At 74.3% G+C, this 115343-nt stretch carries 94 protein-coding genes, 1 tRNA gene and 2 pseudogenes (1 of these 97 running past the window's edge); 59 read left to right on the top strand and 38 right to left on the bottom strand.

Going from position 1 to position 115343, the window contains the following annotated elements; genetic code table 11:
• On the bottom strand, positions 1-1203 hold the 5' portion of the coding sequence (locus tag H9657_RS12640) for a glycosyltransferase family 39 protein (protein WP_191783768.1). It extends 36 nt beyond the left edge of the window; the window shows 1203 of its 1239 coding nt (coding positions 1-1203); its start codon is at positions 1201-1203; its stop codon lies beyond the left edge, outside the window.
• Positions 1204-1349: 146 nt separating this feature from the next.
• Between H9657_RS12640 and H9657_RS12635 the strand changes: the two genes are divergently transcribed.
• Positions 1350-2207: a hypothetical protein gene (locus H9657_RS12635; RefSeq protein WP_191783767.1), complete on the top strand. Its 858-nt coding sequence runs from the start codon at positions 1350-1352 to the stop codon at positions 2205-2207.
• On the opposite strand, the gene galE is transcribed toward H9657_RS12635, so the two are convergent.
• From galE to H9657_RS19420, 4 genes are all read right to left on the bottom strand, one after another.
• A complete protein-coding gene (galE, locus tag H9657_RS12630) occupies positions 2191-3174 on the bottom strand; it encodes a UDP-glucose 4-epimerase GalE (protein ID WP_191783766.1) in 984 nt (327 codons plus the stop codon). The two genes, H9657_RS12635 and galE, sit on opposite strands and share 17 nt — an antisense overlap.
• Before the next feature lie 77 nt (positions 3175-3251).
• On the bottom strand, positions 3252-4025 hold the full coding sequence (locus tag H9657_RS12625) for a uracil-DNA glycosylase (protein WP_191783765.1): 774 nt from the start codon (positions 4023-4025) through the stop codon (positions 3252-3254).
• A gap of 13 nt (positions 4026-4038) precedes the next feature.
• On the bottom strand, positions 4039-4656 hold the full coding sequence (locus H9657_RS12620) for an L-threonylcarbamoyladenylate synthase (RefSeq protein WP_191783764.1): 618 nt from the start codon (positions 4654-4656) through the stop codon (positions 4039-4041).
• Between the two features lie 52 nt (positions 4657-4708).
• Positions 4709-4837: a hypothetical protein gene (locus H9657_RS19420; protein ID WP_255540142.1), complete on the bottom strand. Its 129-nt coding sequence runs from the start codon at positions 4835-4837 to the stop codon at positions 4709-4711.
• Between the two features lie 274 nt (positions 4838-5111).
• On the opposite strand from H9657_RS19420, the gene H9657_RS12615 reads away from it, so the two are divergent.
• Both H9657_RS12615 and H9657_RS12610 read left to right on the top strand, forming a co-directional pair.
• The gene (locus tag H9657_RS12615; RefSeq protein ID WP_191783763.1) at positions 5112-5912 is read left to right on the top strand and encodes an ABC transporter ATP-binding protein; all 801 of its coding nucleotides are present in this window, start codon (positions 5112-5114) and stop codon (positions 5910-5912) included.
• Positions 5912-8491 (top strand): ABC transporter permease, encoded by a 2580-nt coding sequence (locus H9657_RS12610; protein ID WP_191783762.1) that lies wholly within the window; start codon positions 5912-5914, stop codon positions 8489-8491. Before H9657_RS12615 ends, H9657_RS12610 begins: the two co-directional genes overlap by 1 nt.
• Positions 8492-8661: 170 nt before the next feature.
• On the opposite strand, the gene H9657_RS12605 is transcribed toward H9657_RS12610, so the two are convergent.
• The 3 genes from H9657_RS12605 to H9657_RS12595 all read right to left on the bottom strand — a co-directional run bounded on the left by H9657_RS12605 (position 8662) and on the right by H9657_RS12595 (position 12390).
• The gene (locus H9657_RS12605; RefSeq protein ID WP_191783761.1) at positions 8662-9009 is read right to left on the bottom strand and encodes a nucleotide pyrophosphohydrolase; all 348 of its coding nucleotides are present in this window, start codon (positions 9007-9009) and stop codon (positions 8662-8664) included.
• 175 nt (positions 9010-9184) lie between these two features.
• Positions 9185-11242 carry an elongation factor G gene (locus H9657_RS12600; RefSeq protein ID WP_191783760.1) on the bottom strand — a complete coding sequence of 686 codons (2058 nt, stop codon included), beginning with the start codon at positions 11240-11242 and terminating at the stop codon, positions 9185-9187.
• Between the two features lie 179 nt (positions 11243-11421).
• Entirely contained in the window at positions 11422-12390 is a 969-nt protein-coding gene (locus tag H9657_RS12595) for an FKBP-type peptidyl-prolyl cis-trans isomerase (protein WP_191783759.1), read from the bottom strand.
• A gap of 410 nt (positions 12391-12800) precedes the next feature.
• On the opposite strand from H9657_RS12595, the gene H9657_RS12590 reads away from it, so the two are divergent.
• Genes H9657_RS12590 through H9657_RS12580 form a run of 3 tightly spaced genes read left to right on the top strand, consistent with a single transcriptional unit; the run spans position 12801 to position 19217 of the window.
• A complete protein-coding gene (locus H9657_RS12590; protein WP_225215256.1) occupies positions 12801-14807 on the top strand; it encodes a class I SAM-dependent methyltransferase in 2007 nt (668 codons plus the stop codon).
• Positions 14804-17101 (top strand): rhamnan synthesis F family protein, encoded by a 2298-nt coding sequence (locus H9657_RS12585; RefSeq protein WP_191783757.1) that lies wholly within the window; start codon positions 14804-14806, stop codon positions 17099-17101. The genes H9657_RS12590 and H9657_RS12585 overlap by 4 nt, the downstream gene beginning before the upstream one ends.
• Positions 17091-19217: an acyltransferase family protein gene (locus H9657_RS12580; protein WP_191783756.1), complete on the top strand. Its 2127-nt coding sequence runs from the start codon at positions 17091-17093 to the stop codon at positions 19215-19217. The genes H9657_RS12585 and H9657_RS12580 overlap by 11 nt, the downstream gene beginning before the upstream one ends.
• Before the next feature lie 15 nt (positions 19218-19232).
• Here the strand turns inward: H9657_RS12580 and H9657_RS12575 are convergent, their stop codons facing one another.
• Genes H9657_RS12575 through H9657_RS12560 form a run of 4 tightly spaced genes read right to left on the bottom strand, consistent with a single transcriptional unit; the run spans position 19233 to position 23926 of the window.
• The gene (locus tag H9657_RS12575; protein WP_191783755.1) at positions 19233-20927 is read right to left on the bottom strand and encodes an alpha-amylase family protein; all 1695 of its coding nucleotides are present in this window, start codon (positions 20925-20927) and stop codon (positions 19233-19235) included.
• Entirely contained in the window at positions 20924-21955 is a 1032-nt protein-coding gene (locus H9657_RS12570) for a TIGR03885 family FMN-dependent LLM class oxidoreductase (protein WP_191783754.1), read from the bottom strand. Before H9657_RS12570 ends, H9657_RS12575 begins: the two co-directional genes overlap by 4 nt.
• Before the next feature lie 49 nt (positions 21956-22004).
• Positions 22005-22691 (bottom strand): response regulator, encoded by a 687-nt coding sequence (locus H9657_RS12565; protein ID WP_191783753.1) that lies wholly within the window; start codon positions 22689-22691, stop codon positions 22005-22007.
• The gene (locus H9657_RS12560; protein ID WP_191783752.1) at positions 22688-23926 is read right to left on the bottom strand and encodes a sensor histidine kinase; all 1239 of its coding nucleotides are present in this window, start codon (positions 23924-23926) and stop codon (positions 22688-22690) included. The genes H9657_RS12565 and H9657_RS12560 overlap by 4 nt, the downstream gene beginning before the upstream one ends.
• 117 nt (positions 23927-24043) lie before the next feature.
• Here H9657_RS12560 and H9657_RS12555 point away from each other — a divergent pair, with 117 nt between their 5' ends.
• Complete coding sequence (locus H9657_RS12555; RefSeq protein ID WP_225215235.1) at positions 24044-24670, top strand: hypothetical protein; 627 nt, start codon at positions 24044-24046, stop codon at positions 24668-24670.
• Positions 24671-24752: 82 nt separating this feature from the next.
• Entirely contained in the window at positions 24753-25613 is an 861-nt protein-coding gene (locus H9657_RS12550; protein WP_191783751.1) for an SDR family oxidoreductase, read from the top strand.
• A 152-nt stretch (positions 25614-25765) separates the two neighbouring features.
• On the opposite strand, the gene H9657_RS12545 is transcribed toward H9657_RS12550, so the two are convergent.
• Positions 25766-26887, bottom strand: coding sequence for a Gfo/Idh/MocA family protein (locus tag H9657_RS12545; protein WP_191783750.1), 1122 nt, complete (start codon positions 26885-26887; stop codon positions 25766-25768).
• Positions 26888-26941: 54 nt separating this feature from the next.
• The gene (locus H9657_RS12540) at positions 26942-29629 is read right to left on the bottom strand and encodes a LuxR C-terminal-related transcriptional regulator (protein WP_191783749.1); all 2688 of its coding nucleotides are present in this window, start codon (positions 29627-29629) and stop codon (positions 26942-26944) included.
• A gap of 178 nt (positions 29630-29807) precedes the next feature.
• Between H9657_RS12540 and H9657_RS12535 the strand changes: the two genes are divergently transcribed.
• The 5 genes from H9657_RS12535 to H9657_RS12515 all read left to right on the top strand — a co-directional run bounded on the left by H9657_RS12535 (position 29808) and on the right by H9657_RS12515 (position 34903).
• Positions 29808-31010, top strand: coding sequence for a VIT1/CCC1 transporter family protein (locus H9657_RS12535; RefSeq protein WP_191783748.1), 1203 nt, complete (start codon positions 29808-29810; stop codon positions 31008-31010).
• A 47-nt stretch (positions 31011-31057) separates the two neighbouring features.
• Entirely contained in the window at positions 31058-32059 is a 1002-nt protein-coding gene (locus H9657_RS12530) for a TIGR03557 family F420-dependent LLM class oxidoreductase (RefSeq protein WP_191783747.1), read from the top strand.
• Positions 32060-32105: 46 nt separating this feature from the next.
• Positions 32106-32471, top strand: coding sequence for a hypothetical protein (locus H9657_RS12525; protein ID WP_191783746.1), 366 nt, complete (start codon positions 32106-32108; stop codon positions 32469-32471).
• 135 nt (positions 32472-32606) lie between these two features.
• A complete protein-coding gene (locus tag H9657_RS12520) occupies positions 32607-33872 on the top strand; it encodes an LCP family protein (RefSeq protein WP_191783745.1) in 1266 nt (421 codons plus the stop codon).
• 125 nt (positions 33873-33997) lie between these two features.
• Positions 33998-34903 carry a siderophore-interacting protein gene (locus H9657_RS12515; protein ID WP_191783819.1) on the top strand — a complete coding sequence of 302 codons (906 nt, stop codon included), beginning with the start codon at positions 33998-34000 and terminating at the stop codon, positions 34901-34903.
• A gap of 119 nt (positions 34904-35022) precedes the next feature.
• On the opposite strand, the gene H9657_RS12510 is transcribed toward H9657_RS12515, so the two are convergent.
• Complete coding sequence (locus H9657_RS12510) at positions 35023-36504, bottom strand: MDR family MFS transporter (RefSeq protein ID WP_191783744.1); 1482 nt, start codon at positions 36502-36504, stop codon at positions 35023-35025.
• A gap of 119 nt (positions 36505-36623) precedes the next feature.
• Between H9657_RS12510 and H9657_RS12505 the strand changes: the two genes are divergently transcribed.
• A complete protein-coding gene (locus H9657_RS12505) occupies positions 36624-37304 on the top strand; it encodes a TetR/AcrR family transcriptional regulator (protein WP_191783743.1) in 681 nt (226 codons plus the stop codon).
• Between the two features lie 38 nt (positions 37305-37342).
• On the opposite strand, the gene H9657_RS12500 is transcribed toward H9657_RS12505, so the two are convergent.
• From H9657_RS12500 to H9657_RS12480, 5 genes are all read right to left on the bottom strand, one after another.
• Positions 37343-37783: a TA system VapC family ribonuclease toxin gene (locus H9657_RS12500; RefSeq protein WP_318241472.1), complete on the bottom strand. Its 441-nt coding sequence runs from the start codon at positions 37781-37783 to the stop codon at positions 37343-37345.
• Positions 37773-37991: a hypothetical protein gene (locus H9657_RS12495; protein ID WP_191783742.1), complete on the bottom strand. Its 219-nt coding sequence runs from the start codon at positions 37989-37991 to the stop codon at positions 37773-37775. The genes H9657_RS12500 and H9657_RS12495 overlap by 11 nt, the downstream gene beginning before the upstream one ends.
• 98 nt (positions 37992-38089) lie before the next feature.
• On the bottom strand, positions 38090-38491 hold the full coding sequence (locus H9657_RS12490) for a RidA family protein (RefSeq protein WP_191783741.1): 402 nt from the start codon (positions 38489-38491) through the stop codon (positions 38090-38092).
• A 219-nt stretch (positions 38492-38710) separates the two neighbouring features.
• On the bottom strand, positions 38711-39646 hold the full coding sequence (locus H9657_RS12485; protein WP_191783740.1) for an aldo/keto reductase: 936 nt from the start codon (positions 39644-39646) through the stop codon (positions 38711-38713).
• 75 nt (positions 39647-39721) lie between these two features.
• Entirely contained in the window at positions 39722-40762 is a 1041-nt protein-coding gene (locus H9657_RS12480) for a 5'-3' exonuclease (protein ID WP_191783739.1), read from the bottom strand.
• 350 nt (positions 40763-41112) lie between these two features.
• Between H9657_RS12480 and H9657_RS12475 the strand changes: the two genes are divergently transcribed.
• From H9657_RS12475 to H9657_RS12440, 8 genes are all read left to right on the top strand, one after another.
• Positions 41113-41934, top strand: a complete 822-nt coding sequence (locus tag H9657_RS12475) for an alpha/beta hydrolase (protein ID WP_191783738.1) — start codon at positions 41113-41115, stop codon at positions 41932-41934.
• 155 nt (positions 41935-42089) lie between these two features.
• On the top strand, positions 42090-43067 hold the full coding sequence (locus H9657_RS12470; protein ID WP_191783737.1) for a bile acid:sodium symporter family protein: 978 nt from the start codon (positions 42090-42092) through the stop codon (positions 43065-43067).
• Positions 43068-43422: 355 nt separating this feature from the next.
• A complete protein-coding gene (gene kdpF, locus H9657_RS12465) occupies positions 43423-43512 on the top strand; it encodes a K(+)-transporting ATPase subunit F (protein ID WP_191783736.1) in 90 nt (29 codons plus the stop codon).
• Entirely contained in the window at positions 43512-45185 is a 1674-nt protein-coding gene (gene kdpA / locus H9657_RS12460) for a potassium-transporting ATPase subunit KdpA (RefSeq protein WP_191783735.1), read from the top strand. The genes kdpF and kdpA overlap by 1 nt, the downstream gene beginning before the upstream one ends.
• Positions 45185-47341 carry a potassium-transporting ATPase subunit KdpB gene (kdpB, locus tag H9657_RS12455; RefSeq protein WP_191783734.1) on the top strand — a complete coding sequence of 719 codons (2157 nt, stop codon included), beginning with the start codon at positions 45185-45187 and terminating at the stop codon, positions 47339-47341. The genes kdpA and kdpB overlap by 1 nt, the downstream gene beginning before the upstream one ends.
• A gap of 16 nt (positions 47342-47357) precedes the next feature.
• Positions 47358-47969 (top strand): K(+)-transporting ATPase subunit C, encoded by a 612-nt coding sequence (gene kdpC, locus H9657_RS12450; protein WP_191783733.1) that lies wholly within the window; start codon positions 47358-47360, stop codon positions 47967-47969.
• 2 nt (positions 47970-47971) lie between these two features.
• On the top strand, positions 47972-50482 hold the full coding sequence (locus H9657_RS12445; RefSeq protein ID WP_191783732.1) for a sensor histidine kinase: 2511 nt from the start codon (positions 47972-47974) through the stop codon (positions 50480-50482).
• A complete protein-coding gene (locus H9657_RS12440; RefSeq protein ID WP_191783731.1) occupies positions 50479-51174 on the top strand; it encodes a response regulator in 696 nt (231 codons plus the stop codon). Before H9657_RS12445 ends, H9657_RS12440 begins: the two co-directional genes overlap by 4 nt.
• A 9-nt stretch (positions 51175-51183) precedes the next feature.
• On the opposite strand, the gene H9657_RS12435 is transcribed toward H9657_RS12440, so the two are convergent.
• Positions 51184-52317 (bottom strand): Nickel transporter NicT, encoded by a 1134-nt coding sequence (locus H9657_RS12435; protein ID WP_191783730.1) that lies wholly within the window; start codon positions 52315-52317, stop codon positions 51184-51186.
• A 177-nt stretch (positions 52318-52494) separates the two neighbouring features.
• Here H9657_RS12435 and H9657_RS12430 point away from each other — a divergent pair, with 177 nt between their 5' ends.
• On the top strand, positions 52495-53013 hold the full coding sequence (locus H9657_RS12430; RefSeq protein WP_191783729.1) for a Fur family transcriptional regulator: 519 nt from the start codon (positions 52495-52497) through the stop codon (positions 53011-53013).
• Between the two features lie 27 nt (positions 53014-53040).
• Here the strand turns inward: H9657_RS12430 and H9657_RS12425 are convergent, their stop codons facing one another.
• On the bottom strand, positions 53041-53463 hold the full coding sequence (locus H9657_RS12425) for an organic hydroperoxide resistance protein (protein WP_191783728.1): 423 nt from the start codon (positions 53461-53463) through the stop codon (positions 53041-53043).
• A 65-nt stretch (positions 53464-53528) separates the two neighbouring features.
• On the opposite strand from H9657_RS12425, the gene H9657_RS12420 reads away from it, so the two are divergent.
• Complete coding sequence (locus H9657_RS12420; protein ID WP_191783727.1) at positions 53529-54140, top strand: TetR/AcrR family transcriptional regulator; 612 nt, start codon at positions 53529-53531, stop codon at positions 54138-54140.
• Positions 54141-54160: 20 nt separating this feature from the next.
• Complete coding sequence (locus H9657_RS12415; protein ID WP_404813158.1) at positions 54161-54691, top strand: GNAT family N-acetyltransferase; 531 nt, start codon at positions 54161-54163, stop codon at positions 54689-54691.
• Between the two features lie 22 nt (positions 54692-54713).
• Here the strand turns inward: H9657_RS12415 and H9657_RS12410 are convergent, their stop codons facing one another.
• Together H9657_RS12410 and H9657_RS12405 are read right to left on the bottom strand one after the other, a co-directional pair.
• Positions 54714-55646: a VOC family protein gene (locus H9657_RS12410; protein ID WP_225215234.1), complete on the bottom strand. Its 933-nt coding sequence runs from the start codon at positions 55644-55646 to the stop codon at positions 54714-54716.
• Between the two features lie 61 nt (positions 55647-55707).
• Positions 55708-57840 carry a SpoIIE family protein phosphatase gene (locus H9657_RS12405; RefSeq protein WP_191783725.1) on the bottom strand — a complete coding sequence of 711 codons (2133 nt, stop codon included), beginning with the start codon at positions 57838-57840 and terminating at the stop codon, positions 55708-55710.
• Positions 57841-57977: 137 nt separating this feature from the next.
• Here H9657_RS12405 and H9657_RS12400 point away from each other — a divergent pair, with 137 nt between their 5' ends.
• Both H9657_RS12400 and H9657_RS12395 read left to right on the top strand, forming a co-directional pair.
• Positions 57978-60344 carry an ATP-binding cassette domain-containing protein gene (locus H9657_RS12400; protein WP_191783724.1) on the top strand — a complete coding sequence of 789 codons (2367 nt, stop codon included), beginning with the start codon at positions 57978-57980 and terminating at the stop codon, positions 60342-60344.
• A 91-nt stretch (positions 60345-60435) separates the two neighbouring features.
• Complete coding sequence (locus H9657_RS12395; RefSeq protein WP_191783723.1) at positions 60436-60771, top strand: hypothetical protein; 336 nt, start codon at positions 60436-60438, stop codon at positions 60769-60771.
• A 16-nt stretch (positions 60772-60787) separates the two neighbouring features.
• Here H9657_RS12395 and H9657_RS19175 read toward each other — a convergent pair whose 3' ends face one another.
• From H9657_RS19175 to H9657_RS12385, 3 genes and pseudogenes are all read right to left on the bottom strand, one after another.
• Positions 60788-61723 carry a cation:proton antiporter domain-containing protein gene (locus H9657_RS19175; protein WP_225215233.1) on the bottom strand — a complete coding sequence of 312 codons (936 nt, stop codon included), beginning with the start codon at positions 61721-61723 and terminating at the stop codon, positions 60788-60790.
• Positions 61724-61844: 121 nt separating this feature from the next.
• Positions 61845-62507 (bottom strand): annotated as a pseudogene (locus tag H9657_RS19170) (cation:proton antiporter domain-containing protein); the annotation flags it as partial.
• 39 nt (positions 62508-62546) lie between these two features.
• Positions 62547-63938 carry an APC family permease gene (locus H9657_RS12385; RefSeq protein ID WP_191783722.1) on the bottom strand — a complete coding sequence of 464 codons (1392 nt, stop codon included), beginning with the start codon at positions 63936-63938 and terminating at the stop codon, positions 62547-62549.
• A 258-nt stretch (positions 63939-64196) separates the two neighbouring features.
• Between H9657_RS12385 and H9657_RS12380 the strand changes: the two genes are divergently transcribed.
• The 3 genes from H9657_RS12380 to H9657_RS12370 all read left to right on the top strand — a co-directional run bounded on the left by H9657_RS12380 (position 64197) and on the right by H9657_RS12370 (position 66522).
• Positions 64197-64547 carry a YtxH domain-containing protein gene (locus tag H9657_RS12380; protein WP_191783721.1) on the top strand — a complete coding sequence of 117 codons (351 nt, stop codon included), beginning with the start codon at positions 64197-64199 and terminating at the stop codon, positions 64545-64547.
• A gap of 97 nt (positions 64548-64644) precedes the next feature.
• On the top strand, positions 64645-65145 hold the full coding sequence (locus tag H9657_RS12375) for a gluconokinase (RefSeq protein ID WP_318241471.1): 501 nt from the start codon (positions 64645-64647) through the stop codon (positions 65143-65145).
• Between the two features lie 93 nt (positions 65146-65238).
• Positions 65239-66522 carry an MFS transporter gene (locus tag H9657_RS12370; protein ID WP_191783720.1) on the top strand — a complete coding sequence of 428 codons (1284 nt, stop codon included), beginning with the start codon at positions 65239-65241 and terminating at the stop codon, positions 66520-66522.
• Between the two features lie 40 nt (positions 66523-66562).
• On the opposite strand, the gene H9657_RS12365 is transcribed toward H9657_RS12370, so the two are convergent.
• Positions 66563-67849: a Fic family protein gene (locus H9657_RS12365; protein WP_318241470.1), complete on the bottom strand. Its 1287-nt coding sequence runs from the start codon at positions 67847-67849 to the stop codon at positions 66563-66565.
• 235 nt (positions 67850-68084) lie between these two features.
• Complete coding sequence (locus H9657_RS12360) at positions 68085-69443, bottom strand: MFS transporter (RefSeq protein ID WP_191783718.1); 1359 nt, start codon at positions 69441-69443, stop codon at positions 68085-68087.
• A 617-nt stretch (positions 69444-70060) separates the two neighbouring features.
• Between H9657_RS12360 and H9657_RS12355 the strand changes: the two genes are divergently transcribed.
• The 3 genes and pseudogenes from H9657_RS12355 to H9657_RS12345 all read left to right on the top strand — a co-directional run bounded on the left by H9657_RS12355 (position 70061) and on the right by H9657_RS12345 (position 74609).
• The gene (locus H9657_RS12355) at positions 70061-71614 is read left to right on the top strand and encodes a glycosyltransferase family 2 protein (RefSeq protein ID WP_191783717.1); all 1554 of its coding nucleotides are present in this window, start codon (positions 70061-70063) and stop codon (positions 71612-71614) included.
• Entirely contained in the window at positions 71607-73199 is a 1593-nt protein-coding gene (locus tag H9657_RS12350) for a glycoside hydrolase family 26 protein (protein WP_191783716.1), read from the top strand. Before H9657_RS12355 ends, H9657_RS12350 begins: the two co-directional genes overlap by 8 nt.
• Before the next feature lie 145 nt (positions 73200-73344).
• Positions 73345-74609 (top strand): annotated as a pseudogene (locus H9657_RS12345) (UDP-glucose dehydrogenase family protein).
• A gap of 214 nt (positions 74610-74823) precedes the next feature.
• On the opposite strand, the gene pgm reads toward H9657_RS12345, so the two are convergent.
• On the bottom strand, positions 74824-76509 hold the full coding sequence (pgm, locus tag H9657_RS12340; RefSeq protein WP_191783715.1) for a phosphoglucomutase (alpha-D-glucose-1,6-bisphosphate-dependent): 1686 nt from the start codon (positions 76507-76509) through the stop codon (positions 74824-74826).
• Between the two features lie 116 nt (positions 76510-76625).
• Between pgm and H9657_RS12335 the strand changes: the two genes are divergently transcribed.
• Together H9657_RS12335 and H9657_RS12330 are read left to right on the top strand one after the other, a co-directional pair.
• The gene (locus H9657_RS12335; protein ID WP_191783714.1) at positions 76626-77450 is read left to right on the top strand and encodes a DUF5926 family protein; all 825 of its coding nucleotides are present in this window, start codon (positions 76626-76628) and stop codon (positions 77448-77450) included.
• A 70-nt stretch (positions 77451-77520) separates the two neighbouring features.
• Positions 77521-78393: a glycosyltransferase family 2 protein gene (locus H9657_RS12330; protein ID WP_404813156.1), complete on the top strand. Its 873-nt coding sequence runs from the start codon at positions 77521-77523 to the stop codon at positions 78391-78393.
• Here the strand turns inward: H9657_RS12330 and H9657_RS12325 are convergent.
• The gene (locus H9657_RS12325; protein ID WP_318241469.1) at positions 78350-80746 is read right to left on the bottom strand and encodes a hypothetical protein; all 2397 of its coding nucleotides are present in this window, start codon (positions 80744-80746) and stop codon (positions 78350-78352) included. The two genes, H9657_RS12330 and H9657_RS12325, sit on opposite strands and share 44 nt — an antisense overlap.
• Before the next feature lie 137 nt (positions 80747-80883).
• Here H9657_RS12325 and pheA point away from each other — a divergent pair, with 137 nt between their 5' ends.
• Positions 80884-81834, top strand: coding sequence for a prephenate dehydratase (pheA, locus tag H9657_RS12320; RefSeq protein WP_191783813.1), 951 nt, complete (start codon positions 80884-80886; stop codon positions 81832-81834).
• 36 nt (positions 81835-81870) lie between these two features.
• On the opposite strand, the gene H9657_RS12315 is transcribed toward pheA, so the two are convergent.
• Positions 81871-83010, bottom strand: coding sequence for a diacylglycerol/lipid kinase family protein (locus H9657_RS12315; RefSeq protein ID WP_191783713.1), 1140 nt, complete (start codon positions 83008-83010; stop codon positions 81871-81873).
• 120 nt (positions 83011-83130) lie between these two features.
• Between H9657_RS12315 and serS the strand changes: the two genes are divergently transcribed.
• From serS to H9657_RS12285, 6 genes are all read left to right on the top strand, one after another.
• The gene (gene serS, locus H9657_RS12310; protein ID WP_191783712.1) at positions 83131-84411 is read left to right on the top strand and encodes a serine--tRNA ligase; all 1281 of its coding nucleotides are present in this window, start codon (positions 83131-83133) and stop codon (positions 84409-84411) included.
• Positions 84408-85205, top strand: a complete 798-nt coding sequence (locus tag H9657_RS12305) for an HAD family hydrolase (protein WP_191783711.1) — start codon at positions 84408-84410, stop codon at positions 85203-85205. The genes serS and H9657_RS12305 overlap by 4 nt, the downstream gene beginning before the upstream one ends.
• Positions 85206-85363: 158 nt before the next feature.
• Positions 85364-86743 (top strand): ABC transporter substrate-binding protein, encoded by a 1380-nt coding sequence (locus H9657_RS12300; RefSeq protein ID WP_191783710.1) that lies wholly within the window; start codon positions 85364-85366, stop codon positions 86741-86743.
• 111 nt (positions 86744-86854) lie between these two features.
• Positions 86855-87853 (top strand): carbohydrate ABC transporter permease, encoded by a 999-nt coding sequence (locus H9657_RS12295; protein WP_225215232.1) that lies wholly within the window; start codon positions 86855-86857, stop codon positions 87851-87853.
• Complete coding sequence (locus H9657_RS12290) at positions 87850-88788, top strand: carbohydrate ABC transporter permease (RefSeq protein ID WP_191783709.1); 939 nt, start codon at positions 87850-87852, stop codon at positions 88786-88788. The genes H9657_RS12295 and H9657_RS12290 overlap by 4 nt, the downstream gene beginning before the upstream one ends.
• Before the next feature lie 144 nt (positions 88789-88932).
• Complete coding sequence (locus H9657_RS12285) at positions 88933-89796, top strand: EamA family transporter (protein ID WP_191783708.1); 864 nt, start codon at positions 88933-88935, stop codon at positions 89794-89796.
• Here the strand turns inward: H9657_RS12285 and H9657_RS12280 are convergent.
• Positions 89793-90347, bottom strand: a complete 555-nt coding sequence (locus H9657_RS12280; RefSeq protein ID WP_191783811.1) for a proteasome activator — start codon at positions 90345-90347, stop codon at positions 89793-89795. The genes H9657_RS12285 and H9657_RS12280 overlap by 4 nt on opposite strands.
• Before the next feature lie 129 nt (positions 90348-90476).
• Here H9657_RS12280 and H9657_RS12275 point away from each other — a divergent pair, with 129 nt between their 5' ends.
• The gene (locus tag H9657_RS12275; protein WP_191783707.1) at positions 90477-91709 is read left to right on the top strand and encodes an AGE family epimerase/isomerase; all 1233 of its coding nucleotides are present in this window, start codon (positions 90477-90479) and stop codon (positions 91707-91709) included.
• A gap of 26 nt (positions 91710-91735) precedes the next feature.
• Here H9657_RS12275 and H9657_RS12270 read toward each other — a convergent pair whose 3' ends face one another.
• Positions 91736-92740: an NAD(P)H-quinone oxidoreductase gene (locus H9657_RS12270; protein ID WP_191783706.1), complete on the bottom strand. Its 1005-nt coding sequence runs from the start codon at positions 92738-92740 to the stop codon at positions 91736-91738.
• A gap of 253 nt (positions 92741-92993) precedes the next feature.
• On the opposite strand from H9657_RS12270, the gene H9657_RS12265 reads away from it, so the two are divergent.
• From H9657_RS12265 to H9657_RS12225, 9 genes are all read left to right on the top strand, one after another.
• Positions 92994-97460, top strand: coding sequence for an ATP-binding protein (locus H9657_RS12265; RefSeq protein ID WP_191783705.1), 4467 nt, complete (start codon positions 92994-92996; stop codon positions 97458-97460).
• Positions 97461-97548: 88 nt separating this feature from the next.
• Positions 97549-97998 (top strand): roadblock/LC7 domain-containing protein, encoded by a 450-nt coding sequence (locus H9657_RS12260; protein ID WP_191783704.1) that lies wholly within the window; start codon positions 97549-97551, stop codon positions 97996-97998.
• Between the two features lie 11 nt (positions 97999-98009).
• Complete coding sequence (locus H9657_RS12255) at positions 98010-98387, top strand: DUF742 domain-containing protein (protein ID WP_191783703.1); 378 nt, start codon at positions 98010-98012, stop codon at positions 98385-98387.
• A complete protein-coding gene (locus H9657_RS12250; protein WP_013118385.1) occupies positions 98368-98979 on the top strand; it encodes a GTP-binding protein in 612 nt (203 codons plus the stop codon). The genes H9657_RS12255 and H9657_RS12250 overlap by 20 nt, the downstream gene beginning before the upstream one ends.
• Before the next feature lie 98 nt (positions 98980-99077).
• Positions 99078-99542, top strand: coding sequence for a hypothetical protein (locus tag H9657_RS12245; RefSeq protein WP_318241467.1), 465 nt, complete (start codon positions 99078-99080; stop codon positions 99540-99542).
• Between the two features lie 436 nt (positions 99543-99978).
• Entirely contained in the window at positions 99979-100677 is a 699-nt protein-coding gene (locus tag H9657_RS12240; RefSeq protein WP_191783702.1) for a hypothetical protein, read from the top strand.
• A gap of 53 nt (positions 100678-100730) precedes the next feature.
• Positions 100731-102002: a glycoside hydrolase family 32 protein gene (locus H9657_RS12235; protein WP_191783701.1), complete on the top strand. Its 1272-nt coding sequence runs from the start codon at positions 100731-100733 to the stop codon at positions 102000-102002.
• Between the two features lie 110 nt (positions 102003-102112).
• Positions 102113-102553 (top strand): hypothetical protein, encoded by a 441-nt coding sequence (locus H9657_RS12230; RefSeq protein WP_191783700.1) that lies wholly within the window; start codon positions 102113-102115, stop codon positions 102551-102553.
• Positions 102554-102650: 97 nt separating this feature from the next.
• Positions 102651-102740 (top strand) — tRNA-Ser (locus tag H9657_RS12225).
• Between the two features lie 23 nt (positions 102741-102763).
• Here H9657_RS12225 and H9657_RS12220 read toward each other — a convergent pair.
• The gene (locus tag H9657_RS12220) at positions 102764-103822 is read right to left on the bottom strand and encodes a LacI family DNA-binding transcriptional regulator (protein WP_191783699.1); all 1059 of its coding nucleotides are present in this window, start codon (positions 103820-103822) and stop codon (positions 102764-102766) included.
• Between the two features lie 129 nt (positions 103823-103951).
• Between H9657_RS12220 and H9657_RS12215 the strand changes: the two genes are divergently transcribed.
• On the top strand, positions 103952-105343 hold the full coding sequence (locus tag H9657_RS12215) for an MFS transporter (RefSeq protein ID WP_191783698.1): 1392 nt from the start codon (positions 103952-103954) through the stop codon (positions 105341-105343).
• Positions 105340-106326, top strand: a complete 987-nt coding sequence (locus tag H9657_RS12210; RefSeq protein WP_191783697.1) for an alpha/beta fold hydrolase — start codon at positions 105340-105342, stop codon at positions 106324-106326. Before H9657_RS12215 ends, H9657_RS12210 begins: the two co-directional genes overlap by 4 nt.
• 22 nt (positions 106327-106348) lie before the next feature.
• On the opposite strand, the gene H9657_RS12205 is transcribed toward H9657_RS12210, so the two are convergent.
• Entirely contained in the window at positions 106349-107224 is an 876-nt protein-coding gene (locus H9657_RS12205; RefSeq protein ID WP_318241466.1) for a tyrosine-protein phosphatase, read from the bottom strand.
• A 64-nt stretch (positions 107225-107288) separates the two neighbouring features.
• On the opposite strand from H9657_RS12205, the gene H9657_RS12200 reads away from it, so the two are divergent.
• Entirely contained in the window at positions 107289-108260 is a 972-nt protein-coding gene (locus H9657_RS12200; RefSeq protein WP_191783695.1) for an Fpg/Nei family DNA glycosylase, read from the top strand.
• A gap of 13 nt (positions 108261-108273) precedes the next feature.
• On the opposite strand, the gene H9657_RS12195 is transcribed toward H9657_RS12200, so the two are convergent.
• Positions 108274-108906: a DUF1684 domain-containing protein gene (locus tag H9657_RS12195; RefSeq protein WP_191783694.1), complete on the bottom strand. Its 633-nt coding sequence runs from the start codon at positions 108904-108906 to the stop codon at positions 108274-108276.
• Positions 108907-108966: 60 nt separating this feature from the next.
• Positions 108967-109170 (bottom strand): hypothetical protein, encoded by a 204-nt coding sequence (locus H9657_RS12190; protein ID WP_191783693.1) that lies wholly within the window; start codon positions 109168-109170, stop codon positions 108967-108969.
• Positions 109171-109250: 80 nt separating this feature from the next.
• Here H9657_RS12190 and H9657_RS12185 point away from each other — a divergent pair, with 80 nt between their 5' ends.
• From H9657_RS12185 to H9657_RS12170, 4 genes are all read left to right on the top strand, one after another.
• Positions 109251-110201, top strand: a complete 951-nt coding sequence (locus H9657_RS12185; protein WP_191783692.1) for an LLM class F420-dependent oxidoreductase — start codon at positions 109251-109253, stop codon at positions 110199-110201.
• A gap of 372 nt (positions 110202-110573) precedes the next feature.
• A complete protein-coding gene (locus H9657_RS12180; RefSeq protein ID WP_318241465.1) occupies positions 110574-112328 on the top strand; it encodes a glycosyltransferase family 2 protein in 1755 nt (584 codons plus the stop codon).
• A gap of 111 nt (positions 112329-112439) precedes the next feature.
• On the top strand, positions 112440-113171 hold the full coding sequence (locus tag H9657_RS12175; protein ID WP_191783691.1) for an HlyD family secretion protein: 732 nt from the start codon (positions 112440-112442) through the stop codon (positions 113169-113171).
• On the top strand, positions 113168-115294 hold the full coding sequence (locus H9657_RS12170; protein ID WP_191783690.1) for a glycosyl hydrolase: 2127 nt from the start codon (positions 113168-113170) through the stop codon (positions 115292-115294). Before H9657_RS12175 ends, H9657_RS12170 begins: the two co-directional genes overlap by 4 nt.
• Positions 115295-115343: the final 49 nt, after the last annotated feature.

The following is a 115343-nucleotide window of genomic DNA, read 5'->3' as shown; positions in this document are numbered from 1 at the left end:
GAGCGACGTGAGCAGGACCGCGCACACCGTGAGGACGACGGGCGCGACCCACCGCTGGTGGCGGGTCGCCAGGAACTCGCCCGCAGCGGCCATCACGGGGAACGCCACCAGCACGTAGCGCCCGGTGCCCATGAAGTCCTTGGTCCCGACGATCGGGATGAGCAGGACGACCGCCGCGAACGCGGCGTACCCCCAGCCGAACAGCCGCTGGACGCGTCGCAGCAGCAGCACGGCGCACAGGCACGCGACCGCCTGCAGCGTCAGCAGCAGCGCGATGTCGTACGGCCCCTTGAGGAGGGTTCCGAGGAAGATGACCTTGAACCACGTGCGCGGCCCGACGCCCTGGTTCCAGCCCGGTGCGGACTCGACCTCGACGAACGCGAGCGGGTGCCCGAACTCGACCCACAGCCACACGCACCACCCGGCGAGCCCGAGGCCCGACGCGAGCACGCCGAGGTGCCGCGGGCGCACGTCCCGCACGGCGGCGACCACGTCGCGCCAGCCGGGACGTGGCGCGTCGTCCGTCTCCGCGGCGTCGCGGCGGGCCCGACGGTCCTCCGCGAGCATCTCGAGCGTCCGCACGACGAGCCCCACGGCCACGGCGACCCCGACCGGCCGCCCCGCGGTCGCGACGGCACCGGCGATCCCCGCCGCGAGGTACCAGCGCCGCTCCAGCAGCACGAACGCCGCGACGGCGCTGAGCATGAACAGCGCATCGGCGTACATCGGGCCGTAGAGGAAGAACGCGTACGGGTACAGCAGCACGGCCGCGACGGCCATGAAGGCGGAGCGCCGGGGGAGCCGGCGCCGCACCCACAGGGCGAACAGGACGACGGCGGCCAGGCCGCACAGCACCGTGAGCAGCTGGCCTGCGACCTGCTCGTCGCCCAGCACCTCCGTCAGCCCGCGCACGCTCATCGGGTAGGCGGGGAAGAAGGCGACGGGCGACTGCTGGCCGGGGCTGTAGAAGTAGCCGTTGCGCGCGATCCCCAGGTACCAGGCGCTGTCGTACTGGAACCAGCCGTCGAGCCACGCCGGTCCGGCCAGCTCGGGGTCGGTGCGCCGCTGCGCGCGCGTCGCGAGCGCGACGACCATCGAGAGCGCGACCACCAGACCCGTGAAGACCCCTGCCACGGCCCACACGTAGCGTCGGTCGGACCCCCGGCCGACGCTCGCGTCGGCGGGCGTCGCGTGCTGCGTCACGACCGCCACCTGCACCCCTGCCCCTCGGTCCGGACGCGCCCGGTGGCGGACGTCGCGCACATAAGGTAAGACGCTCCGGCGCCCCGGAAGGTTGGGCCACGACCGGGTGATGTGCGCCACTCGGGTCGATCGGACGGAGGTGTCGGGTGACGGGTCTGCTCGCCGTCGCGGGTGCCGCGCTGTGCTCGGGTGCCGCGGTCGTGCTGCAGGCGGTCGCCGCGCGGCGGCTGCCGCACGACGCGGGCCTGGGCGCCACCATGGTCCGCCGCCTGCTGGCGTCGCCCGCCTACCTCGCGGCGCTCGCGCTGGTGGTCCTCGGGTTCGGCCTGTCGTTCCTGGCGCTGCGCTCGCTGCCGCTGTTCCTCGTCCAGGCGGGACGCGCCTCCGGGCTGGCGGTCGCCGCCGTGCTCGCGGTGCTCGTGCTCGGCGCGCGGTTCGGCCGTCGCGAGGCGTGGGGCCTCGTGGCGCTCGGCGTCGGCCTCGTGGGCCTGGCGCTCAGCGTCGCGCCCGCGCCCGTCGCGGCGCCCCGGGCGGGCGTGCCGCTGGGGCTGCTCGTCGCCGCCCTCGTGCTGGGCGTGGCCGGGTGGCGCGTCGCCGCGCGTCCGCCGTCGACCCGCACGGGGCTCGCGCTCGCGGTCGCCGCGGGCTGCGGCTACGCGCTGCTCGCGCTCGCCGCGCACGTCGTGGACCTGTCCCGGCCCGCACGGCTGCTGCTCGACCCCGCGCTGTGGGCCGGCGGCCTGGGCGGTGTGCTGGCGCTCGGCCTGACGGCGCTCGCGCTGCGTCGTGCGCCCGTCGTCGCCGTGACCGCCGCGACCGTCGCGACCGAGACGTGCCTGGGTGCGCTGCTCGGCCTGCTGCTCGTGGGCGACCGCGCGCTGCCCGGGCGCGGGGTGCTGGCCGCCGTGGCGTTCGGGCTGGTGCTCGCGGGGGCGCTCACGGTCGCCCGCTTCGGGGCCGCGGACGCGATCGTCGAACCCGAGGCGCTCAGCGCCCACGGGTGACCTGGGCGCCGCGCGCGGCCCCCCACGCGCTGGTGAGCACGTCGTCCAGGCCGTAGGTGGCCTGCCAGCCGAGCCGGGAGCGGGCGCGGTCGACCGCGGCGACGACGACCGCGGGGTCCCCGACGCGCCGCGGGAGCTCCTCGACCGGCAGGTCGGACCCGTCGAGCGCGCGCAGCCGCTCGACGACCTCCCGCACCGACGCGCCCGCACCCGTCCCCACGTTGAGGACCTCGGCGGTCGTCGCGGACGCGGTCTCGAGCGCCAGCAGCGCGGCGACGTGCGCGTCGGCGACGTCGCGCACGTCGACGAGGTCGCGCACGCACGTACCGTCGGGCGTCGGGTAGTCGGTGCCGTTGACCTGCGGCGCCTCGCCGCGCGCCAGACGGCCCAGCACGGTCGTGACGAGGTTCGCCTCCTCGTCGTCGCGCAGCACCCACGAGCGGGCGCCGGCGACGTTGAAGTACCGCAGCGAGAACGACCGCACACCGTGGTCGACCGCCGCGGCGACGAGCACCTCGCCCGCGAGCTTCGTCGCGCCGTACGGGCTGATCGGGTCGGTCGGCGTGCCCTCGTCGACGAGCGCGACGTCCGGGCTGCCGTACACCGCGGCCGAGGACGAGAACACGAGCCGGCGCACACCGGCCGTCGTCATGGCCGCGAGCACGTGCGCCGTGCCGCCCACGTTCTGCACGCGGTACCACTCGGGTCGCGCGACCGACTCGGCGACCTTCTTGCGGCCGGCGAGGTGCACGACGGCGGTGACGGCGTGGCGGCGCATCGCCTCGACGAGCACGTCCACCGACGCGGACGTCGCCAGGTCGACGCGCACGAGCGGCACGTCCGGGACGCGGTCGGCGCGGCCGGTCGAGAGGTCGTCGACCACCACGACCTCGCGCCCGCTGCGCAGCAGCGCGTCCACGACGTGTCCACCGATGTAGCCGGCCCCGCCCGTCACCAGCACCTTCACGGCCGCGAGCGTAGGGGCGGGACATACGGTGGCGGGTCATCCCACAGGGGGACAACCCTGGCCCTGCAGGATGAAGTTCAGCGCACGACGTCCCGGGCGCGGCGCAGGACCGCGTCGAGCATCGCGGGCGTGAGCCGTCCGGTGAAGGTGTTCTGCTGGCTCACGTGGTAGCACCCCAGCAGCGTGAGCTCGCGCGCCTGCGTGGTGTGCCGCAGCGTGACCTCGACGCCGTGGCCGAACGCGGGGCGGGGGCGGGGCACGGCCCAGCCCTGCTCGGCCAGCGTCGTCAGCAGCGCCTGCCACCCGAACCCGCCGAGCACGACGGCGACGCGCGGCGCGACCAGCTCGATCTCCCGGGCCAGCCACGGGCCGCACGTGCGGCGCTCGGCGGGCGTCGGCGCGTTGGCCGGGGGAGCGCACCGCACGGGCGCCGTGACGCGCACGTCGTGCAGCGTCAGGCCGTCGTCCGCGGACGTCGACGTGGGCTGCGACGCCATGCCGACGCGGTGCATCGCGGCGAACAGGAAGTCCCCGGACCGGTCGCCCGTGAACATCCGCCCCGTGCGGTTGGCGCCGTGCGCGGCGGGCGCCAGGCCGACGACCACGACGCGCGCGTCCGGGTCGCCGAACCCGGGGACCGGTCGGGCCCAGTACGTCTGCCCGCGGTACCGCGCGGGCGGGTCGGCCGCGCTCGCCTCGCGCCACGCGACCAGGCGCGGGCACGCGCGGCACGTCGTGCAGACGGCGGCGAGCGCGTCGAGGTCGGGCGCCGCTGCCGCCGCGCGGACGACGTCCGCGGCGGAGCCGGGCACGTCCGCGGGCGACGTGCGGCTCGCAGGGCCCGGGCTCACGGCACCGCCCCCGTTAGAACCGCGACGGGTCGCCCGCACCCTCGCGGACCACCTCGGGCGCACCGGACGTCCAGTCGACGACCGTGGTCGGCTCGTTGCCGCGGTCGCCCGCGTCCACGACCGCGTCGAGCACGTCGTCGAGCTCCTCCTTGATCTGCCAGCCCTCGGTCATGGGCCAGTCGTGCCCCGGCATGAGCAGGGACGACGACAGCAGCGGCTCGCCCAGCTCGCGCAGGATCGCCAGCGCCACCGGGTCGTCGGGGATGCGCACGCCCACCGAGCGCTTCTTGGCGTGGGCGAGCCGGCGCGGCACCTCGGGCGTCGCGGGCAGGATGAACGTGTACGGCCCGGGCGTCGCGGACTTGATGGCCCGGAACGCGCTGTTGTCGAGGTGCACGAGCTGCCCCAGCTGGGCGAAGTCGCAGCAGACCAGCGTGAAGTGGTGCCGGTCGTCCAGGTGCCGGATGCGGCGGATGCGGTCGGCGCCGTCGTGGTTGTCGATGCGCGTGCCCAGCGCGTACATCGAGTCGGTGGGGTAGGCGATCACGGCGTCGTCACGCAGCATCGCGACGACCTGGGCGATCGCCCGCGGCTGCGGGTCCGTGGGGTGGACGTCGAAGTACCGGGCCATCCGCCCAGCGTAGGAGTCCGCGCGGCGGTGCGCGCGCCCCGTCCGGCATCGGTCAGGGGGCCGCCTCGACCAGCCGTCCGGCGAGCTGCGTGAGCAGCGCCGGCTGGGCCGCGAGCGCCAGCGCGGTCCCGAGCCCGACCGCCCCGGCCACGGCACCGACGCGGCGCAGTGCTGCGAGCATGGTCCGACCTCCTGCATCCGGCGGTCCCGGTGACCGCGTCGGGTCCAGCCTGGTCGCCGCGGGCCGTCGGCACATCGGGGCCGGCCCCCCGTTCGACCCTCAGGCTGCCCCCCACCGCCGGGGTGGCCCGCCCCCGCCGCGACGGTGGGTCACCCCCCTTGACCTGCTGCTCCGCCCTCGGGGACAACCCTGAGCGACACGGGGTGGAGTTCAGGGTGGATGCCGGGCGCGTCCCGGGTGTCGGCGGCGCGGCCGGGAGGGGACCATCGACCATGTGACCCTCATCGACAGCACCCGCTCCGGCGGACCCATCGCCACCGCGCGCGGCCTCGTGCGCACCTACGGCTCCGGCCCCACGGCCGTCCACGCCCTCGCGGGCGTCGACCTCGACGTCGAGCGCGGCCGGCTCACCGCGACCATGGGACCGTCGGGCTCGGGCAAGTCGACCCTCATGCACTGCCTGGCCGGGCTCGACCGCCCGACGGCGGGCAGCGTCGTGGTCGACGGCGAGGAGGTGTCCGCGATGTCGGAGCGGCAGCTGACCCGGCTGCGCCGCGACCGCATCGGCTTCGTCTTCCAGGCGTTCAACCTGGTCCCGACGCTCACCGCGCTCGAGAACATCACCCTGCCGTTCGACATCGCACGCCGACCGGTCGACCGCTCCCACCTCGACGCCGTCGTGCAGGCCGTGGGGCTCACCGACCGCCTGCACCACAAGCCGGGCGAGCTGTCCGGCGGGCAGCAGCAGCGCGTCGCCTGCGCCCGCGCGCTCGTCACGCGCCCGGCCGTGGTCTTCGCCGACGAGCCGACCGGCAACCTCGACTCGGCGTCCGCGCACGAGGTGCTGTCGTTCCTGCGGCACAGCGTCGACGAGCTCGGGCAGTCGGTCGTCATGGTGACGCACGACCCGACGGCCGCGTCGTACGCCGACCGCGTCCTGTTCCTCGCGGACGGGCGCATCGTCGACGAGCTGCGCGACCCCACGTCCGACGCGGTGCTCGAGCGGCTCGGCGCCCTGACGCGCCGCGCGCAGGCCGCCGCCGCCGACGCCGCCGCTCCCGCCGAGGTGCGCTGATGCTGCGGGTGACGCTGCGCAGCGTGCGCGCGCACGCGGTGCGGTTCGCCCTGTCGGTGCTGGCCGTGTCGCTCGGCGTCGCGTTCGTCGCCGGCACGTTCGCGCTGCGGACCATGCTGTCCGACACGTTCCACGGCATCGTCGACGCCCAGGCACCCGCGAACGCCTACGTGCAGGGCGACGCGCCGCTGCCGGGCGGCGGCGACACCGCCGGCGGCCTGACGCTGGGCGGGCAGCGCGCACCCGTGCCGCTCGCGCTCGCGGACGAGGTCGCGGCCGTCGAGGGCGTCGACGTCGCGCTGCCGGAGCTGGCCGGCTCGATCGTCCTCGTCGGTGCCGACGGCACCGCCGTGCAGTCCACCCAGGCGCCGTCGTTCGGCGTCGCGTTCGACGAGCGCGACCCCGGGCTCGACCTGGTCGCCGGGGCCGCACCGCGGGCCGCCGACGAGGTGGCCCTGGAGTCCGCGACGCTCGAGTCGTCCGGGCTGGCCCTGGGTGACCGGACGAAGGTCGTGGTGTCCGGCGAGGTGCGCGACGTGACCGTGGTCGGCGAGGTCGACGCGGGCGGCCCGCTCGCGGGCGCGACGCTCGTCTACCTGCCCGTCGACGTGGCCACGGCCGCGTTCGCCGCCGAGGGGACCGTCCCCCGCGTCGCCGTGTACGCCGCGGACGGCGCGGACGAGCAGACGCTCGTCGACCGCGTCACGGCCGCGCTGGACGACGCGGGCACGACCGGGGCCGAGGCCGTCACGGGCCAGTCCCTGCGCGACGACCTGCGCGGCGACATCGACCAGACCCTCGGGTTCGTCACGTCCTTCCTGCTGATCTTCGCCGTGGTCTCGCTGTTCGTCGGCGGGTTCCTCATCTCCAACACGTTCGCGATGGCGGTGCGGCAGCGGGTGCGCGAGTTCGCGCTGCTGCGCGCCGTCGGGGCGTCGCCCGCGCAGGTGTTCGGCGTCGTCGTCGGGCAGGCGGCGGTCGTCGGTCTCGTCGGGTCCGCGCTGGGCGTGGTCGGCGGGCTGGGGCTCGTGAGCGTGCTGCGCGTCGTGTTCGAGGCGATGGGCATGGACCTCGTCGGTGACATCCCGCTGGAGACCACGGGCGTCGTCACGTGCCTCGCGCTGGGCACGGTCGTGTCGGCCGTCGCGGCGGCCGTCCCGGCGCGCCGCGCCGCGCTCGTCGCGCCCGTCGAGGCGATGCGCGGCGAGGTCACCGTGCCCGAGCGGTCGCTGCACCTGCGCGGGCTCGGCGGTGCGGCACTGGTCGCGCTGGGCGCCGCCGCCGTGGTGTTCGCCGCGGTGCGTCCCGACGCCCGGGGTGCCGAGCCGGCGCTCGGGGCGGGGGCCGCCGTCGTCCTCGTCGGCGTGCTCGTCGCGTCGCCGTCGCTGGCGCGTGCCGTGCTGCGCGTGCTGGCCGTGCCGTTCGTGCACGCGCTGCCGCCGCTGGGCCGCCTCGCGCAGGGCAACGTCGTGCGCAACCCCCGACGGACCGCCTCGACGGCCGGGGCCCTGATCATCGGCATGGCGCTCGTGGGTGCCGTGTCCGTCATCGCCGCGACCGGGCAGGCCTCCCTGGTGCGCGTCGTCGAGAGCGCGACCGAGGCGGACCTGGTGCTGCGCTCGGCGACGTCGGCCATCCCCGACGGCGCGGTCGCGGACGTCACCGCGCTGCCGGAGGTGGGCCGCGCCGAGTCGCTGGCCTTCACGTACGGCGGCGCGTCACCCGAGCCGGGCGTGCTGCCCGGCCCCTCCGACGGCGCGTACGTCCTGGGCCTGCAGCCCGGCGTGCTCGGCGACGCGCTCGTGGTCGAGGTGGTCGACGGCGACGTCGACGACCTCGACGACGACCACGCCGTGGTCAACCAGGCCGTGACGGGCGAGGGTTGGGCCGTCGGCGACGAGCTGACCGTCAGCACGGCCGCGGGCGAGCGCACGCTCGAGGTGGCCGCGGTCGTCGACACGCGCGTCACGACGGGGTCGGTCATCGTGACCAAGGACGTGCTCGACGAGCTCGCGCCGGGCCCCGCGCAGACCAGCGACACCGTGTTCATCGACGCGGCGCCCGGGGTGGGCGACGACGAGCTGCGCACCGCCGTGACCGCCGCGGTCGCGCCCTACGTCGTGGTGTCGGTGCAGGACCGCGACCAGTTCGTCGACCAGATGGCCGCGCAGGTCGACCAGCTCCTGGTGATCCTCTACGCGCTGCTGGGCCTGTCGCTGGTCATCGCGGTGCTGGGCATCGTCAACACGCTCGCGCTGTCGGTGATCGAGCGCACGCGCGAGATCGGGCTGCTGCGCGCCGTGGGGCTGGGGCGCCTGCAGCTCGCGGGCGTCGTCACGGTCGAGTCCGTCCTGACGGCCGTGTTCGGGACCGTCGTCGGCCTCGCGGTCGGGGTCGGGCTCGCGTCGGTCCTGCCGCGCGTGTACGCCGAGGAGGGGCTGGACCGGCTCGTCGTCCCGTGGGACGGCCTGGCGCTGATGGTCGCGCTCGCGCTCGTCGTGGGCGTGCTGGCAGCGCTCTGGCCGGGTGCGCGCGCGGCACGCCTGCGCGTCCTCGACGCCATCGCCACCCCGGACTGACCCCGCCCCGCCCCCCGCGCCCCCGCCCCGCCCCGCCCCGCCCGCCCCGCCCGCCCGCCCCCCCATCCGCCGAGCGCGGTACTCGCGCGCCGAGCGCGGTACTCCTTGGACCCGCGCTCGACGGTGGAGTACCGCGCTCGGCGGAGGGGGGGAGAGGGGGAGGGGAGGGGTCAGGGCTTGTGGGGGGCGACGCCGCGGTGGGTGGCTGCCGGGAAGCGGCGGTGGGAGTCGGCGAGCTTGGCGCGGGCCGCGGCGCCCAGGTCGACGCCCAGGACGTCGGCGAGCCGGACCAGGTAGACGAGCACGTCGGCCATCTCCTCCGCGGCGCGCGCCTGCCGGTCCGGCACCGCGAAGCGGGCCACCGCGTCGGCGGCGGGCACCCACTGGAACAGCTCGGCGAGCTCGCCGACCTCACCGACCAGCGCGAGGACCAGCGACTTCGGGTCCTGGAACTGCTCCCAGTCCCGCTCGCGCGAGAACTCCCGCACCGCCGCCGCCAGCTCCTCGATCTCCGCCACCCCCCCATCCTGCCGCCCCCACCCACCCCACCCACCCCACCCACCCCACCCCACCCCCGCCGAGCGCGGTACTCCACCGCCCAGCGCGGTACTCGTAGATGCCGCGCTCGGCGGTGGAGTACCGCGCTCGGCGAGAGGGGGGCGGGGGTGGGGGGCAGGGGTGGGGGTGGAGGGGTCAGGCGGGGGTGAGGTGGTCCGGGCAGGGGGCGTAGTGGTCGGGGAGGACCGTCAGGTCGCCGCGGCCGCCCGTCAGCGAGCGCAGGTCCAGGACGTAGCGGCGCAGCTCGGCCTCGGGGACGGTCGCCTCGACGACGACCTCGCCGCCTTCGAGCGAGACGGTGTCGGTGATGCGTCCGCGCCGTGCGGACAGGTCGCTCATGACGTCGCCCTGCGCGGCCGTGGGCACGGTGATCCGTACGCGGCACACGGGCTCGAGGACGACGGTCCCCGCGGTGGCCAGTGCCTCCTTGAGGCCCGCTGCGGCAGCCGTGCGGAAGGCCATGTCGGACGAGTCGACCGCGTGCGCCCGGCCGTCGTACACCTCGACGCGCACGTCGACGACCGGGAAGCCGTGCGGCCCGCCCGCGGCCATCGCCTCGCGCACGCCGCGCTCGACGGCCGGCAGGTACGACCGTGGGATGGCCCCGCCGACGACCGAGTCGACGAACTCGAAGCCAGCGCCGGGCGGGAGCGGGGCGACGCGCAGCTGCACGACCGCGTACTGCCCGTGCCCGCCGGACTGCTTCTTGACCTTGCCCTCCGCCGCGACGGGCCGCGCGATCGTCTCGCGGTACCCGACGGGCACGGGCGACGTGGTGACGTGGACGCCGAAGACCCGCGCGAGCCGCTCGAGCGCGACCGCCAGGTGCGTGTCGCCCAGGCCGCGCAGCACGGTCCGGTCACCCACGCGCTCGACCGTGAGCGTCGGGTCCTCCGCGACGAGCCGGCCCAGCGCGGCGGACAGCCGGTCGTCGTCGGACTGCGTGACGGGGTCCAGCGCGAGCGCGTAGACGCCGGGCCGCTCCCGCACGGGCGGCGCCGTCATCGAGACCCCCGGCGTGCCCTTGGCGGCCAGCAGCGTGCCCGCGGGCGTGCCCGCGAGCTTGGCGACCGCGGCGACCTGCCCCGCGACGACGGCGTCGACCGGCAGGTGCTCCTTGCCGCGCAGCCGGAACAGCCCGGGCAGGCGCTCCTCGGTGCGCGTCGTGGTGTTGACGAGCCGGTCACCGGCCCGCACGGTGCCGGACAGCACGCGGAACAGCGTGACCTGCCCGACGAACGGGTCGGCGGTCGTGCGGAAGGCGTGCAGCAGCGCGGGCCCGTCCGGGTCGGGGGCGACGGGCACCTCGACGTCGCCCGCGCGCACGGTCCGGGTCCGCGACTCGGGCGCGGGGCACAGCGCGCAGAGCAGCTCGACCAGGCGGTCGACGCCGACCCCCGTCGTGCCGGAGGCCACGAGCACGGGCACGGCCTCACCCGCGCACACCTCCTGCGCGAGCGTGCGGCCCAGGTCCGCGACCGACGGCACGTCGCCCGCCAGGTAGCGCTCGAGCTGCTCGTCGTCGTGCGCGACGATGTCCTCGGTGACCTCGTCGTGCAGGCGGTGCTCCTCCGCGAGGAGCCCGGGCGGCACGGGCGCGCTGTGGTGCTGCCCGTCGGCGTCGTAGCCGTGGCCCTCCTCGGACAGGACGTCGGCGACGCCCGTGAACGCCGTCTCGTCGCCGAACGGCAGCTCGAGCGGCACGAGCACGTCGCCGAACGCGTCGCGCAGCTGCGCGAGCACCCGGTGGAAGTCGGCGCGCGCGCGGTCCTCCTTGGTGACGACGACGACCCGCGGCACGCCCGCGTCGCCAGCGGCGCGCCACGCCAGGTGGGTGCCCGCCTGGACGCCGTCGACGGCGCTGACGACGACGACCGCGAGGTCGGCCGCGCTCAGGGCGGCGTCGACCGCACCGGCGAAGTCGAGGAACCCGGGGGTGTCGAGCAGCGTGACGTCGTACTTCTGCCCGTCGTCGGCCTGCCAGCGCAGGGGTGCGACGCCGAGGCCGAGGGAGATCCCGCGGGCGATCTCCTCCGGCTCGTGGTCGCTGACCGTGGTCCCGTCCTCGACGCGGCCCGCGCGCGCGATGGCCCCGGCGCGGTGCAGGAGGGCCTCGGTGAGGGTGGTCTTGCCGGCTCCCGACGCGCCCAGCAGCGCGACGGTGCGGACTGCGGACGGCGGTGCCTGGTCCATGTGGACCCTCCCACGCTGGAGGTGATCTTCGGCCCAGCGTAGGACCAGGCGCCCCCCGGCAGCAGGACGAGGGTCCCTGGTGAGGGACGACGACGACGGGCCGGGCCGACCCCTCGTGCGAGGGGCGACCCGGCCCGTGCGTCAGCCGTGGACGTCAGCCGTGGAGCAGGTGCGGGAGGTCAGCTCGCCGCGAGGATGTCCACGACGAAGACCAGGGTGGAACCCGGCGGGATCCCCTCCTTCTCCTCGTCGCCGTAGCCCTTGTCCGGCGGGACGACGAGCATGACCTGGCTGCCGACCTTCTGACCGACGAGGCCCTCGTTCCAGCCCGCGATGACCGCGGCCTGGCCGACGTTCTCGACCGGGAAGGGCGTGCTGCGCTCCCAGGAGGAGTCGAACTGCGTGCCGTCCCAGAGCCAGCCGGTGTAGTGCACGAGCACGGTCTGGCCGGCCGCGACCTCCGGGCCGGAGCCCTCGATGAGGGGCTGGACGGTGAGCGTCGTCGGAGCGTCGCCCGACGCGGCCTCGAGGGACGGCGCACCGTTCTCGGCGAGCGTCACGGTGGGCAGGCCGTCGGCGGGGGCGACGGCGGTGCCGTCGGCGCGGCCGGGGCGCTTGGCGACGACCTCGGCGACGGCGAGCGACGAGGTGTCCTCACCCGACGGCACGGCGAAGACGAAGCGCGTACCGACCTTGCCGCCGACGAGGATGTCGGTGAGCACGGCGGCGAGCGACGCCTGGCTGACGACGATCTGCTCGGGGGCGCCGGTGGCCCACGTCGAGGACAGCGTGGCGCCGTCCTTGCCGTCGACCCACACGGAGTGCAGGTCGACGAGGTCGCCGTCGGCGATGACGTCGCCCGTGCCCTCGTCGAGGACGCGCGCGACCGCTGCCGACACCGTGAACGGGGTCGAGGGGAGGGTGGCCTTGGGCTCGGAGCCCACGGCGCCCTCGACGGTCACGGCCTCCAGCGCCGCGACGTCCTCCGCGGTCGGCGTGGGTGCGCCCTCGGGGGCTGCGGACTCCTCCGCGGCGGGCGTGGTCGGGTCGTCGCTCCCGCCGTCGCCGGCGCAGGCGGCGAGCGTGAGGCTGAGCGCCAGCGCTGCGGCTGCGGCGCGCAGGGCGGTGCGGGTGGTGGGACGTCGCACGACAGAGTCCTCCGGATGGTGGGAGACCGCCCCGGATCGGTGGACGGACTCCGGCACGGTACGCGACGTTCCTGGACGTCCGCTGGGCGGACCGGGGCCGAAACGCTTCAGGGCCGGCCGCCCGGGCGTGCGGCTCGCCGCGCCGTCACGGGGGTCGTCGCCGTGTTCTCACCAGGGTTCGCCCACCTGATTAGGGCTTTTCCTGCCTCTTTGCCCGGTATGACGCCGCATTGTCCGCCAGTAGCATGTTCCCCGCAACGGGGCGCAATCGTTCTCTCCACCCGGCCTGGTCGGGTGGTGGTCCGTGGCCAAGTCGAACGACAGAAAACCCAGCACGCGGGCGGAGACTCATGCACGGACCAACCTCGCCGGTACGTCAGGTAGCGACGGCCGGAGAAGACGGCCTCGTGATGCTCCGCGACAACGGCTCGTCCTACGCCGACGGCGCCGAGGCCTGGCTCCTGGACCTCTTCGCCCGCGCGACGGACCTGAGCTCCACGTCGACCGAGCTGGTCGAGGCGGCGCAGGAGTGGGCGCACCGCTACCACACGGACCCGGCGCGCGCGAACGTCGTGCGGGCGATGAACGTGTCGAGCGACGCGGCCGTCCTCGAGATCGGCGCGGGCTGCGGGGCCGTCACGCGGTACCTGGGCGAGACCGCGCGTCTGGTCGACGCGGTCGAGCCGGCGGTCGCACGGGCGCGGGTCGCACGTGCCCGGACCCGTGACCTGGACAACGTCGAGGTGTTCGTCGGCACGGCGGACGACCTGCCGGCGGAGCGCGCCTACGACCTGGTCGTCGTCACCGGGGTGCTCGAGTACGTGGGTGGGGGCACCGACGACCGGCAGCCGTACATCGACTTCCTGGACGCCGCGGCGCGCCGGCTGAAGCCGACGGGCGCGCTCGTGCTCGCGATCGAGAACAAGCTCGGGGTCAAGTACCTCGCGGGCGCACCCGAGGACCACACGGGGCGCCACTACGACTCCGTCGAGTCCTACCCCGGCGGGACCATCGCGCGCACGTTCTCCCGGCAGGAGCTCGAGTCCCTGTTCGTGGAGGTCGGGCTGCAGCCGCGCACGCTCGTGGCGTTCCCCGACTTCAAGCTGTGCCGGACGGTCTTCGACGTCGCCCAGGTGGACGCGACGTGTCGTCGGCTGGCGGTGCAGGTGCCGCGGTTCCCGAGCTTCGACTGGTACGCCCCCCGCGCGCGGGGCGTCGACGAGGGGCTGCTGTGGGGGTCGCTCTTCTCCGCCGGGCTCGGTGCCGACACCGGCAACTCGCTCGTCGTCGTCGGGACGCCGCCCGGGGCCGAGGACCCGTGGCCGAGCGACACCGTGATGACGTACTTCTCCGTGGGACGCCGCGCGCCCTACCTCATGGCCGCCACGGTCTCGAGCGGCGACGACGGGGTCACGATCCGCCGTCGCCCTCTGCGCGAGGGTGAGGACGCCGGCACGTCTCACCGGTTCGTCGCGACGGACGAGCCGTACCACGACCTGCCGACCTTCCTCGAGGAGGTCGGCGCCGGCGACGACGACCGCCTCAGGTCCCTCGTCGCGGGCTGGGTCGCGCTGGTGGACGAGGCGCGCGACGAACCCGTGCGGCTCGACCTCGTGCCGCAGAACCTCCTCGTCGACGGCGAGAGGCTCGTCGTCGTCGACCAGGAGTGGGTGTCCGACGGCGCCACGTGGGACCAGGTCGTGCACCGGGGACTGCTGCGTCTGGCGCTCGAGCTCGCCGACACCACCCCCCCGGCGCGGTGGTCCGGTGTGGCCGACGACGTCGCGGGCCTCGTGCGGCACGTCTCCGCGGGCCTCGACCTGGACGCGGACTGGCTCGAGGACGCGATGGACGCGGAGGCTGCCGTCCTGGAGGAGATCGCGGTCGTGCCGTACGGCAACGCGACCGACGACGCGCGGGCCTGGTGGCGGGCGGCGCTGGAGCGCGAGCTGTCCACGCCGCTCCAGGACCGTCGGATGGGCGACGGCGGCGGCCGGCAGGGCGACACGCAGTGGAGGGTGGAGTCGCTGACGGCCGAGCTGGCGTGGATGACGACACAGCGCGACGCGGTCACCACGCGCATGAACGAGCTCGACGAGTGGATCGTCGGGGCGTCCGAGCGGGCCACCGAGGCCGCGAGGCGTGAGACGGAGCTCCGCTCCGCCCTGGAGGTCGCAGCAGACCGGATCGAGGGGTCCACCCGGCAGGTCGTCGCCGAGCGTGAGCACGGCGGCGCCCTGGCTGCCGAGCTGGCCGCGCGGAACGGTGAGCTGGAGCAGCTGCGAGGCGTCCTGGACGAGATCGAGGGATCGCGCGCGTGGCGCCTGGTCGCGCGCTACCGCACGGTCAAGGAGCGTGTCGCGGGCGCCGGGCGACCGCGGCGCCCTGCCGGGAACCACGACGAGGTGGTCCGATGATCCTGGCGGCGGACAACCGGGAGCGACGGCTCGTCGTCTACTTCTTCTACGACGAGCAGGGCGTGGTCGACGACTACGTGATCCACATGCTCGAGCACGTGCAGGCGTGCGCGAGCGACATCCTCGTCGTGTGCAACGGGCGCCTGACCCCCGAGGGACGGGCGCGGCTGCGCTCGGTCGACGGCGTCGAGGTGCTCGTCCGCGAGAACGTGGGCTTCGACGTCTGGGCGTACAGGACGGCGCTCGAGCACGTCGGCTGGGACGCCCTGGCCGAGTACGACGAGGTCGTGCTCATGAACTTCACGGTCATGGGTCCGGTCAACGACCTCGGCGAGATGTTCGACGAGATGGCCGGGCGTGACCTCGACTTCTGGGGCATCACGGTCCACAACGGTGCTCCGTTCGACCCGTGGGGCAACATGCCCGAGGGGGAGATCCCCCTGCACCTGCAGTCCCACTTCATCGCTGTCCGCCGGTCGATGCTGGCCGGCCCCGAGTTCCGTCGCTACTGGGACGAGATGGTGCCGATCGACACCTACATCGACGCGGTGTCGAAGCACGAGGCGTTGTTCACGCAGCGTTTCGAGCGGATGGGGTACAGCTGGGCCGCGTACGTCGACACGTCCGACATGAATGACAGGCTCTTCTACCCGTTGTTCAACGAGCCCGTCGAGCTGATCGAGAACCGCCGGTGCCCGGTCTTCAAGCGCAAGACGTTCTTCGCCGGTGCGGGGGCCTATCTCAGCGAGAACTCCGGACGCCCGCCGGCGGAGCTCTTCGAGTACCTGCGCGAGTCGAAGCGGTACCCCGAGGAGCTGCTGGTGCAGCACCTCCTGCGGTCCTCGGACCAGTTCGACCTCGACTCGTCGCTGAACCTGAACTTCGTCCTCCCCACGTCCGGTGAGACGACCACGAGCCAGGCGGCACGGCACGTGGTCGTCGTCGAGGCGCCGAGCGTGGCTCGCCTGCGCGAGGTCCTCCACGGCTACGACGGCGCGGACCTGGACCTGCTGATCGTGGCCGACCCGGCCGCCGGTGCCGACGACGCGTGCGCGTCCGTGGTCGCGGCCAGGTCCCTGCGCGCCGAGGTCGTCCCCGGCCGGACCTGGCTGGCGGCCGCGGACCGTCTCGCGGCCTGGGACGTCGTGACGGTGCTCGGGCTGCCCGGTGGTGAGTCGACCTTCCCCCACTCGAACGCGGACGCCTTCGACCGGGACCAGCGGGAGTGGACGCTCGCCGGCGCGGCGCATCGCGCCGCCGTGCTCGACCTCTTCGGTCGAGCACAGTTCCTCGGCCTGCTGGTGCCGCCGCGGCCGATGCACTCGGGGTACTACGGGGCGCTCGGCCACGAGTGGGACGACACGTTCGACCTCGTGCGCACGTGGAGCCGTGACCTCGGCCTGTCGGTGGCCGAGAAGCTCAAGGAGCAGAAGCCGCCGGTGGCGCCCGCCGGCAACGCCTTCTCGTTCCGCCGGCAAGCGCTCGACACGCTCCTCGTCGCGGTCCGCGAGGGCACCTTGACGGTGGACGACGAGCCGGACGAGCGTCGCCGCGAGGCGGCGCTGCGCATGCTGCTGCCCCTCGTCGCACAGTCCAGCGGCTTCGCCTCGGCGCGGGCGATCACCGACCGGGGGGTCGGCCGCTACCTCGGCACCGCGCTGCACTACCTCCGTGAGCTCAACGGCGTCCTCGGTCAGGGCGGCACCGAGTCCTTCTCGCAGCTCACGCACCGGCTGACGGTCACCTCGCAGGTCACGGGGGTGATGCCGGGCGTCGAGAACGCCACGTACGGCGTCTACTGGGGCCGCGGGGCCGGGTACTGGGAGCACGACGGCGACCGCCGGGCCTACCACGCCTCACCGCAGGAACGGCGTGACTTCGTCGCCACGTTCGAGGTGCCCGCCGGGGTGCAGACCATCAGGTTCGACCCCATCGAGGGTGTCAGCTGCGTGTGCCGCGACGTCCGTGTCGACGCGGACGTCCCGCTGACCATCCGGCCGGTCAACGCCGTGACGCTCGACGGATGGGACTTCTTCGCGACGACCGACCCGCAGTACGAGATCACCGGTGATCTCTCGCGGGTGACGTCGGTCCGCGTCACGCTCGGGGAGTTCCACACGCTGGCAGCCAGCTCGACGGTGCTCGGCGAGCTGCTGCGGGTGGCCCGGTCGGGCCAGCGTGGGCCCATGACCGTCCGGTCCGTGGCGCGCGGGCTACGGCGTCGTCTCGTGGCCAGGTCGCCCCTGCGCCGTCACCGCCACGACGTGGGGACAGGAGCCGGCGTTGCTGGTTGAGGTCGACCGCGCCGTCACGGCGCCGGGGCCCGAGCGGACCGCACCGCCGCTGCGCCGGGACGTCGAAGGGCTGCGCGTCGTCGCGATCCTGATGGTGGTGGTGCACCACATCTGGACGGGTCGCGTGTCCGGCGGGGTCGACGTCTTCCTCATGATCTCGGGCTTCTTCGTCGTCGGTGCGCTGCTGCGCCGCACGCGCGACGACCGGCCCCTCGTCCTGCCGCGGTACTTCCGGCGCATCGGGCTCAGCCTGCTCCCCGCCGCCCTGCTCGTACTGCTCGCGGTCGGCATCGGCACCCGGCTGCTGCTCGCCCGGACCCGGTGGGAGTCGGTCGCGGAGCAGTCGCTGGCGTCGTTGTTCTACGGCCAGAACTGGTGGCTCCGTGCCAGCGGCATGGACTACGCAGCGGCGGACGAGACCAGCAGCCCGCTGCAGCACTTCTGGTCGCTGTCCGTGCAGGGCCAGCTCTTCGTGGCCGTGCCGATCGTGCTCGCGCTGCTCGTGTGGGCCATGCGGCGGGCCACGCCTCGCGTGCGGTACCGCACGTTCGCCGGCGTCGTGGTCGCCGCGACGCTCGCGTCGTTCGTGTACGCGCAGGTGCTCGTCGTGGAGTCCCAGGAGGAGGCCTACTACGACACGTTCGCACGTGCGTGGGAGTACCTCGCAGGGGGTGTGGTCGCTCTCGCCCTGCCGTACCTGCGGATGGGCGAGCGGACCCGGACCGTCATCGGCTGGGCGGGGCTGGTGGCGATCCTCACGTGCGCCGTGTTCGTCGACGGGGGAGAGCAGTTCCCCGGCTGGCCGACGCTGTGGCCGCTGCTGGGGGCCGCGGCGCTGCTCGTGTCCGGTGCGGAGCCGACGCGGGCCGGCCCGGACCGGCTGCTCGGGTCGCGGTGGGTCAGCCCCGGGGGGCGCTACGCCTACGGGCTCTACCTCTGGCACTGGCCGATCCTGGTGTTCGCCGCCTCCGACATCCGTGATCCCTCCATGGGCGGGCTGCAGAGGTTCGGCGTGCTCGCGGCGTCGCTCGTGGTGGCGTTCGTCGCCACCCGGTACGTGGAGATGCCGCTCAAGCGCCTGCGCGACCCGCGCCCGGTCCCGGCGGACGCCGCGGACGCCACGGACGCCGCGGAGCCTGCCCCGCCGAGCCCACGCCGGCGGACGGGCCGGGTGCCGGTGCCGCAGGCGGCCGTCGTGTGCGTGGCCGCGCTGCTCGTCGTCGGGGGCAGCGTCCAGTGGCTCGTGGACTCCTCGAGGCGGGGCCCGTACGTCGCCCCGCAGGACCCCGTGACCTATCCGGGCGCCGCGGCGCTCACGGAGGCGGCGACCGTGCCCGAGGAGGTCGAGATCGTCCCCACCGTGTACGCCGCGAGCACCGACGCGTCGTCCGCGTGGTCGACGGGTTGCGTCACCGACTACGGCGACCCCTCGGTGATCCGCTGCACCTTCGGTGACGAGTCGTCGGACCGCGTCCTGGCGCTGGTCGGCGGGTCGACGAGCGACAGCTTCCTGCCGCCCCTGGAGATGGTCGCCGCAGAGCGCGGTATCCGGGTCGACACCTACCTCAAGGTGGCCTGCCCGTTCTACGTCCTGGACCCGCGCGACCAGCAGCTGAGCTCGGCGGCGGTGAGCGCCTCGTGCCAGGAGTGGAACACGGCCGTGCTCGACCGGCTGGTGCAGGACCAGCCGGACTTCGCCGTCACCTCGGGCACCCGTCGCGACAAGCTCACCGACTTCCCGGGCGACTTCATCCCGTGGGGCTACGTCGAGGCGTGGTCCCGCCTGGATGAGGGCGGTGTGCCGATGATCGGGATCCGCAACGTGCCCGCGTTCCCCTTCGACCCGCCGCAGTGCGTCGACGTGCACGGTGTCGAGGGCTGCGCCGTGGAGCGGGACCAGCTCGTCGGCTCGGACGACGTGCTGGCGGACCCGCGCCTGCCCGACTCCGTCGAGTTCATCGACCTCACGGACCACATGTGCACGGACACGACGTGCCCACCGGTGGTGGGCAACGTCCTCGTCTACCGCGACAAGGGCCACATCACCGCGACCTTCGCCCGGACCCTCGCCGACGGCCTGGACGAGCAGCTGGGAGCCGCGACCGGTTGGTGGTGAGCGCCTGCCCGCACGTCACAGCAGCCGGCGCGACCCCGGCTGCACGACGCGCAGCCACCGGTAGCCGTACCCCTCGAGCTCGATCTCGACCTTCCCGGAGCCGTTCGGCGCGTGCTCGTCGTCCTGCAGCAGGTCCACGAGCCGCCAGTCCGCGTCGGCGTCCGGCAGGTGCAGCGGCACGCGCACGGCCTCGGGGCCCAGGTTGTGCAGTGCCACCATCGACGCGTCCTGCCACGTCGAGCGGTGCGCGAGCACGCCCGCGTGCGGCTGGTCGAGGATCTCGACGCGGGTCGTCCACCCCAGCTCGGGGGACTCGCGGTAGCGCCGCGCGAGCTTCTGGACGAAGTTCAGGAGCGAGTCGGGGTCCCGCCGCTGGTCGGACACGTTGACGTGCGCGGGCGAGTAGGCGCCCTCCGGCACCGGCCCTGCCAGCCGCGAGGCCGGCGCGGCCGAGAAGCCGCCGTTCTTGCCCGACGTCCACTGCATGGGCGTGCGGACCGCGAGCCGACCCTCCGCCGCGAGGTTCTCGCCCATGCCGATCTCCTCGCCGTAGAACAGCACGGGCGTGCCCGGGAGGCTGAACAGCAGCGAGTAGACCATCCGCACGCGGCGCGGGTCGCCGTCGAGCATGGGGGGCAGGCGGCGGCGCAGCCCGCGGTCGAAGAGCTGGTGCTCCGGCTCGGGGCCGAACGCGTCGAACACCTCCTGACGCTCGCCGTCGGACAGCTTGTCGAGCGTCAGCTCGTCGTGGTTGCGCACGAACGTCGCCCACTGCGCGTCCGACGGGATCTCCGGGCGGGACTCCAGCGTGGCGGCGATCGGGCCCGCGTCCTGGCGCGCGAGGGCCAGGTACATCTGCTGCATGAGGACGAAGTCGAACTGCAGGTTCAGCTCCTTGCCCTCGTCCTCCCCGTCGCCCGAGTGGTCCCCGAAGAACTGGCGCTGCTGGTCGTACGGCAGGTTGACCTCGCCCATGAGGATCGAGTCCCCCGTGCGGCGCGACAGGAACGCGCGCAGCTGCTGCAGGAACTCGTGCGGGTGCTCGATGTCGTCGCCCGGCGTCTTGGCCGTGTCCGCGAGGAAGAACGGCACGGCGTCCACGCGGAAGCCGTCCAGCCCCATCTGCGCCCAGTAGCCCACGGTCTTGGCGATCGCGTCGCGGACCTCCGGGTTGGCGGTGTTGAGGTCCGGCTGGTGCCTGTAGAAGCGGTGCCGGTACCAGGCCTCGGCCTGCTCGTCGTACGTCCAGATGCCGTCCTCCTTGTCGGGGAAGACGACCTCCTTCGACGTGTCCGGCGGGGCGTCCTGCCGCCACACGTACCAGTCGCGGAACGGGCTGTCCTTCGACCGACGTGCGGAGCGGAACCACGGGTGCCGGTCGGACGTGTGGTTGACGACGAGGTCGGCGATGACGCGGATGCCGCGGTCGTTGGCCGTGCGGATCAGCTCGACGAGGTCGCCCGCGTCGCCGAGCCGCGGGTCGACGCCGAGGTAGTCGGTGATGTCGTAGCCGTCGTCACGGTCGGCCGTCGGGTAGAACGGCATGAGCCACAGGCACGTCACGCCGAGCTCGGCCAGGTGGTCGATGCGCTGGACGAGCCCCGGCAGGTCGCCGACGCCGTCGTCGTTCCAGTCCATGTAGGTCTCGACGTCGAGGCAGTAGATGACGGCGGACTTCCACCACAGGTCACCGGTGTCGCGGATCCTCACGCGTGGGCCTCCTTCAGGGCGGGCAGCACGTGCTCGGCCGCCATGTCGATGAACGCCTCGAGCGACGACGACGGCTGCGTGGCCGTGTCCGCGGCGTCGGGGTGCTTGTCGTCGGACGCGACGACGTCGGTCGCGATCTGGTGCAGGTAGACGGCGTCGAAGCCGATCCCCGCGAGCTCGACGAGCCGGTCGGCGAGGCGCTGCGGGTCGTGCTCGACGAGCACCGAGCCGCGCAGCAGGTCGTCGCTGACCTTGTCGGCGATCTGGTCGAACGCCTCGGGGGTGTCCAGGTCCCACGCGACGGGAGGGCCGATCGCGTTGCCGGCCCACTGCTCGCGCGCCAGGCGCAGCGCGTCGGCGTCGGTGGGGGCGAAGGACACGTGGACCTGCAGGGCGATCTCGCCGCGGCCGCCCGCGTCGCGGTACGCGTCGACGACCTGGCGCAGCTTGTCCTTCGGCTGGTTGACCGTGACGAGCCCGTCGGCCCACCGGGCGTGGTTGCGGGCCGTCGCGACGGACACCGCCGGGCCGATGAGCAGCGGCTTGACGTCGGGGAGCGTCCACAGCTTGGCGCGGTCGACCTTCACCAGGCCGTCGTGCGTGACCTCCTCGCCGTCGAGCAGGGCGCGGATGATCTCGACGCACTCGACCAGGCGCGCGTCGCGCACCGGCTTGGGCAGCCACCCGTCGCCGGTGATGTGCTCGTTCATGTTCTCGCCGGATCCCAGGGCCACCCAGAAGCGCCCCGGGTACATCGCGGCGAGCGTTGCCGCCGCCTGGGCGATGATCGCCGGGTGGTACCGCTGACCCGGCGCGTTGACGACGCCGAACGGCAGCCGGGTGGTCGCGAGGGCCGACCCCAGCCACGTCCAGGCGAAGCCGGAATGCCCCTGCGACGACTGCCACGGCGCCCAGTGGTCCGAGCACATCGCGGCGTCGAACCCGCGCTGTTCTGCCAGCTGGGTCGCCGCGAGCAACGCGGAGGGATGGACCTGCTCGTGTGAGTTGTGGAATCCGACGCGCACCATGGGGCACCTTCCTACCGGCTGGACGCTTGTCCCGCTCGGTGAGAGGTGGTCAGCCCGGGCCGCGGACGTCCCGCGCCAGCACCCCCGCCTGCAGCCGCGTGCGCACGCCCAGCTTGGCCAGCAGGTGGCTGACGTGGGACTTCACCGTCGTCTCCGACACCACGAGCCGCGCCGCGATGTCGGCGTTCGACAACCCGTCGCCGAGTGCGTCGAGGACGTCGCGCTCGCGCGCGGTGAGGCTCGCGAGCCGGTCGTCGGGCGGGACGGGTGCCGCGGCCGGGACGTGGGACGCGACCGCGTCGAGCAGGCGGCGCGTCACCTCGGGCGCCAGCACGCCCTCACCGGCGGCCACCCGGCACACCGCGTCGACCAGCTCGCCCGCGCCGACGGTCTTGAGCAGGAACCCGGCGGCGCCCGCGCGCACCATGCCGAGCACGTACTCGTCGAGGTCGAACGTCGTCAGCGCCACGACCTCGGCCAGCCGCTCGCCGACGATCGCGGCCGTCGCGGCGATGCCGTCCGTCCCCGGCATCCGCACGTCCATGAGCACGACGTCGGGGCGTAGCGCGCGCGCCTGCCGCACGGCCACGTCACCGTCGGCGGCCTCCCCGACGACCTCGACCCGGCCCGACTGCTCGAGCATGAGCCGCAGCCCGGCGCGGATCGCCGCGTGGTCGTCGGCCAGCAGCACCCGGACGCGGGCGGTGTCTGCGGTGGTCCCGTTCGGCTCCGTCAACGTGTCTCGTCTCCTGGTCGCAGGGGGAGGCGGGCGTGCACGCGCCACGTCGCCCCGGTGGGTGCCGCCGTCAGGGTCCCGCCCAGCGCGGTCGCACGCTCGCGCATGGTCTCCAGGCCCGTGGACGAGGTCAGCGCTGGGTTCACGGGCACGGCGTCCGTGCGCAGCGCGTTCTCGACGACGACCTCGAGCGCGCCCCCGTCGGCGGTGAACCGCACCGAGGCCCGCCCCGCGCCGTGCTTGTGCGCGTTGGTCGCCGCCTCCTGCAGGATGCGGAAGGCCGCGTGGTCCACCGCGGCGGCCAGCCCGTCGGGGACGTCCCCGACGACGTCCACGTCGAGGTCGGTGAGCCGCGCGAGTCCCGCCGGGGCCGTCGTCGCATCGGCGTCCGCGCCCTCGCGCAGCACCAGGATCATCGACCGCATCTCCGCCAGCGCGTCGAGCGACCCGGCGCGGGCGGCGGCCAGCGCCGCGCGGTCCCGCGACTCGTCGGGCGGTGCGGCGAGCGCGGCCTCGGCGTGGATGGCGACGGCCGACAGGTGCCCCGCGACGACGTCGTGCAGGTCGCGGGCCATGCGCGCGCGCTCGTCCTGGACCGCCCGGTCGCGGTCGAGCGCGGCGATGCGCGCGACGTCGTCGGCATGCGCGCGTGCCAGGTCGGCCCGCGCCCGCTCGGCGTCGGCGCGGCGGGACTGCTCGGCCGCCAGCACCTCCGAGCGGCGCACGTCCGAGCCCCACCACCACGGCGGCAGCAGCAGCGACCCGGCGACGAGCGTCAGCTGCACGACGTCCCGGGCGGACGCCCCGACGACGACGGTCCCGACCAGCACGGCCAGGACGAGCGCCACCAGCACGCCCAGCACGACCGCCCGCGCCCGCGGTGCCGCGGCCCGCGCGACCGTGAACAGCGCGTCGAACAGCACGAGGTACATGCCGAGGCTGCCGCCGAGCGCGACGTCGGCGGCGAGCAGCACCGCGACCACCACGAGCACGAGCACGGGCCGGCGTCGCTTGAGGAGCAGCGCCGTCGTGCCCAGCAGCAGGATGCCGACCTGCCAGGGCATCGTGCCGCCCGGCAGGTCGACGAACGGCTCGTCCGTGCCGATCATCCGCACGTCGAGCGCGAGCAGCGCGAGCCCCACGAGCAGCAGCGCCACCGCGTACGCGCGGTCCGCCGCCGGCCCCCGCGGCGGCGTGCGCACCCAGCGCACGACGGCGGCGAGGTGAGTGGTCATGGACCCATCCCAGCACGTCCGTGACCTGCGGCTCTCCTCCGGACGGAGGAGACGCGGCGCGCACGTCGGTCCGTCCGCCGGACGCGCGCGGACGCCCCGGCGCGGCACCGTCGGGGCATGGAGATCGTCGAGTGGGTCCGCGACCACCCCGTCGCCGCGCTGGTCATCGCGTGCGAGGTCGCGTTCTGGGTGTTCCTCGCCGCGGCCGTCGTCGCGCGCTACGTGTTCCGCCGCCGTCGGCTGTCCACCGTCCTGCTGCTGTGCGAGCCGCTGATCGAGGTCGTGCTGCTGGTCGCCACGGTCACCGACCTGCTGCGCGGCGCCGAGGCGACGTGGACGCACGGCCTGGCGGCCCTGTACCTGGGCTTCACCGTGGCGTTCGGCCGGTACACGGTGCACAAGGTGGACGGGTGGGTCGCCTGGCGGTTCTTCGACGGGCCGCGCCCGCCGCGTGTGCCGTCGGGCGGCCGCGCCAAGGTCGTGCACGAGTGGCGGCTGTGGCTGCGCGTGGTCCTCGCGTGGGTCGTCGCGATCGCGGTGCTCGGCGTCCTGCTGCTCATCGCCGACGACCCCGCGCAGCGCGAGGTCCTGCTCGGCTGGGCGGGCCGGGCGACGCTCGTCATGGGCATCTGGTTCGTCGCCGGGCCGGTGTGGCAGGTGTTCGCGGACGCCGCGGACGGCGACGACGGCGACGAGGAGCAGGTCCGGGCCGGCGCGGGCGAGGCCGCGGACCGGACGCCCTGACGGCGCGTGCGCGGCCCCGCGGAAGGGTTGGCGCGCCCGCGGGGTTGCGAGGACGACCGCATCCCGACCTGCAGGAGGACACATGTCCGTCGTCGTCACCGGGGCCACCGGCCACCTGGGCCGTCTGATCGTCGAGGGGCTGCTCGACGCGGGCGTCACGGACGTCGTCGCGGGCGGCCGCCGCACCGAGCGCGCCGCCGACCTGGCCGAGCGCGGCGCGCGCGTCGTCGAGCTCGACTACGACCGCCCCGAGACCCTGGCGGCCGCGCTCGCGGGCGCCGACACGCTCATGCTCGTCTCCGGGTCGGAGGTGGGCCGCCGCGTCGCGCAGCACGGCGCCGCGATCGACGCCGCCAGGGCCGCCGGCGTACGCCGCGTCGTGTACACCTCGGCGCCGCACGCCGACACGACCGACCTGGTCCTCGCGCCCGAGCACAAGGCCACCGAGGAGCTGCTCGCGGCGTCCGGCCTGGTCGCGACCGTGCTGCGCAACAACTGGTACACCGACAACTACGTGCAGACCCTGCGCCAGGCTGCGGCGACGGGGGAGATCGTCGGCTCCGTCGGCCAGGGCCGGGTGGCGTCCGCGACGCGCGCCGACTTCGCCGCAGGCGCCGTCGCGGTGCTGACGACGGACGCGCACGACGGCCGCACGTACGAGCTCACCGGTGACCACGCGTGGACGCACGACGAGCTCGCTGCCGCGGCGTCCCAGGTGCTGGGCCGCGAGGTCGTCTACCGCGACGTGACGCCCGACGAGCAGCGCGCGGGCCTGCTGGCGGCGGGGCTCGACGAGGGCACCGCCGGGTTCGTCGTCGCGCTGGACCAGAACATCGCCACGGGCGCGCTCGGTGACGCCACGGACACCCTGCGCACGCTCCTCGGCCGCCCCACGACCCCCCTGGCGACCGGCCTGACCACCGCCTGGTCCGCCACGTCCTGACCTTCGACCCCATCCCACCCGATCCACCCCGTCGAGACCGGGCTGAGTCGTCCTCAGGGCCTCGGACGACGACGCAGCCCGGTCTCGACGGGGGTGCGTCCCGACAGGTGGGACGTGGTGGGGTTCTCGGGTGTCAGAGGGTGTCAGAGGTGTCAGAGGGCGTCGGCCCAGGCCTCCGGCGTCGTCGTCACCGGGGCTCCCGTGCGGGCCGACTCCTCGATCGCCAGGCCCAGCAGGTGGTCCTGGCAGCCGTCGGCCAGCGGGTACGGCGGCGGGGCGTCACCGCGCAGCCACGCGCCGGTGTCGTCGAGCAGGTGCGCGACCGCCAGGTCGTCGTCGGCCAGCCGCGCCCCCGCGAACGGGTTGCGGTACAGCACGCGGCCGTCCATCGACAGGTGCTCGAGGTCGAAGCCGTCGAGGTTCTGCTCGATCCCGGCCTGCCGCCGCACGATCGACGACGTCAGCACCGTCCGCTCGTCGACCCAGCGCGTCACCGCGTCGTCGACGATCTCGCCGTGCGACCCGCGCACCACGATGCGGTTGGTGCGCAGCGGGTTGTACCACTGGTTGTCGGTGAAGTCGTAGAGGATCGTGCGGCCGTCACCCAGGTCGAGCGTCGCGAGGATCGACCGCACCGGCTCCGGTGACGTCGCGCCCGTCCAGCCGTCGCGCCCCACGGGCTCGAGCAGCGGTGCCGTGAACGCCTGCGCGCGCACCGTCACCGGGCCGCGTCCGGCGCCCAGCAGGTACCGGCCCAGACCGACCGCGTGGTACAGGTGCGTCGAGGAGATCTGCACGCTCGTCGGCTCGCCGATCGTCCCCGCCGCGATCACCGCCCGGCGCGCGCGGTGCGCCGGCATCGACGGCGAGTGCTCCGCGACCTGCACGAGCCCCGTCGCGCCCACGTCGGCCCACAGGGCGCGCAGCCCGTCGACGTCGGGCGCCGGCGGGGTCTCGGCGAGCACCGGGACCGCGGCGTCCACGACCTCGCGGACGACGTCCGGCGTCACGGGCCACGGCGTCGCGACCACGACGACCTCGGGCCGGTCGGGCGCCGGGCCGGCACCCGGCAGCGCGCCGGTGACCAGCTCCTCGACCGTGCGCACGGTCGGCACGCCCCAGTGCGCCTCGACCCACGCGCCGCGCTCGGCGGTGCGCGTCACGACGCCCACGCACCGGAACCGGTCGGGCATCAGGCGTGCGACCCGCACGAAGAACTCGGCACGCCACCCGGACCCCACGACCCCGAACCGGGTCGGCTGCTGCTGCGTCACACGGACCTCCTCGTCGGCGTCGACCCTAGCCGCGGCCGGCGACGCACCGGCGGATCACCGTGCCGGGTCCTCCGGGCTCACGATCCCCAGCTCGTGCGCACGCCGCAGCGCGGACTCGCGGTCGTGCACGCCGAGCTTCGCGTAGATGCTCAGCACCTGCTTGCGCACGGTGTTGACGGACACGGTCAGCGCGTTCGCGACCTCACGGGTCGTGGCGTGCTCGTCGAGGAGCGTCAGCACGGTGCGCTCGCGCGGGGTCAGCGGCACCAGACGTCCCGGCTCCGGCACGACGCGACCGGTCGCCGCCAGCCGTGCCAGCTCGTCCTCGGTGAAGCCCAGGCCGGACTGCTCCGCCAGCTCGTCGCGCAGGTCCGGCGGCAGGTGGGCGAAGCTGCGCAGCGCGCCCTGCTCACCCGCGAGGCGGCGGGCCGTGCGGAACGCGCGCGCGGCGAGGACCGGCTGCCGCACCTCGTGGGCGGCCCACGCCTCGAGCACCAGCAGGTCGGTGCGGTCGCCCAGGTTGACGCGCCGACGCCGCCCGCCGAGCACGGCCGCCCGCATCGCCGCGTGCGGGTCGCCCGTCAGCAGGTGCCAGCGTGCGCGGGGCACGTCGCTCCACGCGCCCGTCGGGTCGGGCTCCGCCAGCAGGTCCGCCACCCGGTGCATCTCCCCGAGCGCGATCAGCAGCTCCGCGCGCATCCGCAGGAAGGCCCGCTGCACCGTCACGGTCTGCTCCAGCCAGGAGTGCCGGGTGCGCTCGATCTGCTCGAGCTCGGCCAGGCCGCTCTCGGGGTCGCCGAACAGCACGGCCCGCCGCACGCGCGCCCGCAGCAGGAAGGGCCAGGTCACGTCCGGCGCCCGCACCTCCAGCTCGAGCCGTGACAGCGCCGCGTCGGTGGCCGCGCGGTCGAGCCGACCCGTGGCGAGGATCGCCTCGGCCACGTCGGCCGCCGTGTCGCGCACGACGTCCTCCCACTCGGGTTCGAGCGCCTCCACGTGCCGTACGAGCCACCGGTCGGCGTCGACGAGCATCCCGTCGAGCGCGTGCACGAGCGCGACGTGCCCGGCCGCGGCCGCGCGCACGTCCGGCGCCCGGTACGGGTCCGCGAGCTCGTAGGCGCGCATCGGCAGGTCGAGGGCCGCGCCCAGGTCGCCCTCGAGCAGCGCCGTGCGGCCCGCCTGCACGAGGAACCACCAGTACGAGCGGCCCGCGGTGCCGCCCTTGACGCCCGCGCGGGCGGCAGCGACCTCGGTGTCGCGCATGATGGTCATCGCCCGCCGCATGTCGCCGCGGGCGCGCGCCGCCACGAGCGCTGCGGCCGCACCGGTCCAGCGGCCGGCGGCCGTGCGGCTGCGCCAGGCGCCGTCGAGCGCGAGCGAGCCCAGCTCCGTCATGAGCCCGAGCACCAGCTCGCGCGCGTCCGCGCGCTCCTCGGGCGTGCGACGCGTCGTCGCACGAGCCAGGGCCAGCACGGTCGACGTGGCGGCGACGTCGTCGGGGACCGCGCTGTACACGGCGTCGACGTCGGGACCGCCCGTCGCGACCAGGTACGTGCCGAAGTCCAGCCAGCAGGTCTCCAGCAGCGTCCAGTCGTGCGCCCGGGCGGCGTGCTCGACGGCGCGCCGCGGGTCCGGGGGGTGGGCGCGGAGCGCGGCGCGGGACAGGGCCCGGTGCATCGCGACCGCGCGGTCGGGCTCCCGCCGCTCCAGCTCACGGCGCAGGACCTCCTGCAGCAGCGCCGGGACGTGCCAGCTGCTGGGGGCGGCGGCGCCGCTGCGCTCGCGGTCGCGCACGGCGATGCCGACGGCCTCGAGCCTCAGGAGGGTGTCGACGGGGTCGTCGAGACCCACCTCGAGCCCGGCCGTGCTGAGCACCAGGCGCACGGTCTCCGGCGTCGGCTCGCCCGCCGTGGCCACGAGCATCGCGATCTCGAGGAGGTCCGTGTCGCCGACCGACGGCACGACCACGTCACGGATGAAGGCGTACGCCGCGGCGGTGGCGAGGTGCTCGTCGTCGGGTCGCGTGTCGTCGAGCACGGTGCGCGCGAGCAGCGGCCAGCCGCCCACGAGCTCGACCAGGTACTCCAGGTGCGCGTCGTCGACGTCGTGACCCCACGAGGCGATCGCGGCGCGCAGCTCGTCGGCCGTGAGCTCGAGGTCGCGCGCCGTGAGCGTGAGGACCGGCAGCGGGTGGCCGACGGCCGTCAGGACGGGGTGCTGCGGACCGGTCGGCAGCATCGGGTAGCGCGGGCCCGTGACGAGCACGACCCGCAGTGCGGGCGACGTCGCGAGCAGCTCGGCCAGGGCCTTGACCGTGTCGGGGTCGTCCAGCTCGTCCGCGTCGTCCACCACGAGGACCACCGGGCCCCCGACCGCGTCGATCGCGGCCGCGAGCGCGTCGGGCCACATCGCTCCGGCGACGTCGACGCCGTGCTCGCGGAGCGCGGACGCCAGCGCGTCGCGCACGGCCGACCACGGGTCGTCGCGGTTCCACGGCCGCGCGGTCCACGCGACCGGGTGGCCCGCCGCGCGCTGGGCGTCGGCCCACTGCGAGACGAGCGTGGTGCGCCCGTAACCGGTGGCGGCGCGGACCACGGCGACCTTCTGCGTGCGGTCGAGCCGCGCGAGCAGGCGCGCGCGGACCACCGCGCTCCCGGGCATGTGCAGGGGCGGTCGCGCCGACGCCCCGGCCGCCCCCGCGTCGCGCCCGGGCTCGCCGGACGCCGACGCCTCGGCCGTCATGTTGGAAGTATCGGGGGTCCGGGGACGGTGCGCTCACGCGGTACCGGGTGAAGCGCCACTGTTCGGACGCCCGGAACGCCTCGTGACGGGTGTCGGCACTCCTGCGCCGCCCGTCCTCGCAACCCGCGGCGGCCCGCTAGCGTGCCGCTGCACCCCGTCACGTCGTCCCAGGAGCTCGATGCCTTCCCGCACCGCCCCCACCGGCCCGGACGGCCGCCCGCGTCCGTCCTCGGCGCAGCTGCGCCGGTGGCGGCGCAACCTCGCCGACGAGCGTGCCGAGGCCGCCGTGTACCGGGACCTCGCGTCACGTCGCACCGGTGAGGAGCACGAGATCCTCGTCGCGCTCGCGGAGGCGGAGCGGCGCCACGAGGTGCACTGGCTCGACCTGCTGGGCGACGACGTCGGCCGGCCCGTGCGTGGCGACTGGCGCACGCGCATGCTCGGCTGGCTCGCGCGGCGCTTCGGGTCCGTGTGGGTCTACGCGCTCGCGCAGCGGGCCGAGGCGCGGTCGGTGTACGGGCAGGACGCCGAGGCGACGCCCCGCATGGCGGCCGACGAGCAGATCCACGAGGAGGTCGTCCGCGGCCTGGCCATGCGGGGGCGCCAGCAGATCTCGGGCACGTTCCGTGCCGCGGTGTTCGGTGCCAACGACGGGCTCGTGTCGAACCTCGCGCTCGTCCTGGGCATCGGTGCCAGCGGCGTCGGGGCGTCCACCGTGCTGCTCACCGGCCTGGCGGGGCTGCTCGCGGGGGCGCTGTCCATGGCGGCCGGCGAGTACGTCTCCGTGCGTTCGCAGCGGGAGCTGCTCGAGGCGTCGCGGCCCGCCGCCGACGCCGCCACGGCGCTCGCGCACCTCGACGTCGCCGCCAACGAGCTCGCGCTGGTCTACCGCGCGCGCGGCATGAGCGCGGACGACGCCCACGCACGGGCCGACGTCGTGCTCGCGTCGCTCCAGCAGTACGAGGCCCAGCAGGCGGTCGACGCGTCGCTGCTGCGCACGACGACCACGCTGCCGACCGGCGGCGTCGGCGACGGCGCGGACGGGCCGGCCGCCTCGGCGCAGCCCGCGCCCCCGGCCCCGGCGCGCGACGAGCACGAGTCGGTCGGCACCGCGTGGGGCGCCGCGATGGCGAGCTTCTGCTTCTTCGCCTCCGGCGCGCTCATCCCCGTGCTGCCCTACCTCTTCGGTGCCACGGGGTTCACCGCCGTCGCGTGGTCGTGCGGGCTCGTCGGCGTCGCGCTGATCGGCACGGGCTCGGTGGTGGGCCTGCTGTCCGGGGCGTCGCCGGTGAAGCGCGCGCTGCGGCAGCTCGCGATCGGGTACGGCGCCGCCGCGGTCACGTACCTGCTCGGTCTGACGTTCGGGACCTCGGCGGTCTGACGTCGTCTCCGGATGCCGGATCGCGCGCGTCGGGTGAGGCTCGGAGGGTGACGCGATTCGGGTACACCCTCATGACCGAGCAGTCCGGTCCGCGCGAGCTCGTGCGGTACGCGCAGCAGGCCGACCGGCTGGGCTTCGACTTCGCCGTGTCGTCCGACCACTACTTCCCGTGGCTCGACGAGCAGGGCCACGCGCCGTACGCGTGGAGCGTGCTGGGCGCCGTCGCGCAGGCCACCGAGCGCATCGACCTCATGACGTACGTGACCTGCCCGACCGTCCGCTACCACCCGGCGGTCGTGGCGCAGAAGGCGGCGACGATGGCGCTGCTCTCGCAGGACCGCTTCACGCTGGGCCTCGGCGCCGGGGAGAACCTCAACGAGCACGTCGTCGGCGAGCGCTGGCCCGCGGTCGGCGAGCGGCACGACATGCTGGAGGAGGCGCTCGAGATCATCCACGAGCTGCTCACCGGTGACCGCGTGACGTACGAGGGCGCGCACTTCCGTGTCGACTCGGCGAAGCTCTGGGACATCCCCGAGGTGCCGGTGCCGATCGGTGTCGCGGTGTCCGGCGCGCAGTCGGTCTCGCGGTTCTCGGGGCTCGCGGACCACCTCATCGCCGTCGAGCCCGACGCCGACCTCGTGCACAGCTGGGACGAGGCCCGCGAGGGGCTCGAGGCGATCGAGGTCATCGGGCCGTCGCGCAAGATCGGCCAGATCCCGATCTCGTGGGGCCCGGACCGTGACGAGGCGGTCGCGCGGGCCCACGAGCAGTTCCGGTGGTTCGGCGGGGGCTGGAAGGTCAACGCCGACCTGCCGACCACCGAGTCGTTCGACGCCGCGAGCCAGTTCGTCCGGCCCGAGGACGTCGCGGAGTCGATCCCGTGCGGGCCGGACCTCGACGCCGTCGTCGAGGCCGTGAGCGCGTACTGGGAGGCCGGGTTCACGGACGTCGCCGTCGTCCAGGTGGGCGATGCGCTGCAGCAGCGGTTCCTCGACGAGGCCGCCGGCCCGCTGCTGGAGCGGCTGCGCGCGGCGGCGCCGAGCGAGTGACGGGCGCCCGTCGGGGGCGCGCAGGCACGCAACGAGAGGAGCGACCATGGCGGTGACCGCCTTCCAGGACCTGGACCTGGCCGACCGCGACCGCGAGTGGGACGGTGCGGCGGCCGAACGGCGCGTGCGGACGTGGGCGGACGCGCAGGACGAGCCCAACGAGCGGTACCGCGACGCGCACGTCTGGTACGACGCGGAGAAGAAGGACAACTTCACGGCGTACAAGCTGCTCGTCGCGGACGTCGTGGACGGCGACCTCGTCGCGGTGCCGCGCGGGGTGTTCGCCGCGGCGGCCGTCATGCAGGGCTCACGCGGGGGCGTCGACCTGCCCGACAAGGACCGTGACCGGGTGCGCAGCCACCTCGCCAAGTACTACGCGAAGCTCGACGAGACGCCGCCCTGGGAGGACTGACCCGGGCGTCGTCGGGCGTCGCCGGGGGATCGTCGGTCGGCGCCGGGAGGCCGTGGCGCCGCCTCCGCGACACCTTCACGCACCCGCCCCACGACGCCCCACCTCGCGGCCGGCGGGAGCCCTAGCCTCACGTGCGTGACCAGCAGCGTGCGTCCCGGCCCACGGCACGCACGCGTGCCCGCGACCACGGCGCGGGGGCCTGCGATCGTCCTGGTGGCTGTGCTCGTGACGGTCGCGTCCGGCGCGGCGGCCGTCTACCTGGACCTGCGCGGACGCCTGGACGTGAGCGCCGCCGAGGACCTCGTGCTCTCGGCGCCCTCGCCGGCGGCCACGACCGCGCCGCCCGACGACCCGTTCGCGGGCGCGGCCATGAACATCCTCGTCATGGGCACCGACGTGCGCGACGAGGAGAACGCGGCGCTCGCGGGTGCGGCCCCGGGGATGCGGTCCGACTCGACGATGCTCGTGCACGTGTCGGGGGACCGGACGTGGGCGGAGGTCGTGTCGATCCCGCGCGACTCGCTCGTCGACGTGCCCGAGTGCCTGCTGCCCGACGGCGACCGGTCGCGCGCCCGGCACACGATGTTCAACGAGGCCTTCTCGATCGGCGCCGGCCCGCAGGGGAGCAGCGACCACGCGGCCGCGTGCACGATCGGCACCGTCCAGTCGCTGACGGGCGTCACCGTGACGCACCACCTGGTGGTGCGGATGACGGGCGTGATCGACGTCGTCGACGCGCTCGGGGGCGTGCGCATGTGCCTGCCGGACCCGGTCGACGAGGACCCGCGGTACGGCGACCTGCACCTGCCTGCAGGCGACCAGCGGCTCGACGGGTGGCAGTCCATCGGGTTCCTGCGCGCGCGGCACGGCACCGGGATGGGCCTGGAGATGGGCAGCGACCTGACGCGCATCACGCGCCAGCAGGCCTTCGTGCAGGCCGCGGTGCGCGAGCTGCTGGCGAAGGACGTGCTGGGCGATGCGGGCGAGCTGTACGGGGTCGCGCGCGCGGTGCTCGGTGCGCTCACTGCCGACCCCGAGCTCGCGGACCCGGTGCGGCTCGCCGCGTTCGGCTACTCCCTGCGCGGCATCGACCGCACGCGCGTCGTCTTCACGGGTGTGCCGGTGACCGCGGCCGCGAGCGACCCGAACCGCGTCGAGTGGACGTCCGCCGCCGACGAGATCTGGCAGCGGCTCGCCGCGGACCAGCCGCCCGCGGCGCTGCAGCCGACCGCCCCGGAGGTCGACGCCGGCCAGGGTGAGGCGGCGACCCCGCCCGCGGGAGGGGCGGCCACCCCGCCTGCGGGAGGCGCGGGCGACGACGGCACGGTCGGCCCCGGCGACGGCACGGGCGGCACGGACGCGCTCGGCGCCGAGACGCTGCCCGGCGTGTGCACCGCCTGACGTGAGACGGGGGTTGCGCGATCAGGTAAGCCTCACCTTATGCTGACGGCGTGACCGAGGCCCCCGTGACCGCTGCCGCTGCGACGGCCGCCGAGACGACCGCACCTGCGGCGTCCCCGTTCCGCATGTTCCACGTGCGCGTCGCCGCGCTGCAGCGGCTGTGCCCCAGCCTGCTGCGGGTCACGTTCACGGGCGACGACCTCGACCGCTTCGCGGACAACGGGTTCGACCAGCGCATCAAGTTCTTCCTGCCCGTCACGGGCGCGCCGTACGCGGACCTCATCGACCTCGGCCGCACCGGTGACTGGTACGGCTCGTGGCGCGCGCTGCCCGACGACCGCCGCCACCCGATGCGCACCTACACGGCGCGCGGCGTGCGTCCCCACCCGCGCGAGCTCGACGTCGACATCGTGCTGCACGGCGACACCGGCCCGGCGTCGCGCTGGGCGTCGACCACGCAGGTCGGCGACGAGCTCGTCGTCATGGGCCCCAACGCCGACCACGTCGGCCCGCACGGCGGCGTCGACTTCGTGCCGCCCGCGCGCACCGACCGCCTGCTCATCGCCGGCGACGAGACGGCCCTGCCCGCCATCGCGGGCATCGTCGAGCGCCTGCCGCGCGGCGCCCGCGGCGAGGTCCTCATCGAGATGCCGTGGTCCGACGACCGCCTCGACCTGGACGCGCCCGAGGGCGTGCACGTGCACTGGCTCGGCCGCGACGGCCGCGCGCACGGCGAGCTGCTGGTCCCGGGCGTCCAGGCCGCCGCCGCGCGCCTGCTCCCCGGCCAGGCGCCCGCCCCCGACGCCGAGCTCGAGGACGTCGACATCGACGCCGGCATGCTGTGGGAGGTGCCGATCGACTACACGACCGGCGCGCCCCTGGCCGCCGAGGCGCACCTGTACGCGTGGCTCGCGGGCGAGGCCGGCGTCATCAAGACCCTGCGCCGCCACCTGGTGACCGGCTGCGGCGTCGACCGCAAGGCCGTCGCGTTCATGGGCTACTGGCGCCAGGGGAAGTGCGAGGCGAACTGACGTCTCACCGCCCGCGGTCCCCCCACCGGGGGGACCGCTCACCGTGAGACCGGCCTGAGTCGTCGCACGGCGACGCTTGCGACGTCCCAGCCCGGTCTCGACGAGGCCGCTGGGTCGACCTAGTGGCCGACGTGCTCGGGAGCCGGCCCGTCGACCTCGGCGGGCTTGCGGACGAAGAGCGTCAGCACGACGGCCACGCTGGCGATGACCGCGCCGACCACGAACGCGCGGTGCACGCCGTCGGCCATCGCCTCCGCCGGCCCCGCGCCCGTGGCCGCCGCACCGGCGGCCCCGACCGACATGAGCGTGACGAACAGGGCGGTGCCGGCGGCGCCGGCGACCTGCTGCAGGGTGCTCGTGATCGCACTGCCGTGGGAGTACAGCGAGCGCGGCAGCGACCCGAGCGCCGAGGTCAGCAGGGGCGTGAAGACGAAGCCGAGGCCCAGGTTGAGGGTCATCTGCACGGCGACGATCCACCAGATCGGCGTGTCGAGGTCGAACGTCGTCATGCCCCACAGCGCGGCTGCGGCGACGACCATGCCCGGCAGGACCAGCGGCCGCGGCCCGTAGCGGTCGAACAGGGCACCGACGACCGGGGCGATGACACCCATGAGGACGCCGCCGGGGAGCATCATCAGCCCGACGGTCAGGGTGTCGAGCGCGAGCGCCTGCTGCAGGTACAGCGGCAGCAGGATGAGCGACCCGAACAGGGCCGACATCACGACGACGACGAGCACCACGGCGAGGCTGAAGGACCGCGACGTGAACGTGCGCAGGTCGAGGAAGGCGGAGTCGGTCCGCTGCAACGACAGCTGGCGCCGCACGAACACTCCGAGCGCGACGACGCCGACCACGAACGGGACCCCGGGTGCGACAGGGGCGTGGCCCGACGCCGACTCGCCGACGAGGCTGAGGCCGTAGATCAGGCCGCCGAAGCCGAGGGCGGCGAGCACCGCCGAGGGCAGGTCGAAGGAGGCCGCCGAGGTCTCGGTGACGTTGCGCACCCACACCGCGCCGAGCGCGATCGCGAGCAGGGCGATCGGCAGCACCAGCCAGAACATCCACCGCCAGTCCAGCGCGGACAGGATCGCGCCGGCGACCGTCGGGCCGATCGCCGGGGCGACGGCGATGACGATGGAGATGACGCCCATCATGCGGCCGCGGTGGGTGGCCGGCACGACGTTGAGCACGGTGGTGAACAGCAGCGGCATCATGATCGCGGTGCCCGAGGCCTGGACCACGCGCCCGGCGAGCAGCATCTCGAAGCCCGGGGCGAGCGCCGCGACGAGGGTGCCGGCGGAGAACAGCGACATCGCCGTGAAGAACAGCCCCCGCAGCGGGAACCGGGCCAGCAGGTAGCCGGTGCACGGGATGACGATCGCCATCGTGAGCAGGAAGCCCGTGGTCAGCCACTGCGCCGTCGCGGCGGTCACGTCGAGGTCGACCATGAGCCGGGGCAGGGCGACGCCCATGATCGTCTCGTTGAGGATGACGACGAACGCGGAGGCCACGAGCAGCGCGATCACGGGGCGGGTGCGGACCGCCGGGGTCCCGTCCGGGGTGGCGGGCGGGGTGGGCCGCAGGTCGTGCTCGAGCGTCATGAGGTCTCTCTGTCAGGGGGAGGGGTCGCGGACGGCGTTCCTGGAGGAGCTGCGTGCGCCCGGCGGACGAGTATATGGCAGTGACTGCCATGAGTCGCGTGGGGTGCGAGGATGTGCGGATGCTCGACGTGGACGACCGGCAGCGCGGCCCGCACGTCGTCCCCGACGGCCCGGACGCCGACTGCGGCCTGCGCGAGCACCGCCGTCGCGAGACCCGCCGCGCTATCGCCGACGCCGCCCTCGACCTCTTCGAGCGCCAGGGCGTCCCGGCCACGAGCGTCGAGGCCATCGCCGAGGCCGCCGGCATCGCCCCGCGCACCTTCTACCGCCACGCGGGGACGAAGGAGAACGCCCTCTTCGTCGACGACGACGCGGTGGAACGGCTCGTCGCGAGCGTGCGCGCCGTCGACCAGACGCCCCCCACCGTCATCCGGGCGATCGAGCAGGCCTACCTCGCGCACATCGACGCCTTCGACGCCGAGCCGCCCGAGAGTCACGCCCGCGTCCTGCGGGTGCGTCGCCTCGTCCTCGCCGACCCGAGCCTGCTGGCCCGCGCCCTCGCCCGCGAGGACGAGCAGGTGCACGAGCTCACGACCATCGTGCTGCACGCCGGCGACCCCGCCGACGTCGACGAGCTGCAGGCCCGCATCGTGGTCACCGCGATCGGCACCGCCGTGCGCCTGGCGTACGACGAGTGGGCGCGCCGCGCCGAGCGGGGTGAGGCGGTGCCGGTCCGATCGCTCTACCTGCGGGTGCGGTCGGGGCTGACGGAGTACTTCGCCGGCGCCTGCAGCGGATAGGACGTGTCGACCCGGTGGGTCGGGGCGTCCGGTCGGTCTCAGGCCGCCGGGACGATGCTCACGAGGTGGGTGTCGGCCGGGTGGAGCGAGCGACGGAGCTTCGCGTCGAGCGTCGCGAGCGTGCTCCCGGTGCGCTTCGCGAGCTCGACGAGGTGGTAGTCGGTGACCTGGCGCGGGCCGACCATCCGTGTGAGGTCGATCGTGGCATCGACGAACGAGGCGTCGTCCGGCACGAAGCGGTGACCCGGGACCGTCCGCATCTGGCGCAGCGCCGCGACGGCCTCGACCGGGAGGATCGCCCGTCCGGCGACCGCCGGGTTGGACAGCAGGCGCACGAACGCGGACTCGGTGACCGGTGTCGTGGCCCACGACGTGACTCCGGCGAACCACCGGTGCGCGGCGCCGTGGTGGACGTGCGCATCGGCGGCGAGCGCGAGGAGGACGTTCACGTCGAGCAGGTAGCAGGTCTCAGTCGTCACGGTGCTCGGCGACCAGCTCGTCGGTGATCACGTGACCCGCGGGGCCGTGGAAGACCGGGAACCCGCGGACGGTCGACGCGGGCGCCGTGCCCTCGAGGGCACGCTGTGCGAGGTCGGAGACCGCCCGTCCGATCGACACGTTCTGCTGCTCGGCGATCGCGCGCGCGGCGGCCAGCACCCGGTCGTCGATCTCCAGCGTCGTCCTCATGTGCATCACGGTATCACCGCATCACGGACGCCTCGCGGCGCGCGCGGCTGAGCCCGACCGCCGGGCGGCAGGTCGGGCTCAGCCGAGGTCCCTCTCGCTCACGGCACCAGCGCGACGACCTTGATCTCGACGAGCTGCTTGGGGAACGTCAGCTCGGTGATGCCGATCGCGGTCCACGCCGGCGGGACGGCCGTGCGCGGGATGTAGCGGTCCTTGATCTCGAGGAACAGCGGCAGCTGCTCCTGGAGGTCGACGTGGAAGGTCGTCATCTCGACGATGTCCTCGTACGACGCGCCCGCGGCGGCGAGCACCTTGCCGACGTTCTCCCAGGCGGCGACGATGTGGTCCTCGAGGCTCGAGTCGATGACGTTCATGTCCGCGTCCCGCCCGACCTGCCCGGCGGCGAAGAGCAGGTTGCCGACCTTGACGGCGGGGGAGTAGTTGAAGCGCTCGACGAGGTGCTTCATCTCGTCGGGGGCGATCAGTTCACGCTGTGTCATCGTTCGTTCCTCACTCGTGCTCGGCGCACCGGGGATCGCTGCGCCGCGACGAACGCTAGGAACGACGGGTTTCGTGGACGGCTCCGGCGGATGACGGCGAGGTGACGCAGCGCGCCGCCACGTCACGGCCGTGTGACGCGGACGGGCATCCGGGGACGAACCGTGACGCGCGTCGGCCGCACGGGCAGGTGCCCTGTGCGGCCGACGTGCACGTACCGGTCAGGGGACGATGTGCCCTGCAGCGCGGAACAGCTCGTACCACTCGGCCCGGGTCAGCGGCAGGTCCGACCCGAGGGCCGCGCCGGCGACCCGCTCGGGGGTGGTGGTGCCGAGCACGACCTGCATCTGGGCGGGGTGCCGCGTGATCCACGCCGTGGCGATCGCGATCGGGGGCACGTCGTACCGGGCGGCGAGCCGGTCGATGACGGCGTTGAGCTCGGGGTACTCGGCCGACCCGAGGAAGGTGCCCGTGAAGAACCCGGCCTGGAACGGCGACCAGGCCTGCACGGTGATGTCGTTCAGGCGGCAGTAGTCGAGCAGGCCACCGCCGTCCCGGGTGACGGACTGGTCCTCCGCCACCATGTTCCCGGCGACGCCCTGGGCGACCAGCGCGGCGTGCGTGATCGACAGCTGCAGCTGGTTGGCCACGATCGGCTGGCGCACGGACCGCTTGAGCAGCTCGATCTGCCGCGGCGTGTGGTTGGAGACGCCGAACGCCCGCACCTTGCCCGCGGCCTCGAGCTCGTCGAACGCCCGCGCCACCTCGTCCGGCTCGACGAGAGCGTCCGGGCGGTGCAGCAGCAGGACGTCGACGTGGTCGGTCCGCAGGGCCTGCAGCGAGCCCTCGACCGACGCCACGATGTGCTCGTACGAGAAGTCGAAGTACGGCCCCTCGCGCACGATCCCGCACTTGGTCTGGATCGTCAGCTCGTCCCGCTGCGACGGCGTGAGCTGCATCGCGTCGGCGAACCGGCGCTCGCACTCGTGCATCTCGCGGCCGTAGACGTCGGCGTGGTCGACGAAGTCGATGCCCGCGTCCCGGGCGGTGCGCACGAGCTCACGGATCTCGTCGTCCGACTTCTCGGCGATCCGCATGAGCCCGAGCACGACGTTGGGAGCGACGACGTCGGTCCCCGGCAGGGTGAAGGTCCTCATGCTGCATCCTGCACCGGGACCGCCTCCGTCACGACACGAGGAAGCGCGGCGTTGCGGGTGGCACGGGGTCCTCGCTCAGAACAGCGTCAGGTCGTCCTCGTCCTCGGTGTCCACGACGGCCGCCGTGACGGTCACGGGTTCGCGGACGGGGGCCGGGGCCCGTGTCACGGCCTCGCGGGGCGCGTCCGCGGCGGCTCCGGCCAGCACACGCGCCGCCAGCCACTGCAGCGAGTGGAACTCGACCCGGGCCAACGCATCGTGCAGCGCCTGCGGGTCCAGCGGCAGCACCCCCGGGCCTGTGCCCGCGGCCAGGTCCGTCTCGAGGTCCAGGTCCGTGCGCATCGTCATGAGCTCGACGTTCTGCCAGAACGCCGCGCGCCCGTCGGGGTCCGCGAGCTTCTTGACGCACGCCTTGCCGAGCACCTCGGCGACGCGGGCGCCGTCGTTGGTGTCGATGTCGGCGAAGGCGGCCTCGACGGACCCGAAGGCGTTGAGCAGCGCGACGCCCGTCTTCTCGCCGATGCCGCGGATGCCCGTGAGGTTGTCCGACGCGTCCCCGCGCATCGCCGCGTACTGGCGGTACTGCCAGGGGTCGATGCCGAGCAGGATGCGCAGCCGCTCCGGGTTGAGCACGGGGGAGGCCTCGACGCCGCCGTTGATGATCCGCAGCACCGACGTCGTCTCCGTGACCAGCGCGAACGCGTCGCGGTCGGACGTGCACACGACGGTGTGCCAGCCCTCGGCCGTCGCCGTGGAGGCGGCCGAGGCCAGGACGTCGTCGGCCTCGAGGCCGTCGGGGATCACGACGTGCAGGCCCGCGGACCAGAAGACGTCGACCGCGAGCGAGAGCTGCGTGACCAGGTCGGCGTGCTTCTCGGTGCGGTGCGCCTTGTAGTGGGGGTGCGCGACCTTGCGCTCGTTGCCGGCCGCGTCGTCGAACCCGATGACGACGGCGTCGGCGGCCACCCGGTCGACCGCCCCGAGGATCTGCGACAGCGCGCCCTTGACGGCCCACGTGGGCTGCCCGTCACGGGTGCGCAGCTGCGAGCCCGCCAGTGCGTGGAACGAGCGGTGGAGCAGGGAGTTGCCGTCGACGGCCAGGAGGGTCTTCGTCATGGGGGTCGGGCGGCGCGTGCCGCCCGGGTCCTTTCTCGGGTGCGCCCCCAGGTTAGGCGACGGCGGTCCATGACGGGGGAGCCGGCCTCGCCGAGACCGGCCTCGGTCGTCCCGTGAGACCGGTACGACGAGCGGGCCCGGTCTCGACGACGCCGCGTCGCGTCATGCGGGAGGAGGTGGGCGGCCTGAGGGGCGCGGCGTCGGGTCTGGACACCCCGGCGGCACCCCTGGATAGTCGTCCCACGGCCCGTCGTACCGGGCATACCCGGCGGCGCACGCCTGCGGCCCTCGCACCCCGGCCGCGCACCTCGCACCTGCTCGTGACCATCGACGCCGGAGAGGACTGCGCCATGACGAACCAAGCCCCCGACACGGTCGTGCTCGTGCACGGACTGTGGATGACCCCCCGCAGCTGGGAGCAGTGGGTCCCGTACTACGAGAGCAAGGGCCTGCGGGTCCTGACCCCGTCCTACCCGGGGTTCGAGATCGAGGTGGAGGCGCTGCGGGAGAACCCCGAGGTCATCGCCGGGCTGACCGTCCCCGACACGGTCGACCACCTGGCGGGTGTCATCGAGTCCCTCGACGCGCCGCCGATCATCATGGGCCACTCGTTCGGCGGGACCCTCACGCAGCTGCTGCTCGCCCGGGGCCTCGGTGCCGCCGGGGTGGTCATCGACTCCGCACCGCCCGAGGGGGTGCACGTCACGCCGCTGTCGCAGGCCCGCTCGCTGTTCCCGGCCCTGCGCAACCCCGCGTCGCGGCATCGCGCGGTCGGCTTCACGCCCGAGGAGTTCCACTACGCGTTCGCCAACACGCTGAGCGCGGAGGACTCGCGCGCGGCATGGGAGCGGTACGCGATCCCCGCTCCCGGCGCGTGGATCTGGGCGTACGGGCTGCTGGCCAACTTCACGCCCGGACGTCAGGAGACGTGGGTCGACTACGCGGGCGACCGCGCGCCGCTGCTCTTCCTGGCGGGGGAGGAGGACCACATCATGCCCGCGAGCGTGAACAGGTCGAACGCCCGGCACTGGGGCGCCTCGCCGGCGCTCACGGACTTCCACGCCTTCCCCGGGCGTGACCACTGGACGTGCGCGGCCCCCGGTTGGGAGGCGGTCGCCGACCACGCGCTGACGTGGGCGCTGGAGCACGCCGGCGGGGGACGCCCGGCCTGATCCTCCGACGACGTCCGTCCCGCGAGCCCACCGCGGCGCAGGCGGAGACGACGAGCGCGGTGACACCCGAGCGGCCGGACGTCGCACCGGACGGGTGCGCGCGTGAGCGAAGATGTGCCCGTGAAGCCGCTCCGCCGCGCCCGCCGTCGTCCGGCATGAGGACACCGACCTGGCTGCGGTGGCTCGACCCGCTCACCGCGATGATCCTGGGCGTCCTCGTCCTGGCGCTGCTCGTGCCCGTCCCCGACGGGGTCGCGGCAGGCCTGGACGCCGTGCGCACGGGCGCGATCGTCCTGCTGTTCTTCCTCTACGGCGCCCGCATGCCCACCCGCGAGGTCGTCGACGGGCTGCGGCGGTTCCGGCTGCAGGGGTCGATGCTCGCCGCCACCTACCTGGTGTTCCCGCTGCTGGGCCTCGCCGTCCAGCTGCTGCCCGACGCGGTGCTCGACCCCGACCTGCGTCGTGGTCTGCTCTACCTGTCGGTGCTGCCGTCGACCGTGCAGTCGTCGGTCGTCATGACGTCGATCGCGCGCGGCAACGTCGCGGGGGCGATCACGGGCGCGACGATCTCCAACGTGCTGGGCGTGCTGCTGACGCCGCTGCTGGTCGCGGTGCTGCTGGGTGCGACCGGTGCGGGGCTCGACGGCAGCGCGGTGACGGGGATCCTCGTGCAGCTCCTGCTGCCGTTCGTCGTCGGCCAGTGCGTGCAGCCGTGGATCGGCGGGTGGCTGCGGCGGCACGGCAGGCTCACCAAGGTCACGGACCGCGCGACGATCCTGCTGGTCGTGTTCACGGCCGTCAGCGAGGCGCAGTCCGAGGGTGCCTGGAGCGACCTCACGGTCGGGACGTTCGTGGCGCTGCTGGTCGTGTGCGGCGTCGTGCTCGCCGCGATGCTCGCGCTGACGTGGTGGGGCGGCGGGCGCCTCGGCCTCGATCGCGGCGACCGCGTCGCGCTGCTGATGTGCGGGTCGAAGAAGTCGGCGGCGACGGGGCTGCCGATGGCGGCGGTGCTGTTCGCGCCCGCGGTCGCGGCGAGCGTCGCGCTGCCGGTCATCGCCTTCCACCAGCTGCAGATCGTCGTCTGCGCGGTCCTGGCCCGCCGTCTGGCGCGCGCGGCCACCGACCCCGCCTGACCGCGCGCGGGCTGGGCGCGCCGCGCGTCCGCGAGGTCGTCGCCGCGCCCGACCGGTGCCCGCGGAGCGTCGCCCTGCGGCTCACGGTGCGGACCCTCGGCAGCGCCTGACGCGACGCGGCGTCAGGGAGGCGTCAGGGGTCGGGCCCTCGGCGTATGGGTTCCGTGAGGACCGGCTCCCCGCGGTCCGCAGCGGTGTTGCATCGCTGCGGGCACCCGAGCGGGTGCCCCGGCACCCGCTGCGGCGGGGGCCGAGCCTGCGAAGTGGAGATCGGCGTGCTCGACATCGTCTACCTGCTCGGCACGGTCACCGTGTTCGCGCTGACCGCCTGGATCGGCAAGGCGGTGGAGAAGCTGTGATCGTCGTGGAGCTCACCGCAGCCGTCCTCGCCGTCGCCGGGATCGTCTACCTCGTCGTCGCGCTCGTGAAGCCGGAGCGGTTCTGATGACGGCGCTGACGACGCTCCTGAGCCTCGGAGCGGTCCTGCTCGTCCTGGCCGCGCTGTACCGCCCGTTCGGCGACCACATGGCGCACGTCTACAGCACCGACCGCGACGGGAAGGTCGAGCGCGGCCTGTACCGCGTGCTCGGCGTGGCCCCGCGCACCGAGCAGACGTGGCCCACCTACCTGCGCAGCGTGCTGGCCTTCTCGTTCGTCGGGATGGTCGTCGTCTACGCGCTGCAGCGCACGCAGCAGTGGCTGCCGTGGTCGCTCGGGCTGCCCGCGCCGTCGGAGCACCTGTCGTTCAACACCGCGGCGTCGTTCGTCGGCAACACCAACTGGCAGTCGTACTCGCCGGAGGTCACGCTCGGCTACACCGTGCAGACCGCCGGCCTGGCCGTGCAGAACTTCGTCTCGGCCGCCGTCGGCATGGCCGTCGCCGTCGCGCTCGTCCGGGGGTTCGCGTACCGGCGCTCCGGGACGATCGGCAACTTCTGGGTCGACCTGGTGCGCGGCTTCCTGCGCATCCTGCTGCCCGTCGCGGCCGTGGCGGCGCTCGCGCTCGTCGTGGGCGGCGTGGTGCAGAACGTCGCGGGCTTCACCGACGTCACGACGCTCGCGGGCGGCACCCAGAGCATCCCCGGCGGGCCCGTGGCCTCGCAGGAGGCGATCAAGCTGCTCGGCACCAACGGCGGCGGGTTCTACAACGCGAACTCCGCGCACCCGTTCGAGAACCCGACGCAGTGGACCAACCTGCTGCAGATCCTGCTCATGCTCGTGATCCCGTTCTGCCTGCCGCGCACGTTCGGCCGCATGGTCGGCGACCACCGCCAGGGCTACGCGATCGCCGGCACGATGGCGGCGCTGTTCACGGTCTCGTTCGTGGCGCTGGTCGCGCTCGAGTCCGCCGCCATGGGCACCGCCCCGCAGCTCGCGGGCGCCGCGACCGAGGGCAAGGAGACGCGCTTCGGGATCGTGTGGACCGCGCTGTTCGCGACGACGGGCACCGGCACGTCGACGGGTGCGGTCAACTCGATGCACGACTCGTACACCGCGCTGGGCGGCATGCTGCCGATGCTCAACATGATGCTCGGCGAGGTCGCGCCCGGCGGCGTCGGGTCCGGCCTGTACGGGATGCTCGTCCTCGCGGTCGTCGCGGTGTTCGTCGCCGGCCTGCTCGTGGGCCGCACGCCGGAGTACCTGGGCAAGAAGATCGGCCCGCGCGAGATCAAGCTGGCCAGCCTCTACATCCTGGTGACGCCCACGCTCGTGCTCGCGGGCACCGCGCTGAGCTTCGCCGTCCCGGCGCTGCGCGACAGCGTCGAGGGCACGTCCATCTGGAACCCCGGCGTGCACGGCATGTCCGAGGTGCTCTACGCCTTCACGTCCGCGGCCAACAACAACGGCTCCGCCTTCGCCGGCATCACCGCCAACACGCCCTGGCTGAACACCGCGCTCGGCGTCGCGATCCTGCTGGGCCGTTTCGTGCCCGTCGTGCTCGTCCTGGCGCTCGCCGGGTCGCTCGCGCAGCAGGACAAGGTGCCGACGAGCGCCGGGACGCTGCCCACGCACCGCCCGCAGTTCGTCGGGCTGCTCGCGGGCGTCGTCGTGATCCTCACGGCACTGACCTACTTCCCCGTTCTCGCGCTGGGTCCCCTGGCGGAAGGGCTGATCTGATGTCCACCACCCTCGTCCGACCGACCGCGCCGGCCGCATCGGCACCGGCACCCACCCCGCAGGGCGCGTTCACCTGGGGGCAGGTCCGCGCGGCCCTGCCCGGTGCGTTCCGCAAGCTCGACCCGCGCGGCATGTGGCGCAACCCGGTGATGTTCATCGTGTGGGTCGGGGCCGCCCTGACCTCCGTGCTCGCCGTCGTGGAGCCGTTCGTCGGCGGGCCGGCGCAGTCCGGCGGCACCGACGTGCCGGGCTCGTTCACGGCCGTCATCGCGGTCGTCCTGTGGCTCACCGTGGTGTTCGCCAACCTCGCCGAGTCCGTCGCCGAGGGGCGCGGCAAGGCGCAGGCCGACTCCCTGCGCCGCACCCGCACGGCCACCGCCGCGCACCAGGTCGCGACGTACGACGAGGTCGGCGACCCCGACGCGACGCGGGCGCGGCTCGTCGAGGTGTCGTCGGCGGACCTGCGGCTCGGCGACGTCGTCGTGGTCACCGCGGGCGAGCTGGTGCCGGGGGACGGTGAGATCGTCCACGGCATCGCGTCGGTCGACGAGTCCGCGATCACGGGGGAGTCCGCCCCCGTGATCCGGGAGTCCGGCGGCGACCGCTCCGCGGTGACGGGCGGGACGCGCGTGCTGTCCGACCGGATCGTCGTGCGCATCACCTCCCAGCCCGGTGAGACGTTCGTCGACCGGATGATCGCGCTGGTCGAGGGCGCGAGCCGGCAGAAGACCCCCAACGAGATCGCCCTGTCGATCCTGCTGGCGTCGCTGTCGATCGTGTTCGTCGTCGTGGCGCTCACGCTCAACCCGATCGCGTCGTACGCGGCGGCGCCGGTGAGCGTGGCGGTGCTCGTCGCGCTGCTCGTGTGCCTGATCCCGACGACGATCGGCGCGCTGCTCTCCGCCATCGGCATCGCAGGCATGGACCGGCTCGTGCAGCACAACGTGCTCGCGATGTCCGGGCGCGCCGTCGAGGCCGCCGGTGACGTGACGACGCTGCTGCTCGACAAGACCGGCACGATCACCTACGGCAACCGGCAGGCAGCGGAGTTCCTCGCGCTGGGCGGCACGCCGCAGGCCGAGCTCGTGCGGGCCGCCGCGGTGTCGTCGCTGGCCGACCCCACCCCCGAGGGCACGTCGATCGTGGACCTCGCGCGCCGCGACGGCGTCGACGTGGGGCAGGGCGTGCCCGGCGAGGTCGTGCCGTTCACCGCCCAGACCCGGATGTCGGGCCTGGACGAGCCGGACGGCACGCAGATCCGCAAGGGCGCCGGCTCGGCCGTCACCGCGTGGCTCGAGGAGGGTGGCACGCCCCTGGCCGACGACCTGCGCGCCGAGATGACGGCCGCCGTCGAGCACGTCGCGCAGTCCGGCGGCACGCCGCTGGTCGTCGCGGTCAGGGCGCCGGGGCAGCCCGGCCGCGTGCTCGGCGTCGTGCACCTCAAGGACGTCGTCAAGGAGGGGCTCGCCCAGCGGTTCGCCGAGCTGCGGGCCATGGGGATCCGCACCGTGATGGTCACGGGCGACAACCCCCTGACCGCGCGCGCCATCGCGGCCGAGGCCGGCGTCGACGACTTCCTCGCCGAGGCCACGCCCGAGGACAAGCTCGCGCTGATCCGCAAGGAGCAGGACGGCGGTCACCTGGTCGCGATGACGGGCGACGGCACCAACGACGCCCCGGCCCTCGCGCAGGCGGACGTGGGCATGGCCATGAACTCGGGCACGTCGGCCGCGAAGGAGGCCGGCAACATGGTCGACCTCGACTCGGACCCGACCAAGCTCATCGACGTCGTGCGCATCGGCAAGCAGCTGCTCATCACGCGCGGTGCCCTGACGACGTTCTCGATCGCCAACGACGTCGCCAAGTACTTCGCGATCATCCCCGCGATGTTCATGGGCGTGTTCCCGGGCCTGCAGGCCCTCAACGTCATGGGTCTGAGCTCGCCGTCGTCGGCCGTGCTGTCCGCGATCGTCTTCAACGCGCTGGTCATCGTGGCGCTCATCCCGCTCGCCCTGCGCGGTGTGCGGTACCGGCCCCTCGACGCCTCGGCGATCCTCGGGCGCAACCTGCTGGTCTACGGGGTCGGCGGTGTCGTCGCGCCGTTCGTGGGCATCTGGCTCATCGACCTGGTCGTCCGCCTCATCCCCGGCTACTGAGATGGAGTCACCGCACATGTCCACCACGACCCGCGGCGTCGGCCGCACCCTGGCGGTCGCGACCCGCGCGACGCTCGTCCTCACGCTCGCCGTCGTCGGCTACACGGCCGTCGTCACGGGCGCGGCCCGGCTCGTCGCGCCGGCCCAGGCCGACGGTTCCCTCGTCACGGGGGCCGACGGCACCGTCGTGGGCTCCGCGCTGATCGGCCAGGGCTTCACGGACGCCGACGGCGCCGCGCTGCCGCAGTACTTCCAGTCCCGGCCGTCGGCCGCGGGCGACGGGTGGGACGCGGGCGCGTCGTCGGGGTCCAACCTCGGCCCGGAGAACCCCGACCTGGTCGCCGCGATCGAGGAGCGCCGCGCGCAGGTGGCCGTGCTCGAGGGCGTCGACCCCACCGACGTGCCGGCCGACGCGGTGACCGCGTCGTCGTCGGGCCTGGACCCGCACATCAGCCCGGCGTACGCCGCGCTGCAGGTCGCACGGGTGGCCGACGCGCGCGGTCTGGGCGAGGCGTCCGTCGCGGACCTCGTCGAGCGGCACACTGGGGCACGCGGCCTGGGCTTCGTGGGCGAACCGACCGTCAACGTGCTGCGGCTCAACCTCGCCCTCGACGACCTGGAGGGCTGAGCATGACGCGCGGGCGGCTACGCGTCCTCCTCGGTGCGGCACCGGGCGTCGGTAAGACGTACGCGATGCTCGAGGAGGGCCGCCGCCTGCGCGACGAGGGGCGCGACGTCGTGGTCGCGGTCGTGGAGACCCACGGCCGCGCCGCGACGGCCGCCCTGGTCGAGGGGCTCGAGGTGCTGCCGCGGCGCACCGTGCAGCACCGGGGCGTCGAGCTGACCGACCTGGACCTGGCGGCGGTGCTCGGGCGCCACCCCGACGTCGCTCTCGTCGACGAGCTGGCGCACACCAACGCCCCGGGCCTGACCCACACCAAGCGGTGGCAGGACGTCGACGCGCTGCTCGACGCCGGGATCGACGTGGTCTCGACCGTGAACATCCAGCACATCGAGTCCCTCAACGACGTGGTGGAGAAGATCACCGGCGTCGTCCAGCGCGAGACCATCCCGGACGCCGTGCTGCGCGCGGCCGACCAGGTCGAGGTCGTCGACCTCGCACCCCAGGCGCTGCGCGACCGGCTCGCGGGCGGGTACGTGTACCCGGCCGAGCGCGTCGACGCGGCGCTGTCGAACTACTTCCGGCTCGGCAACCTCACGGCGCTGCGCGAGCTCGCGCTGCTGTGGCTGGCCGACGAGGTCGACGCCGCGCTGCGGCACTACCGCACCGAGCACGGCATCGACAGCCCGTGGGAGGCGCGCGAGCGCGTCGTCGTCACGCTCACCGGGGGGCCGGAGGGGGAGACCCTCGTCCGGCGCGGCGCGCGCATCGCCGCGCGCTCGGCCGGCGGGCAGCTGCTCGCCGTGCACGTCACGCGGCAGGACGGGCTGCGCGGTGCGGCGCCCGGCGCGCTGGCGCACCAGCGGGCGCTCGTCGAGCAGCTCGGCGGCACGTACCACCAGGTCGTCGGCGACGACGTGCCGCGCGCGCTCGTCGAGTTCGCCACCGCGGTCGACGCGACGCAGCTCGTCATCGGCGTGTCCCGCCGCGGCTGGCTCGCCACCGCGCTCAGCGGCCCGGGCATCGGTGCGACCGTGACGCGCGAGGCGGGCAAGATCGACGTGCACGTCGTCAACCACGCCGCCGCCGGCGCGCGGCCGACGCTGCCGCGCATCGGCGGTGCGCTGACGCTGCGGCGGCGCGTGGCCGGGTTCGCGCTCGCGGTCCTCGGCGGGCCGCTGCTGACGTGGCTGCTCGTCGCGACGCGCGACGAGGGCACCGCGAGCACCGACGTGCTGGCCTACCAGCTGCTCGTCGTGCTGGTCGCGCTGGTCGGCGGGGCGTGGCCCGCGGTGTACGCCGCGGTGCTGTCCGGGCTGACGATCGACTACTTCTTCGTCGAGCCGTACCGGACCGTCACCGTGGCCGACCCCGTGCAGCTGCTCACGCTGCTGCTCTACGTCGTCATCGCGGTGCTGGTCAGCGTCGTGGTGGACCGCGCCGCGCGCACCACGCGGGCCGCGCACCGCGCCGCGGCGGAGTCCGAGCTGCTGGCCACGGTCGCCGGCAGCGTGCTGCGCGGGCAGGACGCGGTCGCGGCGCTCGTCGGCCGTGCACGCGAGGCGTTCGGCATGACGGCCGCGCGTCTCGTCGTCGGTGGCAGCCCGGGCGGCACGGTGCTCGCGTCGGACGGCGACGTCCCGCCGGGCGACCCGTCCGCGACCGTGACCGTCGACGAGCGCGCCGCGCTCGAGCTGTACGGCCCCGCGCTGGCGGCCTCCGAGCGGCGGCTGCTCAACGTCATCGCGGTGCAGCTGCGCGCGGCGCTCGAGCACAGCGACCTCGCGTCGGCCGCCAGCGAGGTCGACCACCTCACCGAGTCCGACCGCGTGCGCAGCGCGCTGCTCTCGGCCCTCAGCCACGACCTGCGTCGCCCGCTGAGCGCCGCGACGGCGGCCGTCGGCGGGCTGCGCACGGGCGGTGCGCGGCTCAGCGCCGCCGACCACGCCGAGCTGCTCGACACCGCCGACGAGAGCCTGCGCGCCCTGGCGACCTTGATGACCGACCTCCTCGACGTCAGCCGCCTCGACGCGGGCGTGCTGGCGTTCGCGCGGGCGCACGTCGACACCGCCGACGTCGTCCTGGTGGCGCTCGACGAGCTGGGCCTGGGCCCGGACGAGGTCGGGCTGGACCTGGACCTCGACGTGCCGCCCGTGGTCGGTGACCCCGTGCTGCTGCAGCGCGTCGTGGTGAACCTGCTGGCCAACGCGACGCGCCACGCACCGCCCGGCACTCGCGTGCGGGTCGCGACCAGCGCGTTCGCGGGTACCGTCCAGATCCGCGTCGTCGACCACGGTCCCGGCATCCCGCGCGAGCGTCGCGACGACGTGTTCGTGCCGTTCCAGCGGCTGGGGGACACCGACAACTCGACCGGCCTGGGGCTCGGGCTCGCGCTGTCCAAGGGGTTCGTCACCGGCATGGGCGGCACGCTGACCCCCGAGGACACGCCGGGCGGCGGCCTGACGATGGTGGTGGCGCTGCCCGAGGTCGCGCCGGACGGCACGGAGGGGGCGGCATGAGGATCCTCGTCGCGGACGACGACCCGCAGATCCTGCGGGCGCTGCGGATCACGCTCGCGGTGCAGGGGTACGACGTCGTGACCGCCACGTCGGGCCCGCAGGCCATCACGGCCGCGATCGACCACCGGCCCGACGTCCTCATGCTCGACCTCGGCATGCCCGGCCTCGACGGCGTCGACGTCATCCACGCCGTGCGGGGCTGGTCCGAGGCGCCGATCCTCGTCGTCTCGGGGCGCACGGGCGCGGCGGACAAGGTCGAGGCGCTCGACGCGGGCGCCGACGACTACGTCACCAAGCCGTTCTCGATCGAGGAGGTGCTCGCGCGCATCCGCGCGCTCACCCGGCGGGCGGCGCACGAGGACGCCGCGCCCGTCGTGCGGTTCGGTGACGTGACCGTCGACCTGTCGGCCCGCACCGTGCTGCGCGACGGTGCGCACGTGCGCCTGACGCCCACCGAGTGGCAGGTGCTCGAGCGGCTGGTGCGCCACCCCGGCCGCCTCGTGACGCGCCAGACCCTGCTGACCGAGATCTGGGGGTCGCAGCACGTCACGGACACCGGCTACCTGCGGCTGTACGTCGCGCAGCTGCGCAAGAAGCTCGAGCCCGTGCCGGCGCACCCGCGCCACCTGCTGACGGAGGCGGGGATGGGCTACCGCTTCGAGCCCGACGGCGCGGCCGGCACGGCGGTCTGACCCGGCGCCTCACTCGCGCTCGGTGACCGCCGGTGCGGGTCGCAGGTGCGCGGTCCAGCGCTCCTCGACGCGTCCGAAGCGCCACACCGCGAGCGAGACGGCCCAGGTCGCGACGAACAGCCCGACCACGAGGAAGCCCACGTAGCCGAGGTCGAGACCGCCGACCCACGCCACGGGGCCGGACTCCAGGCCGAGCTTCTCGGTGACGACGGACAGCACCTCGATGCCCCCGATGAGCAGCGCCACCGCGACCGACAGCCCCGTCACCGTGAGGTTGTAGTAGACCTTGCGCACGGGCTGCGAGAACGCCCACCCGTAGGCGAAGTTCATGAAGCAGCCGTCGATCGAGTCGAGCAGCGTCATGCCCGCCGCGAACAGCACGGGCAGCGTGAGGATCGCGTACCAGGGCAGCTCGAACGCCGCGGCGCCGCCCGCGAGCACGAGCAGCGAGACCTCGGTGGCGGTGTCGAAGCCCAGGCCGAACAGCAGGCCCACGGGGTACATGTGCCACGGCTTGCGGACGGCCTTGGTCGCGCCCGACAGGATGCGGTTCATCAGCCCGCGGTTGGCCAGGTGCTGCTCGAGCGTCGCCTCGTCGTACGCGCCGCCGCGCATGTCCCGGAACACCTGGAGGATCTGGCGCAGCACGACGAGGTTGACGACGCCGATGACGAGCAGGAACACCGCGGACACCGAGATGCCGATCATGCCGGTGGTCTGCTGCAGCGTCGACGACTCGTCCTCGACCTGCCCCGCCAGCGCGCGCACGCCGAGCGCGAGCAGCACGCACAGCAGGAACACGATGCTCGAGTGCCCGAGCGAGAACCAGAAGCCGACGGACACGGGCCGCTGCCCGTCGGTCATGAGCTTGCGCGTGGTGTTGTCGATCGCGGCGATGTGGTCGGCGTCGAACGCGTGCCGCATGCCCAGGGTGTACGCGGTCAGCCCCAGCCCGACGCCGAACACCGTGGTCGAGTCGACCTGGTACTGCGCGGGCGCGACGACCAGGACGAGCACGCCCCAGCCGACGACCGTGAGCGCGAGCACGACCGCCGCCATGACGGAGATCGACACCCACTCGCCGCGGGTCAGGCGGCCCCGGCCGCGGATCGTCCCTGTGCGCGTGCTCGACGTCGCTGTCATGGCGCTCCCCCGGATGCGTCGCACCCGAGGGCATCGGGTGCGTGCGCCGCTTGCCACGCTACTGCGACACGGTCGTGACTGCACCAGAACGGGCGACATCGGGCAGACCGCCCGTCCTAGAGTGGGACCACCGTGAACCGGACGGTCGGACGGCCGTCGTCGTGAGGGGCGGGATCGATGACGAGCGAGGTGGTCCGCCGGCCGGCGGCGACCGTGGCCGAGGGAGCGGTGGCCGCGGACCCGGCGACGACCATCGAGCGCGTCGGCGTGCTGCTGCGGGCACGCGGTGAGCGCATGACCCGCGCGCGTCGCGCGGTCCTGACGGTCCTGGCGTGCGACGGGGGGCACCTCGGCGCGGAGGAGGTCGTCGGCCGGGTGGCGGCCCTGGACGCGGGGGTCCACCGCGCCACGGTCTACCGGACGCTCGACGCGCTCGCGGACCTCGGGGTCGTCCAGCACGTCCACGTGCGGCGCACCGGCACGGCCTACCACCTGGCGCACGGCGGCCGGGAGCACCTGCACGCCGAGTGCCGCCGGTGCGGTGCGGTCCAGGACCTGCCGGCCGACCTGCTCGACGACGTGGCCCGCGCCGTGCTGGACCGCGACGGGTTCACCGTCGAGCCGACGCACGTCGCGCTGTCGGGGCTGTGCGCGGCGTGCGTGACGGGTGACCCGCCGGGCGGGCACGCGCGCTGAGCGCCCGCCCGGCGGTCGTCGTGTGCGTCAGGCGGTCACGGTCTCGAGCGTGACCGGGACGTTGCCGCGCGTCGCGTTCGAGTAGGGGCACACCTGGTGCGCGGCCTCGACGAGGCGCTCGGCCGTCGCCTGGTCGACGCCCCCGAGCTCGACGCGCAGCGCGATCTCGAGCCCGAACCCGCCGCCGTCGGTGGGGCCGATGCCGACCTCGGCGGTGACCGCGGAGTCCGTGAACGTCACCTGGTCGCGCCGCGCCACGGTCTTCAGCGCGCTGTGGAAGCAGGCGGCGTACCCGGCGGCGAACAGCTGCTCGGGGTTCGTGGCGCCGCCCGGGCCGCCCATCTCGCGCGGGATGGCGAGGTCGACGTCGACGAGGCCGTCGGAGCTGCGCGTATGGCCCTCGCGGCCCTCGCCGGTGGCGGTGGCGACCGCGGTGTACAGAGCGGGCATGGGATAGCCTCCTAGACAGAACGTTCGTTCTCTTTACTGCTCCACCTCACCTCCGGGAGGCCGGGATGTCAACCGCTGACGCGCAGGCCGCCGGTGCGACGCCGGAGCCCGTCGGGGCGCGCGGCCCGTCCGCCGCCCGGGCGCGGCTGCTGCGCACCGCGTCCGAGCTGTTCTACGCGGACGGCGTGCGGGCCGTGGGCGTCGACCGCGTCATCGCCGAGGCGGGCGTCACGCGCGCGACCTTCTACCGGCACTTCCCGGGCAAGGAGGCGCTGGTGGTCGCGTACCTCGACGCGACCGACCGCGCCGTGCGCGCGGCCGTCGGGGACGTGCCCCAGGACGCGGCCGCGGCGGGGGAGTGGCTCACGGGCATGACGCTGCGCGTCGCCGACGAGCTGTGCCGGCCCGGCTTCCGCGGCTGCCCGTTCATCAACGCCGCGGCCGAGTTCCCGGACCCCGGCAGCCCCGTGCGGCGCGTCGTGCGCGCGCACCGGGACTGGCTGCAGGACGCGGCCACGCGGGCCCTGCGCGCCGGCGGCCACCCCGACCCGCACGAGGGCGGGCGCCGCTGGACGGCGCTGCGGGACGGGGCCATGGTCGCGGGCTACCTCGACGACGCCGACGCGGCCCGGGCGACGCTGCGCGACGCGGTCGAGGACCTGGTCCGCGCGCGCTGACGGGCGCGCATCATGGGTCCATGCCACCCGACCCGCTCCCGGTGACGTCGACGGGCGGGGCGCTGCGCGTCGCCCCGATGCTCCCCGTGCACGCGCCCGCGGTCCTGGACGTCCACGCCGCCGGCATCGCCACGGGCCTGGCGACGTTCGAGCCGCGGCCGCCGACCTGGGACGAGTTCGACGCCGGGCACCTGCCCGGGCACCGCTTCGTCGCGCTGGACGGCGGCGACGTCGTCGGGTGGGTCGCCGTCTCGCCGGTGTCGCGCCGCCGGGTCTACGCGGGGGTCGTGGAGCACTCCGTCTACGTCGCGCCCGCCGCCCGCGGCCGGGGCGTCGGCCGCCTCCTGCTCGAGCGGCTGCTCGCGTCGGCGCGCGACGGCGGCCTGTGGACCGTGCAGGGCGGCGTCTTCCCGCAGAACGCCGCGAGCCTCGCGCTGCACGCCGCCGCCGGGTTCCGGGTCGTCGGGACGCGCGAGCGGCTGGGGCTCATGACGCACGGGCCGCTCGCCGGCGCCTGGCTCGACGTCGTCCTCCTGGAGAAGCGGCTCTGACGACGCGGGCGCGGCGCGGACGTCAGCGTGCGAGCAGGTCCGCCGTCGTGGTGCCGGGCACCGACACCGTGACCTGGGTGTCCCACGGGTCGCGCAGCGTGATCGCGCGGCCGTCGTCGGCGAAGGCGAGGCCGCGGGCACGCAGGCGGGCCGCGAGCGCGTCGAGGTCCTCGCGTCCGGGCACCGTCACCGCGACGTCCCCGAGCCCGAGCGTCGAGGCGCGCGGGCCCGCGCCCTTGCTGTTCCACGTGTTCATCGCGACGTGGTGGTGGTAGCCGCCCGCCGACGCGAACAGCGCGCCGGGGTAGCCGCGCACGGTGGCCTCGAAGCCCAGGGCGTCGAGGTAGAACGACTCCGCCGCCGCGATGTCGCCGACCTGCAGGTGCACGTGGCCGACCCGCCCGGCGAGCGCGGGCCCGGCGTCGACGGCCTCCTGCGACAGGTGCGTGCGCAGGTACGCGTTGGGGTCGAGGTACTCGGTGCCCATGACGAGGTTGCCGTCGCGGTGCAGCCACAGGTCCCGGTCCCGGTCGGTGTACAGCTCGATGCCGTTGCCCTCGGGGTCGGTGAAGTAGAAGGCCTCGGAGACGAGGTGGTCGCTCGACCCGACGAACCGGCTGCGCGGGTCCTGCGCGGCACGGTAGACGGTGGCGGACAGGCTCGTCGCGTCGTCGAAGAGGAACGCGGTGTGGAAGAGGCCGGCCTGGCGCGGGTCGACCGTCGGGAGGTCGGGGGTGTGGACGAGCCGCAGCATGGGTGTGGTGCCGCGGCCGAGCACGCGGTGCACCTGACGGCCGCGGCTGCGCTCCTCCAGCGGCTCCATCGCGATGGCGTTCGCGTAGTACGCCGACATGCCCTCGAGGTCGCCGACGTGCAGCGTGACGGCGTCCATCGCCGTGGTGGGCGCGAGGACGGCCTCCTCGACGGGGGCGGCGGGCGTGGTCGGCGTGGTCATCGTCATCTCCGGGCCTGTGGTTGTCGAAACAACCGAAGGCTACGGGAGATTACTTCAACCGTCAATCAAACGCACCGTGGACCGGTGCCTCGTCGTCGTCGGCGGGGACGTGCCGCGGTCCCGCCTCCGGCGGTCGCGGCTCGTCCTGCGGGAACGCCCGCACCGCCAGGAGGGCCACGTCGTCGTCGTTCGAGGGCGCGAGCTCGGCGACGACCGCGTCGCAGAACTCGTCCAGCGGAAGGTCCGCGTACCGCTCGGCGCACGCGCGCAGGCGCTCCAGGCTGACCTGGAGGCGCTCGCCGCGGTTCTCGACCAGTCCGTCGGTGTACAGCAGCAGCGTGGCCCCGGGCAGCAGGACCTCCGTGTGGTCCTGGCGCACCGTGTGCGCGCGCATGCCCAGCAGCAGGTCGCTCGGCCGCCACAGCAGCTCCGCGCGACCGTCGGGCTGCACGAGCAGGGGCGGCAGGTGGCCGGCGTTGGACCAGCGCAGCAGCCGCGCGCCCTGCTCGACGAGGTCGTCCGGCTGCTCGATCCGCGCGAGGATCGCGGTGCTGAACGCGCCGATGGCGAGGTCGCGCGCGGCCCAGTCGTACGCCGACAGGATCGCGGCGGGCGGCTGCACCACGGCGTGCGCACCACCGCGCAGGACGTTGCGGATCTGCGCCATCTTGACGGCCGCCTGCAGGTCGTGGCCCGTGACGTCACCGATGACCAGGCACGTGCAGCCGTCGCGCAGCAGGAAGGCGTCGTACCAGTCGCCGCCGATCTGGGTGCCGGTCGACGCGGGCACGTACCGCGCGACCAGGTGCAGGTGGTCCGGCTCGGGCAGCTCGGTGAGCAGGCTGCGCTGCAGCTCCTCGGTCAGGTCCCGGCGTGCCGAGTGCAGGTGGGCGTTGTCGAGCGCGAGGCCCATCTGGGCCGTCACGTCCCGCAGCGCCGTCACGTCGGCGTCCGTGAAGCCCCCGCGCCCCGCGCCGCGCGCCAGCGTCACGACGCCCCGCGTGCGGCCCCGCCCTCGCAGCGGCAGGACCATGAGCGTCTCGGGTGCGAGCCGGCCGAGCAGGTCGCGCACGGGGCCGGGCTCCACGATGTCGTCGAGCGACGTCGCGCCGAACCGCACCACCGGCCGGGACGTCGTGAGCACCTCCGCGACCAGCGACGTGCGCGTCAGCGCGGGCACCCGCATCGACCGGTACTCGTCGAGGACCGGCTGCAGGTCCGGGTCGGCGTGCCGCGCCGCTACGTCGTGCAGGCGCGTGCGCCACGGGCCCGGGCCGTCGTCGAGCAGGCTCGCGATGGCGAAGTCGGCGACTCCGGGGACGAGGTGCGGCAGCACCGCGTGCAGGGCCTGGACCGGGTCGACGGCGTCGGCCAGCTCGGCCGCGACCGCGGCGAGGAGGTCGGAGCGGCCACGTCCCTCCTCGGCGAGGGCGAGGGCCCGCCGGCGCGCGGTGACGTCCGTGAAGTAGACGGCCACGCCGCCCCGCTCGGGGATCGCGCGGACCTCGTACCAGGCGTCCAGGGGCGCCGGGTAGTAGGCGTCGAACACGTGCGGTGCGCCCGTGCGCGCGACCGCGCGGTAGTGCTCCTCGAACGAGGCCCCCACGGCGGCGGGGAACAGGTCCCAGATGACGCCGCCCAGCAGGTCGGCGCGCGTGCGGGCCAGGATCAGCTCCGCCTCGGCGTTGACGTAGCCGAACCGCCAGTCCGCGTCGAGCCAGAAGTAGCCGGTCGACATGTCCTCGAGGATCTGCTGGACGTGCAGGTCCCGCTCGCGCAGCGCCGTCGTGTCGGTGGTGACGCCGATCAGGTGCTCGGCGTCCCCCGACGGACCCGCCAGCGCGCGCCCTCGCGCCGCCAGCCAGCGCACCGAGCCGTCCGGCTGCACCACGCGGAACTCGGCCTCGTACACGCCGCACGTCGAGACCGCGCTGTCGAGCGCGGCCGAGACGAGGGCGGCGTCGCCGGGGTGCAGCCGGGCGTCGAACGCCTCGATCGTGCCGGGGAACGTGGTCTCGTCGTAGCCGAAGACCTCGAGGAGCGTCGGGTCCCAGTGCAGCGCACCCGTGACCAGGTCCCACTGGAACGTGCCCAGGCCGGCGGCCTGGGCGGCCGAGTCCAGCAGCGACAGGCGTGCGGTGCGCGCGTCGACGGGCTGCGGGTCGCTGGTCGCGTCGTCCGCCGATGCCTGCACGTGGTCTCCTCACCCTCGGCCCCCTGTCACCCGGAGCGTGCCACGCGCGGCGTGGCCCGGCGAGGCGAGGGGCGGCCCGCAGGGCGTGTCGGAGCCGGGTCCTACGCTGAGGGCGCCCGCACCGTCACGGAGGACACATGAGCACCCCCACGCCCGGAGCCCGCGCCGACACCCACGACCTCATCCGCGTGCACGGCGCGCGGGTGAACAACCTCCGGGACGTCAGCGTCGACCTGCCGAAGCGCCGGCTCACGGTCTTCACGGGCGTCTCCGGGTCGGGCAAGAGCTCGCTGGTGTTCGGCACCGTCGCGGCGGAGTCGCAGCGTCTCATCAACGAGACCTACAGCGCGTTCGTGCAGGGCTTCATGCCCACGCTCGCGCGCCCCGACGTGGACGTCCTCGAGGGCCTGACCACGGCGATCATCGTGGACCAGGAGCGCATGGGCGCCAACTCGCGCTCGACGGTCGGCACCGTGACCGACGCCAACGCGATGCTGCGGATCCTGTTCAGCCGCCTGGGTGACCCCCACATCGGCTCGCCGCAGGCCTACTCGTTCAACGTGCCGACCGTGCGTGCCAGCGGCGCGATCTCCGTCGAGCAGGGGCACAAGCGCGCGCAGAAGGTCTCGTTCGAGCAGATCGGCGGCATGTGCCCCCGCTGCGAGGGCATGGGCAAGGTCAACGACTTCGACCTCACGGCGCTGTACGACGACGCGAAGTCGCTCGAGGAGGGCGCGCTGACCGTCCCCGGGTACACGATGGACGGCTGGTACGGGCGCATCTTCCGCGGCTCCGGCTTCTTCGACGCGGGCAAGCCGATCCGGGACTTCACCGACAAGGAGCTGCACGCGCTCCTGTACAAGGAGCCGACGAAGATCAAGGTCGAGGGCATCAACGTCACCTACGAGGGCCTGATCCCCAAGATCCAGAAGTCGTTCCTCGCCAAGGACGTCGACGCGATGCAGCCGCACATCCGCGCGTTCGTCGAGCGCGCGATCACGTTCCAGACGTGCCCCGAGTGCGGCGGCACGCGCCTCAACGAGGGGGCGCGCGCGTCGCGGATCGGCGGGCTGAACATCGCCGACGTGTGCGCGATGCAGATCACCGACCTCGCCGCGTGGGTGCGCGGGCTCGACGAGCCGTCGGTCGCGCCGCTGCTCGGGGCCCTGCGCGAGAGCCTCGACTCGTTCGTCGAGATCGGGCTGGGGTACCTGTCGCTCGACCGCCCGTCGGGCACGCTGTCGGGCGGCGAGGCGCAGCGCACCAAGATGATCCGGCACCTCGGGTCCTCGCTCACCGACGTCACGTACGTCTTCGACGAGCCGACCGTCGGCCTGCACCCGCACGACATCGCGCGCATGAACGACCTGCTGCTGCGGCTGCGCGACAAGGGCAACACCGTGCTCGTCGTCGAGCACAAGCCCGAGGCCATCGCGATCGCGGACCACGTCGTCGACCTCGGGCCCGGTGCGGGCACCGACGGTGGCCACGTGGTGTTCGAGGGGACGGTCGACGGCCTGCGGGGCAGCGGCACCCTCACGGGCCGCCACCTCGACGACCGGGCGACGCTCAAGCACTCCGTGCGGTCCCGGACCGGTGTGCTCGAGATCCGTGGCGCGGCCACGCACAACCTGCGGGACGTCGACGTGGACGTGCCGCTCGGCGTGCTCGTCGTCGTCACCGGCGTGGCCGGGTCGGGCAAGAGCTCGCTGATCCACGGGTCCGTCGCCGGGCGAGACGACGTCGTCGCGATCGACCAGGGGGCCATCAAGGGGTCGCGGCGGTCCAACCCCGCGACGTACACCGGGCTGCTCGAGCCGATCCGCAAGGCGTTCGCCAAGGCCAACGGCGTCAAGCCCGCGCTGTTCAGCGCCAACTCCGAGGGCGCGTGCCCCGTCTGCAACGGTGCGGGCGTCGTCTACACCGACCTCGGCATGATGGCCGGCGTCTCGACGACGTGCGAGGTCTGCGAGGGTCGCCGCTTCCTGGCCGAGGTGCTGGAGTACCGGCTCGGCGGGCGGGACATCAGCGAGGTGCTCGCGATGCCCGCGACCGTGGCCGAGGAGTTCTTCTCCGCGGGCGAGTCCCGCATCCCCGCGGCGCACGCGATCCTGCAGCGCCTCGTCGACGTCGGGCTGGGGTACGTGACCCTCGGCCAGCCGCTCACGACGCTGTCCGGCGGTGAGCGCCAGCGCCTCAGGCTCGCGACGCACCTGGGCGACAAGGGCGGCGTCTACGTGCTCGACGAGCCGACCACCGGCCTGCACCTGGCCGACGTCGAGAACCTCCTCGGGCTGCTCGACCGGCTGGTCGACGCGGGCAAGTCCGTCATCGTGATCGAGCACCACCAGGCCGTCATGGCGCACGCCGACTGGATCATCGACCTCGGCCCCGGCGCCGGGCACGACGGGGGACGCGTGGTCTTCGAGGGCACGCCGAGCGACCTGGTCGCGGACCGCTCGACGCTCACGGGGCAGCACCTGGCGGTGTACGTGGGCGCCTGAGCGCCCCAGCAGGTCACTCGTCCAGGTGAGGTTCGGCGGCGTGACCCGAATGATGGACGCGCGCGGCGACGGGTTTGTCTAGTTTGTCGCAATGGCGACCATCGTCGACCGCCGTGGACCGCGCCGTGCACCTCGCGGCACGGCGCACCACGCCCGCGACCGATCCTGGGTGCGGCCCCCGCAGCACACCCGGGCGGCCGGTGCGCCGCTCGCCGTGCGGCACGCGACGCGGCCGCGGCGGCACGTGTGGCGGGACCTCGCCCTGGCCGTGCTGACTCTCGCGGCGACCGCCGGCGTCGTGGTCGGGCTGCTGCAGGCGGATCCCGCGATGCGCGACGCCGTCCTCGACCTGCTGCGCGGCGTGCAGGAGGCCGCCCGCGCGTGGCAGGCGGACGTGACGTGGCCGACGGGCCTGCCGTGGTCCTGACGGACCGCGGGACGCGTCAGGACCTGAGCTCGATGCCGATCTGCACCGCGTCGAGCTCCGCCAGCGCCTGACGCAGCGTCGACGACGGGTACGTGCCCAGGTCGCGCAGGTGCAGCAGCTCCTTGCGCTGCGCCTGGAGCGCCAGGACCCGCAGCCGCAGGTCGGCCGCGCGCTCGCGGGCCTGCAGGTCCGCGTCGTCCTCCGCGGCCGACTCGAGGATCGTCAGCCGCTGACGCGCGCGCTCGACCGTCTCGGGCGGGAAGGGCGTGCCGTCGGCCTGGCGCAGCCGGGGGTCCTCGAGCCGCTGCAGGGCGGCGCGCTGCAGGTCCGCGCGCAGCTCGTCGAGCGCCGCGCGGTCCTCCACGTCGCGTCCCGTCAGGCCCAGGCGCCGCGTGAGCCACGGCAGCGTCGCGCCCTGCACGAGCAGCGTGCCGGCCGCGACGACGAACGCGACGAGCACGAGCAGCGAGCGCTGCGGCGTGTCCGACGGCAGCGACTGCGCGGCGGCGAGCGTCACGACGCCGCGCATGCCGGCCCAGACCAGCACGACGCCCTCGCGCGGACCGAACCGCTCGGCCGTCAGGTAGTCGATGTCGGCGATGCGGCGCCGCACCCGCCGGCCGACGGCTGCCGTCCCCTCGGCGGCGGTCCGGCCGTGCCGCCTGCCGGGCAGCGGCGGGAGCTGCTCGCCCGCGTCGAGCCGCGCCTGCGCGTGCTCGAGCCGGCTGCGCACCTGCGGCGTGCGGTCGACCCGTCGGGACAGCTCCCACACCGACCAGGCGACGAACGCCGAGCGCAGCACGACCACGAGCGTGGCGGTGAGCGCACCCAGGCCGAGCGCGAGCCACGCGCTCTCGTGCGCCTCCTCCACGTCCTCGACGAGCGCGAAGACCTCGAGCCCCATGACGAGGAAGACCGCGCCCTCGAGCAGCAGCTCGATCGTGCGCCACACGGCGTGCTCGGTGACGCGGTCGCGCCCGCCGCGCCCGCCGCGCGGCGTAGCCCCTGGCCCGCCCCGCCCTCCCCGCCCCGACCAGCCCCCCCCCGCCCAGGTGCTCGGCCGGCAGGAACGCGACGAACGGCACGACGAACGACAGCGCGACGTTCGACGTCGTCTGCGCCAGGTGCCCGCGCGCCCAGACGTGCAGCCGGCCCACGACGAACCCGACGACCACGGCCACGACGACCGCGTACACGAAGTCACCGACGACGCCCCACAGCGAGACGGTCCCGGCGGTCGCGACGATCGCGGAGCGCAGCAGCACGAGCGCGGACGCGTCGTTGAGCAGGGACTCGCCCTCGAGCACCGTGACGATGCGCGGCGACACCCCGGCCTTGCGGACGATCGAGGTCGCCACCGCGTCGGTGGGGCTGACGATCGCGCCGAGCGCGATGCCGGTGGGCAGCGTGATCCCGGGCACGATCTCGGCGAGCACGAACCCCACGACGACGGCCGACACGACGACCAGGACCACCGAGAACGCCGAGATCGTGCGGAAGTCGCGCCGGAAGTCCATCGTCGGCATGTTGGTGGCCGACGAGTACAGCAGGGGTGGCAGCACGACCGCGAGGATCAGCTCGGGCTCCACCTCGATCGCGGGCACGAACGGCAGCAGGCTCACGGCCGTCCCGATGAGCACGAGCACCAGCGGCGCGGCCACCCCGACCCGCGGTGCGAACGACGTCACGGCCACGATCACGAGCACTGCCAGGACGGCGAACACCACCGGGTCCATGCATCACCTCACGGCAGGGCCCTGGTCAGGGCGGATCGGTCAGGGCGGGTCGGTCACGGCGGACGTGCTGATCGTCTCAGCCTGCGGCGCCGGCCCGACGAACAGCCGGTTGACGACGTACAGCACGACGCCGATGCCGAGCAGCAGGCCGGCACGCGCGTACACGTCGGCCGACCGCCCCGTGAGCGGCGACGCCAGGACCAGCGACACGGCCGCACCCACCACGGGCGCCCACGTGGGCGCCCGGAAGCCGCGCGGGCCGTCACCGTCGACCCGGGCGTCGCGGTCCTCCGGGCGCCGTCGCAGCACGAGCACCGAGACGTTGACCACCGCGAAGACGAGCAGCAGGAGCAGCACGGTGGTGTCCGCGAGCCCGGACAGGTCACCGGTGCTGACGAGGGTGAGCGCGATGACGGTCGTGAACGCGATCGCGACCCAGGGTGTCCGGCGGCGGCGGTCGACGCGGCCCAGCCAGGACGGCACGATGCCCTCGCGCGACATCCCGTAGACCACGCGGGACGCCATGATCATGTTGATGAGGGCGGTGTTCGACACCGCGACGAGCGCGATGAGCGCGAACAGCCACGGCGGGAAGACCAGGCCCGCGACCCGGACCACCTCCAGCAGCGGCCCGGTGGACTCCGCGAGCGTCGCGGTGTCGACGAGCATCGAGGTCGTGAACGCCACCGCGAGGTAGATCACGCCGGCGACGGCGAGACCGCCCAGCAGCGCACGCGGGAAGTCGTTGCGCGGGTGCCGGCACTCCTCGGCCAGGTTCACGGAGTCCTCGAACCCGAGCAGGGCGTAGAACGCCAGCGCGGTGCCGCCCAGCACGGCCATCCACACCGGTCCGTCGCTGCTGAGCGTCATGGCGCGGCCCGGGTCGCCCTCGCCGGACAGGAAGGCGCGCGCGCCGATGACGAGGATCACGACGAGCCCCGTGACCTCGATCGCCGTGAGGACCAGGTTCACGCGCACCGACTCCGAGACGCCGACGGCGTTGACCACCGCGATGCCCAGGACGAAGACCCAGGCGGCCACGAGCGTGGGGACCGTCACCAGCTCGGCCAGGTAGTCGCCGCCGAACGCCCGCGCCGCCGCGCTCGCGCTCGTGATGCCGCTCATGAGCACCGCGAACGCCACGAGGAACGTCAGGAAGGGCCGTCCGAAGGCCCGCTGCGCGTACACGGCCGCCCCCGCGGCGCGCGGGTAGCGGCCGACGAGCTCGGCGTACGCCGTGGCCGTCAGCGCCGCGAGCCCGAAGGCGAGCAGGAACGGGATCCAGATCGCACCGCCGACCTGCCCGGCGACCTTGCCGGTGAGCGCGTAGATGCCGGCGCCGAGGATGTCGCCGATGACGAAGACCAGCAGCATGCGTCGCCCGACCGAGCGCTTGAGGGCCGGGGTGGGGGCGGGCGAGGTGGCGACCATGGCAGCCTCCGGGTCATCCGGCCGGCGGCCGGTCTGCCCGTCAGTCTCGCGCCGCCGTGCGGTCGCCGCGCGTCGAGGCCGGCGGCCCGACGGCCGCGCCGCTCACCGCGCGGGCAGACCGCCGCGGCCCTACGCTCGGTGGCTCCGGCGACGTGGCCCGGTGGGGTCGCCCGTCCGAGGGCCTCGCCGGCCGGTCGCCGCCCTCGTACGACCACACGCACCCCCCGGCCCGTGCGGCCGGGGCGAAGGAGGACACCCATGAAGGGCAAGCTCGCGTTCGTCGTCGGCACCGGGGTCGGCTACCTGCTGGGCACCCGTGCCGGCCGTCAGCAGTTCGAGAAGATCAAGACGTGGGCGTCGGACACGTGGCAGGACCCGCGCGTGCAGGGGTACGTGCACGACGCGGAGCAGGCCGCGACCGACTTCGCGAAGACGCAGGGCGGCGCCCTGAAGGAGAAGGCGGTCTCGACCGCGAAGAGCAGGTTCGGCTCGTCCGGCTCGTCGGACTCGTCGGACGACGACGCGTCGTACGGCGCGTCGACGTGGGAGCCGGCGGACGGCCCGCTCGTCGACGCCGACGACGCCAACCCCGACGCCCCTCGCGCCTGACACCCGCCGGCCGGAACCCCGTCCCGGGGAGGGTGACGTGCGGGGGACGGAGCTCCGGTCGGCGGTGGTGCCGCCCCACGGATGGCAGGGTGGGCGCGTGGACGTCGAGCACCTGGTGGTCATGGGAGTGTCCGGTACCGGCAAGTCGACCGTCGGGCAGGCGGTCGCGGACCGGCTCGGGAGGCCGTTCCTCGAGGGGGACGCGCTGCACCCCGAGGCGAACGTCGCCAAGATGAGCGCCGGGACGCCCCTCGACGACGACGACCGCGGCCCCTGGCTGCGGGCCGTGCGCGACGCGATGAGCGCGCACGCCGTCGAGGGCACGTCGACCGTCGTCGCGTGCTCGGCGCTGCGCCGGCCGTACCGCGACGTGCTGCGCGGGGCGCAGGGACGCGTGCGCTTCCTGCTCCTCGACGTCCCGCCCGAGGACCTGCGCGAGCGCGTCGTGCACCGCAGCGGGCACTGGATGCCCCCGAGCCTGCTGGAGTCCCAGCTCGCGACGCTCGAGCCGCTCGCCGCCGACGAGGACGGCGTCACGGTCCCGGTGGCCGGCGGGCCGGACGTCGTCGTCAAGGACGCCCTGACCGCCCTGGCCTGACCGCCCCGGCCTCGCCGCCCCGGCCTGACCGCCCTGGCCTGGCCGCATCGTCGGCCGCGGGGTCCGTTGCCCCGAGCAACGTAGGGTGCTCCGGTGCGTTCGCTGCTCGTCGACCTGACCCCCGTGCGCGTCAGCCCGGCGTTCCGGCGGCTGTGGCTGGGCCTGTCGGTCGCCAACCTCGGCTCGCAGCTCACGGTCGTCGCGGTCGGCCTGCAGGTGTACGCGCTGACGGCCTCGACGCTGGCCGTGGGCGTGCTGGGCATCTGCGCGCTCGTGCCGCTGGTGGTCTTCGGGCTGTACGGGGGCGCGCTCGTCGACCACTACGACCGCCGCACGGTCGCCGTGGTCGCGTCCGTCGTGTCGTGGGTCGCCGTCCTCGCGCTGGTCGCGCAGGCCGCGGTCGGCAACGAGCACGTGGGCGTGCTGTACGCGCTGGTCGCGGTCCAGTCGGCCGCGGGCGCCGTGAACTCGCCCGCGCGGTCCGCGATCATCCCGCGCCTGCTCGAGCCGCGCCTGATGCCCGCGGCCAACGCGCTGCAGACCATGGGCTGGAACGTCGCGCTGACGCTCGGGCCGCTCGCGGGTGCCGCGCTGGTCGCCGGCATCGGCTACGTCTGGGCGTACGCCGTGGACGCGGTGCTGTTCACGTTCGCGCTCACGGCCCTGCTGCGCCTGCCGCCCGTGCCGCCCGAGCCGTCCGACGACCGCCGGCAGCGCCTGGGCCTGGGGTCCGTGGTCGACGGCCTGCGCTACCTGGGTACGCAGCCCAACGTGCGCATGACGTTCCTCGTCGACATCGTCGCGATGGTGACCGCGATGCCGCGCGTGCTCTTCCCCGCCGTGGGCGTCCTCTACCTCGGCGGCGGCGAGACGACCACGGGCGTGCTGACCGCGGCGATCGCCGCCGGCGGCATCCTCGCGGGCCTGTTCTCCGGCGGTCTGGCACGCGTGCGCTGGCAGGGACGCGTCATCGCGGGCGCCATCACGGCGTGGGGGCTCTCGATCGTCGCGTTCGGCCTCGTCCTCGTCAGCGCGGGCCGCACGACGCCGGACGGCGTGCTGCCGCTCGCGCTGGCCCTCGCGGTCGTGACGCTCGCGCTCGCGGGCGCGTCCGACGCGGTGTCCTCGGTGTTCCGGCAGACGATCCTGCAGACCGCCACGCCGGACCACATGCGCGGGCGCCTGCAGGGCGTGTTCGTCGTCGTCGTGGCCGGCGGCCCGCGCCTGGGCGAGCTGGTGCTCGGCGCCCTGTCGACACGCGTGGGCGAGGGCGGGGCGGCCGTGATCGGCGGGGTCGCGTGCGTCGTGCTGCTGTGGGTGCTCGTCCGCGCGCAGCGCACCTTCTGGCACTACGACGCGCGGCACCCGACGCCCTGAGACGCGGGTCGGCACAGCCGGAAGCCTCCGAGATCAGGGGTCACGGTGCCCGGTGGGGCCCCGGGTGTCCCGTCGGAAGGGTGCAGGGCACTCCCTTGCGGGGCAGCAGGTGCCCGCACCTCTCGCCGCCGTACCGACGGACGGGCACCAGCGGTGGCGGGGGCACGGTGACCGTCGCCGGGCCAGGAACGTAGGCGTCCATCAGGGTGAGCACGTCCCCGGCCTGGTAGACGTTCTGACGCTTGAAGCGGCCGCCCGCCGGCTGCACGACACCGACGCGTGCCAGCTCCGTCAGCGCGTTGTTGGCCGTGACGCGGGAGACGCCCAGGCACTGCTGGACGAGTCCAGGCGTGACGACCGGCTGCTCGGCCAGCAGGTCGAGCAGCCGGTGCACGCTGGAGTCGACCCGCAGCCGCTCGACGTAGGGCCTCCAGCGCGCCTGGACAGCGGCGACCTCGTCGATCACGTCCCCTGCGATCCGTGCTGCCTCCAGCACCACCTCGAGCATGACGTGCAGGTAGGACTGCCGTGCGTCGGACACCGCGCGCCCGTGGTCGGCACCGGGGCGGTAGGTGGTGAGAGCGGCGATGTACGCGTCGACGTCGTCGCGCAGGACGAGTGACAAGGGGAGGACCCCCCGGTCGACGATCCCGGCGCGCGCGACGACCGCGTGGAAGAGTGCGCGACCGGTACGGCCGTTGCCGTCCTCGAACGGGTGGATGGTCTCGAACTGGGCGTGCACGAGGAGGGCGGCGACGAGCGGGGGGTCCCCGGTCGTCGCGACGTAACGGAGGAGGTCGGCCATGAGGTCGGGCACCTCGTCGGCGGGCGGTGCTACGTACGACGCGGTGAGCGGCGTGCGACCTCCGACGTACACCTGGTCGGTGCGGTACCTGCCACGCGACTCCCGTGGCAGGAGCGTCGCGTGGACGGCGTGGATGTCGTCGTCGTCCCACGACGGCTTGTCCAACGACGCTATCGCCGACTCCATCGCATCGACGTTCCGCAGGACGTCCTGCGCCGTGCTCGGTGTGCCGTGGACGTCGGTGAGCCGTGCTGCCATGACGTTGCGCGGAGTCTCGCGCAGGCCCTCGATCCACGACGACGCGAGGGACTCCGACCGCAGGAGAGTGGCGTAGAGCAGCCGTACCGGTCGGTCACGGAGTCGCTGCCCGAGCGCGGCGACGGAGGCGGACGCATCGGCGACCAGCTCGGCCACGTCGGGGCGGTCGACGGTGCGCGCGGTCGGCATCGGGTCGGGGTGGTACCTGAGGTAGCTGCCACCCTCCCGCTCGCGCCGTGTCAGGCCTTGGAAGTCGGGTGGCACGGTGACACGTTCCCATCGGCCCAAGGCGGTACTCCCTCACGGATCGATACCAGGTCGCTCCGCAGAGATTAGCAAATTCACTTTTGCTTTCCGCTGTGCCCCGGGGTGTCAGGGTTGCGGCGCGTTGCGCAGGGTTCGACCGCGCCATCGCCATGACCTCGCCGATCCCGCCGCCGAGGACCGCGGGGATGCCGATCGCCTGCGCGACGGCTGCGTGGTCGAACGTGGCGCGGGGTCAGTCCCGGTGCTCGGCGCGCCGCTCGGCCGTGCGGTCCGTCGCGAGCTCGCACGCCGCGACCGTCGCGCCCGCCGTCGCGCTCGGCGGCTCGTCCTCGCTCGCTCGCGCGTCGCGGTCCGCGGCCTGCGCGGCGTCCGCGAGCGCGGCCGCCGCGTCGGCACGTCGCGCGGTGTGGCGGCGCAGCGAGGGCAGGGCGGCGAGCGTCGCGACGAGCGCGGCCGCGCCGGACACGACGACGACGAGGAAGCCCGCGTGGGACCCGGCGGCGTCGATGCGGCTGCCGGCCACCGAGGCGCCGACGGACACCCCGATGCTCAGACCTGTGCCGACCCACGTCAGGCCCTCGGTGAGCCGGCCTGGCGGGACCAGCTCGGCGACGAGCGCGTTGCCGTTGATGATCGACGGCGCGATCGAGAACCCGACGACGAACATCGCGGCCGCGAGCACCCAGAGGGTCTGCGCGAGGAAGAACACGCAGACGCCGACCGCGAGGGCCACCACGCCGATCGCGAACCGGCGGTGCAGCGGTGAGACCCAGTGGCGGGCGCCGTAGAGCAGGCCGGAGATGAGGGAGCCGAGCGCGAAGACCGCGAGGATGACGCCCGCGAGCTCCTTGCGGCCGGACTCGTCGGCGAACGCGACGGTCGCGACGTCGGTCGCACCGAAGATCGATCCGATGGCGACGAAGACCAGGACGATGACGACCATCCCGGGCCGGCGCAGCACCGTGCCGCGCGGGCGCGGCTCGTGCGCGGGTGCGACGGGCGGCTCGGTGTCGCGCAGCGCGAGGAACGCGAGCCCGCCGACCACCATCGCGACGACCGGGACGATGAGCCCCGCGGTCGGCGACACGCTCGTGGCCAGGACGGTCGCGGCGACGGGCCCGACGACGAAGACCAGCTCGTCGAGCACGGACTCGAGCGAGTACGCGGTGTGCACGCGGCGCGGGTCGTCGCCCAGGGCGTGGTTCCAGCGCGCGCGCACGAGGGACCCGAACGAGCCGATCGTCGCCCCGACGAGCAGCGCGGTGACGTAGAGCCAGACGGTGGGGGCGCGCAGCGAGGCCGCGACGACGAGCGCCACCAGGCTCGTCGCGGACAGGACGATCGCGGGCCGCATGACGCGGGCCTGGCCGTGCCGGTCGACGAGCCGGGCGAGCAGCGGTGCACCGGCGGCCTGGGCGATGACGACGGCGGCGGACACCCGTCCTGCGAGCCCGTAGGAGTCGTACAGCGCCGAGACCATGAGGACGATGCCGATGCCGACCATCGACATGGGGAGCCGGGCGACGAGCCCGGTGCCGGAGAACGCGAGTGCGCCAGGGCGTGCGAGGACGTCCCGGTAGGGCTGGAGCATGTCTCCACTGTCGCACCTGGCGGGCACGGCGGCCGCCGCGGGTGCGTGCGGCGCAGCGGCGCTCCGTCGGTGCCGGACGCGGCCCGGCCGACCGGATCGGCGGTACCCGGCCCGCGCACCGGGACAACCGGGCACGATGGTGTGAATCGGTTCACGCCGGACGTCCGGGCGTTGTCGGGACGAGACGCAGGAGAATGCGACAAAATGCTGGTGAGGCGTGAATTCCCTCGGTGATCGAGCGAACGTGACCTGCCTCACAAAGGCGTCTGACCTGCAGAGTTACGTTCTCGGACGGATATCCGGCGTGACCTGGGAGATCGCTGTGCGGCCGTGCTCGACCTGGACAATTGTCCGATGAGTCGTTTCAATCCTGAACATCCGTCTTACTTCTCTTTCGTCCGGACGGGCCTCAGAGTGGGACCACCGACGACGCGCCGCACGCCAGTGGCGCTCAGCACCGGCGCACGACGGACGGCGGGTCGCACCCGCCCCGGCGCCACCGCTCCCCTCGGACACCCAGCCCTCGGGCTGCTCCCCGGCGCGCCCGGGTCCCTTCCTGCTGCATCGCCGACGACGTCGGGCAGCCCGTCCCCACGTCAGGTCTGCACAGGAGACCCATGTTCATCTTCATCCTGCAGCTTCGGCACATGTTCGAGGGCCAGAACGAGATCTATCTCTTCGCGGTCTTCTCGACCATCGTCTGGGCTCTCTGGATCCTCAAGGTGGTGCTCTCGCGGCGCTACCGGCCGGTCACCGCCCCCTACGCCATCAGCACGAGCGTCGTCGTCCCCGTCGTCGACGAGCCGCTCGACCTCTTCCGCGACGTGCTGCGCCGCATCGTCGAGCAGCAGCCCGACGAGGTCATCGTCGTCATCAACGGCGCGCCCAACCCCGGGCTCGAGGGCGTGTGCGACGAGTTCGCCCCCGTCGTCCAGCGCGTCCACACGCCGATCCCCGGCAAGCGCAACGCCGTGAAGATCGGCACCCAGATGTCGCGCGGCGACGTCACCGTCCTCGTCGACTCCGACACCGTGTGGACCGACGGCGCGCTCGACGAGCTCGTCAAGCCGTTCGCGGACCCGTCGGTCGGCGGCGTCACGACGCGCCAGCGCATCCTCGAGCCGACCCGCTCCTGGATCACCCGCTGGGCCGACTGGCTCGAGAACACGCGTGCGCTGTACTCGATGCCCGCGCAGTCCGTGCTGGGGCAGGTCGGCTGCCTGCCGGGACGCACCATCGCGTTCCGCCGGCACATCCTCATGTCGGTCATGGACAAGTTCATGACCGAGAAGTTCCTCGGCGTCTTCCTCGAGGTCTCCGACGACCGCACCCTGACGAACCTCACGCTCAAGGCCGGCTACCGCACGGTCTACCAGCACACGAGCCTCGTCTACACGGACGCGCCGCTGGAGATCAAGAAGCTCTACAAGCAGCAGCTGCGCTGGTCGCGCGGCAGCCAGTACAACACCCTGCGCATGCTGCCCTGGATGCTCGGCCACGCGCCCGTCCTGGCGATCTTCTTCCTCGTCGACATCATCCTGCCGTTCCTGCTCTTCGGGACCGTCGCCGGGTGGATCTACCGCGCCGTCTCCGGCACGGGCATCAACCTGTACCAGGCGATCCTCGAGACGACGACCGGTGTGCAGGGCCTGGCCTGGGTCATCGGCCTGATGGTCGTCTCGTCGGTGCTGTCCATGGCGATCCGCCAGATCCGCCACCTGCAGGAGAAGCCCTCGGACTTCCTGCGGCTGCCGGTCTTCATCATCACCTCGACGCTCTTCCTCATGCCGATCCGGATCATCGGGTTCTTCCGCATGGCGCACGTCGCCGGCTGGGGCACGCGTGCCGGGGCCTACGTCGCGGGCCAGAAGGACGCGTCCGACGCCGACCTCATGGCCGAGCTCGAGGACACGGCACACGGCGCACCGGTCGACGTCGTCGACCGGCCCACCCTCCCCACGCAGGCCGGGCACGCCGTGCCCCGCGTGCCGGTCCTGCACCCCGACGCCCAGCCCACGGCCGGCGGCCGTGTCGGGCTGCGCGCCGAGACCCGCCTGCGCGCCCAGGCGCAGGCGGCGCCCGCACCCCGGCGGCGCGGCAACCCCCTCGCACTCGTCCCCTACCTGATCGGGATCCTCATGTTCGCCCTCATGGCGGTGGCCTATGTCTGAGCGCACCGGAAAGCACTGGTGGACCCTCGACGGCCACCTCGGACTCGTCGGCAAGCTCTCGGCCGTCGTGCTCGCCGTCACGCTCGGTGCCGTCACCGGCGTCGTCTGGCTCTCGCCCTCGGGCGCCGTGCCCGGCCCCCTCATGACGGAGGCCGAGAAGCAGCTCACGCAGGAGAACGCCGATCTCGCGGCGGTCCTCGCGGACCGCGACGACGAGATCGCGCACCTGCGCGCCTCGCAGGACAAGGCGGCCGCCGAGCGCGCCGCCGGCGCGGAGTCCGGCAAGGCCAAGTCGGCCGCCGAGAAGGCCGCGGCGCAGGAGAAGGCCGCCGCCGACAAGGCAGCCGCGCAGGAGGCCGGCAAGGCCAAGGCCGCGGGCGAGAAGGCCGCCGCCGCCGCGAAGGGCAAGGCCAAGGCGGCCGCCGAGAAGGCCGCCGCCCACGCCCGGTCGCAGCAGAAGGCCGCGCTCGAGCGTCAGCTCGCCCAGGCGCGGGGTGACGCGGAAGGTGCCGCCATCCGTGCCGCGGTCGCGCAGTCGCAGGTCGAGTTCGCCCGGCAGGCCGCGGCCGCCCGCGAGGAGGCGGCCCGCCCGGTCAGGCCGACCGCGCCCGCCCGGGACGCGATCGTGCACCCGGCGGACCGGTACTTCGGCCTGTACACGGCCCAGTCCCCGTTCTCCTGGTCGGAGTTCGACCACGTCGCGTCGACCGTCGGCGTGCAGCCGGACCTCGCCGGGTACTTCCAGGGCTGGGACACGCCGTTCCGTGCCGACGCGGTCACGCGCTCGTGGACCAAGGGCGCGCTGCCCATGGTCACGTGGGAGTCGCGACCGATGGAGGCGGGCAACAGCCAGCCGAACGACCCCGAGTACTCCCTGCCGCGCATCATCGACGGCGCGTTCGACGACTACCTGCGCCAGTACGCGCGGGACGTCGCGGCGCTCGGCCTGCCGGTCGCGATCCGGCTGAACCACGAGATGAACGGGTCCTGGTACCCGTGGTCGGAGCAGGGCTCCAACGGCGTGCAGGTCAACGGCAACAACCGCGGCGACTTCGTGCGGATGTGGCGGCACGTCCACGACATCTTCGAGGCCGAGGGCGCCAACGCGTACGCGGTGTGGGTGTGGGCGCCGAACATCGTCAACAACCTGCCCAAGCTGAACCAGCCGCTCGAGTACACGCAGAGCCTGTACCCGGGTGACGAGTACGTCGACTGGGTCGGCCTGTCCGGGTACTACCGCCCGCCGTTCGACGCGAACCAGACGCCCACGTTCTCGTGGACGTTCGACCGGTCGCTCGACCAGCTGCGCGCCATCACGGGCAAGCCGATCGTCCTCGCGGAGATCGGGGCCTCCGAGACCGGCGGCGGCGACAAGGCCGCGTGGGTCGCCGACCTGTTCGACTCCCTCGCGCAGCCGCGCAACGCCGACGTCATCGGGTTCGCCTGGTTCCACCACACCGTCACCACGATCAGCGGGGGCCAGCGCGTCACCAACGACTGGCGCATCACCTCGCGCGAGGACTCCCAGCAGGCGTTCCTCGACGGCATCCGCGACCCCTCCGCCGGCTTCGTCCCCGGCTCCTGACACCTCTGACGTGAAGAAGAAGGACCCCATGAGCACCAAGCGCAGCACCAACCCCCGTCCGGCCGGGCCGGTCACGACCGCCCCGGAGAACCTGCGGATCACGGTCTTCGGCACCGGCTACCTCGGCGCGACGCACGCCGTCGCGATGGCCGAGCTCGGCTTCGACGTGGTCGGCGTGGACGTCGACCAGGCCAAGGTCGACGCCCTCGCCGCCGGCAAGGTCCCGTTCTTCGAGCCCGGGCTGCCCGAGCTGCTGGAGAAGACCCTGGCCACCGGCCGCCTGCGGTTCACGACCGACGCCGCGTCCGCCGTCGCGGGCGCCGACGTGCACTTCGTGTGCGTCGGCACGCCGCAGCAGCGCACGTCGCACGCCGCGAACCTCGCGTACGTCGAGGACGCGACCCGCGTCATCGCGCAGCACCTCACCAAGGACGCCGTCATCGTCGGCAAGTCGACCGTCCCGGTCGGCACGGCCGCGCGGCTGCGTGAGCTGGTCGCCGCGACGGTCCCCGCCGGGATCGACGCCGAGCTGCTGTGGAACCCCGAGTTCCTGCGCGAGGGCAAGGCGGTCGGCGACACGCTGCACCCCGACCGCATCGTGCTCGGCGGTGTCTCGGAGAGGTCCGAGGCGGTCATGCGTGCCGTGTACGCGGCCCCGATCGCCGAGGGCTCGCCGGTCGTCGTGACGGACCTGCCGACCGCCGAGCTCGTCAAGGTCAGCGCCAACGCGTTCCTCGCGACCAAGATCTCGTTCATCAACGCGATCGCTGGCGTCTGCGAGGCCGCGGGCGCCGACGTCACGGTCCTGGCCGACGCGCTGGGCCACGACGTGCGCATCGGCCGGCAGTTCCTCGACGCCGGCCTCGGCTTCGGTGGCGGCTGCCTGCCCAAGGACATCCGTGCGCTCATGCACCGCTCCAAGGAGCTCGGCGCCAACCGCGCGGCCGCGCTGCTGCAGCAGGTCGACGAGATCAACATGGGCCAGCGCGAGCGCGTCGTCGACATGGCGCTCGAGGCGTGCGGCGGCTCGGTGCTCAACAAGCGCATCGGCGTCCTGGGGGCGGCGTTCAAGCCGCTGACGGACGACGTGCGCGACAGCCCCGCGCTCAACGTGGCCGCGGCCCTGCACCTGCGCGGCGCCCAGGTCACGGTCTACGACCCCGAGGCGGGCGACACCGCGCGCCGCGCCTTCCCGACCCTCGGCTACGGCACGAGCGTCGACGAGGCCGTGGAGGAGTGCGACGTGCTGCTCGTCCTCACCGAGTGGAAGCAGTTCGTCGACGCCGACCCGCAGCGCCTCGCGGGCCTCACCCGCACCCCGCGCGTCTCGACGCGCGCGGCAAGCTCACGGCCGACCAGTGGCGTGCGGCCGGCTGGGAGTTCACCGGACTGGGCCGCCTCGCGGCCTGACGACCCGGACCGGCGGGTGGTCGCCTCACCCGCCGGTCCGTCCCGCGCCCGGGCACTCCAGCCCCGGGCCTGACGACCCGCCCCCGCGGCGGACGTCGAGGGCGGTCCGGCCCTGTGCCGCCGGGCCGCTCTCCGTCGCCGCCCGCCCCGACCCCGGGGCCCTCGTTCCTGGACCGCCTCCCCCCGACGACGTGGGAAGGCGGTCCAGCCCGTCTCAGGCGCCCAGCGCCTGCGCCACCACGTCCTTCGCCGCCTCCTGCACCTGGGCCAGGTGCTCGGGGGAGACGAACGACTCGGCGTAGATCTTGTAGACGTCCTCGGTGCCCGACGGCCGGGCCGCGAACCAGGCGTTCTCGGTCGTCACCTTGAGACCGCCGATCGATGCGTCGTTGCCGGGCGCCTTCGTCAGCTTGGCCGTGATCGGCTCGCCGGCGAGCTCGGTCGCCGTGACCTGCTCGGGGGAGAGGGCCGCCAGCGTGGCCTTCTGCTCGCGCGTCGCGGGCGCGTCGACGCGCGCGTAGGACGAGGCGCCGAACCGGTCGACGAGCTCGGCGTGGTGCTGCGACGGGCTCCTGCCCGTGGTCGCGAGGATCTCCGAGGCCAGCAGGGCGGGCAGGATCCCGTCCTTGTCGGTCGTCCACACCGTGCCGTCCTTGCGCAGGAACGACGCGCCGGCGGACTCCTCGCCGCCGAACCCGACGGAGCCGTCGATGAGGCCGGGCACGAACCACTTGAAGCCGACCGGAACCTCCAGCAGGCGGCGGTCGAGCGACGCGGCGACGCGGTCGATGAGCGACGACGACACCAGGGTCTTGCCGATCGCGGTGCCGGCGGGCCAGCCCGGGCGCGCCCCGCCGTACAGGTAGGCGATCGCGACGGCCAGGTAGTGGTTCGGGTTCATCAGGCCCGCGTCGGGCGTGACGATGCCGTGGCGGTCGGAGTCCGCGTCGTTGCCCGTCGCGATGTCGTAGGGCGCGCGGCCGTCGGCGCCGGGCTGCATGCGCTCCAGCAGCGACGCCATCGCGTAGGGCGACGAGCAGTCCATGCGGATCTTGCCGTCCCAGTCCAGCGTCATGAACGACCAGCGCGGGTCGACCTGCGGGTTCACGACCGTGAGGTCGAGCCCGTAGCGCTCGCCGATCGCGCCCCAGTACTCGACCGACGCACCCCCGAGCGGGTCGGCGCCGATGCGCACGCCCGCCGCGCGGATCGCGTCGAGGTCGACGACGTTCGCGAGGTCGTCGACGTACGACGTCAGGTAGTCGTGCTTGCGCGTGGTGTCCGCCGCGAGCGCCCGGTCCAGGCTCACGCGCGGCACGTTCCGCCAGCCGGACCGCAGGATCTCGTTGGCGCGGTCGGCGATCCACCCCGTGGCGTCGGACCCCGCGGGGCCGCCGTGCGGCGGGTTGTACTTGAAGCCGCCGTCGCGCGGCGGGTTGTGCGACGGGGTCACGACGATGCCGTCGGCCAGGCCCGGGCCCTGCGTGCGCACGCCCGCGCCCGTCGCGGCGCCGTTGTGCGTGAGGATCGCGAGGGACACCGCGGGCGTCGGCGTCCACGAGCCGCGCGCGTCGACGTGCACCTCGACGCCCGCCGCCGCCAGGACCTCGAGCGCGGTGCCGAACGCGGGCTGCGACAGCCCGTGCGTGTCGTACCCGATGAACAGGGGGCCGTCGGTGCCCTGGCTGCGGCGGTACTCGACGATCGCGGCGGTGATCGCGACGATGTGCGCCTCGTTGAATGCGCCGTCGAGCGACGAGCCGCGGTGGCCGGACGTGCCGAACGCGACCCGCTGGCCGGGGTCGTCGAGGTCGGGTTCACGGTCGACGTACGCCGACAGCAGCGCGTCGAGGTCGACGAGGTCGGAGGGCTGGGCGGGGGTGCCGGCACGCGGGTCCATGCCGTCGATCCTCCCGCAGCGCACCCGTCCCGCGCACCTCCTCGGGCCCGATTCGTGGGATGTCGGGCGGACGGGGCGGGAGGCGGCGGGTGCTCATGGGTCGGTAGGGTGCAGCCATGGCCAAGAACACGCCCGACTTCGTGCTGCGCCCGTTCGAGGGGCTGCCCGGTGAGCCCGACTGGGTGGCGCTGCGCGAGCTCGTGCCCGCGGCGACCGCGACCGCCCGCACCACCGCCGAGCACGGCGCGCGTGACGTCGTCGTCACCACCGTGCTGCCGAACAGCTGGGCGGCGCTGCACCGCACCGACGGCGTCGTGCTCGTCGCGCTGCAGACCGGCACCAGCTCGGGCGACGCGAGCCGCGACGTCGCGACCGCGCTGCTGCTCGCGCTGGACGCCGAGCCCGGCACCGCGATCGAGACCATCGGCCTGCCCACGCCGGGCCCGCGCCTGCAGGACGTCCTGGACCTGTCGGTGCCCTTCGAGGTCACCGTGCAGGAGAGCTTCGCCTACTGGCTCGACCCGAGCACCGACGTCACCCCCGACCTGCAGGCCGCGCTCGAGGAGGCCGACGCCGGCATCATCGACACGCGCCGCCTGGCCGCCGCCGAGTCGGCGTACTGGTGCCGCATGGGCGCCCGCGAGTACCTGCGCTGGGCCCAGCCGGCGGACGAGCAGGTCGTCCTCGACGGCCTGTCGCGGCTGCACGCGCGCCGGGAGTCCGGCTTCGACGACGCCAAGTTCATCGGCTACTTCCGTGCCGCCGGCATCGTCGTGCCCGTGTGGGAGCTGGCGCGCGGCTCGGAGGCCGACGACATCGAGAAGCCGCTCGCGGACTTCGTGCCGCGCCTCGAGGCCGCGATGGCCGACGACGCGCCGCTCGACGCGAACGCCCGCCGGGCCCGTGCCGGCCTCGTGGCGCGGCAGGTCACGCTGCGCTGACGGGGCGGCCTGCGCGCCGTCCCGGTGCTCGTGAGGCGACGTGTCACCTGCGGTCGATAGGGTGGGCACCGTGACACGCACGGGAAGCGAGGCCGGCCGACCGGTGGCCGACGTGACCGCTGACCTGGCCTCCGACGCGGCATCGGACCAGACCGCCGAGCGCGCGGCGCGCGCCGCCCGCGGGCACAAGCAGCGTCAGCGCGTGGCGGTGATCATCCCGGCCAAGGACGAGTCGCGCCGGATCGCCGCGACCGTGCGCTCGGCGCGCGCCATCCCGCACGTCGACCTCGTGCTCGTCGTCGACGACGGGTCCGAGGACAACACGCAGCACGTCGCCCGCGAGGCCGGCGCGGTCGTGGTGCGGCACTCCCACAACCGTGGCAAGGCCGCGGCGATGGAGACGGGCGCCGCGGTCGTCGCGATGCGCGACGCCCCCGACCGGCCGCCGCGCCACCTGCTGTTCGTCGACGGCGACCTGGCCGACACGGCCGTCAACACCGCACCGCTCGTCCCGCCGGTCATGGACGGCATCGCGGACCTGACGATCGCGCTGCTGCCGCCGCAGCCCGGCGCGGGTGGTCGCGGGCTCGTGGTGGGGGCGGCGCGGCGCGCGATCGCGTCGATGACGGGGTGGACGCCCACGCAGCCGCTGTCCGGCATGCGGTGCCTGACCCGCGAGGCGTTCGAGGCGGCGACGCCGCTCGCGCGCGGCTGGGGCGTCGAGGCGGGCATGACGATCGACCTGCTGCGCCTCGGCTTCCGCGTCCTGGAGGTGCCGTGCGAGCTGCGGCACCGGCCCTCGGGCACGGACCTCAAGGGTCAGCTGCACCGGGCCGCGCAGTACCGCGACGTACAGCTCGCGGTCAACGCGCGCCGGGCGCGCGCCGCCGCGTCGGGCGTCAGGCGGACGATGTCGCCGGACCAGCCGCGCCCGGGTCGCTGAGGGCGGTCCCCTCGGGGGCGGGCCGACGGGTTCCGGCCGTGTCGGTCGCCGCCGGCGCGTCGTCACCGGCGTCCTGCGCGGGCCGGTCGCCCGCGTCCTGGTCGCGCCGTGCGCCCAGGCGCCACTGCGCCGACGCCGCGACCAGGCACGGCACCGCGAGCGCGATGCCCGTGGCCGGCACGACGATGCCCGAGTCGTTCATGAGGAAGCCGACCGTGAGCGCGGCGCCCGTGGCGGCGACCGCGGGACGCAGCAGCGGGACCTCGCGCTGCAGGTCCGCGAGCGGTGACCCCGCACCGAGCAGCCCGCCGCGGTGCGCGCGCGGGCCCGCGAGCACGAGCCACGTCAGCGCGACGCCGCCGATGGCCAGGACGAGGTAGCGCCAGGACGTCAGGACCCGCAGGTTCACCGAGAGCTTGCGCCACACGACGTCCCACAGCCCGCCCTCGAGCACGGTGTCGAGGAACCGGCCCAGGTGCGTGCGGTCCGCGGCGGGCCGCATCCAGTCGAGCACGGCGAACCCGAGCACGACGGCCACGCCGACGGCGCCCACGAGCAGCACGAGCCGCCACGACACGCGTCGCCCGCTGACGGCGACCGCCAGCATCGCGAAGGCGAGGATGATCGCGGGCGGGCCGCCGAAGTCCGCGCCCCACTGCGGCGCACCGTCGACGACGACCAGCACCGCGCCGAGCACCACGACGGAGGCGACCGCGAGCCGGCGCCGGCCGATGCGCAGCAGGTGGTCCGCGACGACCACCGCGAGCAGCACGCCACCGGCGGTGATGAGCGCGAACGCCTGGTTGCTCATGCCGTAGAACCGCGCGGCGACGACGCGGTGCGCCCCCATCGGCCCGTCGATCACCAGGTTGGAGCCCGTCACCGCGTCGAGCACGAGGGTGACGACGGTGACGCCCGCGACGACGCCCGCGGGGCCGAGCACGTGGCGGCGCCACGGGCCCGCCAGGGCGGCGGCCGTGATGGCGACGATCCAGCCGACGAGGGTGAGCCAGAAGGCGGTGACCGGACGGTCCGCACGCCACCACGGCACGAGCCCGGCGAGGAACGACGCGACCGGGGCGGACCCGAGGACCAGCGCGCCGACCTGGAGCACCCGCAGCGCGGGGCGCAGGGGCGGCCGGTCGGCGCGTCCGCGCGCCACCAGGATGATCGCCGCGGCCACGAAGAGCGCGGCCTGCGCGAGCACGAGACGTGCCGAGAACGACCCGAAGACCAGGGAGATGGCGCTGGCCTCCTGCTGCACGTCGAGCAGCCGGGCCACGCGGGCACCGCCGGTCGCGGCGCCGGGCGTGGGCACGATCTGCGCACCGGGCAGCGCGGGGGCCTCGTCGCTCAGCAGCAGCAGCGCGAGCAGCGTCGGGGTGACGTCGGTGACCTGGACGACGCCGGGCTGCCGCGTGGAGCCCGAGGTGAGCTGGCTCTCGGCGAACGGGGGCGGCACCTCGCGCGGACCGAGGCCGATCGCGAGCTGCAGCCCCGAGCGGCCCGAGTCGGCCAGGGAGACCACGAGGACCGTGGCGTCGTGCCCCGACAGGCCGTCGAGCACCGCGCCGATGCGGGCGTCGAGCCGGACGGCCTGCTGCGCGCGCGTCGGCTCGACGATGGCCTCGGACCCCGGCAGGTCGTCGTCGGCGCTGCCCATGCCGGGCAGCTCGTCGTCGGGCACGGCGCTCGGTGTCGCGGAGGGCAGGCGGGCGACGGTCGCGTACCCGGGGTCGCGGATCACGCCCGCGTCGACGACCAGCAGCTCGGACGACGCGGCGGCGTCACGGACGACCTGTGCGAGGCCGCGCTGCTCGGCGGGGAGGCGCACGTGCTCGCCGACCGGCCGGCCCGCGGAGTCCGCGAGCGCGACGGCGGCACCCGGGCCGACGCCCGTGACGGTGGTGCCGGTGCGCGCGAGCAGGTCACCGAGCATGCCGGGCCGTGCGCCGTACGACTCGGCGCCCGCGCTCGCGAGGTAGTCCTCCCAGCCGGGCACCTCGCCGGACTCGCCGGGGTCGCGCAGCGAGCGGCACGTCTTGTCGTCCGCGACGAGGTCGGCCGCGCGGTTGCCGGCGGAGACCGCGAGCCACCCGTCGGCGGGGCACCCGCGTGCGCGTACCGACCGTGTCGCGACGGTACCGACGGAGCCCTCGCGCGACAGCGCCCACAGCGCCGGCGTCGTCAGGGAGCCGACGTCGTCCCAGCGCAGACCCGTGACGCCCACCAGGACGACGGGCCCCGGGACGGGCTCGGGCACCGCGCGCTCGGCCGCCTGCGCGGGTGCGCCGAGCAGCACCGCGAGCGCGGCGAGCAGGGCAGCGGCGAGCGCGCGCAGGGACCGGGGCACGGCCCCAGCCTACGGGCGCCCACTAGGCTCGGCGGGGCCGCGCACGCGGTCGCGCCGCGTCCGCGCACCTGTCCGGTGCCGTGCGGCGACGGAGACGACGGGCCCTGGCGCCCGCGGGTGGGAGGTCGATCGCCGTGCTGCGCTACGCGTACCTCGGGCCTGCGGGCACGTTCACGGAGGAGGCGCTGCGGCAGGTCGCGGGGCCCGACGAGGCCGTGTACCTGCCGCAGACGGACGTCGGCTCCGCGATCGCCGCGGTCCGCGCGGGCGACGCCGACCGTGCGGTCGTCGCGATCGAGTCGACCGTCGAGGGCGGCGTGACCGCCACGCTCGACTCGCTGGCCGCGGGGTCGCCGCTCGTCATCGTGCACGAGGTGCTGGTGCCGGTGCAGTTCACGCTCGTCGCCCCTGCGGGCGTGCGGCTCGCGGACGTCCGGCGCATCGCGGCGCACCCCCACGCCTGGGTGCAGTGCCGTCGGTGGCTCGCGGCGCACCTGCCGCACGCGGTGCACGTCCCCGCGACGAGCAACACGGCGCCGGCGGCGCTGCTCGCCGAGGCGGCGGGCGACCCCGCGGCGGTGCGCGCGCTCGCGTTCGACGCCGCGCTGGTGCCCCCGGCGGCGGTCGGGACGTACGGGCTGGCGCCCGTGGCCGAGCGCGTGGCGGACAACCCGTCGGCGCTCACGCGCTTCGTCGTCGTCGGGCCGCCCGGGCCCGTGCCCGCGCCGACGGGCGCGGACAAGACGACGCTCGTGGTCCACCTGCCCGACAACGAGGCGGGCGCGCTGCTCGCGATGCTCGAGCAGTTCGCCGTGCGCGGCGTGAACCTCTCGCGCATCGAGTCGCGCCCCATCGGCGACGCGCTGGGCCGCTACTCGTTCTCGATCGACGCCGAGGGGCACGTGACCGACGAGCGCATGGGCGAGGTCCTCATGGGCCTGCACCGGCGGTGCCCGTACGTGCGGTTCCTCGGGTCGTACCCGCGCGCCGACGCGGTCGCGCCGCTGGTCCACGCGGGCACGTCGGACGCGGACTTCGTCGAGGCGCGCGCGTGGCTCGACCGGCTGCGCGGCGGCGACCCGGCCTGACGGGCCGCCGTGCGCCGTGCCCCGACGGGGACGGTCTCAGGCCGCGACGCGCACGATGAGGGCGCCGGGGTCCACGCGGGCGGTGATGACGCTCGCGCGGCCGACGATGTCGCCGTCGACCTGCACGTGCTCGCCGCCGGCCACCTCGATGTGCGCGGCACGGGCGCGCGCGTGGTCGATGCGGCCGATCTTCGCGGCCGACTCGTTGCGCACGCCGACGCCCTGCAGCACGACCTCGCCGAACAGCTGCGCCCAGCCCGCGATGCCGCCGCGCGTGTCGATCGTGGCGATGTCCAGCACGCCGTCGTCGAGGACCGCGTCGGGCAGCAGCGTGATGCCGCCGGGCAGCTTGCCGCAGTTGCCGACCAGCAGGCTGCGGGCGCGCAGCTGCTGGACCGGCTTGTCGTCGAGCGTGAGGCGCACGCGCAGGCGCCGGCCGTGCAGGTGGCGCACGCCCGCCATAAAGTAGGCGATCCAGCCGACCCGGGCCTTGAGCTGGTCGTCGGTGTCGGCGACCATCGCGGCGTCGAACCCCAGGCCCGCGATGACGAGGAAGATGTGGTCGCGCGGCATGTCGGTGTCGGCGGGCATGTCGTCGGCGGCCTCGGCGATGTCGTCGTCCATCTGCGACTCCCACCGCTCGACGCGCAGCCAGCCCACGTCGATGGGCTTGTCGGTGCCGTCGAGCGCGAGCTGCATCGCCGCGAGGGGGTCGTTGAGCGGCACGTCGAGGTTGCGGGCCAGGAGGTTGCCGGTGCCCAGCGGCATGAGGCCCATCGGCACGCCCGTCCCGGCGAGCGCCTCGGCGACCGCGCGCACGGTGCCGTCGCCGCCGACCGCGACGACGAGGTCCGCGCCGGACGCGACGGCCGAGCGCGCCTGGCCCACGCCCGGGTCCTCGACGGTCGTCTCGAGCCACATCGGCTCGGGCAGGTACTGCTCGGACGCGGCCTTGCGGACCGCGGCGCGCAGCTCGGCGACGTCGGGCTTGGACGGGTTGGCGACGAAGGCGACCAGCTGGCCGCGGGGGCGGCCCGCGTCCGCCGCCGGTGCGGGTGCCGGTGCCGCGAGCCGCGCGCCGAGCCTGCGCTGCTGGCGCCAGACCCACAGACCCAGCCCGACGGCGACGAGCGCCAGCGCTCCGGCGACCACCGCGACCCACGCGACCCATGACATGTCGCGCAATCTACGGGTGCGGGGCCGACGCCGCAGGTCGGACGGCACGTGCCGCGTGCACGGTGGACGCGCGCGGTGGCCGGCACCACCCGCGGCGGGCGGGGTCGGTAGGGTCGGGGGGTGATCGATCTGCAGCTCCTGCGCCAGGAACCCGACGTCGTGCGCGCCAGCCAGGTGGCTCGCGGCGAGGACCCGCACCTCGTCGACGAGGTGCTCGACGCCGACGCGCTGCGTCGCTCCGCGCTGACGGAGTACGAGACGCTGCGGGCCGAGCAGAAGTCCCTGGGCAAGCAGGTCGCGCAGGCCTCGGGCGACGAGAAGCAGAGGCTGCTCGCGCACACCAAGGACCTCGCGGCGCGCGTCAAGGCGCTGCAGGCCGACGCCGAGCAGGCCGGGACCCGTGCGACCGAGCTCGCGCGGCGCATCGGCAACGTCATCGAGGACGGCGTCCCCAGCGGCGGCGAGGACGACTACACGGTGCTCGAGCACGTCGGCACGCCGCGCGACCTCGCGGCGGAGTACGGCCCCGACTTCGTCGTGAAGGACCACCTGGAGCTCGGCGAGGGGCTGCGCGCGATCGACACCGAGCGCGGCGCCAAGGTCTCGGGCGCCCGGTTCTACTTCCTCACGGGCGTCGGCGCGCGCCTCGAGCTCGCGCTGCTCAACGCCGCGATGGACCTGGCGCTGCGCAACGGCTTCACGCCGACGATCACCCCCACGCTCGTCAAGCCCGAGATCATGGCCGGCACCGGGTTCCTCGGCTCGCACGCCGACGAGATCTACCGCCTCGAGGCGGACGACCTGTACCTGGTGGGGACCAGCGAGGTCGCCCTGGCCGGCTACCACTCCGGCGAGATCCTCGACCTGGCCGACGGCCCGCTGCGCTACGCCGGGTGGAGCGCCTGCTACCGGCGCGAGGCGGGGTCGTACGGCAAGGACACGCGCGGCATCATCCGCGTTCACCAGTTCCACAAGGTCGAGGCCTTCGTGTGGACGCGCCCCGACGACGCGTACGACGAGCACCGCCGGATCCTGGCGTGGGAGAAGGAGATGCTCGCGCTCGTGGACCTGCCGTACCGCGTCATCGACACCGCCGCGGGCGACCTCGGGTCGAGCGCCGCGCGCAAGTTCGACTGCGAGGCGTGGCTGCCCAGCCAGCAGCGCTGGATGGAGGTCACGTCGACCTCCAACTGCACGACGTTCCAGGCCCGCCGGCTCGGGGTGCGCGAGCGCACGGCCGACGGCATGCGCACGGTCGCGACGCTCAACGGCACGCTCGCCACCACGCGCTGGATCGTCGCGATCCTCGAGAACCACCAGCAGGCCGACGGTTCGGTGCGCGTCCCGGAGGGCCTGCGGCCCTACCTGGGCGGCCTCGAGGTGCTGGAGCCGGTCCGATGAGCCGCACCCGGCTGGTCGCGCTCGACGTCGACGGCACGCTCATGTCCTACGACGGCGTCATCAGCGACGACGTGCGCACCACGGTGACCGCGCTCGTCGACGCGGGCGTCCACGTCGTGCTCGCGACGGGCAGGTCGGCGCACTCGGCCGTCGCGGTGGCGCAGGACCTGGGCCTGACGCGCGGCTGGGTCGTGTGCTCCAACGGTGCCGTCACGGCGCGCCTCGACGACGCCGCGGAGGACGGCTGGGCCGTCGCGCGCTCCGTCACGTTCGACGCGGGCCCGGCGCTGCGGGCCATCGCCCTGGAGATCCCCGACGCGCTCTTCGCGGTCGAGGACCTGGGCGTCGGCTTCCTCGTGACGGCGCCGTTCCCGCCCGGGGAGCTCACGGGCCGCACGACCGTCGTCCCGTTCGACGACCTCGCCGCGTCCCCGGCGACCCGCGTCGTCATCCGCGCGCCGCAGAGCACCCCCGAGGAGTTCCACGCGATCGTCGAGCGCGTCGGGCTGCACGAGGTGACCTACGCGGTCGGCTGGAGCGCGTGGCTGGACCTCACGCCCGGGGGCGTCTCCAAGGCCTCCGCGCTCGAGGAGGTCCGGCGCGACCTGGGTGTCGAGCCGTACGAGACGCTCGCGATCGGCGACGGCGAGAACGACCTGGAGATGCTGCGCTGGGCGGCGCGCGGCGTCGCGATGGGGCACGCGAACGACGCCGTGCGCGGCGCGGCCGACGAGGTCACGGGGACCATCGAGGACGACGGTGCGGTGGCCGTGCTGCGGCACGTGCTGGTGTGACGCGACGGACGCGCTGGTCACCCAACGTTCCGACCGTGATGCGATCGTGACCGGTTGACGTGCGTTTGGCCTTGCAGGTCACCCCGAAACGGACTTGTCTCGTTGCAGGTCGGGTCCACCAGGGCCCGCCGGCACGACCACATGGACGTGGAGGTCACATGAAGCGCATCCAGCAGAGCCGCGGGCTGACGCTCGCTGCCGCTGTCACCGGGCTCGGGCTCGTGCTGACGGCATGCTCGAGCGGGGACGGGGACAACACCTCGGGGGGCGGTGACGCCGAGCCGACGTTCGACTGCGCCGACTTCGAGCAGTACGGGGACCTCGAGGGCAAGACGATCTCGGTCTACACCTCGATCGTCGACCCGGAGGCCGAGGAGCAGCGGGCGTCCTACGCACCGTTTGAGGAGTGCACCGGGGCGACGATCGACTACGAGGGGTCGCGCGAGTTCGAGGCGCAGCTGCCCGTGCGGCTCGAGGCGGGCAACCCGCCCGACATCGCCTACATCCCGCAGCCGGGCTTCCTGCGCTCGCTCGTCGCGGACTTCCCCGACGCGGTGCAGCCCGCACCGCAGGCCGTCATCGACAACGCGACCGAGTACTACACCGAGGCGTGGGCCGACTACGGGACCGTCGACGGGACGCTCTACGCGACGCCGCTCGGCGCCAACGTGAAGTCGTTCGTCTGGTACTCGCCGGCGGCGTTCGAGGAGAACGGCTACGAGATCCCGACGACCTGGCAGGGTCTGCTCGACCTGACCGACCAGATCATCGAGGACAACCCGGACGTCAAGCCGTGGTGCGCCGGCATCGAGTCCGGTGACGCGACCGGCTGGCCGGCCACCGACTGGCTCGAGGACGTCGTGCTGCGCACCGCGGGCCCGGACGTCTACGACCAGTGGGTCAACCACGAGATCCCGTTCGACGACCCGCAGATCGTCGCGGCGCTCGACGAGGTCGGCGGCATCCTCAAGAACGAGGACTACGTCAACGGTGGCCTCGGCAACGTCGCGTCCATCGCGTCGGCGCCGTGGAACGAGTCCGCGAACGGCATCCCCGACGGGACGTGCTTCCTGCACCGTGCCGCGAACTTCTACCAGGCCAACTGGGACGAGGGCATCGAGGTCGCGGAGGACGGTGACGTCTACGCGTTCTACCTGCCGGGTGCGTCCGAGGACGACAAGCCGCTGCTCGGTGGCGGCGAGTTCGTCACGGCGTTCTCCGACCGGCCCGAGGTGCAGGCCTTCCACGCGTACCTGTCGAGCCCGCAGTGGGCCAACGCCAAGGCCGAGGTCACGGGCCAGGGCTGGATCAGCGCGAACAGCGGCCTCGACCCCGAGCTGCTGCAGTCGCCGATCGACCAGCTGTCGTTCGACCTGCTGACGGACGAGTCGTACACGTTCCGGTTCGACGGCTCCGACCAGATGCCCGGCTCCGTCGGTGCCGGCTCGTTCTGGCGCGAGATGGTCTCCTGGATCAGCCCCGGGCAGGACTCGCAGACGACGCTGTCGAACGTCGAGAGCTCCTGGCCCACCAGCTGAGGTCGCAGCATCACGTGGTGGGGGTCGCCGACATCGGTGGCCCCCACCACGCCGTCCGCCGTACCCGCTGACACCCGCTGACCGGTCGTCGTCGACCGGCACGACGAGGGGATGACCATCGTGGACTGGTTGCTCCAACCCGACACGACCGCCGAGAAGCTGACGTTGATGGTCCTGGCCATCCTGCTCTTCGTCGTCGTGATGGGTGCGATCCTCCTGGGGATCGACCGGCTGAGGCGGGCACCGACGTGGCTCGTCGTGCTCGGGTTCCTCGGCCCGACCGTGCTGTTCCTCGCGTTCGGCCTGCTCTACCCGGGCCTGCGCACCGTGTGGAGCTCGTTCCACGACGGCCGCGGACGCAACTTCGTCGGCCTCGACAACTACGTCACGGCGTTCACCCAGGACCAGTTCCAGACCGTGCTGCGCAACACCGCGCTGTGGGTCGTGCTCGTCCCGCTCGCGGCGACGTTCTTCGGTCTCGTGTACGCCGTGCTGGTGGACCGCACGCGCTTCGAGTACCTCGCGAAGACGCTGGTCTTCCTGCCGATGTCGATCTCCCTGGTCGGCGCGTCGATCATCTGGAAGTTCGTCTACGAGTACAAGCCCGTGCAGGGCAACATCCAGCAGACGGGTCTGCTCAACCAGCTGCTCGTGTGGCTCGGCATGGAACCCCAGCAGTTCCTGCAGGACCAGCCGTGGAACAACCTGTTCCTCATCGTCGTCATGGTGTGGATCCAGGCCGGCTTCGCGATGACCGTGCTGTCGGCGGCCGTCAAGGCGATCCCCGACGACATCGTCGAGGCCGCCCGGCTCGACGGCCTGCACGGCCTGTCGATGTTCCGCTACATCACGGTGCCGTCGATCCGGCCGGCGCTCGTGGTCGTGGTCACGACGATCGCGATGGCCACGCTCAAGGTCTTCGACATCGTCCGGACGATGACCGGCGGCAACTTCGACACGTCGGTCGTGGCGTACGAGTTCTACACGCAGAGCTTCACGGCCCGGAACCAGGGGCTGGGGGCCGCGCTGGCCGTCATCCTCTTCGTCCTGGTCATCCCGATCATCGCGTACAACGTGCGGCAGCTGAAGCTCGCGGAGGAGATCCGATGACCGCCATCCCGCCGACGACGCTCACCGACCCGACCGAGGTCGACACCCGCAAGGTCCGTGGCCTGACCCGCGCGGAGCAGCGTGCGATCGCCGCCAAGGGGCGGCTCAGCTCGCCGTGGGCGTCGGGCATCGCGATCGTCCTGGCGATCCTGTGGACCGTCCCGACGTTCGGCCTGCTCGTCACGTCGTTCCGCCCGCGGTCGGAGATCCGCACCAGCGGCTGGTGGACGTTCTTCGGCAACCCCACGGCCACGCTCGACAACTACGTCGAGGTGCTGTTCGGCTCGTCGACCAGCTTCTCGACGTTCTTCGTCAACTCCCTGGTCATCACGCTGCCCGCGGTCGTCATCCCGATCTCGCTCGCGCTGCTCGCGGCGTACGCGTTCGCGTGGATCCCGTTCCGGGGCCGCGAGCTGCTGTTCGTCGCGGTCTTCGCGCTGCAGGTCGTGCCCATCCAGGTCACGCTGCTGCCGCTGCTCCAGCAGTACGTGTCCTGGGGGCTCGCGGGCTCGTTCTGGGTCGTGTGGCTGTCGCACTCGATCTTCGCGCTGCCGCTGGCGATCTACCTGCTGCACAACTTCATGAAGGACATCCCGGCGTCCCTCGTCGAGGCCGCGCGCGTCGACGGCGCGGGGCACGTGACCGTGTTCTTCCGGGTGCTGCTGCCGCTGCTCACCCCCGCGATCGCGTCGTTCGGCATCTTCCAGTTCCTCTGGGTCTGGAACGACCTGCTCGTCGCGCTCGTGTTCGTCGGCGGCACCACGGACGTCGCGCCGCTGACGGTCCGCATCGCCGAGCTCGCCGGCACGCGCGGGTCGCAGTGGCACCTGCTGTCGGCGGGTGCGTTCATCGCGATGATCGTCCCGCTGGTCGTCTTCCTGGCCCTCCAGCGGTACTTCGTCCGTGGCCTGCTGGCGGGTTCCGTCAAGGGCTGACCACCCGGCGGCCGCGCCGCCCGTCCGTCCGCGGCCGCGCCGCCCGTCCGTCCGCGAGAGAGCGATCCGGCACGTGCTGGATCGCTCTCTCGCGTCCCGGGGGGTGGGCGTGGCGGGGGGGGCGCGGGGACGTAGCCTGGCGGCGTGCCCGCGCCCCTGATGTTCGTGCTGTCGGGGCTGACGCAGTACCTCGGGGCGGCGCTCGCCGTCGGGCTGTTCGCGGTGGTGCCGGCGGGCACGGTCGCGTGGCTGCGCGTCACCGTCGCGGCCGGGGTGCTGCTCGCGTGGCGGCGGCCGTGGCGGGTGGCGGAGCTGTGGGAGGCGCGGCGCCTGCGCGTCACCGTGGTCTTCGGTGTCGTGCTCGCGACGATGAACGTCACCTTCTACATCGCGATCGAGCACCTGCCGCTGGGCACGGCGGTCGCGCTCGAGTTCCTCGGCCCCGTGGCCGTCGCCGCGGTGACCGGCTCCGGCTGGCGGGACCGTGCGGCGATCGCGGTGGCCGCCGTCGGCGTCGTGCTGCTGGCGGGCATCAGCCTCGACACCGGGCCCGGTGCCGTCACGGGGCTCGTCGCGATCGGCGTCGCCGCCGCGTGCTGGGCCGCGTACATCGTCCTGGGACGGCGGGTCGCGCGGGCCGGGGCGCCGGGGCCGTCGGGCCTGGCGGTCGCCATGGCGGCGGGCGCGCTGGTCCTGGCCCCGTTCCTCGTGGGCGGCGCGGGTCCGGTCCTGCACGACGCGCGGCTCGCGGGCATCGTCGTCGCGATCGCCGTGTGCTCGTCGCTCGTGCCCTACGTGCTCGAGCAGGTCGTCCTGCGCCGCGTCAGCGCCGCGACGTTCGCGATCCTGCTCGCGCTGCTGCCGGCCACCGCGGCCGTCGTCGGGGCCGTGGTGCTGCGGCAGTGGCCGCACGGCCTGGAGCTGGTCGGGCTGCTCCTCGTCTCGGGCGCCATCGCCCTGACCGCCCGCCCGTCGCGCGACGGGGCCGGCGGCGAGACCGACGGCTAGAGGTACTGGCCCGTCGACGGACGCAGGTCGTCCGGACGCTCGTCGCGCGCCACGGGCACCACGAGGCCGCCCGGCCCCGGCGCGTGCCCCGGCGGCAGCGCGCGGCGCATCTGCGTGAGCTGGGCCTGCGCGGCCATCTGCTGCGCGACCAGCGCCGTCTGGATGCCGTGGAACAGGCCCTCGAGCCACCCGACCAGCTGTGCCTGCGCGATCCGCAGCTCGGCGTCCGACGGTGCCGTGTCCTCGGTGAACGGCAGCGTGATGCGGTGCAGCTCGGCGAGCAGCTCGGGGGACAGGCCCTCCTCGAGCTCGTGCAGCGACCGCTCGTGGATCTCGGCCAGCCGTGCACGGGCGGCGGCGTCGAGCGGGGCCGAGCGCACCTCGTCGAGGAGCTGCTTGATCATCGTGCCGATCCGCATGACCTTCGCCGGCTGGCCCACCATGCCGGCCAGGTCCTCGTCCCCGCCGGGGCGCGAGCCGCCCTCCGGGCCGTCCGGGGGCACGACGACGACGCGCGGGGACGACGCCCCTCGCGCGGCCCCGGGGCCCACCCGGCCCTCGTCGGTGGTGCGCCCGCCGTGCTGCTCGCCGTGCTGCTCGTCGTGGTCCACCCCGCCATCATCACCGAGACGGCGGCCGGGCGCAGGCCCACCGGGGCGAGCGCTGGCTAGGGTGGGCGGATGGCGTGGCTCAGCACCGCGGCGCACGGCCGCTGGCTCGAGGCGGAGACGGACCGCCTGTGGGAGTTCGGGCGGCCGTCGCGGCTCGCGCGCGGCGGCTTCGCGCGGCTCGACGACGTGGGTCGTCCGCTGCCCGGACCGCTCGAGCTGTGGATCACGTGCCGCATGACGCACGTCTACGCGCTCGGCCACCTCGCCGGCAGGCCGGGGTCCGCCGCACTCGTCGACCACGGGCTGGCGGCACTGACGGGCCTGTTCCACGACGACGAGCACGGCGGCTGGTTCGCCGAGGTCGAGCCCGGCGGCACGCCGCGCGACACCACCAAGGCCGCCTACCCGCACGCGTTCGTGGTGCTCGCGGCCGCGAGCGCGACCGCGGCGGGACGCCCGGGTGCGCGCGAGCTGCTCGACGAGGCGCTCGCCGTGCAGGACCGCCGGTTCTGGGACGACGAGGCCGGCATGGTCGTCGAGGAGTGGGACCGCACGTTCACGGACCTCGACCCGTACCGGGGCGTCAACGCGAACATGCACACCGTCGAGGCCTACCTCGCCGCCGCGGACGTCACGGGGGACCGGCGGTGGCTCGACCGCGCCGTGCGGATCGTCGAGCGCGTGGTGCACGGCTTCGCGCGCGACGGCTCCTGGCGCCTGCCGGAGCACTACGACGCGACGTGGCGGGCCGACCCCGAGTACAACGCCGACACCCCGGCGCACCCCTTCCGGCCCTACGGCGCGACCGTGGGCCACGGGTTCGAGTGGGCGCGCCTCACGCTGCACGCGCGCGCCGCGCTGCGGGCCCGGGGTGACGACGCCCCCGCGTGGCTGCTGCACGACGCGGCCGACCTCTTCGACGCGTCCGCGCGCGACGGCTGGGACGTCGACGGCGCCCCGGGGTTCGTCTACACGGTGGACTGGCAGGGCCGCCCCGTGGTCCGTGAGCGCATGCACTGGGTCGCGGCGGAGGCGGTCGCGGCGGCCGCCGCGCTGCACGCCGCGACCGGGGACGCGCGCTACGACGACCTCTACACCCGGTGGTGGGAGTACATCGGCGAGCACGTGCTCGACCGGGACGGCGGCTCGTGGTGGCACGAGCTCGGCACCGACAACCGGGTCTCGCGCACCGTGTGGGCCGGCAAGGCCGACATCTACCACGCGGTGCAGGCGACGCTCGTGCCGCGCCTGCCGCTCGCACCCGCCCTGGCGCCCGCGCTCGCGGCCGGTCTGCTGGGCTGACGCCCGGCGCGCCCGGGCCCGCGCGGTCAGGCCAGCAGCAGGACCTTGCCGAAGACCTCGCCCGACTCGAGCATCTCGTGCGCGCGGCGCGCGTCGGCGAGCGGCACGCGCGCGTGCACGACGGGACGCACGCGCCCGTCGAGCACGAGCGGCCAGACGTGCGTGCGCACGTCGGCCATGATGGCCGCCTTCTGCGCGGCGGGCCGGTCGCGCAGCGTCGTCGCGATGACGGACCCCCGCCGCGCCATGAGCGCCGGCAGGTCGAGCTCGCCGCGCCGCCCCTGCTGCAGCCCGATGACGACGAGCCGACCGCCCTCGGCCAGCAGCCGCACGTTGGCGCCCAGCGCCCGGCCGCCGAGCACGTCGAGGACGACGTCCACGCCGCGCCCGTCGGTGGCGTCGCGCACCGCGTCGGCGACGTCCTGCGCGCGGTGGTCGACGACCACGTCCGCACCGAGCTCCCGCACGCGCGCGCACCGCTGCGGCCCGCCGGCGGTCGCGATCACGCGGTGCCCGCGGGCGTGCGCCAGCTGCACCGCCACCGAGCCGACCCCGCCCGAGCCGCCGTGCACGAGCAGGGTCTCGCCGGGTGCGAAGGCGGCTGTGCGCAGGTTCGACCACACGGTCGCGAGCGCCTCCGGCAGCCCGGCAGCGCCCTCGAGGTCACCCGTCGGAGGGACCAGGAGGGTCTGGGACGCCGGAATTGTCACTCTTTCGGCGTAACCTCCGCCCGCGAGCAGGCCGGCGACGCGGTCGCCGGGCCGCAGCGAGGGGGCGGACGCTCGGGCGTCGTCGGGCGGCGCCGCCGCGGGGCCTGTCTCGAGCACGACCCCGGAGACCTCGAGCCCCGGCCACGTCGGGGCACCCGGCGGGGGAGGGTAGTGACCGGCGCGTTGCAGCAGGTCAGCGCGGTTGACCCCGGCCGCGGTCACGCGGACGAGGACCTCGCCCGGCCCGGGGACGGGGTCGGGCACCTCCTCGACCCGCAGCACGTCGGGACCGCCCGGTGAGGTGACGACGACGGCACGCACGGGGCGAACGCTAGTCCGGCCGACCGGGGGACGGCATGCTGACGCGCCGGGGCAGTCCGTCCACGGACGCCCGATCTGCGGCCTCGATGCCGTATCGGGACGGGTGAGGTCCGTGGCAAACTCGGGCCCCGGGCTAATGGTCCGCTGTCCAGGTACCGATGAAGCGCAGACGGCAGTCACCTGCGGTGGCCGCACCACGGACGCACGCGGTATCGCGTAAGCGTCCGACGTCGGGCGAAGGGAAAGGATCGACATGCTGCGACGGCTCGGCATCCGTGCCAAAGTCCTGGCGGTCCTCGCCGTGCCCATGATCGTTCTGCTCGTGGCCGGTACGTACATCTCGTACGGCGCGATCAAGGATCTTCGGTACGCGAGGGCGACCCAGACCGTGGTGCGCACGCTCGACGCGCTGAGCCCGCTCACGGCGGCGTTCCAGCAGGAGCGGATCCTGTCCCTGACAGGGGCGCCCAAGGAGCAGGTCGACGCGGCGCGGCAGGTGACGGACAGCGCTCTCGCGGACGCCAAGAAGGTCACGGCGGAGCTCGACCTCGCGGAGTTCCCCGAGACGGTCGTCAAGGACTTCCGGGACCAGCAGACCACGTACCGGACCGCTCTTCCCCAGCTGCGCGAGCGCGTCGACGGCAACGCCCAGCGCGTCGTCGTCAAGAACGGCTTCCAGGACATCCTCGACGGTCAGACGCGCGTCATGGAGGGTGTCGCCAACTCGCTGCGCGACCGCGAGCTGGCCGAGTACGTCACCGCGAACCTCGAGCTCGCGATGCTGAGCGACGCGCTCGTCAACGAGTACGTCACGGGTGTCGAGCTGAAGAACGCCGTCGCCGACAGCCCCGCCCTCGCCCGCAAGTTCCAGTCGGAGACCACCGCCACCGAGCTCGCCCGTGAGCGTTCGCGCCTCATGGTCAGCGCGCTCGGCATCGACGGCCTCGAGGTCCGGACGGGCGACCCGACCCAGACCCTGCTGTCGATGCGTGCCAACTTCACGCAGGGCTCCGTGGGCGCGATCGCCGCGATCGACCTCGCGTCGTGGACGACGCAGACGACCGACCAGATGACGATGCTCGGCGACGTCAACAGCGGCGTGCTCCGCGGTGCCGACGAGATCGCCGCCGAGGGCGTGACCGCGGCGCGCGACCGGGCCCTGGTCACCGTCGCCCTCGCCCTCCTCGCCCTCATCGTGTCCTTCTTCTTCGCGGTCACGGTCTCCCGCTCGATCGTCGTGCCGCTGCGTCGTCTCACCAGCGCCGCCGCCGACGTCCGCGAGCAGCTCCCGCGCCTCGTCGAGCAGGTCTCGACGCCCGGCGAGGGGCCCGAGATCACGCTGGCACCCATCCCCGTCCGCTCCAACGACGAGGTGGGCCGCCTGGCCCAGGCGTTCAACGCGGTCAACGCGACCACCGTGCAGGTCGCCCAGGAGCAGGCCGCGCTGCGTGGCTCCATCGCCGAGATGTTCGTCAACGTCGCGCGTCGCGACCAGGTCCTGCTCAACCGGCAGCTGTCCTTCATCGACTCGCTGGAGCGCGCCGAGGAGGACCCGGGGACGCTGGCGAACCTGTTCCGCCTCGACCACCTCGCCACCCGGATGCGCCGCAACGCGGAGTCCCTCCTCGTGCTCGCCGGCATCGACTCCGGTCGCCGCCTGCGCGACGCGATGCCGCTGTCCGACGTCATCCGCACCGCCTCGTCGGAGATCGAGCAGTACGACCGCGTGCAGCTCGACCTGCAGGTCGACCCGCACATGCTCGGGTTCAACGCCCTGTCGGCCGCGCACCTCATCGCCGAGATCCTCGAGAACGCCACGGTGTTCTCCGAGCCCGAGACGCCGGTCATCGTCAGCACCGGTGTGTCCGGCGCGTCGGTCGTCGTGCGGATCGCGGACCAGGGCCTGGGCATGACGGACGCGGAGATCGAGGCCGCGAACATCAAGATCGCGTCCGTCTCCGCCGGTGACGCCCTCGGGGCCCAGCGCCTCGGCCTCTTCGTGGTCGGCCGCCTCGCCCAGCGCCTCGGCGCCGAGGTGACGCTGCGCAAGCGTGTCGGCGGCACCGGGACCGAGGCCTACGTGCAGTTCCCGAGCACGCTGTTCTCGGCCAACGAGGTCAACGCGTACGGGGCGCTGCCGCCCACCTCTGCTCCCGCCCCGTCCTCGGGGCTGCCGGAGGTCGAGATCCCCGAGGTGCGCGCCGTCGACCTCGCCGAGCTCACCGACGGCGAGACGTCGCTCGGTCTGCCGCGCCGTCGTCGCGGTGACGACACCGGTGCCTCGCCCGTGTCGCAGCCCGCCGCGGCCGACGAGGACGACTCGATCCCCGTGCCGATGCTCAGCAGCCCCGGTGGGCTGCCGACGCGGTCGCGCAAGACGTTCGACGAGGACAACATCGTCCTCCCGGTCGCCCCGGACACCCACCTGTCGCCCGAGCTGTCGGTCGACACGGGTGAGTGGGCGCCGGCGGTCGCCGCGACGCCGCTGCAGGCGGGTCTGCCGACCCGTGCCCGTGCCGCGACGTCCGCCTGGGCGAGCGAGCCGCAGCAGGACGAGGTGCGTCCGGTCGCGGCCCCCGCCGACCCGGCCGCGCGCGCCGGCCTGTTCTCCGGCTTCCGCAGCGGCAAGGACGTGCCCGAGCCGCTGACCACGCCGTCCCGCGACCCGTTCGTCGTGCCGTCGCTCGAGCCGGACGAGTCCGAGCAGGCCGCGGCGTCCGCGGCGCCCGCCGAGGACTCGGGCTGGCCGGTGCCGTCGTGGCGCGACCTGAGCAGCGGGCTGCCCAGCCGGGGTTCCGCCGCTCCCGCGCCCGCCGACGCGACCGACGACCGCCCGGTCGAGCAGTGGAGCGCACCGGACACCGAGTCCTGGACCGCGCCGCAGACGGACGAGAAGCCGTGGGCGCCGACGCTCGCCGAGGAGCCGTGGTCCACGCCGCAGCCCGACGTCGCGCCGTGGGCGCAGGACGCACCGGCAGCGGCGGACGAGCCGCAGCAGGCTCCGGCCGCGTCGTGGGAGGAGCCTCAGGCTCCGGCCGCGTCGTGGGAGGAGCAGCAGGCTCCCGCTGCGTCGTGGGAGGAGCCCCAGGCTCCGGCCGCGTCGTGGGAGGAGCCCCAGGCTCCGGCCGCGTCGTGGAACGAGCAGCAGGCTCCCGCCGCGTCCTGGGACGAGCAGCAGGCTCCCGCCGCGTCGTGGAACGAGCAGCAGGCTCCCGCCGCGTCGTGGGACGAGCCCCAGCCGTGGGCGCAGCCCGTGGCAGAGCCGCAGCTCGAACCGGCCGGTGACGAGACGCAGGTGTGGACCCGCGAGGAGGCCGCCGCCTGGGCGGCCGACCCCGAGGAGACGCCCGAGCAGACGCCCGAGCAGACGCCCGAGCACGAGCCCGAGCCGACGTTCACGTCCTACAGCGGCTACTCCGGCTGGGCCGGCAGCAGCGACCGTCCGTCGCTGCAGTACACCGCGCCCTACGTGCCCTTCGAGCGGTCGCTCGACGAGGCGCGGGCCTGGCACACCGGGGCGCTCCCGGTCGTCCCGGAGCCCACGCGCAACGGGCAGCCCGTCTGGTCGGCCCAGGCGCCGGTGGCGGAGCTCGAGCAGGTCGAGGTCGAGTCCGAGCCCGAGGTCGAGGAGGAGGTCGCCGCCCCGTGGGCGCCGGTCGCCGCCACGCCGCCGCCCGCCGTCGAGGCGCCGGCACCCGAGCCCGCACGCCAGGCCGCCCCGAGCGCGTGGCAGGAGCCGACGTGGCAGGACCAGCAGGCGCCCGTCGCGCCGGCACCCGCCGCGGCACCCGCCGCCGACCAGTGGCGCCCGTCGACCCCGGCGTGGGCCCGCTCCGCAGCCGCCGACCAGCCGACGCAGATGTTCGCGCCGGTGGACGACGCCCCGGTCGCAGCGGCTCCGGTCGCACCGGCACCGGCCGCCCCGGCGCCGGTGGCACCCGCGCCGTTCGCCCCGGCGCCCGTGGCACCCGCCGCGGCCGCACCGGCACCGGCGTGGCAGCCGACCGTGGCCCCCGCGGCGTCGAGCTCGGCAGCGCCGGCGTTCGGTGACCTGGTGGCCCCGGCGGACGACAAGCCGAAGCGTCGGTGGGGCAACTTCTTCAGCCGCAAGAAGGAGGACGAGCAGGTCGAGGAGGCACCCGCGCCCGCCGTGGCACGGACCCCCGTCCGCACGTCGGCCTGGGGCCCCGAGGGTGGTGCGTCCGCTGCGCCGGCCGCGCCGGCCCCGCAGGCTGCCCCCTCGACCGGCTGGGACGCCCCCACGTGGTCCGCACCCGCCGCGCCGCAGTCGGCTGCCACCCCCATCGTCCAGGAGGAGCGTCCCGCGCCCTCGTGGTCGCCGCCGGAGTGGGCAGGGCGTCAGCCCGCACCCGCCTCGACGGTCCCCCACCCCTCCGTCCCGCCGTCCGCCGCGCCTCGCGTGGGAACGCTCGACGACGAGGTGGCCGCGATGCTCGCTCTCCGCTCGGACATCCAGGAGCAGGCTCTCTCCGAGCTCAGCCAGCTGTCCGCGTACCGGCCCAGCGCCGTCGGAGCGGGCGGTTCGGAGCGACTCGCCAAGCGTGTGCCGAGCGCGGTTCCCGCCGCACCGGCCCCGCTGGAGGAGCGCCCCGTCCAGCGAGACGCCGATCAGCTGCGTTCCCGCTTGTCCAGCTTCCAGACCGGAACGTCGCGCGGTCGTCGCGCGGCGCACGGCCCCCAGGACGGTGACCACTCGTGATCCAACGAACCCGAGACCTCGGTGGCCCGTGTGTCACCGTGGACACCCCGCCCGCAGTCCGTCCAGACTGCACCATGAAGGAGGAAGTGTGACCGCGCTCAGCACCGAGGCAGCCAATTTCGGCTGGCTCCTGGACAACTTCGTCCGGACCGTGCCCGGCACTCGCCACACGCTCGTGGTGTCGGCCGACGGCCTGCTCATGGCGATGTCCGAGCAGCTCGACCGCACCAGCGGCGACCAGCTCGCGGCCATCGTCTCGGGCATGTCGAGCCTCACCCGTGGCGCTGCCCGCCAGCTCCGTGCGGGGGAGGTGCGCCAGGCGATCATCGAGATGGACCACCTGTTCCTCTTCCTCATGAGCGTCTCCAACGGCTCCGTCCTCGCGGTGGTGGCGGAGGCGACGTGCGACGTGGGCCTCATCGGCTACGAGATGGCGATGCTCGTCTCGCGCACCGAGGCCACGCTGACCCCGCAGCTCATCTCCGAGATGCGTGGCCAGCTGCCCGTCGACGGTGCGACCCGGGCGCCCGTCGCCTGAGGCCGGCTGCGATGAGCGAACACGTCGAGTACGAGGCCCGAACGGTCCGGCCGTATGCCGTGACCGGCGGCCGCGTGCGCTCGGCACGCTCCGACCTGCCTCTCGAGGCTCTGGTCGAGGTGATGCCGGGCGCCGTGGCGAGCACGGGTCTGACGCCTGAGAAGCGCGCGATCATCCAGCACGCATCGGCCGGGTACATCTCGGTCGCCGAGCTGTCGGCGCTCCTCCATCTTCCGCTCGGTGTGATCCGGATCCTCGTGTCCGACCTCACCGACGCGAACTCTGTGCGCGTGCACACCTCACAGCCGGTCGAGGTCAACACCGGTGAAAGCCCCGCCCTGTCCCTGAGCGTGCTGGAGAGTGTTCTCAATGGCATTTCCGCCCTCTGACGCCGCCGTCGCCGCTCCGGCGGGTACCGCGGGCGCAGTCGCACCCACCGTCGTCAAGATCGTCGTCGCAGGCGGCTTCGCCGTCGGCAAGACGACCTTCATCGGCTCGATCTCCGACATCGAGCCGCTCAACACCGAAGCAGCCATGACCGAGCACTCCGTGGGCGTCGACGACGCCGGCGGCGTGTCCGACCGCAAGACGACCACGACGGTCGCGATGGACTTCGGTCGCATCGCGCTGCCGGGCTCGCTGTGGCTGTACCTGTTCGGGACCCCGGGCCAGGACCGCTTCCTCTTCATGTGGGACGACCTGGTCCGCGGGGCCATCGGTGCCGTCGTGCTCGTCGACACCGACCGCCTCGACCAGTGCTTCCCCGCCGTGGACTACTTCGAGTCGCGCGGCATCCCGTTCGTCGTCGGCGTCAACTGCTTCGACGGGATCGCCAAGCACCAGCTCGACGACGTCCGTGAGGCGCTCGCCATCCCCGCCCACGTGCCGGTGCTCTACACCGACGCGCGGTCCCGGGCGGCGACCAAGCAGGCCCTCATCGCGCTCGTGCAGCTCGCCATGGAGCGTCTGCGCCAGCGGTGAGCCACCGCACCACCCGCGAACGGCCGGACCCCTCGGGGCCCGGCCGTTCGCGTCTGCCCGGCGGGGTGCCGGGTGCCGCCCGGAGTGAGGATGGAGTCGTGCCCGTACCGCGCACGGTCCTCGACGCCGAGGTCCTGCTGGCGAGCGACCCGGTGGCGAGCGTGTACGTCGACGGCTCGGCGCTGAGCCGCTACCTGCCACCGGCGCCGGAGGCGCGTGCGTGGGCCGCGTGGGCCGCCGAGCACGAGCCGGCCGTCGTGGTCTCGCGGGTCTCGGTGCTCGAGGCGCGGGTCACCGCGGGGCTGCTCGGCAGCGGCGCGACCCTCGCGCTGCTCGACGCGCTGACCCGGCTGCCGCAGATGCGGCTGTCCGACCAGGCGCTGCGGCGGGCCGTGCTGCTGCCGCCCGGCCTCGGGGCGTTCGCGGCGCTGCACGTCGGCGCGGCGCTCGCGCACCGCGACGTGCGGGCGATCGCGACGTACGACGTGACGACGGCGCGCGCCGCGGCCGACACCGGGCTCGACGTCCTCAGCCCCGGGCGCCCCGCGGGATGGTGGCGCTGACAGCGGCGGTGCACTCGGACGGGTGACGTCGACGTCGGTCCTGACGACGCGGTGCCGGGTCGCCTGCCCGTGCTGCACGATGTGCCCGTGCATGCCGACCCGCCTCCTGGTGAGAGCCTCGACCCGGCTCCTGACGAGCCCGAGGTCGACTCGGACGGCCCTGTGCAGCGGCCCTTGGCGACGTCCGGCACCCGCGGCTCGACCGGGGTGACGAGGCGACGCGAGACCTCGGGGCCGGCCCGCCGACGCCGGACGCGGGACGGCGCGAGCTGGTCCCGCTGTGGGTCGGCGGACTGGGGCTGCTCGGCCTGGGCGCCCTCGTCGTGACGCTGGTGCGGCTGTGGACGGACGCGGCCTGGTTCGAGGAGCTCGCGGACGTGGCGGTGCTCACGTTGCTCACGGGCGGACTGGGTGCGCTGCTCCGGGAGACGTGGACGTGGCACCGCTCCGGGGTCGTGCGGGTGCCTCCGCCGGTTCGCGGGACGCTGCCGCGGTCACCGGGCACCGGGCGTCCGAGCACGACGCGTGGCTGCTGCGGACGCAGCCGGTCCTCACCGCCACGGTCGTGGAGGTCCGGCCGCCGCTGACGGCCAGGGGTGAGGCAGACGTCGTGGTCGAGGTCGACGGGCGTCGTGCACGGCTCGCCCTGTCGTACCCCGAGATCGACGACGCCGCACCGGGCGCGACGGTGGAGGTGGTCGTCGACCCGGAGGACCCCGCGCACGTGCTCGCGACGACCAGCCACGACGACTGGGCCTACGCGTGGTGGGCCGAGGTCCTGCTGTGGGTGATGCTCACGCCCGTCTGCGTCGTGCTCGCCCGATGGCGGATGCCGCAGCGCGCCGCGGTCCGAGCGGCGAGGACCGCGAGCCTGACGCACCCGGCGCGCGTCCTCGTCGTCGGTACCCGGTGGGCGACCCTCGACGTCGGCGGCGAGCGCTGGGTCTTCAGCGGGCAGGCGCCCGCGGGCGAGCACGTCGTGCTGATGGGCGAGCCGCGGGACGGGAGCTGGGTCGTGCTCGACGACGGTCGGACACGCCTGCCGGACGAGCCTCTCCGCGCCCCCTGGGGTGACGAGGACGAGGGTGATGAGGGCGTGTGCGACGAGGCCGAGCAGGCGGACCCCGCGTGGTGACGCGCGGGACGCGTCGTTCCGCCGTCCCGCATCCGCCCGGCGACACTGGTGCCATGCCCACCCACGACCCGCACGCACCCCGCTGGCACGTCCGCGCACCCCGCGGCTGGCTGAACGACCCCAACGGGATCGGGTGGTGGGACGGCCGCTGGCACGTCATGTACCAGTGGAACCCGCACGCGCCCGTCTGGGGCGACATCCACTGGGGCCACGCCAGCTCGCCCGACCTGCTGCGGTGGGACCACGAGCCGACCGCGCTGACGCCACGGCCGGGCACGCTCGACGCGGGCGGCGCGTGGAGCGGTGTCGCGGTCCACGACGGGGGCGACGTGGCGCTCGTCTACAGCGCGGTGGCCACGGCCGGCGACACGGGGACCGCGGGCGTGGCCGTCGCGCGCCGCGGGCCGGACGGTCGCTGGGTCCAGCCCGAGCGGTGGGCGGCGCCGCACCCGGACGTCCCCGGCGTGGTCGACGTGCGCGACCCGTTCCTGCTGGAGGTCGAGGGGCGGCGCCTGGGCCTGCAGGGTGCCGGCACGCCGTTCGGCGGGGCCGTGCTCGTGTACGACGCCACGGACCTCGACGACTGGCGGCTGCTCGGCACGCTCGTCGTGGCCGACGACGTGCCGGCGGGCGTCGACGCACCCGGGCGCGTGTGGGAGTGCCCGCAGCTGGTCCACGTCGACGGCCGGTGGGTGCTGCTCGTGTCGTGGTTCGACCGCACGGTCGAGCCCGAGCGGCTGGGCGTCACGGCGTACACGGGACGTCTCGACCTGGACGGCGACGCGCCGCGGTTCGTCGTCGAGGCCTCGACGCCGCTCGACCACGGGCCGGACCTGTACGCGCCCCAGGCGCTCGTCGCCGACGACGGGCGCGTCCTGGTGTGGGGGTGGTGCTGGGAGTCGCGCGACGGCAGCCGGACGGCCGAGGAGGTCGCGGCCGTCGGCTGGGCGGGCCTGCTCTCGTGCCCGCGGGAGCTCGCCGTGACCCGGGACGGGCGTGTCGTCACGCGTCCGGCCGCGGAGCTCGCCGGCCTGCGCGGCGAGCCGTTGGACGTCGCGCGCGGCGACCTCGTCACCGACGAGCCCGCGTGGCGCGTCGAGGCGTCGGGCGGTGTGGAGCTGGCGCTCGTGGACGGTGACGACGTCGTGACCGTGTGGGCGACGGACGGACCGGCGGAGGTCCTGGTCGACGGCTCGCTGGTGGAGGCGTTCGATCCGACCCGGGGGAGCACCACGCGACGCGTCTACCGCCGCGCGGGGCAGCGGTGGCGGGTGCGGGCGGCGGGCGACGCGCAGGCGCACGTGCTGCGGGTGCCCTCGGCCTGAGGGCGGCCGCGACTCCGCCGGTGGTGTCGTACCCCGTCGCTACGGTGGCGGCACGCTCCGACACCGGGTCGGGGCGCAGGTCGATGACGACGCAGGGGGACGACATGAAGATGGGGAAGCAGAGAGTGGCTGCCGCGGCGGCCGTCGCGCTGGTGTCCGCGGTCGCGGTGGTGGTGCCCGCGGGGGCGGCACAGGCCGGCGGTTCGTGCAGCTCGCTGAGCGGGTGCTCGCGCGTGGAGAACGTCGACAACCTGCCGATCACGGCGCGGCGCAACTGGACCTGCAGCAGCGGGTCCACCGGCACCGCGAGCACGTCCTGCGTGAGCGGCGGCGCGCTCACGATCTACCAGAACGGCAAGACGCCGAGCAACGAGGACTGGGACGTCGTGCAGGTCGACGGTGGCTGGTGCTACAAGATCCGGTTCATCAACTGGTACGGCAAGGACTGGACGGTGCGGTACGACCGCCGCGGTCTGGGCAACACGTACGTCAAGGTGGAGAACGGCAGCCGGGCGATCGTGCAGGACCAGAGCCTGAGCAGCTGCCCGTGAGACCGGCGGGCGGGCGTCGGACCGGCGCCCGCCCGTCGCCGTCCCGGGCCTGCCGTGTGGGAGACTCGACGCCGCCGCCGGCTCGTCCGGCGGCACGGGAGGGCTGGCTGAGCGGCCGAAAGCGACGGTCTTGAAAACCGTTGGTGCGGTGACCCCGTGCTCAAGGGTTCGAATCCCTTGCCCTCCGCAGTCGCACCGTCCGGTGCACCGTCACACGGGCGCGTGCTCCGCCGCAGCGGACGTCGATCCGCGCACCCGCAGCTCGGCCGCGACCTCGTGCACGACCGCGGGGCGCCGCGGGTGGGTGATCCGCTCGGCCAGCGTGCGCACCGCGAGATCCGCGAGGACCTCGCGGTGCGGGTCCGCCGTCGTCAGGCGCGGGTGCGCGTACCGCGCGTCGACGACGTCGTCGATCCCGGCGACCGCCACCGCTCCCGGGACGTCGCGGCCCTCGTCGTGCAGCGCCCGTAGCCCGCCGAGGGCGAGCGAGTCGTTCATCGCGAAGACGGCGTCGAACTCCAGCGCCTCACGGCAGGCCGCCCGGACCTGCGCGTACCCGGCCGCGTGGTCCCACGTGCCGACCGGGCGGACGAGCTCCGGCGACGGCGCCACACCGGCCGCGTGCAGCGCGCGGCGGTGCCCGGCGAGCCGGCGTGCCGCCGTGGCGCTGCGGGTCGGGTCGCCCGCCAGCACCAGGATCCGCCGTCGGCCGAGCTGCAGCAGGTGCTCGGTCACCAGGCGTGCGGCCTCCTCGTTGCCGAACGTCACGTGGTCCAGCACGGCGCCCAGCCGGCGCTCCCCGAGCACGACGGTCGGCGCCAGCGTGGCCGGCTCGGGCACGTCGGGCTCCTCGAGCGCCACCGCGCTGAGCAGCAGACCGTCCATCACGCTGCGCCGTGGCCCGCGCAGCGCGCGCAGCTCGCCCTCGCGGGTGCCGCCCGTCTCCTCGATGAGCACGGTGAGCCCGCGTTCGCCTGCGGCGCGCACGACCAGCGCGCTGAGCTCGTTGAAGTACCCGGACATCGACAGCTCGGGGACCGCCAGCCCGATCACGCCGGTGGTGCCCGTGCGCAGACGGCGTGCGCTGAGGTTCGGCTGGTAGCCGAGCGCGCGGACCGCGGAGTCGACCCGCGACGTCGTCGCCGCCGCCACGCGCCCCGTGCGGTTGACGACCTCCGAGACGGTCTTGATCGACACCCCGGCGAGGCGGGCCACGTCGTGCAGGGTGGGAGCCGCCCGGTGCCCGTCGTGGTCGCGCGTCCCGGCCATACGAACCCCCTGTCCGACCTGCTGCGCCATGATGCCGCATGCCGCGCCGCAGGTCATGGGCGACGGCCGGCCACGTCTCACCCGTTCGGCGTCCACCGGGGCGTCACGCGCGGGCCGTACGCTGCCGCCATGGGTCACCCCGCTGCCGAGGCTCCCCCCGACGACGTCGTCGAGCCCGCACCCGCCACCCGTCAGATCGCCGCGTGGGCCGCGTGGGACTGGGGGTCGGCCGCGTTCAACGCCGTCGTCACGACCTTCGTGTTCACGGTCTGGCTCACCGGGTCCTCGTTCGCGGAGCCGGGCAGCGACGTCGACGCCGTGACGGCGCTGCACAGCCAGTGGCTCGGCTGGGGCCTGGCGGCCGCGGGGCTGCTCGTGGCGCTGACCGCCCCCGCGCTGGGGACCCTCGCGGACGCGGGCGGCCGGCGTCGTCCCCTGCTGGCGGGCGCGTCGGTCGTCGTGGGGCTGTCCGTGCTGGCGCTGTGGTTCGTCCAGCCCGCCGAGGGCGGCATGGCCGACGCGGTGCGCCTGGGCGTGACGCTGCTGGCGATCGGCACCATCGCGTTCGAGATCGGCTCGGTCGCCTACAACGCGCTGCTGCTGCAGATCAGCGGGCCGCGGACCATCGGGCGGATCAGCGGGATCGGCTGGGGCGCGGGGTACGTCGGCGGGATCGTGCTGCTCGTCATCCTGTACGTGGGCTTCATCCAGCCCGACGTCGGGTGGTTCGGCGTCACGTCGGAGGGTGGCCTCGACGTCCGGATCTCGATGCTCATCGCCGGTGCCTGGTTCCTGGTGTTCGCCGTCCCCGTGCTGGTCGCGGTGCCCGACCACCGCCGTCCGGGGGCGCCGCCCGCGCGCGTCGGCATCGTCGGCGCCTACGCCGCCGTCGGGCGCCACGTCGCCGAGCTGTGGCGCGAGCGCCGCTCGACCCTGCGGTTCCTCATCGCGTCCGCGGTGTTCCGGGACGGGCTCACGGGCGTGTTCACGTTCGGCGGCGTGCTCGCGGCCGGCACCTTCGGGTTCACCGACAGCGAGGTGATCGTGTTCGCGATCGCCGCCAACGTCGTGGCCGGTGCCTCGACCATCGGCGCCGGCTGGCTCGACGACCGGTACGGGCCGCGGCGCCTGGTGTCCTGGTCGCTCGTCGTGCTCGTCATCGCCGGGACCGCGGTCTTCCTGCTGCACGACGCGGGCACGTCGGCGTTCTGGGTCGGCGGGCTCGTGCTGTCGGCGTGCGTCGGGCCGGCGCAGTCGGCGTCGCGCGGGCTGCTCGCGCGCCTCGCCGAGCCGGGCCGCGAGACCGAGCTGTTCGGCCTGTACGCCACCACGGGACGCGCCGCGACGTTCCTCGCGCCGGCGGCGTTCTCGCTCGCGATCGGCATCGGCGGGGCGCAGTACTGGGGTGTGCTCGGCATCGTCGCGGTGCTGGCGCTCGGCCTCCTGCTCTTCCTGCCCGTGCGCTTCCCGCGCGGGCTCGGCGTCGACGGACGACGGGACGTCACGACGGACGCCGCATGACGGGGCCGCACGGCGCGTGGGAGCCGGACCGGCTGCTGCCGGGGTACGAGACGCGCACCCTGTGCGGGTGGCTCCCGCAGGCGCCGGCCACGGTGACGCGCGCGGTCGCGGCGGGCGGGCCGGACCCCGTGCTCACGCTCGTGCGGCCGGCGAGCGCACCGCCGGCACCGCGCGGGGTCGTCGTGCACCTGCACGGCTACAACGACTACTTCTTCGCGCGGCACCTGGCGGACGCCTTCCACGACGCGGGGTGGGCGTTCGTCGCGCTCGACGCGCGCCGCGCGGGCCGGTCGTGGCGCCCCGGCGACGTGCCGCACTACCAGGGCGACCTGCGCGAGCAGGCCACGGACCTCACGCGGGCCGTCGCGGCGGCGCGACGCACGTGGCCGGGGCTGCCCGTCGTGGTGCACGGGCACTCGACGGGCGGGCTCGTGACCGCGCTGTGGGCGCACGCGCACCGCGCGCGCGGGGGCCCGGACGCGGTGGTGCTCAACAGCCCGTTCCTGTCCGTCGAGCGGTCCTGGGTGCGTCCGCTCCAGGACGGTGCGCTGCGGCCGCTCGCGCGTCGGGCACCGCTGGCCGTGGTCGCGTCGGCGCCGTCGCGGTACGCCGCGCGCCTGGCCGAGCGGTGGGACTTCGACACGTCGCTCAAGCGCCCGGACGGGGTGCCCGTGCGCGCGGGCTGGCTCGCGGCCGTGCGCGCCGGGCAGCTGCGCGTCGCGCGGGGGCTCGCGCTCGGCGTCCCCGTGCTGGTCGCCCGGTCGTCGCGCTCGGGTGCCGACGTGGCGGGCGGTGACGACCTGGACGGTGCGGACACGGTCCTCGACGTCGCGACCATCGCGGCGCTGGCACCGCGTCTCGGGGCGGACGTGCGCGAGGTCGTCGTCGAGGGCGGCGTCCACGACCTGGCGCTGTCGCTCGACACCCCTCGTGCGGCGTACCTGACCGCGGTCACCGGCTTCCTGAGCACCGTGCGCGGCTGACGAGCGCGCCCGGCCCGCGCGGTCAGCCGACGAGCGTCGCGTGCAGCGCGCCGACCTCGTCCGCGCCGAGCCCGAGCCCGTCGCGCAGGTAGCCGTCGACGGACCCGAAGTGCTCGCGCACCGCGCCGAGCGCCGCGTCCAGGTACTCCTCCCGCACCTCCAGCAGGGGGACCAGGAGGCGCGGGTCGCCGCCGACGGCGGCGAACTGCTGCAGCAGCGGCGCGTACATGGCCCGCACCGCCGGGTTCACGGCGAGGTACTCGGTGCGCGCGTCCGCCTCGCCGACGCCCACCGCGAGCAGCAGCACCGTCGTCGCCCAGCCCGTGCGGTCCTTGCCGGCCGTGCAGTGGTAGAGCACGGGCGCGGCCGTGTCGCCCAGCAGCTCGCGCAGCAGCGTCGCGTAGCCGGTCCGGGCCGCGTCGCCGACGACGAGGTCGACGTACGTCTGGCGCATCCGGCCCGCGGGGTCGAGCGCGGCCAGCACCTCGCCCGCCTCCTGCGGGCGCCGCAGCAGCTCGCCCGGGTCGAACGCGGGGGCCTGCGGGTCCAGCGCCAGGACGTCGGCGTGCACGCCGCGGGCGCCGGCGGGCAGCACGTCGGGCAGGGCGGCGCGCTCGGCCTCGGTCCGCAGGTCGACGACGGTGCCGACGCCGAGCGCGGCGATCGCGGGGTCGTCGGCGATCGCCGGTGCGCGCAGCTCGGCCGAGCGGAACGCGACGCCGCGTCGCACGGTGCGACCGTCGGCCGTGGCCCACCCGCCGACGTCGCGCAGGTTCGCCAGCGACGTCGAGACGACCACGTGCGGGTCGGCGTCCGCGGCGGCGCCGCGGGGGTCGGGCACGGGCTCGCCCGTCGGCGTCGTCGGCGGGTGCGGGGGCAGGGTCGCGTCGTCGTCCACCCCGCGACCCTCGCACACCGTCGCCGCGCGCGCGTCGTCCCGGCCGCGCCGTAGGGTGGTCCGCGTGCCGGAGGGTCATACCGTTCATCGGATCGCGCGGCAGATGACGCTCGACCTCGTCGGCCCCCCGCTGGCCGTGAGCTCGCCGCAGGGCCGGTTCGCCGCCGGTGCCGCGCGCCTCGACGGGCGGCGGATGACGCGCGCGGCGGCGGTCGGCAAGCAGCTCTTCTGCACGTTCGACAGCGGCGACGTGCTGCGCGTGCACCTGGGCCTGTACGGCGCGTGGGACCTGTACGGCGACGTCAGCCCGCTGGGCGAGGGCGACGTCGCGCGCGGCAGCCTGGGCGCTCCCCGTGTGGCCACGCGCGCCGGCCGCCCCGGCGCCCCGGGGGAGCCGCCGCCGTCGACGCGCCGGCTGCGGATGGGGGAGGGCGAGTCGCAGCAGCTCGTCGAGGGCGCCGCGACGTGGCCGCCGCCGCCCGTGGGGCAGGTGCGCGTGCGGCTGGACTCGGGCTCGGTCGTCGCCGACCTGCGCGGCCCGACGGCGTGCGAGGTCCTCACGGCCGACGAGGCGGCGCTCGTGCGGGACCGGCTCGGTCCGGACCCGCAGACCGTCGGGGACACGACGGCCGCGGGCGAGGTCGTCGTCGACCGCGTGACGCGCCGCAACGTGGCGGTCGGGCAGCTGCTCATGGACCAGTCGGTCGTCGCGGGGATCGGCAACATCTACCGTGCCGAGCTGCTGTTCCGCGCGCGGCTCGACCCGTGGACCCCGGGCCGCCGCGTGCCGCCCGAGGTGGTGCGCGCGATCTGGCAGGACTGGGTCGGGCTCCTCGCCGACGGGATCCGCGACGGGTTCATCCTGACGCGCGAGGACCTCGACGCCGCGGGACGCGAGGCCGCGCGGCTCGACCCGACGCTGCGGCACTGGGTCTACGGCCGGGCGGGTCTGCCGTGCCTCGTGTGCGGCACACCGGTGGTCGTGGAGGAGATGGCGACGCGCAACCTGTTCCGCTGCCCCGCCTGCCAGGTGTGAGCCGCGGGCCGCGTCAGGGCTGTGCGGTGTGCAGCTCCCCGACGGGGACCTCGGCCGCGAGCGTGTTCGCGCGCGTCGCCAGGGGGCAGGACCACGCGGGGTCGTAGGCGCACGACGGGTTGTAGGCGAAGTTCAGGTCGACGACGAGCCGGCCGACGTGGTCGCACCCCAGGTCGGCGCCCTTGATCGTGTCGAGCAGGTACCGCCCGCCGCCGAACGTGCGGCGGCCGGCGAGCGCGTCCCGCACGGGCAGGAACAGCCCGCCGCCGTACCCGCGCAGCGACCACAGGGTCAGCACGCCCAGGTCACCCAGGCGGACGGTCCCGACGCGGTCGAACCCCACCACGCCGTCGGTGTCCGTCGTGAGGTCGAGCCGTTGCTGGCCCGCGGGCTCGACCTCGACCGTGAAGCGGTACGCCGGGTCGTAGGGCGCGACGTCGAGCCCCGCGAACTCGGCGCGGGCGTCGGCGGTCAGCGGCGACGCGGGGTGCGACGCGAACAGCTCGTCGCGCTCCTGGACCCAGACGGCGTGCGCGTGGCGGGGGTCCTCGACGGCGAGGGAGCGCACCAGCGCGTACGTCGCGGCGGTGCGTCGCCGCCAGTCGGCGAGGTCGAGGGCCGCGTCGAGGCGGGTGGCGGCATGCATCGCACCACGGTCCCAAGAGCGACGCCGTCGCGCACGTCGAGCGGCGCGTCGAACGGCGCGTCAGGCACCGGGGCGCGCGCGCCGCAGGCGCCGCAGCTCGCGCAGCGCGACGGCGGCCACGACCGCTCCCGGCACGAGCGCGGCCGGCCGGCCCCGCAGGGCGACGACGACGCACACGAGCCCGATCAGCCCGCACACGACGACGAGGAGCAGCGACGACCACCGGACCGCCCGCAGGCCCCGGCCGGGTTCCCACCAGCGCACCCGCCGACCGTACCCGCGAGGCGTCGCGGTGCGCGCCCCCGCACCCGCGTCACCGGCGCCCTCGTGCGAGGCTGGCCGGCATGGATCTGCGCATCTTCACCGAACCCCAGCAGGGCGCCACGTACGACGACGTGCTCGCCGTCGCGCGCGCGACGGAGGACCTCGGCTTCGACGCCTTCTTCCGCTCCGACCACTACCTGACGATGGGTGGCGACGGGCTGCCCGGGCCCACCGACGCCTGGACGACGCTGGCGGGGCTCGCCCGCGAGACGAGCCGGATCCGGCTGGGCACGCTCGTGTCGTCCGCGACGTTCCGGTACCCGGGCGTCCTGGCGATCCAGGTCGCGCAGGTCGACCAGATGTCGGGCGGCAGGGTCGAGCTGGGGCTCGGGGCCGGCTGGTTCGCGCAGGAGCACGCGGCGTACGGCATCCCGTTCCCGGCCAAGCGCTTCGGCATCCTCACCGAGCAGCTCGAGATCGTCACGGGGCTGTGGGGCACGCCCGTGGGCGAGACGTTCGACCACGCGGGGGAGCACTACACGCTGACGGACTCCCCGGCCCTGCCCAAGCCGGTGCAGCGCTCGCCGCTGGACCCGTCGCGCCCGGGTGTCCCCGTCATCGTCGGAGGCGGCGGTCCGACGCGCACACCGGCGCTCGCGGCGCGGTTCGCGGCCGAGTACAACCAGGCGTTCCCCGAGGTCGCGAGCGTGCCCGGGCGCATCGCGCACGTCCGGGCCGCGTGCGTCGAGGCGGGCCGCGACCCGGCGACGCTGGTCCAGTCGGTCGCGCTCGTGCTGTGCGTCGGCCGCGACGAGGCGGAGCTGGCGCGACGCGCGGCGGCGATCGGCCGCGAGGTCCCGGAGCTGCGGGCCAACGGCATCGCGGGCACGCCGGACGAGGCGGTCGAGCGCCTGACCTGGCTGGCCTCGCAGGGCGTCGAGCGGGTGTACCTGCAGGTCCTGGACCTGGCGGACCTCGAGCACCTGCAGCTCGTCGCCGAGCAGGTCGCGCCGCACCTGCCGGGGGCCTGACGCCGCAGCCCGCCGTCGGGGCCCAGTGCGGCCCGGAATGTCCGAATGGTGGGACGTATCCGGGGTGCCCGAAATGTTCACACGGTTGTCATCTTTCGACGTCCGTGCAGGTGGGCACGCTTCCACGACGTGGCGCGGGGTGCTCTTCGGACGCGACCGGGTGAACCGGACGCGCGTCCCAGATGACACCCCGCGCCGCGGGCTCCTACCTTCGGTGACATCCACGAGGGACCACGTCACCGCAGGTCCCGGACCTTCCGGGCCGTCGGCCCCTCGTGCACCAGGCGCCAACGAGGCCGTCGTGAACGCGACGCCGGCCCCACCCGGGGACGGCCGTCGAGCGAACGCCGACGCACCTTTGGGGGGCGACCCGTGGCCACCACCTTCGACCGACTCATCCTCGAACCACGCCGGACCGACGACACGCGCCACCGGCCGCAGAGCACGCGCTCGCCCGAGAACGAGGCGACGCAGAGCCCGTCGCTCGTGCTGCTGGTGCTGCTGGCGTCCGCAGGGATCGTGATCTACGCGGTCTTCCTGCTCAACCCCGGCAACCGCGGCGACTTCCTGCCGTACGTGCTCGTGATGCTCGCCGAGACGATCCTCATCACGCACGCGCTCCTGGCGATGTGGACCGTCCTGTCCGCCGCGTGGAACCCGCGCGGCTTCACCTTCCACCACTCCCAGGAGCGGTTGTACGACCTCGCGGAGATCATCCGTGACGGCGCCGAGGAGGAGCCCTGGCGCTGGCAGATCTACCTCGAGGACCGTCCCGTGACGGTCGACGTGTTCATCACGACGTACGGCGAGGACCTCGAGACCATCCGCCGCACCGTGAGCGCGGCCCTGCGCATCCAGGGCAGGCACAACACCTGGGTGCTCGACGACGGCCGCTCGGACGACGTCCGTGACCTCGCGGCCGAGCTCGGCGCGCGCTACGTCCGCCGCCTGTCCAGCGGCGGCGCCAAGGCCGGCAACATCAACCACGCCATGTCGCTCGCGCGCGGCGAGTACTTCGCGGTCTTCGACGCGGACTTCGTCCCGCGGCCGGCCTTCCTGCACGAGACGCTGCCGTTCTTCGCGACGGCCGACGTCGCGTTCGTCCAGACGCCGCAGACCTACGGCAACTACGACAACGTCATCAGCCGCGGCGCCGGGTACATGCAGGCCGTGTTCTACCGGTACGTGCAGCCGGGGCGGAACCGGTTCAACGCCGCCTTCTGCGTCGGCACCAACGTCATCTACCGGCGCGCGGCGGTCGACGCGATCGGCGGCATCTACACGGACTCCAAGTCCGAGGACGTCTGGACGTCGCTCATGCTGCACGAGCGCGGCTGGCGCACCGTCTACATCCCGACGACCCTGGCCGTCGGCGACACCCCCGAGACCGTCGAGGCCTACACCAAGCAGCAGCTGCGGTGGGCGACCGGCGGCTTCGAGATCATGCTCACCCACAACCCGCTGTCCCGGAAGCGCAACCTCACGATGGACCAGCGCATCCAGTACTTCGTGACGGCGACGCACTACCTCACGGGCATCGCGCCCCTGCTCCTGCTGCTCGTGCCGCCGCTCGAGATCTACTTCGACCTGTCGCCGATGAACCTCACCATGACGCCCGCGACGTGGGCGATGTACTACGCCGGGTTCTACGTCATGCAGATCCTCCTGGCCTTCTACACGCTCGGGTCCTTCCGGTGGGAGGTGCTGCTGCTCGCGTCGGTGTCGTTCCCCATCTACGTCCGGGCGCTCGTCAACGCGGTCCTCCGCCGCGAGCAGGCGTGGCACGTCACGGGGCGCAAGGGCGCCTACCGCTCGCCCTTCGCCTTCATGCAGCCGCAGGTGCTGGTCTTCCAGTTCCTGCTCATCACGACCGCGGTCGCGGCCTGGAAGACGTACTCGTCGGGCGTCTTCACGCTCGCGCTCGCGTGGAACGCGACCAACACGCTCATCCTCGGCGGCTTCATCGTCACCGCGTGGCGCGAGGGGCGCCGGGGACGCGCCGAGGCGCGGGCCCGTGAGCGTGCGCTCGCGACCCACGACCGGGCCGCCGCGGACCTCGCGGCCGACGCGGCGCTGCTCGAGCTCGAGCCGGCCGGCGCGGCCGCCCCCTCGTCCGCACCACGCTGACGCACCCGCCGTCGGCCCGCGCCGACGCCCACCGACCCGTCCCGGACGCACCCCGCCGTCGGCCCCGCCGACGCGCGCCCTGACACACCCCGCTGACCGAGAGGTGATCCCATGACCTGGGCCAGCCGCATCCGCCTGCTCGCGGGCACGATCCTCGTGCTCGTCGTCGCCGCCCTGGCGACCTACCACCTCAACGAGACCAAGGGTCGCGCCACCAGCGACTCCGCGCAGATCCTCGCCGAGACCTACGCCGTCGGCAGCCCGTACGCCGGGCTCATCGCCGACCACCTCGTCGACGTGGGCGACGTCGTCAAGGAGGGCGACCCGATGTTCGTCATCGACTCCTCGGGCCTCACCTACGACCTCGCGAACGGCCTGGTCGTCGAGCCGCCCGAGTTCACGAGCCTCGACGACCAGGGTCGCCTGGTGCTGCTCGCGAGCGGTGACGGGCGCATCACGCAGCTCGCGGCCAAGCGCGGCACCTTCGTGCCGTCCGCCCAGACGCTCGCGACCGTGCAGCGCGCCGGCACCCTGTACGTGCAGGGCGAGTACACGCTGACCGCCAAGGAGTACGCGCGCCTGCCCGACGGCGCGGACGTGACGATCACGCTGCCCAACGAGACGACGCTCGACGGGAACGTCGAGCGTGTCGAGGTGACCACCATCGACGGCCAGGCGCAGGCCGTCGTGCGCGTCACGAGCGACGAGCTCGTCGACGGCTCCGACAACGGGCTGGTCTCGGCGGGCACGCCCGTCGTCGTGCAGATCGCCCTGATGAACGACGGCGTCGTGACCACGGTCGCCGGCAAGATCCGCACCTACGTCGAGGGGGTGCTCGGATGACCGGGGACCGCACGGCCCTGCTGGACTCCGGTCGCACGCGCTGGGTGATCGCCCTCGCCGTCCTCGTCGTGCTCGCGGTCGTCGTGCTGCTCGTCGTGCGTCCCTGGGCGGGCGGCACGGTGGCGCCCGCCGCCGGCGGCTCCGGCGGGGGCGCGCCCGCGGCCCCGGTGGTCGGCCCCGACGACGCGACGCCGCCGGACGTCGACGCGGCCGCCCTCACCGGCGCGCTCGTGCAGGCGGCGGACGCGAAGAAGTTCGACCCGGTGCGCCTCGCCGAGGGCGTCGTGCCGCCGTCCAACCGCTGGTACTCGGGCCTCGTCTTCGGCGAGGAGCTGCTGCCGGTCTTCCCGCTGCCGCTGTCGTTCGCGCTCACGCCCAGCGGTTTCACGGTCGGGCTGCCCGACCCGGTCACCAGCGCGAAGGCCGTGGTCGGCCCGCACGTGCCGGCCGTGACGGTCGACGTCGGGGCCGCGTCCGCGCAGGTCGTGGCAGCCGACCCCGTGGCCGTGACGACACGTCTGCTGGACGCCGGCGGCGCGCCCCTCGGGGACGTCACGGTCGCGGCCGGATCGCCGTTCGTCTCCTTCACGGCGGCGGCCGACGTCGACGTCACGGCGGGCGAGGGGTTCACCACGCTCACCGACGGCGTCGCGGAGACGGAGGTCGCGGGCACGACGTGGGCCCTCGCGGTGTCCGACGGCACCCTCGCCGACGGCGCGCTCGCGCTGCCGCAGGGTGCGACGGCCGCCTGGTACGCGCTGCCCGACGACGCCTCGGACGACGCGGCAGCGGTCCTCGCGGCCGCCGCCGTCGACCCCGTCGTGGGCGTCGACGTCACCTACGGCGTCGGCGACGACGTGGCCCGCACGACCCTCACCTACCGCACGGCGGGCGCGACGCCGAGCGCCTACGTGCTGATGCGGCACCACACGACGGGCGAGCAGCCCGAGCGGGACGGCTGCGGCCTGGGCACCTACCGCAGCGTCTACGGGACCCTCGAGCTGTGCGCGGGGTCGACGCTCACGTCGTTCGCGCCGACCCTCCACCCGACCGGTGAGCTCGACCTCGAGGGCGTCGACGGGGAGCGTCGCGACGCGATCCTCGCCCAGCTCGAGCTCGACGTCGCCGCGACCGGTGCGTTCGCCTCCGACACGTACTTCGGCGGCAAGAACCTGTACCGCGCGGCGACGCTCGTGCGGCTGGGGGAGGCGCTCGGTGCGCCCGACACGGTCGCCGGGCTGCGCACGCGCGTGGCCGACGCGCTGCGGGAGTGGGCCGAGCCGGCCGGGTGCGACGCGCGCGACGCACGGTGCTTCGTCTACGACGAGGCGGCCCGCTCCGTGATCGGGCGGACCGCGTCGTTCGGGTCCGAGGAGCTCAACGACCACCACTTCCACTACGGGTACCTGCTGTCCGCAGCGGGCCTGCTCGGAGCGGACGACCCCGACCTGGTCGACGACCTGCGCCCCGTCATGGACGCGCTCGCCGCCGACATCGCGGCGGCCGAGCCGTCGCAGGAGCTGCCGCAGCTGCGCACCTTCGACCCGTACGCGGGGCACGCCTGGGCGTCGGGGACCTCGCCCTTCGCCGACGGCAACAACCAGGAGTCCGCGTCCGAGGCCGTCAACGCGTGGAACGGCCTGGGGCTGTGGGCGGCCGCGTCCGGTCAGGACGACCTGCTGACGCAGGCCACCTGGCTCGCGTCGACCGAGGCGGCCTCCGCGCGGGACTACTGGACCGACCCCGACCTCGACGACCCCGTCACCGAGGGGTTCGAGCACCGCGTCTTCGCACTGAACTGGGGCGGCAAGCGCGACTGGGCGACGTGGTTCAGCCCCGAGCCCAGCGCGATGCTCGGCATCCTGCTCATCCCCATGGGCCCGGTGTCGGACTACCTCGCGGTGGACGTGGACCCGGACACGATCCTGGCGGCCGTCGACGAGGCGGCCCCGGCGGGACCGGACGTCCTGTTCGGCGACTACCTGCTGATGTACCGGGCGCTGGCCGGCCCGGAGGAGGCCGCTGCCGCGTGGGACGCCGCGGTCGCGCTACCCGACACCTCCGTCGACAACGGCAGCTCGCGCGCCTACCTCCTCGCCTGGCTCGCCGCTCACGGTGCCTGAGCCGTCGGCGGGCGGGGCCCCCCCCCCCCCGGGCCGGTGGCCGGGCCGC

The organism is Cellulomonas avistercoris (assembly GCF_014836445.1).
In the GTDB taxonomy this organism is placed as follows: Bacteria; Actinomycetota; Actinomycetes; order Actinomycetales; family Cellulomonadaceae; genus Cellulomonas; species Cellulomonas avistercoris.
This window is presented reverse-complemented; position numbering and strand designations above follow the sequence as displayed.

What these genes read in the sequence shown, in the direction of transcription:
- H9657_RS12385 (WP_191783722.1), bottom strand. Translation starts at nt 63,938, where the DNA reads ATGGTCGCCACCTCGCCCGCCCCCACCCCGGCCCTCAAGCGCTCGGTC.
- kdpC (WP_191783733.1), top strand. Translation starts at nt 47,358, where the DNA reads ATGTCCACCACGACCCGCGGCGTCGGCCGCACCCTGGCGGTCGCGACC.
- H9657_RS12440 (WP_191783731.1), top strand. Translation starts at nt 50,479, where the DNA reads ATGAGGATCCTCGTCGCGGACGACGACCCGCAGATCCTGCGGGCGCTG.
- H9657_RS12355 (WP_191783717.1), top strand. Translation starts at nt 70,061, where the DNA reads ATGTTCATCTTCATCCTGCAGCTTCGGCACATGTTCGAGGGCCAGAAC.
- H9657_RS12600 (WP_191783760.1), bottom strand. Translation starts at nt 11,242, where the DNA reads ATGGACCAGGCACCGCCGTCCGCAGTCCGCACCGTCGCGCTGCTGGGC.
- H9657_RS12255 (WP_191783703.1), top strand. Translation starts at nt 98,010, where the DNA reads ATGAGCGAACACGTCGAGTACGAGGCCCGAACGGTCCGGCCGTATGCC.
- H9657_RS12495 (WP_191783742.1), bottom strand. Translation starts at nt 37,991, where the DNA reads ATGAGGACGACGCTGGAGATCGACGACCGGGTGCTGGCCGCCGCGCGC.
- H9657_RS12430 (WP_191783729.1), top strand. Translation starts at nt 52,495, where the DNA reads ATGACGAGCGAGGTGGTCCGCCGGCCGGCGGCGACCGTGGCCGAGGGA.
- H9657_RS12415 (WP_404813158.1), top strand. Translation starts at nt 54,161, where the DNA reads ATGCCACCCGACCCGCTCCCGGTGACGTCGACGGGCGGGGCGCTGCGC.
- H9657_RS12525 (WP_191783746.1), top strand. Translation starts at nt 32,106, where the DNA reads ATGGCGGTGACCGCCTTCCAGGACCTGGACCTGGCCGACCGCGACCGC.
- H9657_RS12250 (WP_013118385.1), top strand. Translation starts at nt 98,368, where the DNA reads ATGGCATTTCCGCCCTCTGACGCCGCCGTCGCCGCTCCGGCGGGTACC.
- H9657_RS12315 (WP_191783713.1), bottom strand. Translation starts at nt 83,010, where the DNA reads ATGTCATGGGTCGCGTGGGTCGCGGTGGTCGCCGGAGCGCTGGCGCTC.
- H9657_RS12510 (WP_191783744.1), bottom strand. Translation starts at nt 36,504, where the DNA reads ATGACGCTCGAGCACGACCTGCGGCCCACCCCGCCCGCCACCCCGGAC.
- H9657_RS12540 (WP_191783749.1), bottom strand. Translation starts at nt 29,629, where the DNA reads ATGACGGCCGAGGCGTCGGCGTCCGGCGAGCCCGGGCGCGACGCGGGG.
- H9657_RS12175 (WP_191783691.1), top strand. Translation starts at nt 112,440, where the DNA reads ATGACCTGGGCCAGCCGCATCCGCCTGCTCGCGGGCACGATCCTCGTG.
- H9657_RS12170 (WP_191783690.1), top strand. Translation starts at nt 113,168, where the DNA reads ATGACCGGGGACCGCACGGCCCTGCTGGACTCCGGTCGCACGCGCTGG.
- H9657_RS12535 (WP_191783748.1), top strand. Translation starts at nt 29,808, where the DNA reads ATGCCTTCCCGCACCGCCCCCACCGGCCCGGACGGCCGCCCGCGTCCG.
- H9657_RS12185 (WP_191783692.1), top strand. Translation starts at nt 109,251, where the DNA reads ATGGATCTGCGCATCTTCACCGAACCCCAGCAGGGCGCCACGTACGAC.
- H9657_RS12395 (WP_191783723.1), top strand. Translation starts at nt 60,436, where the DNA reads ATGGCGACCATCGTCGACCGCCGTGGACCGCGCCGTGCACCTCGCGGC.
- H9657_RS12590 (WP_225215256.1), top strand. Translation starts at nt 12,801, where the DNA reads ATGCTCCGCGACAACGGCTCGTCCTACGCCGACGGCGCCGAGGCCTGG.
- H9657_RS12215 (WP_191783698.1), top strand. Translation starts at nt 103,952, where the DNA reads ATGGGTCACCCCGCTGCCGAGGCTCCCCCCGACGACGTCGTCGAGCCC.
- kdpB (WP_191783734.1), top strand. Translation starts at nt 45,185, where the DNA reads ATGTCCACCACCCTCGTCCGACCGACCGCGCCGGCCGCATCGGCACCG.
- H9657_RS12555 (WP_225215235.1), top strand. Translation starts at nt 24,044, where the DNA reads ATGGAGATCGTCGAGTGGGTCCGCGACCACCCCGTCGCCGCGCTGGTC.
- H9657_RS12300 (WP_191783710.1), top strand. Translation starts at nt 85,364, where the DNA reads ATGAAGCGCATCCAGCAGAGCCGCGGGCTGACGCTCGCTGCCGCTGTC.
- H9657_RS12335 (WP_191783714.1), top strand. Translation starts at nt 76,626, where the DNA reads ATGGCCAAGAACACGCCCGACTTCGTGCTGCGCCCGTTCGAGGGGCTG.
- H9657_RS12490 (WP_191783741.1), bottom strand. Translation starts at nt 38,491, where the DNA reads ATGACACAGCGTGAACTGATCGCCCCCGACGAGATGAAGCACCTCGTC.
- H9657_RS12360 (WP_191783718.1), bottom strand. Translation starts at nt 69,443, where the DNA reads ATGCTCCAGCCCTACCGGGACGTCCTCGCACGCCCTGGCGCACTCGCG.
- H9657_RS12515 (WP_191783819.1), top strand. Translation starts at nt 33,998, where the DNA reads ATGTTCCACGTGCGCGTCGCCGCGCTGCAGCGGCTGTGCCCCAGCCTG.
- H9657_RS12305 (WP_191783711.1), top strand. Translation starts at nt 84,408, where the DNA reads ATGAGCCGCACCCGGCTGGTCGCGCTCGACGTCGACGGCACGCTCATG.
- pgm (WP_191783715.1), bottom strand. Translation starts at nt 76,509, where the DNA reads ATGGACCCGCGTGCCGGCACCCCCGCCCAGCCCTCCGACCTCGTCGAC.
- H9657_RS12380 (WP_191783721.1), top strand. Translation starts at nt 64,197, where the DNA reads ATGAAGGGCAAGCTCGCGTTCGTCGTCGGCACCGGGGTCGGCTACCTG.
- H9657_RS12420 (WP_191783727.1), top strand. Translation starts at nt 53,529, where the DNA reads ATGTCAACCGCTGACGCGCAGGCCGCCGGTGCGACGCCGGAGCCCGTC.
- H9657_RS12475 (WP_191783738.1), top strand. Translation starts at nt 41,113, where the DNA reads ATGACGAACCAAGCCCCCGACACGGTCGTGCTCGTGCACGGACTGTGG.
- H9657_RS12220 (WP_191783699.1), bottom strand. Translation starts at nt 103,822, where the DNA reads ATGGCCGGGACGCGCGACCACGACGGGCACCGGGCGGCTCCCACCCTG.
- H9657_RS12505 (WP_191783743.1), top strand. Translation starts at nt 36,624, where the DNA reads ATGCTCGACGTGGACGACCGGCAGCGCGGCCCGCACGTCGTCCCCGAC.
- H9657_RS12550 (WP_191783751.1), top strand. Translation starts at nt 24,753, where the DNA reads ATGTCCGTCGTCGTCACCGGGGCCACCGGCCACCTGGGCCGTCTGATC.
- H9657_RS12295 (WP_225215232.1), top strand. Translation starts at nt 86,855, where the DNA reads ATGACCATCGTGGACTGGTTGCTCCAACCCGACACGACCGCCGAGAAG.
- H9657_RS12275 (WP_191783707.1), top strand. Translation starts at nt 90,477, where the DNA reads ATGGCGTGGCTCAGCACCGCGGCGCACGGCCGCTGGCTCGAGGCGGAG.
- H9657_RS12350 (WP_191783716.1), top strand. Translation starts at nt 71,607, where the DNA reads ATGTCTGAGCGCACCGGAAAGCACTGGTGGACCCTCGACGGCCACCTC.
- H9657_RS12235 (WP_191783701.1), top strand. Translation starts at nt 100,731, where the DNA reads ATGCCCACCCACGACCCGCACGCACCCCGCTGGCACGTCCGCGCACCC.
- H9657_RS12585 (WP_191783757.1), top strand. Translation starts at nt 14,804, where the DNA reads ATGATCCTGGCGGCGGACAACCGGGAGCGACGGCTCGTCGTCTACTTC.
- H9657_RS12210 (WP_191783697.1), top strand. Translation starts at nt 105,340, where the DNA reads ATGACGGGGCCGCACGGCGCGTGGGAGCCGGACCGGCTGCTGCCGGGG.
- H9657_RS12480 (WP_191783739.1), bottom strand. Translation starts at nt 40,762, where the DNA reads ATGACGAAGACCCTCCTGGCCGTCGACGGCAACTCCCTGCTCCACCGC.
- H9657_RS12195 (WP_191783694.1), bottom strand. Translation starts at nt 108,906, where the DNA reads ATGCATGCCGCCACCCGCCTCGACGCGGCCCTCGACCTCGCCGACTGG.
- H9657_RS12470 (WP_191783737.1), top strand. Translation starts at nt 42,090, where the DNA reads ATGAGGACACCGACCTGGCTGCGGTGGCTCGACCCGCTCACCGCGATG.
- H9657_RS12230 (WP_191783700.1), top strand. Translation starts at nt 102,113, where the DNA reads ATGGGGAAGCAGAGAGTGGCTGCCGCGGCGGCCGTCGCGCTGGTGTCC.
- H9657_RS12620 (WP_191783764.1), bottom strand. Translation starts at nt 4,656, where the DNA reads ATGGCCCGGTACTTCGACGTCCACCCCACGGACCCGCAGCCGCGGGCG.
- H9657_RS12400 (WP_191783724.1), top strand. Translation starts at nt 57,978, where the DNA reads ATGAGCACCCCCACGCCCGGAGCCCGCGCCGACACCCACGACCTCATC.
- H9657_RS12410 (WP_225215234.1), bottom strand. Translation starts at nt 55,646, where the DNA reads ATGACCACGCCGACCACGCCCGCCGCCCCCGTCGAGGAGGCCGTCCTC.
- H9657_RS12265 (WP_191783705.1), top strand. Translation starts at nt 92,994, where the DNA reads ATGCTGCGACGGCTCGGCATCCGTGCCAAAGTCCTGGCGGTCCTCGCC.
- H9657_RS12290 (WP_191783709.1), top strand. Translation starts at nt 87,850, where the DNA reads ATGACCGCCATCCCGCCGACGACGCTCACCGACCCGACCGAGGTCGAC.
- H9657_RS12435 (WP_191783730.1), bottom strand. Translation starts at nt 52,317, where the DNA reads ATGACAGCGACGTCGAGCACGCGCACAGGGACGATCCGCGGCCGGGGC.
- H9657_RS12610 (WP_191783762.1), top strand. Translation starts at nt 5,912, where the DNA reads ATGCTGCGGGTGACGCTGCGCAGCGTGCGCGCGCACGCGGTGCGGTTC.
- H9657_RS12560 (WP_191783752.1), bottom strand. Translation starts at nt 23,926, where the DNA reads ATGACCACTCACCTCGCCGCCGTCGTGCGCTGGGTGCGCACGCCGCCG.
- H9657_RS12485 (WP_191783740.1), bottom strand. Translation starts at nt 39,646, where the DNA reads ATGAGGACCTTCACCCTGCCGGGGACCGACGTCGTCGCTCCCAACGTC.
- H9657_RS12570 (WP_191783754.1), bottom strand. Translation starts at nt 21,955, where the DNA reads ATGGTGCGCGTCGGATTCCACAACTCACACGAGCAGGTCCATCCCTCC.
- kdpA (WP_191783735.1), top strand. Translation starts at nt 43,512, where the DNA reads ATGACGGCGCTGACGACGCTCCTGAGCCTCGGAGCGGTCCTGCTCGTC.
- H9657_RS19420 (WP_255540142.1), bottom strand. Translation starts at nt 4,837, where the DNA reads ATGCTCGCAGCACTGCGCCGCGTCGGTGCCGTGGCCGGGGCGGTCGGG.
- H9657_RS12425 (WP_191783728.1), bottom strand. Translation starts at nt 53,463, where the DNA reads ATGCCCGCTCTGTACACCGCGGTCGCCACCGCCACCGGCGAGGGCCGC.
- H9657_RS12445 (WP_191783732.1), top strand. Translation starts at nt 47,972, where the DNA reads ATGACGCGCGGGCGGCTACGCGTCCTCCTCGGTGCGGCACCGGGCGTC.